This is a genomic window from Streptococcus oralis, from assembly GCF_026782375.1.
GTDB classification, from domain to species: domain Bacteria; phylum Bacillota; class Bacilli; order Lactobacillales; family Streptococcaceae; genus Streptococcus; species Streptococcus oralis_CL.
Window position 1 is genome coordinate 57,672 of the sequence record NZ_JAKUWJ010000002.1, and the last position, 113,495, is coordinate 171,166.

At 42.7% G+C, this 113,495-nt stretch carries 119 protein-coding genes, 2 pseudogenes and 1 riboswitch (2 of these 122 cut by a window edge); of the genes and pseudogenes, 30 read left to right on the forward strand and 91 right to left on the reverse strand.

The genetic code is table 11. From position 1 onward, the window contains the following. The 41 genes and pseudogenes from secY to uvrA all read right to left on the reverse strand — a co-directional run. On the reverse strand, positions 1–661 hold the 5' portion of the coding sequence (gene secY, locus MK409_RS05860) for a preprotein translocase subunit SecY (protein ID WP_000465387.1). It extends 650 nt beyond the left edge of the window; the window shows 661 of its 1,311 coding nt (coding positions 1–661); its start codon is at positions 659–661; the stop codon falls past the left edge of the window. A gap of 12 nt (positions 662–673) precedes the next feature. Continuing rightward, on the reverse strand, positions 674–1,114 hold the full coding sequence (gene rplO / locus MK409_RS05865; RefSeq protein ID WP_000766089.1) for a 50S ribosomal protein L15: 441 nt from the start codon (positions 1,112–1,114) through the stop codon (positions 674–676). A gap of 144 nt (positions 1,115–1,258) precedes the next feature. Continuing rightward, positions 1,259–1,441: a 50S ribosomal protein L30 gene (rpmD, locus tag MK409_RS05870; protein WP_000057241.1), complete on the reverse strand. Its 183-nt coding sequence runs from the start codon at positions 1,439–1,441 to the stop codon at positions 1,259–1,261. Positions 1,442–1,454: 13 nt separating this feature from the next. Next, positions 1,455–1,949: a 30S ribosomal protein S5 gene (gene rpsE / locus MK409_RS05875; RefSeq protein ID WP_000874196.1), complete on the reverse strand. Its 495-nt coding sequence runs from the start codon at positions 1,947–1,949 to the stop codon at positions 1,455–1,457. A gap of 17 nt (positions 1,950–1,966) precedes the next feature. Further along, a complete protein-coding gene (rplR, locus tag MK409_RS05880; RefSeq protein WP_004251098.1) occupies positions 1,967–2,323 on the reverse strand; it encodes a 50S ribosomal protein L18 in 357 nt (118 codons plus the stop codon). A gap of 83 nt (positions 2,324–2,406) precedes the next feature. Further along, positions 2,407–2,943: a 50S ribosomal protein L6 gene (rplF, locus tag MK409_RS05885; protein WP_268705657.1), complete on the reverse strand. Its 537-nt coding sequence runs from the start codon at positions 2,941–2,943 to the stop codon at positions 2,407–2,409. A gap of 226 nt (positions 2,944–3,169) precedes the next feature. Next, complete coding sequence (gene rpsH / locus MK409_RS05890) at positions 3,170–3,568, reverse strand: 30S ribosomal protein S8 (protein ID WP_000245504.1); 399 nt, start codon at positions 3,566–3,568, stop codon at positions 3,170–3,172. 284 nt (positions 3,569–3,852) lie between these two features. Further along, positions 3,853–4,038 carry a type Z 30S ribosomal protein S14 gene (locus MK409_RS05895; protein WP_001085697.1) on the reverse strand — a complete coding sequence of 62 codons (186 nt, stop codon included), beginning with the start codon at positions 4,036–4,038 and terminating at the stop codon, positions 3,853–3,855. Between the two features lie 17 nt (positions 4,039–4,055). Then, the gene (gene rplE, locus MK409_RS05900) at positions 4,056–4,598 is read right to left on the reverse strand and encodes a 50S ribosomal protein L5 (protein ID WP_000013542.1); all 543 of its coding nucleotides are present in this window, start codon (positions 4,596–4,598) and stop codon (positions 4,056–4,058) included. A 23-nt stretch (positions 4,599–4,621) separates the two neighbouring features. Next, positions 4,622–4,927, reverse strand: coding sequence for a 50S ribosomal protein L24 (rplX, locus tag MK409_RS05905; protein ID WP_000497691.1), 306 nt, complete (start codon positions 4,925–4,927; stop codon positions 4,622–4,624). A gap of 77 nt (positions 4,928–5,004) precedes the next feature. Further along, positions 5,005–5,373: a 50S ribosomal protein L14 gene (gene rplN, locus MK409_RS05910; RefSeq protein ID WP_268705658.1), complete on the reverse strand. Its 369-nt coding sequence runs from the start codon at positions 5,371–5,373 to the stop codon at positions 5,005–5,007. Between the two features lie 25 nt (positions 5,374–5,398). After that, positions 5,399–5,659, reverse strand: coding sequence for a 30S ribosomal protein S17 (rpsQ, locus tag MK409_RS05915; protein WP_000440801.1), 261 nt, complete (start codon positions 5,657–5,659; stop codon positions 5,399–5,401). A gap of 24 nt (positions 5,660–5,683) precedes the next feature. Next, positions 5,684–5,890, reverse strand: a complete 207-nt coding sequence (rpmC, locus tag MK409_RS05920; RefSeq protein ID WP_000772918.1) for a 50S ribosomal protein L29 — start codon at positions 5,888–5,890, stop codon at positions 5,684–5,686. A gap of 9 nt (positions 5,891–5,899) precedes the next feature. Next, a complete protein-coding gene (gene rplP / locus MK409_RS05925; RefSeq protein WP_000960948.1) occupies positions 5,900–6,313 on the reverse strand; it encodes a 50S ribosomal protein L16 in 414 nt (137 codons plus the stop codon). 3 nt (positions 6,314–6,316) lie between these two features. Further along, positions 6,317–6,970: a 30S ribosomal protein S3 gene (gene rpsC / locus MK409_RS05930; protein WP_000529936.1), complete on the reverse strand. Its 654-nt coding sequence runs from the start codon at positions 6,968–6,970 to the stop codon at positions 6,317–6,319. Between the two features lie 12 nt (positions 6,971–6,982). Beyond that, positions 6,983–7,327 (reverse strand): 50S ribosomal protein L22, encoded by a 345-nt coding sequence (rplV, locus tag MK409_RS05935; RefSeq protein WP_000818137.1) that lies wholly within the window; start codon positions 7,325–7,327, stop codon positions 6,983–6,985. A gap of 11 nt (positions 7,328–7,338) precedes the next feature. After that, positions 7,339–7,620, reverse strand: a complete 282-nt coding sequence (rpsS, locus tag MK409_RS05940; RefSeq protein WP_000533766.1) for a 30S ribosomal protein S19 — start codon at positions 7,618–7,620, stop codon at positions 7,339–7,341. A 101-nt stretch (positions 7,621–7,721) separates the two neighbouring features. Beyond that, positions 7,722–8,555: a 50S ribosomal protein L2 gene (gene rplB / locus MK409_RS05945; protein WP_000512904.1), complete on the reverse strand. Its 834-nt coding sequence runs from the start codon at positions 8,553–8,555 to the stop codon at positions 7,722–7,724. Between the two features lie 17 nt (positions 8,556–8,572). Then, a complete protein-coding gene (locus MK409_RS05950) occupies positions 8,573–8,869 on the reverse strand; it encodes a 50S ribosomal protein L23 (protein WP_001055347.1) in 297 nt (98 codons plus the stop codon). After that, positions 8,869–9,492, reverse strand: coding sequence for a 50S ribosomal protein L4 (gene rplD, locus MK409_RS05955; RefSeq protein WP_000024537.1), 624 nt, complete (start codon positions 9,490–9,492; stop codon positions 8,869–8,871). Before rplD ends, MK409_RS05950 begins: the two co-directional genes overlap by 1 nt. Before the next feature lie 24 nt (positions 9,493–9,516). Further along, positions 9,517–10,143 (reverse strand): 50S ribosomal protein L3, encoded by a 627-nt coding sequence (rplC, locus tag MK409_RS05960; protein ID WP_000160197.1) that lies wholly within the window; start codon positions 10,141–10,143, stop codon positions 9,517–9,519. Between the two features lie 81 nt (positions 10,144–10,224). Continuing rightward, a complete protein-coding gene (rpsJ, locus tag MK409_RS05965) occupies positions 10,225–10,533 on the reverse strand; it encodes a 30S ribosomal protein S10 (RefSeq protein ID WP_001284513.1) in 309 nt (102 codons plus the stop codon). Between the two features lie 265 nt (positions 10,534–10,798). Next, a complete protein-coding gene (locus MK409_RS05970) occupies positions 10,799–11,425 on the reverse strand; it encodes a uridine kinase family protein (RefSeq protein ID WP_268705659.1) in 627 nt (208 codons plus the stop codon). 7 nt (positions 11,426–11,432) lie between these two features. Continuing rightward, a complete protein-coding gene (gene nrdG / locus MK409_RS05975; protein WP_000220159.1) occupies positions 11,433–12,029 on the reverse strand; it encodes an anaerobic ribonucleoside-triphosphate reductase activating protein in 597 nt (198 codons plus the stop codon). 4 nt (positions 12,030–12,033) lie between these two features. Beyond that, positions 12,034–12,534 (reverse strand): GNAT family N-acetyltransferase, encoded by a 501-nt coding sequence (locus MK409_RS05980; protein ID WP_268705660.1) that lies wholly within the window; start codon positions 12,532–12,534, stop codon positions 12,034–12,036. A 43-nt stretch (positions 12,535–12,577) separates the two neighbouring features. Continuing rightward, positions 12,578–12,718 (reverse strand): hypothetical protein, encoded by a 141-nt coding sequence (locus MK409_RS05985; RefSeq protein ID WP_000521629.1) that lies wholly within the window; start codon positions 12,716–12,718, stop codon positions 12,578–12,580. 11 nt (positions 12,719–12,729) lie between these two features. After that, positions 12,730–14,937 (reverse strand): anaerobic ribonucleoside-triphosphate reductase, encoded by a 2,208-nt coding sequence (nrdD, locus tag MK409_RS05990; RefSeq protein WP_268705661.1) that lies wholly within the window; start codon positions 14,935–14,937, stop codon positions 12,730–12,732. Between the two features lie 128 nt (positions 14,938–15,065). Then, positions 15,066–16,580 (reverse strand): damage-inducible protein CinA, encoded by a 1,515-nt coding sequence (locus MK409_RS05995; RefSeq protein WP_268705662.1) that lies wholly within the window; start codon positions 16,578–16,580, stop codon positions 15,066–15,068. A 35-nt stretch (positions 16,581–16,615) separates the two neighbouring features. Continuing rightward, positions 16,616–16,759, reverse strand: coding sequence for a hypothetical protein (locus MK409_RS06000; protein WP_268705663.1), 144 nt, complete (start codon positions 16,757–16,759; stop codon positions 16,616–16,618). Positions 16,760–16,833: 74 nt separating this feature from the next. Further along, positions 16,834–18,366, reverse strand: a complete 1,533-nt coding sequence (cls, locus tag MK409_RS06005; protein WP_268705664.1) for a cardiolipin synthase — start codon at positions 18,364–18,366, stop codon at positions 16,834–16,836. 123 nt (positions 18,367–18,489) lie between these two features. Continuing rightward, positions 18,490–18,744 (reverse strand): annotated as a pseudogene (locus MK409_RS06010) (3-oxoacyl-[acyl-carrier-protein] synthase III C-terminal domain-containing protein); the annotation flags it as partial. A 296-nt stretch (positions 18,745–19,040) separates the two neighbouring features. Beyond that, positions 19,041–19,493: an SP_0198 family lipoprotein gene (locus tag MK409_RS06015; protein WP_268705665.1), complete on the reverse strand. Its 453-nt coding sequence runs from the start codon at positions 19,491–19,493 to the stop codon at positions 19,041–19,043. Between the two features lie 112 nt (positions 19,494–19,605). Beyond that, a complete protein-coding gene (locus tag MK409_RS06020) occupies positions 19,606–20,838 on the reverse strand; it encodes a bifunctional folylpolyglutamate synthase/dihydrofolate synthase (RefSeq protein WP_268705666.1) in 1,233 nt (410 codons plus the stop codon). A 259-nt stretch (positions 20,839–21,097) separates the two neighbouring features. Next, on the reverse strand, positions 21,098–21,403 hold the full coding sequence (locus MK409_RS06025; RefSeq protein ID WP_000017624.1) for a DUF1292 domain-containing protein: 306 nt from the start codon (positions 21,401–21,403) through the stop codon (positions 21,098–21,100). Positions 21,404–21,418: 15 nt separating this feature from the next. Next, on the reverse strand, positions 21,419–21,838 hold the full coding sequence (gene ruvX / locus MK409_RS06030) for a Holliday junction resolvase RuvX (RefSeq protein WP_002876031.1): 420 nt from the start codon (positions 21,836–21,838) through the stop codon (positions 21,419–21,421). A 3-nt stretch (positions 21,839–21,841) separates the two neighbouring features. Further along, complete coding sequence (locus MK409_RS06035) at positions 21,842–22,108, reverse strand: IreB family regulatory phosphoprotein (protein ID WP_000507059.1); 267 nt, start codon at positions 22,106–22,108, stop codon at positions 21,842–21,844. An 87-nt stretch (positions 22,109–22,195) separates the two neighbouring features. Further along, entirely contained in the window at positions 22,196–22,765 is a 570-nt protein-coding gene (locus tag MK409_RS06040; protein ID WP_215804288.1) for an SP0191 family lipoprotein, read from the reverse strand. A 66-nt stretch (positions 22,766–22,831) separates the two neighbouring features. Further along, entirely contained in the window at positions 22,832–23,230 is a 399-nt protein-coding gene (gene spx, locus MK409_RS06045; protein WP_000591165.1) for a transcriptional regulator Spx, read from the reverse strand. 134 nt (positions 23,231–23,364) lie between these two features. Then, the gene (mgtA, locus tag MK409_RS06050) at positions 23,365–26,025 is read right to left on the reverse strand and encodes a magnesium-translocating P-type ATPase (RefSeq protein WP_268705667.1); all 2,661 of its coding nucleotides are present in this window, start codon (positions 26,023–26,025) and stop codon (positions 23,365–23,367) included. Between the two features lie 195 nt (positions 26,026–26,220). Then, positions 26,221–26,372: riboswitch (M-box (ykoK) riboswitch) on the reverse strand. 55 nt (positions 26,373–26,427) lie between these two features. Then, positions 26,428–27,489 (reverse strand): M24 family metallopeptidase, encoded by a 1,062-nt coding sequence (locus tag MK409_RS06055; protein ID WP_268705668.1) that lies wholly within the window; start codon positions 27,487–27,489, stop codon positions 26,428–26,430. Next, complete coding sequence (gene uvrA, locus MK409_RS06060) at positions 27,482–30,313, reverse strand: excinuclease ABC subunit UvrA (RefSeq protein WP_268705669.1); 2,832 nt, start codon at positions 30,311–30,313, stop codon at positions 27,482–27,484. Before uvrA ends, MK409_RS06055 begins: the two co-directional genes overlap by 8 nt. Positions 30,314–30,451: 138 nt before the next feature. Here uvrA and MK409_RS06065 point away from each other — a divergent pair, with 138 nt between their 5' ends. The 5 genes from MK409_RS06065 to MK409_RS06085 all read left to right on the forward strand — a co-directional run bounded on the left by MK409_RS06065 (position 30,452) and on the right by MK409_RS06085 (position 34,087). Beyond that, a complete protein-coding gene (locus MK409_RS06065) occupies positions 30,452–31,396 on the forward strand; it encodes a magnesium transporter CorA family protein (protein WP_000815616.1) in 945 nt (314 codons plus the stop codon). An 11-nt stretch (positions 31,397–31,407) separates the two neighbouring features. After that, positions 31,408–32,085: a DUF1129 domain-containing protein gene (locus MK409_RS06070; protein WP_268705670.1), complete on the forward strand. Its 678-nt coding sequence runs from the start codon at positions 31,408–31,410 to the stop codon at positions 32,083–32,085. Between the two features lie 15 nt (positions 32,086–32,100). Next, positions 32,101–32,448: a TfoX/Sxy family protein gene (locus MK409_RS06075; RefSeq protein WP_007520826.1), complete on the forward strand. Its 348-nt coding sequence runs from the start codon at positions 32,101–32,103 to the stop codon at positions 32,446–32,448. A gap of 267 nt (positions 32,449–32,715) precedes the next feature. Next, positions 32,716–33,750: a S66 family peptidase gene (locus MK409_RS06080; protein WP_268705785.1), complete on the forward strand. Its 1,035-nt coding sequence runs from the start codon at positions 32,716–32,718 to the stop codon at positions 33,748–33,750. Positions 33,751–33,823: 73 nt separating this feature from the next. Beyond that, positions 33,824–34,087: a SemiSWEET family transporter gene (locus tag MK409_RS06085; protein WP_000166112.1), complete on the forward strand. Its 264-nt coding sequence runs from the start codon at positions 33,824–33,826 to the stop codon at positions 34,085–34,087. A 71-nt stretch (positions 34,088–34,158) separates the two neighbouring features. Here MK409_RS06085 and MK409_RS06090 read toward each other — a convergent pair whose 3' ends face one another. From MK409_RS06090 to ruvA, 3 genes are read right to left on the reverse strand one after another with little or no spacing between them, the layout of a single operon-like run. Further along, complete coding sequence (locus MK409_RS06090) at positions 34,159–34,833, reverse strand: CPBP family intramembrane glutamic endopeptidase (protein ID WP_061428244.1); 675 nt, start codon at positions 34,831–34,833, stop codon at positions 34,159–34,161. Then, a complete protein-coding gene (locus MK409_RS06095) occupies positions 34,834–35,394 on the reverse strand; it encodes a DNA-3-methyladenine glycosylase I (protein ID WP_268705671.1) in 561 nt (186 codons plus the stop codon). A 9-nt stretch (positions 35,395–35,403) separates the two neighbouring features. Continuing rightward, entirely contained in the window at positions 35,404–35,997 is a 594-nt protein-coding gene (gene ruvA, locus MK409_RS06100) for a Holliday junction branch migration protein RuvA (RefSeq protein WP_268705672.1), read from the reverse strand. A 159-nt stretch (positions 35,998–36,156) separates the two neighbouring features. On the opposite strand from ruvA, the gene MK409_RS06105 reads away from it, so the two are divergent. Next, positions 36,157–36,660: a helix-turn-helix domain-containing protein gene (locus MK409_RS06105; protein WP_268705673.1), complete on the forward strand. Its 504-nt coding sequence runs from the start codon at positions 36,157–36,159 to the stop codon at positions 36,658–36,660. Continuing rightward, positions 36,644–37,165: an RDD family protein gene (locus tag MK409_RS06110; protein ID WP_268705674.1), complete on the forward strand. Its 522-nt coding sequence runs from the start codon at positions 36,644–36,646 to the stop codon at positions 37,163–37,165. Before MK409_RS06105 ends, MK409_RS06110 begins: the two co-directional genes overlap by 17 nt. A gap of 35 nt (positions 37,166–37,200) precedes the next feature. Here MK409_RS06110 and mutL read toward each other — a convergent pair whose 3' ends face one another. Continuing rightward, the gene (mutL, locus tag MK409_RS06115) at positions 37,201–39,150 is read right to left on the reverse strand and encodes a DNA mismatch repair endonuclease MutL (RefSeq protein ID WP_268705675.1); all 1,950 of its coding nucleotides are present in this window, start codon (positions 39,148–39,150) and stop codon (positions 37,201–37,203) included. 208 nt (positions 39,151–39,358) lie between these two features. Between mutL and MK409_RS06120 the strand changes: the two genes are divergently transcribed. Then, a complete protein-coding gene (locus MK409_RS06120; RefSeq protein WP_268705676.1) occupies positions 39,359–39,799 on the forward strand; it encodes a LytTR family DNA-binding domain-containing protein in 441 nt (146 codons plus the stop codon). Continuing rightward, on the forward strand, positions 39,796–40,254 hold the full coding sequence (locus MK409_RS06125) for a DUF3021 domain-containing protein (protein WP_268705677.1): 459 nt from the start codon (positions 39,796–39,798) through the stop codon (positions 40,252–40,254). The genes MK409_RS06120 and MK409_RS06125 overlap by 4 nt, the downstream gene beginning before the upstream one ends. A gap of 40 nt (positions 40,255–40,294) precedes the next feature. Here the strand turns inward: MK409_RS06125 and mutS are convergent, their stop codons facing one another. Together mutS and argR are read right to left on the reverse strand one after the other, a co-directional pair. Then, entirely contained in the window at positions 40,295–42,829 is a 2,535-nt protein-coding gene (gene mutS, locus MK409_RS06130) for a DNA mismatch repair protein MutS (RefSeq protein WP_268705678.1), read from the reverse strand. Between the two features lie 50 nt (positions 42,830–42,879). Continuing rightward, entirely contained in the window at positions 42,880–43,326 is a 447-nt protein-coding gene (gene argR, locus MK409_RS06135) for an arginine repressor (RefSeq protein WP_004239711.1), read from the reverse strand. A gap of 156 nt (positions 43,327–43,482) precedes the next feature. Here argR and argS point away from each other — a divergent pair, with 156 nt between their 5' ends. Both argS and MK409_RS06145 read left to right on the forward strand, forming a co-directional pair. Beyond that, positions 43,483–45,171: an arginine--tRNA ligase gene (gene argS / locus MK409_RS06140; protein WP_268705679.1), complete on the forward strand. Its 1,689-nt coding sequence runs from the start codon at positions 43,483–43,485 to the stop codon at positions 45,169–45,171. Positions 45,172–45,536: 365 nt separating this feature from the next. Then, positions 45,537–45,782 (forward strand): MarR family transcriptional regulator, encoded by a 246-nt coding sequence (locus MK409_RS06145; protein WP_268705680.1) that lies wholly within the window; start codon positions 45,537–45,539, stop codon positions 45,780–45,782. Positions 45,783–45,891: 109 nt separating this feature from the next. Here the strand turns inward: MK409_RS06145 and nrdI are convergent, their stop codons facing one another. The 5 genes from nrdI to MK409_RS06170 all read right to left on the reverse strand — a co-directional run bounded on the left by nrdI (position 45,892) and on the right by MK409_RS06170 (position 50,586). Next, positions 45,892–46,356 (reverse strand): class Ib ribonucleoside-diphosphate reductase assembly flavoprotein NrdI, encoded by a 465-nt coding sequence (gene nrdI / locus MK409_RS06150; protein ID WP_268705681.1) that lies wholly within the window; start codon positions 46,354–46,356, stop codon positions 45,892–45,894. Between the two features lie 76 nt (positions 46,357–46,432). Further along, on the reverse strand, positions 46,433–46,966 hold the full coding sequence (locus tag MK409_RS06155) for an ABC transporter permease (protein WP_268705682.1): 534 nt from the start codon (positions 46,964–46,966) through the stop codon (positions 46,433–46,435). 59 nt (positions 46,967–47,025) lie between these two features. Then, on the reverse strand, positions 47,026–48,312 hold the full coding sequence (locus MK409_RS06160; protein WP_268705683.1) for a response regulator transcription factor: 1,287 nt from the start codon (positions 48,310–48,312) through the stop codon (positions 47,026–47,028). An 11-nt stretch (positions 48,313–48,323) separates the two neighbouring features. Further along, entirely contained in the window at positions 48,324–49,994 is a 1,671-nt protein-coding gene (locus MK409_RS06165; protein WP_268705684.1) for a sensor histidine kinase, read from the reverse strand. Further along, positions 49,972–50,586: a YesL family protein gene (locus MK409_RS06170; protein ID WP_268705685.1), complete on the reverse strand. Its 615-nt coding sequence runs from the start codon at positions 50,584–50,586 to the stop codon at positions 49,972–49,974. Before MK409_RS06170 ends, MK409_RS06165 begins: the two co-directional genes overlap by 23 nt. A 133-nt stretch (positions 50,587–50,719) precedes the next feature. On the opposite strand from MK409_RS06170, the gene MK409_RS06175 reads away from it, so the two are divergent. Then, positions 50,720–51,289, forward strand: coding sequence for an MptD family putative ECF transporter S component (locus MK409_RS06175; RefSeq protein ID WP_268705686.1), 570 nt, complete (start codon positions 50,720–50,722; stop codon positions 51,287–51,289). A 28-nt stretch (positions 51,290–51,317) separates the two neighbouring features. Here the strand turns inward: MK409_RS06175 and MK409_RS06180 are convergent, their stop codons facing one another. From MK409_RS06180 to tsaB, 13 genes and pseudogenes are all read right to left on the reverse strand, one after another. Then, positions 51,318–52,010 carry a methionine ABC transporter permease gene (locus tag MK409_RS06180; RefSeq protein WP_206283850.1) on the reverse strand — a complete coding sequence of 231 codons (693 nt, stop codon included), beginning with the start codon at positions 52,008–52,010 and terminating at the stop codon, positions 51,318–51,320. Between the two features lies 1 nt (position 52,011). Next, positions 52,012–53,073, reverse strand: a complete 1,062-nt coding sequence (locus MK409_RS06185; RefSeq protein ID WP_096408537.1) for a methionine ABC transporter ATP-binding protein — start codon at positions 53,071–53,073, stop codon at positions 52,012–52,014. Beyond that, a complete protein-coding gene (locus MK409_RS06190) occupies positions 53,066–54,439 on the reverse strand; it encodes a M20 family metallopeptidase (RefSeq protein WP_268705687.1) in 1,374 nt (457 codons plus the stop codon). Before MK409_RS06190 ends, MK409_RS06185 begins: the two co-directional genes overlap by 8 nt. A 118-nt stretch (positions 54,440–54,557) precedes the next feature. Further along, complete coding sequence (locus tag MK409_RS06195; protein ID WP_268705688.1) at positions 54,558–55,412, reverse strand: MetQ/NlpA family ABC transporter substrate-binding protein; 855 nt, start codon at positions 55,410–55,412, stop codon at positions 54,558–54,560. Between the two features lie 152 nt (positions 55,413–55,564). Beyond that, positions 55,565–56,407, reverse strand: a complete 843-nt coding sequence (locus MK409_RS06200) for an amino acid ABC transporter substrate-binding protein (protein WP_268705689.1) — start codon at positions 56,405–56,407, stop codon at positions 55,565–55,567. A 103-nt stretch (positions 56,408–56,510) separates the two neighbouring features. Beyond that, positions 56,511–56,834, reverse strand: a complete 324-nt coding sequence (locus MK409_RS06205) for an AzlD domain-containing protein (RefSeq protein ID WP_268705690.1) — start codon at positions 56,832–56,834, stop codon at positions 56,511–56,513. After that, positions 56,824–57,519: an AzlC family ABC transporter permease gene (locus tag MK409_RS06210; RefSeq protein ID WP_000659757.1), complete on the reverse strand. Its 696-nt coding sequence runs from the start codon at positions 57,517–57,519 to the stop codon at positions 56,824–56,826. The genes MK409_RS06205 and MK409_RS06210 overlap by 11 nt, the downstream gene beginning before the upstream one ends. 141 nt (positions 57,520–57,660) lie before the next feature. Further along, on the reverse strand, positions 57,661–58,269 hold the full coding sequence (locus MK409_RS06215) for a hypothetical protein (RefSeq protein ID WP_268705691.1): 609 nt from the start codon (positions 58,267–58,269) through the stop codon (positions 57,661–57,663). A gap of 203 nt (positions 58,270–58,472) precedes the next feature. Continuing rightward, a complete protein-coding gene (locus tag MK409_RS06220) occupies positions 58,473–59,141 on the reverse strand; it encodes a CPBP family intramembrane glutamic endopeptidase (protein ID WP_268705692.1) in 669 nt (222 codons plus the stop codon). Between the two features lie 46 nt (positions 59,142–59,187). Continuing rightward, a pseudogene (locus tag MK409_RS06225) lies at positions 59,188–59,313 on the reverse strand (MutR family transcriptional regulator); the annotation flags it as partial. A 96-nt stretch (positions 59,314–59,409) separates the two neighbouring features. Beyond that, positions 59,410–60,420: a tRNA (adenosine(37)-N6)-threonylcarbamoyltransferase complex transferase subunit TsaD gene (tsaD, locus tag MK409_RS06230; RefSeq protein WP_268705693.1), complete on the reverse strand. Its 1,011-nt coding sequence runs from the start codon at positions 60,418–60,420 to the stop codon at positions 59,410–59,412. Next, positions 60,410–60,847, reverse strand: a complete 438-nt coding sequence (gene rimI, locus MK409_RS06235; RefSeq protein WP_268705694.1) for a ribosomal protein S18-alanine N-acetyltransferase — start codon at positions 60,845–60,847, stop codon at positions 60,410–60,412. Before rimI ends, tsaD begins: the two co-directional genes overlap by 11 nt. Continuing rightward, positions 60,844–61,527 carry a tRNA (adenosine(37)-N6)-threonylcarbamoyltransferase complex dimerization subunit type 1 TsaB gene (tsaB, locus tag MK409_RS06240; protein WP_268705695.1) on the reverse strand — a complete coding sequence of 228 codons (684 nt, stop codon included), beginning with the start codon at positions 61,525–61,527 and terminating at the stop codon, positions 60,844–60,846. The genes rimI and tsaB overlap by 4 nt, the downstream gene beginning before the upstream one ends. An 805-nt stretch (positions 61,528–62,332) precedes the next feature. Between tsaB and MK409_RS06245 the strand changes: the two genes are divergently transcribed. Then, on the forward strand, positions 62,333–62,566 hold the full coding sequence (locus MK409_RS06245; protein ID WP_000639585.1) for a DNA-dependent RNA polymerase subunit epsilon: 234 nt from the start codon (positions 62,333–62,335) through the stop codon (positions 62,564–62,566). Position 62,567: 1 nt separating this feature from the next. Further along, a complete protein-coding gene (gene rnjA, locus MK409_RS06250; RefSeq protein ID WP_268705696.1) occupies positions 62,568–64,250 on the forward strand; it encodes a ribonuclease J1 in 1,683 nt (560 codons plus the stop codon). A gap of 36 nt (positions 64,251–64,286) precedes the next feature. Here rnjA and mnmG read toward each other — a convergent pair whose 3' ends face one another. The 7 genes from mnmG to MK409_RS06285 all read right to left on the reverse strand — a co-directional run bounded on the left by mnmG (position 64,287) and on the right by MK409_RS06285 (position 71,923). Next, positions 64,287–66,200, reverse strand: coding sequence for a tRNA uridine-5-carboxymethylaminomethyl(34) synthesis enzyme MnmG (gene mnmG / locus MK409_RS06255; RefSeq protein ID WP_268705697.1), 1,914 nt, complete (start codon positions 66,198–66,200; stop codon positions 64,287–64,289). Beyond that, on the reverse strand, positions 66,190–66,621 hold the full coding sequence (locus MK409_RS06260; RefSeq protein WP_268705786.1) for an NUDIX hydrolase: 432 nt from the start codon (positions 66,619–66,621) through the stop codon (positions 66,190–66,192). The genes mnmG and MK409_RS06260 overlap by 11 nt, the downstream gene beginning before the upstream one ends. Next, positions 66,611–67,084: an NUDIX hydrolase gene (locus MK409_RS06265; protein WP_268705698.1), complete on the reverse strand. Its 474-nt coding sequence runs from the start codon at positions 67,082–67,084 to the stop codon at positions 66,611–66,613. The genes MK409_RS06260 and MK409_RS06265 overlap by 11 nt, the downstream gene beginning before the upstream one ends. A gap of 140 nt (positions 67,085–67,224) precedes the next feature. Continuing rightward, positions 67,225–68,346, reverse strand: a complete 1,122-nt coding sequence (mnmA, locus tag MK409_RS06270) for a tRNA 2-thiouridine(34) synthase MnmA (RefSeq protein WP_268705699.1) — start codon at positions 68,344–68,346, stop codon at positions 67,225–67,227. Positions 68,347–68,509: 163 nt separating this feature from the next. Further along, entirely contained in the window at positions 68,510–68,716 is a 207-nt protein-coding gene (locus tag MK409_RS06275) for a hypothetical protein (RefSeq protein ID WP_096408576.1), read from the reverse strand. A 472-nt stretch (positions 68,717–69,188) separates the two neighbouring features. Continuing rightward, the gene (locus MK409_RS06280) at positions 69,189–69,818 is read right to left on the reverse strand and encodes an ABC transporter ATP-binding protein (protein WP_268705700.1); all 630 of its coding nucleotides are present in this window, start codon (positions 69,816–69,818) and stop codon (positions 69,189–69,191) included. After that, entirely contained in the window at positions 69,815–71,923 is a 2,109-nt protein-coding gene (locus tag MK409_RS06285) for a bacteriocin-associated integral membrane family protein (RefSeq protein WP_268705701.1), read from the reverse strand. Before MK409_RS06285 ends, MK409_RS06280 begins: the two co-directional genes overlap by 4 nt. 162 nt (positions 71,924–72,085) lie before the next feature. On the opposite strand from MK409_RS06285, the gene MK409_RS06290 reads away from it, so the two are divergent. Further along, positions 72,086–72,952, forward strand: a complete 867-nt coding sequence (locus tag MK409_RS06290; protein WP_268705702.1) for a helix-turn-helix domain-containing protein — start codon at positions 72,086–72,088, stop codon at positions 72,950–72,952. A 21-nt stretch (positions 72,953–72,973) separates the two neighbouring features. Here the strand turns inward: MK409_RS06290 and MK409_RS06295 are convergent, their stop codons facing one another. Beyond that, positions 72,974–73,609 carry a LysM peptidoglycan-binding domain-containing protein gene (locus tag MK409_RS06295; protein WP_268705703.1) on the reverse strand — a complete coding sequence of 212 codons (636 nt, stop codon included), beginning with the start codon at positions 73,607–73,609 and terminating at the stop codon, positions 72,974–72,976. A gap of 241 nt (positions 73,610–73,850) precedes the next feature. On the opposite strand from MK409_RS06295, the gene sdaAB reads away from it, so the two are divergent. The 3 genes from sdaAB to MK409_RS06310 are packed head-to-tail and all read left to right on the forward strand — an operon-like array spanning position 73,851 to position 76,054. Further along, complete coding sequence (gene sdaAB / locus MK409_RS06300) at positions 73,851–74,522, forward strand: L-serine ammonia-lyase, iron-sulfur-dependent subunit beta (protein ID WP_139689681.1); 672 nt, start codon at positions 73,851–73,853, stop codon at positions 74,520–74,522. An 8-nt stretch (positions 74,523–74,530) separates the two neighbouring features. Next, a complete protein-coding gene (gene sdaAA, locus MK409_RS06305) occupies positions 74,531–75,403 on the forward strand; it encodes an L-serine ammonia-lyase, iron-sulfur-dependent, subunit alpha (RefSeq protein ID WP_000500031.1) in 873 nt (290 codons plus the stop codon). A gap of 21 nt (positions 75,404–75,424) precedes the next feature. Then, positions 75,425–76,054 (forward strand): HAD-IA family hydrolase, encoded by a 630-nt coding sequence (locus MK409_RS06310; RefSeq protein ID WP_268705704.1) that lies wholly within the window; start codon positions 75,425–75,427, stop codon positions 76,052–76,054. Positions 76,055–76,144: 90 nt separating this feature from the next. Here MK409_RS06310 and MK409_RS06315 read toward each other — a convergent pair whose 3' ends face one another. The 3 genes from MK409_RS06315 to MK409_RS06325 all read right to left on the reverse strand — a co-directional run bounded on the left by MK409_RS06315 (position 76,145) and on the right by MK409_RS06325 (position 79,472). Then, positions 76,145–76,543, reverse strand: coding sequence for a DUF805 domain-containing protein (locus tag MK409_RS06315; protein WP_268705705.1), 399 nt, complete (start codon positions 76,541–76,543; stop codon positions 76,145–76,147). A gap of 166 nt (positions 76,544–76,709) precedes the next feature. After that, a complete protein-coding gene (locus MK409_RS06320; protein ID WP_268705706.1) occupies positions 76,710–78,566 on the reverse strand; it encodes a nucleoside-diphosphate sugar epimerase/dehydratase in 1,857 nt (618 codons plus the stop codon). Between the two features lie 75 nt (positions 78,567–78,641). Beyond that, positions 78,642–79,472 (reverse strand): glycosyltransferase, encoded by an 831-nt coding sequence (locus MK409_RS06325; RefSeq protein WP_268705707.1) that lies wholly within the window; start codon positions 79,470–79,472, stop codon positions 78,642–78,644. Positions 79,473–79,693: 221 nt separating this feature from the next. Here MK409_RS06325 and MK409_RS06330 point away from each other — a divergent pair, with 221 nt between their 5' ends. The 5 genes from MK409_RS06330 (at position 79,694) to MK409_RS06350 (ending at position 83,849) form a co-directional block, all read left to right on the forward strand. Further along, on the forward strand, positions 79,694–80,860 hold the full coding sequence (locus MK409_RS06330; RefSeq protein WP_268705708.1) for a CynX/NimT family MFS transporter: 1,167 nt from the start codon (positions 79,694–79,696) through the stop codon (positions 80,858–80,860). Positions 80,861–80,995: 135 nt separating this feature from the next. Continuing rightward, a complete protein-coding gene (locus MK409_RS06335) occupies positions 80,996–81,322 on the forward strand; it encodes a PadR family transcriptional regulator (protein WP_000273860.1) in 327 nt (108 codons plus the stop codon). After that, positions 81,309–81,902: a DUF1700 domain-containing protein gene (locus tag MK409_RS06340; RefSeq protein ID WP_268705709.1), complete on the forward strand. Its 594-nt coding sequence runs from the start codon at positions 81,309–81,311 to the stop codon at positions 81,900–81,902. Before MK409_RS06335 ends, MK409_RS06340 begins: the two co-directional genes overlap by 14 nt. Then, positions 81,895–82,824, forward strand: a complete 930-nt coding sequence (locus MK409_RS06345) for a DUF4097 family beta strand repeat-containing protein (protein WP_268705710.1) — start codon at positions 81,895–81,897, stop codon at positions 82,822–82,824. Before MK409_RS06340 ends, MK409_RS06345 begins: the two co-directional genes overlap by 8 nt. A gap of 62 nt (positions 82,825–82,886) precedes the next feature. After that, positions 82,887–83,849, forward strand: coding sequence for a DUF6574 domain-containing protein (locus MK409_RS06350; protein WP_268705711.1), 963 nt, complete (start codon positions 82,887–82,889; stop codon positions 83,847–83,849). Positions 83,850–83,911: 62 nt separating this feature from the next. On the opposite strand, the gene MK409_RS06355 is transcribed toward MK409_RS06350, so the two are convergent. The 6 genes from MK409_RS06355 to MK409_RS06380 all read right to left on the reverse strand — a co-directional run bounded on the left by MK409_RS06355 (position 83,912) and on the right by MK409_RS06380 (position 91,138). Then, entirely contained in the window at positions 83,912–84,772 is an 861-nt protein-coding gene (locus MK409_RS06355; protein ID WP_268705712.1) for a DUF4299 family protein, read from the reverse strand. Between the two features lie 120 nt (positions 84,773–84,892). Beyond that, on the reverse strand, positions 84,893–85,879 hold the full coding sequence (locus MK409_RS06360) for a rhodanese-related sulfurtransferase (RefSeq protein ID WP_268705713.1): 987 nt from the start codon (positions 85,877–85,879) through the stop codon (positions 84,893–84,895). A gap of 170 nt (positions 85,880–86,049) precedes the next feature. Further along, the gene (locus MK409_RS06365; protein WP_268705714.1) at positions 86,050–87,243 is read right to left on the reverse strand and encodes an OFA family MFS transporter; all 1,194 of its coding nucleotides are present in this window, start codon (positions 87,241–87,243) and stop codon (positions 86,050–86,052) included. A 439-nt stretch (positions 87,244–87,682) separates the two neighbouring features. Then, positions 87,683–89,167 (reverse strand): ABC transporter substrate-binding protein, encoded by a 1,485-nt coding sequence (locus tag MK409_RS06370; RefSeq protein ID WP_000800425.1) that lies wholly within the window; start codon positions 89,165–89,167, stop codon positions 87,683–87,685. A gap of 107 nt (positions 89,168–89,274) precedes the next feature. Beyond that, positions 89,275–90,195 (reverse strand): carbohydrate ABC transporter permease, encoded by a 921-nt coding sequence (locus MK409_RS06375; protein ID WP_000818291.1) that lies wholly within the window; start codon positions 90,193–90,195, stop codon positions 89,275–89,277. Positions 90,196–90,208: 13 nt separating this feature from the next. After that, complete coding sequence (locus MK409_RS06380; RefSeq protein WP_049538037.1) at positions 90,209–91,138, reverse strand: ABC transporter permease; 930 nt, start codon at positions 91,136–91,138, stop codon at positions 90,209–90,211. Between the two features lie 215 nt (positions 91,139–91,353). Here MK409_RS06380 and MK409_RS06385 point away from each other — a divergent pair, with 215 nt between their 5' ends. Next, positions 91,354–91,545 carry a hypothetical protein gene (locus MK409_RS06385; protein ID WP_268705715.1) on the forward strand — a complete coding sequence of 64 codons (192 nt, stop codon included), beginning with the start codon at positions 91,354–91,356 and terminating at the stop codon, positions 91,543–91,545. Here MK409_RS06385 and MK409_RS06390 read toward each other — a convergent pair. The 5 genes from MK409_RS06390 to MK409_RS06410 form a co-directional block, all read right to left on the reverse strand. Further along, positions 91,542–93,422 (reverse strand): beta-N-acetylhexosaminidase, encoded by a 1,881-nt coding sequence (locus MK409_RS06390; RefSeq protein ID WP_268705716.1) that lies wholly within the window; start codon positions 93,420–93,422, stop codon positions 91,542–91,544. The genes MK409_RS06385 and MK409_RS06390 overlap by 4 nt on opposite strands. After that, a complete protein-coding gene (locus tag MK409_RS06395) occupies positions 93,416–94,285 on the reverse strand; it encodes an ROK family protein (RefSeq protein WP_268705717.1) in 870 nt (289 codons plus the stop codon). Before MK409_RS06395 ends, MK409_RS06390 begins: the two co-directional genes overlap by 7 nt. Before the next feature lie 95 nt (positions 94,286–94,380). Continuing rightward, positions 94,381–97,026, reverse strand: coding sequence for an alpha-mannosidase (locus MK409_RS06400; RefSeq protein ID WP_268705718.1), 2,646 nt, complete (start codon positions 97,024–97,026; stop codon positions 94,381–94,383). Positions 97,027–97,123: 97 nt separating this feature from the next. Further along, the gene (locus MK409_RS06405; protein ID WP_268705719.1) at positions 97,124–98,404 is read right to left on the reverse strand and encodes a glycoside hydrolase family 125 protein; all 1,281 of its coding nucleotides are present in this window, start codon (positions 98,402–98,404) and stop codon (positions 97,124–97,126) included. Between the two features lie 130 nt (positions 98,405–98,534). After that, positions 98,535–99,824, reverse strand: a complete 1,290-nt coding sequence (locus MK409_RS06410) for a hypothetical protein (RefSeq protein WP_268705720.1) — start codon at positions 99,822–99,824, stop codon at positions 98,535–98,537. Between the two features lie 146 nt (positions 99,825–99,970). Between MK409_RS06410 and MK409_RS06415 the strand changes: the two genes are divergently transcribed. Further along, positions 99,971–102,058, forward strand: a complete 2,088-nt coding sequence (locus MK409_RS06415) for a GH92 family glycosyl hydrolase (protein WP_251464111.1) — start codon at positions 99,971–99,973, stop codon at positions 102,056–102,058. Positions 102,059–102,094: 36 nt separating this feature from the next. On the opposite strand, the gene MK409_RS06420 is transcribed toward MK409_RS06415, so the two are convergent. After that, positions 102,095–103,774 (reverse strand): alpha-L-fucosidase, encoded by a 1,680-nt coding sequence (locus MK409_RS06420; protein ID WP_268705788.1) that lies wholly within the window; start codon positions 103,772–103,774, stop codon positions 102,095–102,097. A gap of 751 nt (positions 103,775–104,525) precedes the next feature. Between MK409_RS06420 and arcA the strand changes: the two genes are divergently transcribed. From arcA to MK409_RS06445, 5 genes are all read left to right on the forward strand, one after another. Beyond that, positions 104,526–105,752 carry an arginine deiminase gene (gene arcA / locus MK409_RS06425; RefSeq protein WP_268705721.1) on the forward strand — a complete coding sequence of 409 codons (1,227 nt, stop codon included), beginning with the start codon at positions 104,526–104,528 and terminating at the stop codon, positions 105,750–105,752. 77 nt (positions 105,753–105,829) lie between these two features. Beyond that, positions 105,830–106,846: an ornithine carbamoyltransferase gene (gene argF, locus MK409_RS06430; RefSeq protein ID WP_268705722.1), complete on the forward strand. Its 1,017-nt coding sequence runs from the start codon at positions 105,830–105,832 to the stop codon at positions 106,844–106,846. A 312-nt stretch (positions 106,847–107,158) separates the two neighbouring features. Then, positions 107,159–108,106, forward strand: a complete 948-nt coding sequence (arcC, locus tag MK409_RS06435; RefSeq protein ID WP_049538026.1) for a carbamate kinase — start codon at positions 107,159–107,161, stop codon at positions 108,104–108,106. 90 nt (positions 108,107–108,196) lie between these two features. Continuing rightward, positions 108,197–109,708, forward strand: coding sequence for a YfcC family protein (locus MK409_RS06440; protein WP_049538025.1), 1,512 nt, complete (start codon positions 108,197–108,199; stop codon positions 109,706–109,708). Between the two features lie 20 nt (positions 109,709–109,728). Beyond that, positions 109,729–111,057, forward strand: coding sequence for a dipeptidase (locus tag MK409_RS06445; protein WP_268705723.1), 1,329 nt, complete (start codon positions 109,729–109,731; stop codon positions 111,055–111,057). Positions 111,058–111,111: 54 nt separating this feature from the next. Here MK409_RS06445 and adcA read toward each other — a convergent pair whose 3' ends face one another. The 3 genes in view from adcA to MK409_RS06460 are tightly spaced (at most 9 nt apart) and all read right to left on the reverse strand, a layout consistent with a single transcriptional unit that may run on beyond the window. After that, positions 111,112–112,617: a zinc ABC transporter substrate-binding lipoprotein AdcA gene (gene adcA, locus MK409_RS06450; RefSeq protein ID WP_268705724.1), complete on the reverse strand. Its 1,506-nt coding sequence runs from the start codon at positions 112,615–112,617 to the stop codon at positions 111,112–111,114. Positions 112,618–112,626: 9 nt separating this feature from the next. Next, the gene (locus MK409_RS06455) at positions 112,627–113,433 is read right to left on the reverse strand and encodes a metal ABC transporter permease (RefSeq protein WP_268705725.1); all 807 of its coding nucleotides are present in this window, start codon (positions 113,431–113,433) and stop codon (positions 112,627–112,629) included. Further along, positions 113,426–113,495, reverse strand: partial view of a metal ABC transporter ATP-binding protein gene (locus MK409_RS06460; protein ID WP_033630490.1) — the end only. 635 nt of this gene lie beyond the right edge of the window; 70 of the gene's 705 nt are visible here — the last part of the coding sequence; its start codon lies off the right edge, out of view; the stop codon is at positions 113,426–113,428. Before MK409_RS06460 ends, MK409_RS06455 begins: the two co-directional genes overlap by 8 nt.

A 113,495-nucleotide genomic window follows, 5' to 3' on the forward strand; every position in this document is an offset into this window, starting at 1 on the left:
CGACAAAGATAATAGATGAAGTCAAACGGCTACTTGGGATATTGACGAAGTAGTCAACATAGATGCCTTTAATCATCTCAGGGATTGATGCGACAATACCTGCAAAGATGATCATAGAAACACCGTTTCCATATCCTTTATCCGTAATTTGTTCCCCAAGCCACGTTACAATCATACTACCTGCTGTGAGGATAATACCGATGGTAACAAAAACCTGTGGAGTTAAGGCTGTCGTTAATAATTTTGCTCCAGATAGAGTATTAAACCCTGCTGTGATACCGATAGATTGAACGAATGCAAGCACAAGTGCAATATATCGAGTAGCTTGGTTTAGTTTTCTCCGTCCCACTTCCCCTTGTTTGCCCCATTCTACAAACTTCGGTAAAATATCCATTTGTAGCAATTGAACAACGATGGAAGCAGTGATATACGGACTTACACCGAGTGCGAAAACGGAGAAGTTCTTCATGGCATTTCCTGAAACAAGACTAAGCATGTTCAAGAAAGATAAACCACTAAGAGCTTCTAAACTTTTTGCATTCACACCTGGAACAGTGATACTTGTCCCAATACGGAAAACAAGAATGATAAAAATCGTAAAGAGAATTTTTGATCGAACTTGTTTAACCTTGAGCGCTTCTTTTAATAATTTAAAAAACATGGGTCACCTCTCTTAGATGACTTCTACAGAACCACCTTTAGCAGTGATAGCTTCCTCAGCTGATTTAGAGAATTTAGCTGCTTTCACAGTCAATTTCTTAGTCAACTCACCGTTACCAAGAATTTTAACGCCTGATTTTTCAGCTTTCACAATTCCTGCTTCGATAAGCACAACTGGAGTTACTTCTGCACCGTCTTCAAAGACGTTGAGTTGGTCAAGGTTTACAATTGCGTATTCTTTAGCGTTGATGTTAGTGAATCCACGTTTTGGAAGACGACGGAACAATGGAGTTTGTCCACCTTCAAAACCAAGGCGAACTCCGCCACCGCTACGAGCTTTTTGACCTTTTTGACCGCGACCAGATGTTTTACCGTTACCAGATGAAGTACCACGACCAACACGGTTACGTACTTTACGAGAACCTTCTGCAGGTTTCAATTCATGAAGTTTCATTATTTTTTCTCCTCTTTTGTAAAATGCTAGCGCCGATAAGAGAGAAAAGGTTGTCTCCCTTATCAACTCGCCTATACATTCGTCATCTTAGATGACTATACCTAGTTTTAGGGGATGAGTATTGCCACATCCCCTAAAAATTCATTAGTTTACTTCTTCAACTGTTACCAAGTGAGATACTGCAGTGATCATACCACGGATAGCAGCGTTGTCTTCTTTGATAACAGAGCTGTTCAATTTGCCAAGTCCAAGTGCTACAACAGTTTTACGTTGTGATGGAATGCGTCCGATTGGAGACTTAGTCAAAGTAATTTTAATTTGAGCCATTTTATCCCCTTTCTTATGCCAAATCAGAAACTGAGATACCACGAAGGGCAGCAACTTCTTCAGCGCGTTTCAATTGTTTCAAACCTTCAACAGTTGCGCGAACAATGTTGATTGGAGTGTTAGAGCCAAGTGATTTAGATGTAATATCTGCCACACCTGCCAATTCCACAACGGCACGAACTGCACCACCAGCGGCAACTCCAGAACCTTCTACAGCAGGTTTCAACAATACTTTAGCTCCACCGAATTCTGAAAGAACTTCGTGAGGAATTGTTGTTCCAACCATAGGTACTTCAATCAAGTTTTTCTTAGCATCGTCTACTGCTTTACGGATTGCTTCTGGAACTTCTTGAGCTTTACCAGTACCAAATCCTACGCGACCATTGTGGTCACCAACAACAACAAGAGCTGCGAAACGAAGACGACGTCCACCTTTAACAACTTTTGTAACACGGTTGACAGCAACTACGCGTTCTTCAAATTCAACTGCATTGTCTTTAAATGCCATTTTCTAGTGTCCTCCTATTAGAATTTCAATCCGTTTTCACGAGCTGCATCAGCCAAAGCTTTCACACGTCCGTGATATAGATATCCACCGCGGTCGAACACCACTTCTGAAATACCTTTAGCACTTGCACGTTCTGCAACGAGTTTACCGACAGCAACGGCTTGTTCAGTTTTAGTTCCTTTTGAAACTTCTTTGTCAAGAGTTGAAGCACTTGCGAGCGTTACACCCGCTACGTCATCAATCACTTGAGCGTAGATGCCTGTATTAGAACGGAATACGTTCAAACGTGGGCGATCAGCAGTTCCAGAGAGTTTTCCGCGAACGCGACGGTGGCGTTTTTGGCGGAGTTTGTTTTTATCTGGTTTAGAAATCACAGTTTTCACCTCTTTAGTTTTAAATCGTGTGCTATGCACAAAGTTGGAAAATAAGTCGATGGTTGAAAATCAACCACTCAACATTATTTACCTGTTTTACCTTCTTTAAGACGAACGTATTCGCCAACGTAACGGATACCTTTACCTTTATATGGTTCTGGTGAGCGAAGGCTACGTACGTAAGCAGCTGTTTGACCAACTACTTCTTTTGAAATTCCGCTGATAGCAATTGTTGTTGGGTTTGGAAGTTCAAAAGTAATTCCTTCTGGAGCTTCAACTTCGTCTGGATGAGATTTACCTACAGCCAAAACAAGTTTGTTTCCTTGAAGTTGTGCACGGTAACCAACCCCACGCATTTCAAGTACTTTCTTGAATCCTTCTGATACACCAACAACCATGTTGTTCAAAAGGGCACGAGTAGTTCCGTGGATTGTTTTCATTTCTTTTGAATCGTTTGGACGGTGAAGAGTTACTTCAGTACCTTCCACACAGATTTCAATATCTTTTGAGAACTCACGAGTAAGTTCTCCTTTAGGTCCTTTTACAGTTACTACGTTGTCATTGTTAGTGATTTCAACACCAGCAGGCAACACGATAACTTTATTACCAATACGTGACATGTTTTTATTCTCCTGTTAAATTGTCAGGCCATTACAGCCAGTTTTCACGGGGTTAAAGATACTTGTTTAGTTCAAGAGCTGAACTGAACACGCTCTAACGAGCTTTGTATCTTGATTAGAGTTCGAGCTAAGAATTTGGTGAAAAAGATAAGTTTGTCTTGGAGCATCGCTCCTGCTACAAACTTCCTATTTTCACTGCATTCTTTTAACGCTCTCACATCATCAATTACCAAACGTAAGCGATAACTTCTCCACCAACATTCTTTTGGCGTGCTTCTTTATCAGTAAGCAAACCTTCAGAAGTTGAAAGGATAGCAATTCCAAGTCCGTTAAGAACTTTTGGAAGATCTTCACGTTTTTTGTAGACACGAAGTCCTGGTTTAGAAACACGTTTCAAGTTAGTGATAACTTTTTCACCGTTTGGTCCGTATTTAAGGAATACACGGATGATGCCTTGTTTGTCATCTTCGATGATTTCTACGTTCTTAACAAAACCTTCGCGTTTAAGGATTTCAGCAATCCCTTTTTTGATGTTTGATGCAGGTACTTCAAGTACTTCGTGTTTCGCTTGGTTAGCGTTACGAATACGAGTTAGGAAGTCTGCGATTGGGTCAGTCATAACCATTTTGTTATTCTCCTCTTACTAGTAGTTTGCAAGTCGCACTTGCTAGTTAATACATGATACAAAGAGCGTAACAGCAAGAGCAAAAATAGGCAATTTGATGAAGGAGCGATGCTCCAAAGAAAATTGGTCTTTTTTGCCAAAGCTGTAGCTCGTGTTCAAATTGGAAAGCCCAACTGAACCCGGGCTAAACTCTGTGTGAAAAAGATAAACTTTCCTAGAAACTTTAGTTTCTTCGTCAAGTTTCCTATTTTCACTTGGAGTTTTGACGCCCTTGATATCTTAAATTACCAAGATGCTTTTGTTACACCAGGAATTTGTCCTTTGTAAGCTAATTCACGGAAGCAAACACGGCAAAGTTTAAATTTGCGGTAAACTGAATGTGGACGACCACATTTTTCACAACGAGTATAAGCTTGAGTAGAGAACTTCGCTGGACGTTTGTTCTTAGCAATCATTGATTTTTTAGCCATTAGATTTACCTCCTATATTATTTTGCAAAAGGCATTCCAAGGCCTGTAAGCAATGCACGTGACTCTTCGTCAGTGTTAGCAGTTGTTACGATAACGATGTCAAGACCACGAGTTTTGTCAACGTCATCGAAGTTGATTTCTGGGAAGATCAATTGTTCTTTCACACCAAGTGTGTAGTTTCCGCGTCCATCAAATGATTTTGTTGGAACACCGTGGAAGTCACGTACACGTGGAAGTGAAACTGAAACCAATTTGTCCAAGAATTCGTACATACGTTCACCACGAAGGGTAACTTTTGCACCGATCGCTACACCTTCACGAAGACGGAAGCCGGCGATTGATTTTTTAGCTTTAGTGATAAGTGGTTTTTGACCTGAGATAAGCGCCAATTCTTCAGCAGCTTTTTCAAGGCTTTTAGCGTTTGATACAGCTTCACCAACACCCATGTTCAAAACGATCTTATCTACTTTAGGCACAGCCATCACTGATGAGTAGTTGAATTGTTCTGTCAAAGCAGGAACTACTTCATTAAGATATTTTTCTTTTAAACGATTTGCCATTATACTTCTCCTTTCCTTCGTGATTAATCAAGCACTTCGCCTGATTTTTTGTTGTAGCGAACTTTTTTACCGTCTACAAATTTGTAACCAACACGACCAGCTACACCATTTTTGTCCAAAACTTGAACGTTTGATACGTGGATAGCTGCTTCTTTCTCGATGATACCACCTTGAGGAAGTTCGTTAGTTGGACGTTGGTGTTTCTTAACGATGTTGACACCTTCAACGATAACTTTGTTTACTTTTGGAAGGGCAGTAAGGACAACAGCTTCTGTTCCCTTATCTTTACCAGCGATTACGCGAACTTTGTCGCCTTTTTTTACAAACATTAGGTTTCTCCTTGATTTTTCTTACGCCCATAAGGGCACCCTAGCTTGAAGCTAGGGGACTAGTTTGTTTCTAAAAATTAAAGTACTTCTGGAGCAAGTGACACGATCTTCATGAAGCCACCTTCACGCAATTCGCGTGCAACTGGGCCAAAGATACGTGTTCCGCGAGGAGTTTTGTCTTCACGGATGATAACTGCTGCGTTTTCGTCAAATTTGATGTATGAACCATCAGCACGACGAGCACCTGATCTAGTACGAACGATAACAGCTTTTACAACGTCACCTTTTTTAACCGCACCACCAGGAGTAGCTTGTTTTACAGATGCCACGATAACATCACCGATGTTTGCAAATTTACGTCCTGAACCACCAAGAACTTTGATAGTCAAGATTTCGCGCGCACCGCTGTTGTCTGCGACTTTCAAACGAGTTTCTGTTTGAATCATTTCAGTTTTCTCCTTTCAGGTTTGATTAGATGATGACCGCTTCTTCAACAACTTCTACAAGACGGAAACGTTTTGTAGCTGAAAGCGGACGAGTTTCCATGATACGTACGATATCGCCTTCTTTGGCAACATTGTTTTCATCATGTGCTTTGTATTTTTTAGAGTAGTTAATACGTTTACCATAGACTGGGTGGTTACGTTTTGTTTCAACTACAACTGTGATTGTCTTGTCCATTTTGTCAGATACAACACGTCCAACAAGAACTTTACGATTATTGCGTTCCATTGAAATTTCTCCTTCCCTAGTCTATTATTTCGCTTCAGATTGAACTGTTTTGATACGAGCGATTTGTTTTTTAACTTCTTTCAAGCGAGCTGTTTGTTCCAATTGACCAGTAGCAGCTTGGAAACGAAGTTCAAACAATTCTTTTTTCAATTCGTTTTCGCGCTTCGCGAGTTCTTCTTGAGAAAGACCACGAAGTTCTTTAACAAATTCTTTTACTTCATTAAGTTTCATGCCTTCTCCTTATTCTGCTTCACGTTTTACGAATTTACATTTAACTGGCAATTTGTGGCTTGCAAGACGAAGCGCTTCGCGAGCGATCTCTTCAGATACACCAGCAACTTCAAACATCACTTTACCACGTTTAACTGGTGCTACCCAACCTTCAGGCGCCCCTTTACCAGATCCCATACGCACACCGATAGCTTTAGCAGTGTATGATTTGTGTGGGAAGATTTTAATCCAAACTTTACCACCACGTTTCATGTAACGAGTCATGGCGATACGAGCAGCTTCGATTTGGCGGTTAGTGATCCAGTGGCTAGTTGTAGCTTGAAGACCGTATTCACCGAATGCTACTTCTTTTCCACCTTTTGCTTCACCGCGCATTTTTCCACGGAATTCACGACGGTGTTTAACACGTTTAGGTACTAACATCGGTTATTTACCTCCTTTAGTGTTTTTACGAGCTGGAAGAACTTCACCACGGTAGATCCATACTTTAACACCAAGTTTACCGTATGTAGTATCTGCTTCTTCCCAAGCGTAATCGATATCTGCACGAAGTGTGTGAAGTGGAACAGTTCCTTCAGAGTATCCTTCAGCACGGGCGATATCTGCACCGTTCAAACGACCTGATACTTGAGTTTTGATTCCTTTAGCTCCAGCACGCATTGCACGTTGGATTGCTTGTTTTTGTGCACGACGGAAAGCGACACGTTGCTCTAATTGACGAGCAATTCCTTCACCTACAAGGTGAGCATCCAAATCAGGTTGTTTGATTTCGATGATGTTGATGTGTACTTGTTTTCCAGTCAATTTGTTAAGTTTTGCACGGAGTGCATCAACGTTAGCACCACCTTTACCGATAACCATACCTGGTTTAGCAGTGTGAAGTGAAACGTTAACTTTGTTTACTGCGCGTTCGATTTCGATAGTTGAAACCGCTGCGTCAGCTAGTTCTTTTTGAACGAATTTACGGATTGCAAGATCTTCATGAAGGTAATCCGCGTATTCTTTTTCAGCATACCATTTGGCATCCCAATCACGGATGATGCCGACACGCATACCAATTGGATGTACTTTTTGACCCACGATGTTACCTCCTTATTTTTCTGCAACAGCCACAGTGATGTGAGCTGTACGTTTGTTGATTGGTGAAGCTGAACCTTTCGCACGTGGACGGAAACGTTTCATAGTTGGTCCTTCGTTTGCGAATGCTTCAGATACTACCAAGTTAGCTTTATCCAAACCAAAGTTGTTTTCAGCGTTAGCTACAGCTGAGTTCAAAACTTTCAAGATGATTTCAGCAGCTTTGTTTGGAGTGAATGTCAAGATTGCAATAGCATCGGCTACGCTTTTACCACGGATATTGTCAAGAACAAGACGTGATTTACGAGGTGAAACACGTACTGTACGAGCCATTGCTTTAGCTGAAGTAATTTCTGCCATTTATGTTCTCCTTATTTTCTACGTGTTTTCTTGTCGTCTGCAGCGTGACCTTTGTAAGTACGAGTTGGTGCAAATTCACCAAGCTTGTGACCTACCATGTCTTCTTGGATGTAAACAGGTACGTGTTTACGTCCGTCATAAACTGCGATAGTGTAACCAATGAAACTTGGGAAGATCGTTGAACGACGTGACCAAGTTTTGATAACTTTTTTCTTTTCGTCGTTAGCTTGAGCTTCAACTTTTTTCATCAAATGCTCATCGACGAAAGGTCCTTTTTTAAGACTGCGTCCCATTTTATTTTTTCTCCTTTAAATGTTGTACCACAGCGGCTTGCGCTCACATGGAGCGCTACCGAGCTGGCGGATTATCTAGCGCTTATGCGACTAGTTTTAAATTATTTCTCGTTGCGACGACGAACGATAAGTTTGTCAGATTTCGCTTTCTTGTTACGAGTTTTAAGACCAAGAGCAGGTTTGCCCCATGGAGTAGATGGCGCTTTACGACCAACTGGTGCTTTACCTTCACCACCACCGTGTGGGTGATCGTTAGGGTTCATTACAGAACCACGAACTGTTGGGCGGATACCTTTCCAACGGCTGCGTCCTGCTTTACCAAGGTTAACAAGTCCATGTTGTTCGTTTCCGACAACACCAACTGTTGCACGACAAGTTCCAAGAATCATACGAACTTCGCCAGATTGAAGACGAACAAGAACGTATTTACCTTCTTGACCCAATACTTGAGCAGAAGCTCCAGCTGCACGCACCAATTCTCCACCACGACCTGGTTTCAACTCGATGTTGTGGATCAAAGTACCAACTGGGATGTTAGCAAGCGGAAGAGCGTTTCCGACTTTGATATCTGCTTCTGGACCTGAAACGATGCGTTGACCAACTTCAAGACCTTTTGGAGCGATGATGTATGCTTTCACACCGTCAGTGTAGTGTACAAGAGCGATGTTTGCAGAACGGTTTGGATCGTACTCGATTGTTTTAACAACAGCTTCAACGTTGTCTTTGTTACGTTTGAAGTCAACCAAACGGTAGAAACGTTTGTGTCCACCACCTTGGTGACGAACAGTGATACGACCGTTGTTGTTACGACCAGCCTGTTTCTTCAAAGCAACAAGCAATGATTTTTCAGGAGTGCTTGTTGTGATTTCAGCGAAATCCAAAGAAGTCATATTACGGCGACCGTTTGTTGTTGGTTTATAAACACGAATTCCCACGATATTTCCTCCTTAGATTATTCAGCTTCAGCAGCGAACAACTCGATTGCTTTTGAATCAGCTGTAAGTGTGATGATAGCTTTTTTAGTTTTGTTAGTAAAACCAGTGTAACGTCCAACACGTTTAGCTTTTGGTTTTACGTTGATTGTGTTAACATTGGCAACTTTAACACCTTCGAAAGCAGCTTCAACAGCTTGCTTGATCAAAAGTTTGTGTGCACGAGTGTCAACTTCAAATACATATTTTCCTGCTTCAAGTTGAGCCATTGAGCTTTCAGTGATAACAGGTTTTTTGATAACATCATACAAATTCATTATGCAAGAACCTCCTCGATTTTAGAGATAGCTGCTTGTGTGACAAGAAGTTTGTCGCTATTTGCGATGTCAAGAACACTTGCAGTTGTAGCAGTTGCAACTTTCACGTTTGGAAGGTTACGAGCTGAAAGAGCTGCGAATTCATTTCCTTCTTCAAGGATAACAAGAACTTTAGAATCGATGCTCAATGCTGCAAGAACTTTTGCAAATTCAGCAGTTTTTGGAGCTGTAAATGAAAGAGCGTCTACAGCTACGAATTTGTTTTCAGCAACTTTTTCAGAATAAACTGATTTAAGAGCTAGGCGACGAACTTTTTGTGGAAGTTTGTAGCCGTATGAACGTGGAGTTGGTCCGAAGACAACGCCACCACCACGCCATTGTGGTGAGCGGATAGAACCTTGACGAGCACGTCCAGTTCCTTTTTGACGCCATGGTTTGCGTCCACCACCTGATACTGCAGAGCGGTTTTTAACAGCGTGTGTTCCTTGACGAAGGCTTGCGCGTTGGCTGATGATCACATCAAACACAACTGATTCATTTGGTTCAATACCAAATACTGCATCGTTAAGAACAACTTGGCCAGCTTCTTTACCAGTTTGGTCAAATAATGTTACGTTTGCCATTGTGACTGATTTCCCCTTTCTTTATTATTTACCAGCTTTAACTGCTGATTTGATAGTGATAAGAGATTTCTTAGCACCTGGTACGTTACCTTTGATAAGGATAACGTTCTTTTCTGGAACAACTTGTACAACTTCAAGGTTTTGAATTGTTACGCGGTCGCCACCCATGCGTCCTGCAAGGTTTTTACCTTTGAATACGCGGTTAGGTGCAACAGGTCCCATAGAACCTGGACGACGGTGGTAACGAGAACCGTGAGCCATTGGTCCACGTGATTGTCCGTGGCGTTTGATAACACCTTGGAAACCTTTACCTTTAGAAGTACCAGTTACGTCAACAACGTCTCCAGCTGCGAATGTTTCAACTGTGATTTCAGCACCAACTTCCAAGCCTTCAACGTTTTTGAATTCACGAATGAAGCGCTTAGGAGCCGTGTTAGCTTTCGCTACATGTCCTTTAGCAGGTTTGTTGCTCAATACTTCGCGTTTGTCATCGAAACCAACTTGGATAGCGTTGTATCCGTCTGTTTCAACAGTTTTAACTTGAAGAACAACGTTTGGAGTTGCTTCAATAACTGTTACAGGGATCAATTCGCCAGCTTCAGTGAAGATTTGAGTCATTCCCACTTTTTTCCCTAAGATTCCTTTTGTCATGAGAAAATAGTTCCTTTTCTATATTTTTATTCAAAAAGTTTTTAACGAGCGTTTTTCATGCTCAAGGTTTCAAACTTTGGATTAAAGCTTGATTTCTACGTTTACACCACTTGGAAGATCCAATTTCATCAAAGCATCAACTGTTTTTTGAGTTGGGTTAACGATATCGATCAAACGTTTGTGTGTACGCATTTCAAATTGTTCGCGAGAGTCTTTGTATTTGTGAGTCGCACGAATAATTGTGTAGAGGCTACGCTCAGTTGGAAGTGGGATTGGACCCGCAACTTGTGCACCTGTACGAGTAGCTGATTCTACGATTTTTGCAGCCGCTGTGTCAAGCGTACGGTGTTCGTAAGCTTTCAAACGGATACGGATTTTTTTGTTTGCCATCTTTTTCTCCTTTTCGTCTATCTAAGATAATAGGCTAGCTCCACAAGAAAACCGACGCGCGTTGCGTGGCAATGCAACCGAGCGTGTCGCAACCTCTTGCATCAAAGCTAAGGCTGTAATTTACAGCACCATAATAGAATAACACAAAGCCCCTGCGATTGCAAGGGATTTGTTAGGTTTTTTTCGTTTTTTTGGGATGAAACTGTTTTCCTATTTCATCTTCCTATGACTACTGATTTACGACCTTAAAATTTAGTCTTTTCTTCTATATAATATGAGTCATTTTGATCTTGAATTTATCTTCCGATTGATCCACTAAGATATCTGCTTTAGACTCGGTTTCTCTGTAGTATTGCAGATACTGCTCCCGTCTCATTTGATGGCTAGCTAGTATAAAGGAAGCATCGCGATTTCTCATAGTTGTATCTCGAGCTAGGCGCCTCTTTAATTCGGTCTCCTCATCCGTGTAGAAACAGACAGTTTTGTCAAAGAGTTCCTTGGGTAGAAAGCCCACAGACATCCCTTCAACAATCAGAATCGGTTTTGCTCCAGACAAGATTTCACTAGCCTTCCAAGGTTCATCGATTGTTAAGACATCCATTCCTGCCTGCAAGGCGAGAATATCTCTCTGCAAACTTGCCAGTTCATGAGCCACTGGCAGACAAGCTGTCACCTTTTGATCAGGTGCTTGCTTTGGTATTACCAAGTGACGTTCTGAAGTGATATAGGGATCTGTTTCTAGTAAATTTACTTTTGTGGAATCTAAAGCTTGGTACAATTCCTGTGCAAAGGTTGATTTACCTGAAGCCCCATGACCGTAAATCCCCAGCGTCCTAACCCTTCCCGTTTCAATCTCTGAAACCAGTTGTCCTATCAGGTCTTTTTTCTTCATTTTTTCTTCATTCTCTCTTCACCTGTTCATAGCTTTCTTTTCCGTCATTGAGCTTATCCCAAATCACCACTTGCCCACTTTTGAGAGATTTTTGCACATCGATAATCCGTTGATTAGAAGACCCTCGAAACTGGAGCATGAGATTACGCTTGCTTTTGTCATAACGACCATCGACAAGGATGTCAATCAGCGACAAGAGTTCCAGTTTATCTGGAGTCTCCAGCATCATTTCTTCCCACGTGTAGCCCGTCCAGGACCAGATGTCTTTGTCTGGCAATTCCTTTCGAATACGTTTAACGAGCGGCAAGAGAATACCCGTATTAAGAAAGGGCTCTCCTCCTAGTAGGGTCAATCCTTGAACATAGGGTTGGGCAAGGTCTTCCATGATTTGTTCTTCTAACTCTGCCGTATAAGGAATGCCTGCGTTGAAAGACCAAGTCGCAACATTATAGCACCCCTCGCAGTGAAACATGCAACCTGATACATAGAGAGAGTTGCGCACACCTTCTCCATCGACAAAGTTAAAGGCCTTGTAATCAATGATTCGCCCTTTACTAAGCTCCTCACTTTTCCATTCACCTGGTTTTGGTGTATTCCATGTCATCCTTCTACTCCAAATCTATCCAGTAACGTTCTACGCCATTGCGAACATCCTCAAAGAGTCCGCCATTTGCCACAATCACCGCCCTACTAGCAGGATTTTCCGTACTACAGGTCACAAGTGCTTTTTTGATGTTCTTTTCCTTAGCAACTTGTAGACCTTGTCGGAGGGATTCTTTGGCATAACCCTTACCTCTTTCAGATGGGCGGATGGAATAGCCGATATGGCCAGCATGATTCAGCAAGCCCTCATTTAATCTCAGCCGTAGATTCAAAAATCCTAGAGCATGGCCTGCTACTTCAAAACTAACCAGCTGGATAGCAGGAACCCAGTTTTCAGGAATATTGAGTCCCGCTTCCGCTTGAAGATTTTCTTCTAGCCACTCTTCATAAACAAAATTGTTGGCGTTCCAAAACCCACCATCATGAGGGGACTGTGCTTGTTCAAACTCTGCCATCATCTCTAAAACTGTTTCTTTATCTGCTAATCTTGGTCTACGTAATTCCATCCTTACCTCCCGCTAAGAGAAAAGCGAGAGCGAACTCTCACTTTTATTTTTTCTTGTTCTTGTTTAAAAACTGTTCTCTGAGGTTGAGCAAGCGTTCTTTTTTACCTACTCCACCTTTCGAGTGTTTCTCGTGATAACGGGTCACTTGTGCGCGTCCCTTATCGTCTAATTGGTATTTCCCCATTCCATTTCCTTCTAATTTGTTACTTCATGTCCGGCTGTTTTAATGGTTGAACCATTCATGTGTTTGACACGCGCAGCGATTTCCTTGTGGCGTCCATTAACCATCGGACGCGCTTGAGGATTTCCCAGATAGCCACACGTACGTTTGACCACATCTACTGTTTTAGGGTCGCTATTGCCACAGTTGGGACAAGCAAATCCTCGCTCAGTTGGTTCAAAATCCCCTTCAAAGTCACACTTGTAGCAACGATCAATCGGAGTATTGGTCCCTAGATAACCGACACGGTCATAGGCATAGTCCCAGACAGCTTCCAGGGCCTTAGGATTTTGTTGAAGAACTGGATACTCACAATAGTGGATAAAGCCTCCTGAAGCACCTGCTTCTGGGTAAACTTTTTCAAAATCTAGTTTTTCAAACGGTGTTGGATTTTTACGAACATCATAGTGGAAAGAGTTGGTGTAGTATTCCTTGTCTGTAATATCCGGAATTGAGCCGAACTTATCTGTATCCAAGCGACAGAAACGGTCTGTCAGACTTTCAGACGGTGTTGAGTAGATAGAGAAATGGTAATCATATTGATCTGACCACTCTTCTACACGTCGTTTCATATCACGAATGATGTCAAGCGTGAATTCCTTGGCTTCTGGATTGCTTTCCCAGCTATTACCAAAGAAGACCGTCGCCACTTCATACAAACCGATATAACCTAGAGAAATAGTCGCACGACGATTCTTGAAGAGTTGGTCTACACTTTCTTCTTTTCCGAGACGGCGGCCGAAGGCTCCATACTGATAAAGGATAGGGGCATTTGCTGGTGTTGCTTCCTTGGTTCGTTCGACACGGTAAACCAGAGCATCCTCCGCGATGTTCATTCGCTCGTTGAAGATTTCCCAGAACTTGTTCAAGTCACCTTCGGACTCGAGAGCGATACGAGGCAGATTGACTGTCACAACACCTAGGTTCATCCGACCTGAATTGACCTCGACACCATTCTCATCCTTCCATCCTTGGAGGAAAGAACGGCAGCCCATAGGAACCTTGAAGGAGCCTGTCAGCTCGATAATCTTATCATAGGACAAGACATCAGGGTACATCCGCTTGGTTGCACACTCGAGGGCCAACTGTTTGATGTCGTAGTTAGGTGAACCTTCTTCTAAGTTAAGTCCTCTTTTTAGCGTAAAGATGAGTTTAGGGAAGATGGCTGTTCGATGTTCTGAACCAAGACCCTTGATACGAATGGTCAAAATAGCTTTTTGAATTTCACGCTCAAAACGATTGGTTCCCAGACCAAAACCTAGCGAAGTAAAAGGTGTTTGGCCATTTGAAGTGAAGAGAGTGTTGATTTCATACTCGAGAGATTGCATGGCATCGTAGATGTCCTTTTGCGTTTTCTTCCAAGCGTAATCTTCCCGTTTTTCGGGCAAGACCCACTCTTCCGCATCCTTGAGGTGCTTCTGGTAATTCTTCTCTGCATAAGGAGCCAAGACTTCATCGATACGGTCAGCTGAACAGCCCCCGTACTGGCTAGAAGCAACGTTGGCGATGATTTGGGAAATCTGAGCTGTCGCAGTCTGGATAGACTTGGGACTCTCTACCTCCGCATTTCCAATCTTAAAACCATTTTCCAACATGCCTTTAAAATCAATCAAACAGCAGTTGGTCATAGGAGTGTAGGGGCTGTAGTCCAAGTCATGATAGTGGATATCCCCTTTTTGGTGAGCATTGGCTACGTGCTTAGGGAGCATTTGCAGCCCGATTGATTTTCCCACAATCCCTGCTGTCAAATCACGCTGGGTATTAAAGACATCACTGTCTTTATTGGCATTTTCATTGACAACTGCCTGATCTTTATTAAGAAGCTTATGAATGCTGAAGTTGATATCCGTTGCTTTTGAGCGCTCAAAATCCCTTTGTGTCCGATAAGTGATATACTCCTCAGCCAAGGCATATTCTTTGGCTTCAAGGAGTTCATGTTCTACGACATTCTGAATTTCGTAAATCTTGACACCTTGAGGGAAGCGACTGTGAATTTCAGTGACGATTCTTTCAACCAGACCGTTTAGGCGTTTTTCTACTAGAGGCGTAAGGTCCATAACTTTTTCTGCCGCCTTGTGGAGAGCCTTGTCAATCTTGTCTACATCAAACACTACACGTCTACCATCTCGTTTTTCAACGAACAAGGTGGGAACGGTTGCAAGCTTTTCTTCTAATACAATCATATCCATGCTCTTTTCTAAAATATTGTTGAATTGTTTATATTCAGTATTATACCACTCTAAAAATAAAAATCAATATCTTGTGTCAAAAATCCTAAAATTTTTAAAATTCCACAAGATATTGATTTTTTTTATTTGGATTTATAAAGCTTGAATTCACTAGTATCTATCTGAACAAGCTCATATTTTTCGCTGAGCCAGCTCTCTACATCCGACCACAAGGCAACTTTTTGATTGACCATAATCATCTTTGGTTGATTTTCTTTTAGATCATTCATCAGTTTGGTTTTATTTTCGTCGCTTGCAGTATAGAGTGTTGGTGTCACTAGAGAAGTCGGCGCCAAGCGCTCACTTGCACGATAGAAATCTGGACGATCATCCCAAGCATAGACTCGATCCTCAGAACTCGTTTGCTGTTTGACCACACTAGCAAGACGTTCTCTCTCCTGATAAGTCGCCGGATGTGAAAGGTAGCGACTCAGGATAGGAAGAGCAATAAGGTAGGCAAGGGCAATCAATGGTAGATAGAAATTCCCTTTAATAAAAGAGGCTTTTTTCTCACGTCTTCTACGACGGCTTCCTCCCTCCGAGGCACTTTCCTTAATTCCTGTCAGAAGGAGCAAGATCAAGAAAGGAAGGAGAATAGCGAGACGAGTACCGTTGACAGGTTCATTTGAGAGAATTAAGATTCCCAAAGAAACCAACAATCCCAAGCTAGCAGCAATTGAGAGGGCATATTGCTTGGCTGGTTTTGACTGGAATAAACCAGTAAAGAGCAAACTAAGGGAACCTAGCCCCACTGCAAGTAAACCATAGAAGGCTGCATTTTCAAGCAAATGCGCATTTGAAAAGAGGCTAAGAGTATTTACTGGATATAAGGTCTGGCTAATAGCATCCCCAAAACTACCTGTCCACACTGTATAGTAGCCCAAAGGATAGAATAAGAGTGAAAATCCTAGGGCTGACGCAAAGAACTGATATAGACCATGAACAAAGTGACCTTTAGCTAGATTAAAGCCGATAATGCCCAAGGCCAGTACAGCCGCAAACAAGGCAGTTGGAATCGGCGCAAGGAAGAAAGCGAGAGCAAGACTCATCCCCACTCTTACAAATCCTTTGTCGTCATTTGGATAAGCCAAATAGTTCGTAACAATGCTCAATGAATAAAATAGGAAAGGCAAGGCTAGTAAGAGAGCATAGCCACCACCAAAAGCGAGTCCTGCCACTAACAAATAGAACACAAATACCAGCTTCTTGGCTTCTTCTGCTTGACCAGTAAGAGCATCTGCAGATTTAAAAAGGAAAACACCTGCTCCAAACAAGGCCAACCACTCAACCAAAGCAAGCAGAATACTTCCTAGGGAAAGATAGGTTAGCAAGTAATAGAGCAATCCATTCGTTCCAAAGTAATCTGTATACATTTGACCATTTTGATTCAAGGCCCAACCGGTATAAAGATCCTGAGTTTGTTGCGGACTGACTAAACCAAAAATAAAAGGCAGGACAACCGAAATGGCTGTGGCCACTAAACTCCAAAGCATGATACTAAAAAAGGGAATGGGAGCTCCTTCTCTCTTTTCTGGCGCTGACCAGTCTTGGTAATGAGATCCTTCTTGTTTCTCATCTATTTTCCCGTATACGTTCATTCAATTTCTCCTCTAAGTTTATCTGTTTTAGTATATCAAAATCTTACAGGAATGTCAGCTTGGGATTGATATTTGCTGAATTTCTTATCCAATATCGCAAAGCGTTCGATTTCACGAAAACGATGGAACCTACTAGCTCTATACTCTTTAATAAAATCTTCATTTTCTAGATTGAGCATTGTTTTCTCCTTTACTTATCTATTCGTAAGAAGAAAAAATAAGATCCAGCCTTGGGCTAGATCTTGATGGATAGTTAGAGCATGGGTGCAAACAACTGGACAATTTCCTTAATCAGGCTTTGGTACCAGCTTGTTTTGATTGTGTGGGGATAGATTTCTTGAGAAACCTTAAAAATTTCTTCGAAGTCCCTCTCAATGTCTAAAATAGATTGTGTTCTATAAAGCAAAACACCATTTTCATAGTGGTGGAGCAAGCTACGATAGTCAAAATTGATGGTTCCAACTGTTGCTGCTTCTCCATCGACCAGCATTTGCTTGCTATGAAGAAAGCCGGGACTGTACTCGTAAATGCGAACTCCAGCAGACAACAAGTCAGGATAGGCTCCGCGAGTAACCAATTGGATGACCTTCTTATCTGGGATACAAGGCGTCACAATTCGCACATCTACCCCTCTCAGAGCTGCATTTTTGATACTTTCTGTGAGATCATAGTCCGCAATCAGATAGGGTGTCGTGATATAAACATAGTCTGTAGCTTGATTGATAAGATTTTGATAGACCGTTTTCCCAACCTGAGATCGGTAAATAGGTTTAGGGCCACTACTATAGGGAATACAGAGCCCCATCCCGTCTCTAGGTTGATTTTCAAGATGGTATTGGTCAAAGTCACTAATCTCTCCACGATTGATATACCAGGTGGATAAAAAGAGTCTAGTAAAAGCCTTTACTGCTGGACCATCCAACCGAATACCGCTATCCTTCCAGTAACCAAAGCGTTCGATATGATTGATATACTCGTCTGCTAGATTGGCACCACCTGTATAAGCAATCTGCCCATCGATAATCATGATTTTACGGTGGTCACGGTTGTTATAGGCAACGGTCAAGCGCGGAATCACCTTGTTAAATTTATGGGCTTCAATCCCTCGGCTACGAAGCTGGATGGTATAATCCCCAGGTAAGGTTGCCATACATCCAATATCGTCATAGAGAAGCTTAACTTCTACTCCTTGAGCAGCCTTTTCTTCCAAAATCTCTAAAATGCTGTTCCACATCAAACCTTCTTCGATGATATAGTATTCGAGAAAGATAAACTTCTCCGCTTTCCTGAGATCCTCTAGCATCTGATGCCACATACTTTCACCAGAGGCAAAAAAATGCGTATCCGTTCGATCATAGACATCTGCATTCGTATCCATACTGAGTAGGGATTTGATGACGCCATAAGCTGACTTATCCTCTTCTTTTAACTCCAAACGGAGGGCTCTGCTATTGTCCTCTCGGTCAACCATTGATTGGAGTTGTTTCAATTGCTTGATCTCTTTTTTAGATAGACGGCGTTCTCCAAACATGATATAGAGCAAGGGACCAAATACTGGAACAAAGGCTACTAAGAGCCATGTTACCTTGCTTTCTGGATTCATAGAACGATTAACAATCGATACAATGGTTGCTATACTCATCAAAATAACTAGGATAATCCAGAGAATCGGAGCCATCCGACCTAGATAGAGAAACAAACCAAAGACGATAAACAACTCCGCCAACATGATGGTAATACTAAAACCATACTTGGACATGAGTAGCTGCATTTTTCTAGCTGTCATACATCCCCTTCCTTTTCTAACATTCTCCTTAACTGCTTAATAAACTAATCTTTCTACTAGTATACCTCAGTTCAGGGGTAGATAGCAACCTTTTACTCTTGCCCTTCCATTTTCAGATGCGTATTACAGTTTGAGAGCCAACATATTGACTGTCATACCTGTTGCAGTTCCCATAAGGTAGACGGTATCTCCTTCTTTAACCAATCCATGGTCCAATGAATAGGCCAAGCCAAATGGCACAGAGACTGACACCATATTTCCATAGTCCGTGACGAGATTGAGGTATTGATTCTCAGCCACACCTAGTTTTTCCATAACCAAAGGAAGAGCACGACTTGCTTGGTGAGGAATGATATAATCCACGTCTGCCAAGGCTAATATCGTATCCTTTGTTTTTTCATAAACTGTGAACTTTAAGGTTACTTTTAACCGAGAAAACCACCGTCTTCAAACTACCTATCCTCTGTAGTAATGGAACATAAAACATCGACAAGCGAATTTTTCAATAAAAAATCTGGCAAATTTTTAAAAAAAGAACTACCAAAATGATAGTTCTTTCCAATATTATTTATATTTTTCAATACCGAACACATCCTAGGACAGTCGCTATTGAGGTCGTAGAAGGTAAAGCTGGAACCTTAATTCCAAACTTCTATTTAGTTAGATTTGAAGTTCTATTTTGTTAGTACCACTCGATCAGATGGGTCACGATCCATATCGTCAATTGTGATTTGGTTACCACTGACGCTATAAATCTTCACGTCATCTCCGACAATCATACGTTGATTAGCTGGATCAAGACTGACCTGTTTAATCTCTTGATCACCATCAAGTTCTACTTTTGTCCATGTTCCAGTTGTCCCAGTTATGACAAGAGTAACGCTATCTCCCTCGTCTTGACCCTTATAAGTTCCATCAATATTTGTAGGTTGAGCTACTGGGGCATCCTGGCTTGCAGAGGCTTGTGGTTGACTAGCGCTTGTTGCAGCACTAGAAGATGATTGTTGTTGAGTAGATTGCTGCTGAGCAGGTTGCTGAGCAGGCGATTGTACCCTAGGGGCACATGCTGCTAAGAGACTAAGACTTGCTAAAAAAGCAAGAGAAAGTGTGAATGTTTTGGTTTTCATAGCTGTTTCCTTTCTTTGTTACCATAAATAAACTGATAACAAATTCCAACTATACCAACTACCCCTCAATTATACCAAATAAATTCTCATAGAGCAAGTTAGCCACTTATACTTACACAAAATTTGATCGGACTTCTGAGATAAAGTAGAGCGAGCCCGTCACAAAAAGCAGGTCCTGATCGTTGGCCTTTTCTTCAAATTCTCTGATAAAATCGCCATAGGAAGAAATCAAATCGTAACCCGCAACATCCTTCTCATCCAAAGAACCTTGGTAGTCAAAGCCCGTTACCTTAAGTTCCACCTGAGGCAACTGCTCAGATAGGTAGCCCAACATCCCTTGATAATCTTTGCGTTTAAGAGCACCAAAAAGGATACGGACTTGATAGCCTTGTTGGATTTTCTCTTGGATAAACTCTACCAAACGGGTTAAGGCTGGAAGATTGTGAGCCCCATCTAGGTAGATTTGCGGGCGAATCCGTTCCAATCGACCTGCCCAGTGAGTTTCTTGCAAGGCCTGTCTCACAAGCTCTTCTTCGACTTTTTCCTCTCTTGACTCCATAAAAAGTAGAAAGCTTTGTAAAGCCAAGGCGGCATTTTCTTGCTGGTAGGCACCTTCCAAACTGATTTCAAGCTTTGAAAAGCTTGCTAAGCTACTTGAAAAATCCCCAGCATTCAAGGTGAAGTCTCCCCCAGCTTGATAAAGTTCAACAGCTAACTCTCTTGCTCTTTTTTGACAGACAAGCTCAGCTTCTGGAGCAAACTTGGCAATGACCGCCTTCTTTCCAACCTTGAAGATACCAGCTTTCTGCTCTGCTATTTCCTCCAGACTGTCACCCAAGGTCTCCTGATGATCTAGGCCAATGGAAGTAATAACTGCAATCTCTCCGGTTACGACATTAGTGGTATCAAGTAGACCACCTATCCCCACTTCTAGCAAAACCAAATCCACTTCTTGCTCCCTAAAATAGAGGAAAGCAATTAAGGTCAGCAACTCAAAAAAGGACAACTGGTCATGAGTTTCCAAAAGAGTTTTCTCCATCTCCTTGACTTGTTCTGCCAAACGGATAAAATCTACATCAGCTATTGCTTGCCCATTGATACAGATTCGATCATGGATGCTGATGATATGGGGAGAGGTAAAGGTGCCAACGTTTTTTCCATGAACTGCAAACAACTCCCTCATAAAGGCAATAGTTGATCCCTTGCCGTTCGTTCCTGTTACATGGATAATGGGATAAGCCTTCTCAGGATTCCCTAGCAAATCCACTGCTCGCTGCATTCTTCCAAGTCCAGATCTAAAGTTTAAACCAATCCGACTATGGAGCCATTCTTCTACTTCAAACATACATGTCTCCTTAACAACAATCCAATCAACTAGCGCACTAAAGTTTTACTGTAAATAAAAAGCGAGGCCGGGACAACAATCCCGACCTCTTACCTGGTTAGCTAATCACTAGCTACTATAAATTTCATCGTAGGCTGAAAACGTCCCCCGGACTTACCAGCTCTCTCTTATTTTAAGGAACTGGGCTAAAAATGTCCACTGGATGTTCCTGCTTTTTCTTATTTCTAGAAGCAGGGCTAATACAGTCTCCCAGACTGTATCACTCCTCCATAAAGCTATTGAAGACTTCTTCAATCATGTTCCATTCGTCTTCTGAGTCTTCTGGGATTGGTTGCAATTCGCCTTCTGTTCCGTCTTCATTTTCGATGAATGAGTAAGCTTGGATTTCAACTTCACCATTTTCATCTTCTTCTGCATTAACTGGCACTAGCAGAACATAGTTTTTACCAAATTCTTCTTTCCCATCGATGGTCAAAAGAATTTCAAACAAGGTTTCATTTCCTTGCTCATCTACTAGTGTAATCAATTCACGTTCTTCGTGGTCATGGTTGTGATCGTGTGACATAGTTTCTCCTCTGTCTTAAAATTTTCTATCTAAATAATTTTGCAAAATCAGCTGAGCAGCCAACTTATCAATAACTTTCTTGCGTTTGTTACGGCTGATATCTGCTTGTTCAATCAACATACGTTCCGCAGCGACCGTTGTCAAACGCTCATCCTGATAGTCTACTGGCAAACCAAAGAGTTCTTCTAGCTTGGCACCATAGGCTTGACTGGCTTCTACTCGCGGTCCGCTTGTATTGTTCATGTTTTTTGGCAAACCTACTACAAAGCGTTCTACCTTATAGCTGTCAACCAATTCCTTGATACGGTCAAAACCAAACTGGCCCTGATCCTCATTAATCTGGATGATTTCAAGTCCCTGAGCGGTGAATCCTAGGGGATCGCTAATCGCCACCCCTACTGTTTTTGAACCGACGTCCAATCCCATAATTCTCATAGATTATAGATCGACTCCTTGTCCCTTAAGGTAGTAGCGTACCAATTCTTCAACAATTTCATCACGCTCATACTTACGGATTTGATTTCGTGCATTGTTATAACGAGGAACGTAGGCAGGGTCACCACTCAATACATAACCGACGATCTGGTTAATTGGATTGTAGCCCTTGTCGTTCAAAGAAGCATAGACATCTGTCAACGTTTCGCTAATTTCTTTCTTATTGGAATCATCCAATTTAAACCGTACAGTTTCTTCAGTAAATCCCATTCTAACACCCTCTTTCCTTAGAATATTACTATTATAGCATATTTCCTTACGTTCTACAAATAAATCAGTTTGTTTATTTGGATTTTCTTACTGTTCTGTCGCCCCATTTGCCACTCTGTCAGCAATATACTGGCTAGGTTCGTTTTTTAAGAGATTTTCAAGGCCGATATTTTTTAAATATTCTAGTTGAGATGCCTTTTTGACATCCAAAACTTGAAAATCATAAGTCGTTGTGGTCTGGATTTCTGTCTCGCTGAGTAGCTTGGTTTCCAGTGTAAATCCTGCCAGTTTGCGCGCCTCTTGGATAGTCTCATCCTTTTCTTCTGCTTCAAGAAGCGCTTTTTGCGTTTCCTCTAGGCCATTTTCAGAGATAAAGGTCTTGAGTTCATCCCCGACAGGTCGTTTTTGCTGGATGGTCAAGGTCAAAAACTGACTGCCTTTATAAGTAATGGTCTGAATCTGTTGCGTCCCATTTTCTGACTTCGGCATCAGCAAGGTCTTGGTGACAACCGTATTCTTTTCGGCATTGTCCAAAACGGGAAGGTTGGATTGGAGAGGTTCAGATGTTGTTGTGGAAGCAGCAGGAGTTTCCTTTTTTTGCCCACATCCCGCAAGCAAAAAGAGGAGAGCAAAACTAGCAATTAGTAACTTTTTCATAATTCCTCACTTGATTTTAAAACAAAAGAGCAAACAAGGCCAGGAGTCACTCCCAGCCTTGATGTTTTATAGAGCTGCACGTAGACGTGCTTCTGCATTTTCTACATTACGGACAGAGCGTGGCAAGAAGGCACGGATATCATCTTCTTTATAGCCGACTTGCAGGCGCTTCTCATCAACGAGAATCGGACTCTTTAAGATCCGTGGTGTTTCCATGATTAAGTTGAGCACTTCATTGACACTCAAATCCTCGATGTCAACTCCAAGTGCCTTAGCGTAGCGGTTTTTTGACGAAACGATACTGGCAATTCCATTATCTGTTTTCGTGAGAATATCTAATAACTCTTCTCTTGTAATTCCTTCTTTACCGAGATTTTGTTCTTTATAACTTAACTGGTGGGCATTGAGCCAGGTTTTCGCTTTTTTACAGCTAGTACAACTTGAGACTGTATAAATTTTGATCATGTACCTACCCCTTTCGCTACATGTTACTATCAGTTTAGTCTATTATACCATAAAAAACATCCGACTTGCGACCTATTTTTAAAAAAAATTAACTTTTTTCGCGATTTTCGTACTTTTTTCTTGACAAAATCAATTTATAACCAACTTTTAAATTTTTTGATATACAATCGTTTTACAACTGTAACACTTATCATATAGAGAACGATAATCAAAAGCAAAAAGAGGAAATAAATGGGTTCCAAAGGGGTTAAATGAAGCAGGCTAGCAATTGAAGAGTAGGGAAGGAAGGTCACAAAACTAGCTGCTAGCAAGGTTGTTCCAAGAACAAACCATGATGGACGACTTTGTAAGAAAGGAAGTTTTGCTGAACGGAGCATATGGATAACCATAGTTTGGGACCACATGGATTCAATGAACCAACCTGTCTGGAACAAGATGATAAAGCCCGTTGCAGACTCTGCTCCGTGAGCATAAGCTTGACCTGTCGCCATTGGAACAATGACAAAATAGAGCAAGATAAAGGTCAAAATATCAAAGGCGGAAGAAATCGGACCCATCCAAATCATAAAACGAGTAATAGACTTAGCCTCCCACTTATGGGGATGTTTTAAAAAGTCTTCATCCACATTATCAAATGGCAAGGCAATGCAAGAAAGGTCGTAGACGAGGTTTAACACAATCAAGTGAATCGGAGCCATTGGCAGGAAAGGTAAAAAGATACCAGACACTAACAGAGAGAAAATGTTCCCGAAATTAGAGCTGACCGTCATCTTGATATATTTGGTCATATTAGCATAGACTTTGCGTCCTTCAACCAGCCCTTTTTCAAGCACCATCAAATCCTTATCTAGCAAAATGACATCAGCCGTTTCTTTGGCAATATCTACTGCTGTATCAACAGAAATCCCCACATCTGCCACTTTCATAGAAGGGGCATCATTGATCCCATCTCCCATATAACCGACACAATGTCCATTAGATTTGATTTGTAAAATGATTCGTGCCTTTTGATCAGGAGAGAGTTTGGCAAAGACGGTCACCTTCTCGACAGCTTGGGCCAACTCTTCGTCCGTCATGGCGTCAATATCAGAACCCAACAAGATTTGATCAACATCTAGACCAACTTTTTCGCAAACTGCTTGGGTTACCTTCTCATTGTCCCCCGTCAAGATCTTTGTTTGAACACCGTGTTCTAACAAAGCTTGGATAGCAGGTGCTGCTGATGGTTTTGGTGGATCTAGAAAGGCAAGATATCCTGTTAGAATCATCTCCTTTTCATCTTCAACTGAGTAAGCAAAACCTTCTTTTAGGCCTGTTTTATAAGCGACTCCCAAGACTCGCAATCCCTGTTGATTAAGTTGATCTACTTCTTTTAAGATTTCCACACGGATATCATCCGTCAAAGGACTAATTTGACCTTGATATTCCACATGGGTTGAAATCGCAAGCATTTCCTCTAGAGCACCCTTGGTTACCAAACTAACAACTTCGTTCTCATCCTTGACGATGACACTCATCCGTCTGCGTTCAAAATCAAAGGGTAATTCATCTATTTTTTGGAAGCTAGTATCCAAATTTTGTAGAATAGCGTGTTCTTTAGCTTCTTTTTCAGTTCTACTGATAATGGCACGGTCCATCAAGTTTTTCAAACCCGTTTGAAAATAGGAATTGAGATAGGCACGTCTCAACACAGATAAATCCAAATCTCCATGTATATCCAAAGGATATTCAAGGACAATTTCGTCTTGGGTAAGGGTTCCGGTTTTATCCGTGCATAAGATATCAATAGCACCTAGGTCCTGTATGGCATTGAGTTTTTTGATGACGACTTTTTCCTTAGCCATGATAATGGAGCCTTTTGCTAAACTAGCCGTGATGATCATAGGAAGCATCTCAGGTGTCAATCCAACACCAACACTCAATGCAAACATACCTGCTTCCAGCCAGTCGCCATCTGTCAAGCCATTGGAGAGAAAGACGATGGGAACCATGACCAACATCAAACGGATCAAGAGCCAAGAGATACTGTTCATCTCCCGTTCAAAAGAGGTCGGTTCGTCATAGGTATTGAGAGTCTGCTCGATTTCTCCCATCATGGTGTCATCCCCGACCGCTAGAATCAAAGCCTTGGCGCTTCCTGATATCACATTGGTTCCCATAAAGGCGAGCGCTTCTGCTTCTAGCAGACTATCAAAGTTTGACTGACTCATTTTTGACAAGGCTAGTTTCTCAACCGAGTCACTTTCACCTGTCAAACCAGACTGTTGGACAAAGAAATCGCGTGATTCAATCAAAAGGAGGTCTGCCGGAATCATATCCCCAGCACTTAATTTGACTATATCTCCAACTACTAAATCTTCAATTGCGATCTCTAAACTCTGGCCTTCGCGAATAACCGTAGCTGTATTCACAATCATTTTTGAAAGATTGGTCGCAGCTTTGTCACTTCGCAGTTCTTGGACAAAGCGTATGCCACCAGAGATTAGAACGAGAACGACGATGATGATAGAGGTCGTCGGATCTTCTTGTCCAGGCTTCGCCAACCAGACATTGGTCACCATGGAAATCATAGCGATGACAAGAAGGATGATTGTAAATGGATTGATAATCGATTCGTAAATCTTTTTGAGGATACTGTCTTCTTGGCCCTTGGTGATGGTGTTTTCGCCATATAGGTCACGATTTTTCTCCACCTGCTCCTCAGTCAAGCCTGTTAGACTTGTCTTATAAAAAGATAAAGTTTCGTTTAGAGGTGTGTGAATAGCTGTTGCTAATCTTTCTTTTGTAGTTTTCATTGGTTTCTCCTATCTGTATGAATGATGTGTTTCATACACAGAGACCAATCACTTTATAAGGGCAGAACGACACAAATCAGCGATTGGCTGTGTATGTGCGGTTCTGGGTGGTCGTCAATTTGCATCGTTTGTCTCCTTTCTTTTTCTTAAAACAGCAGAAAATCCTGCCATAAAATGGCAGGATTAAAAAACTAATTATCTGTTTTTTCGTTCAAGCTTTAACTCCATAGGGCGATGTAATGAGCTTAGTCTTGGCCTTCGCGACCAAGACTGTTGACCAACGAGTAGTGTCTCCACTGCTTTGCGGTAGTCATCCGTATCCCTATGGTAGCCTCACCTACCGTTTTCGTCTATCAGTATAAACCTTTAAAATATAAAAGTCAACGATTTATCATAATTTTCTTAAATGACAATTAATTCCTTCGGTGCTAGAGTCAACAATTCGCAACCGTTATCTGTAATTAAGATATCATCTTCAATACGAACGCCGTATTTTCCTTCAATATAAATACCTGGTTCATCAGTCAAGACCATACCGGATTTAATGACTTCTTTGGAAGTTTGGCTAAAGTAAGGTTCTTCGTGAATATCCAGTCCGATACCGTGTCCAATACCGTGGGTAAAGTAGTCACCATAGCCTGCCTCGATGATAATATCACGAGGGATTTTGTCAAAGTCGCGGAAACCTAAGCCATCCTTAGCTTGATCAATCAAGGCTTGGTTGGCTTTCAGGACCGTATTGTAAATCTCTGCCTGCTCGTCACTGACATGACCGAGGTAGATGGTCCGTGTCATATCACTGACATAGTGGTCGTAGAGACAGCCGAAGTCCATGGTAATGGCTTCTCCCGCTTCAACCGGTTTGTGCATTGGATGAGCATGGGGTTTAGAAGAGTTGATGCCACTTGCTAAAATGGTATCAAAAGACAAGCCTGCCGCTCCTAGCTCACGCATGCGGAAATCAAGGAAGTTGGCAATTTCGATCTCAGTTTTTCCTGGTTTGATAAAGTCAAGTGCATCTCGGAAAGCTTGGTCTGAGATAGAACAAGCCTTGCGAATAGTCGCAATCTCTTTCTCATCCTTAATCATACGAAGTGCTTCAACAAACTGAGTCTGCGGAAGCAAGTCGATTCCTGCAAAAGCTGGCTGCATACGGTGGTAATAAGAGACCGAAATCTCGTCTTCAAAACCGACGCGAGACAAGCCCATATCCTTAACAATGCCTGCAATAACAGCCAATTCATCGCGGTCAGCCACAATCTCAAAACCTGTCACTTCTTGCTTAGCTGCAATGATATAGCGAGAGTCTGTCACCAAAACCTGACGGTCACGGCTGATAAAGACTGTTCCATTTGAACCCCAAAAACCAGTCAAATAATAGACGTTTTTAAGGTTGTTGATGATGATACCATCTAGTTCTTTTTCTTTCATTTTAGCTAGAAATTCTTGCACACGTTTATTCATGATGTAACTTTCCTTTCAAATAGTGTCCTGTGTAGCTGGCTTCATTGGCCGCTACTTCTTCTGGGGTTCCTGTTGCGATGATAGTTCCACCACCGACACCGCCCTCAGGTCCCAAATCGATGATATGGTCTGCCGTCTTGATGACATCCAGATTGTGCTCAATGACGAGGACAGTATTGCCATCGTCGACAAAGCGAGCTAAGACTTTAAGCAAGCGAGCGATATCCTCAGTATGAAGCCCTGTAGTTGGCTCATCCAGAATATAGAAGGATTTCCCTGTCGAGCGTTTGTGGAGTTCACTAGCCAGCTTCATACGCTGGGCTTCTCCTCCTGAAAGGGTGGTAGCTGGTTGTCCTAAGGTTACATAGCCCAGCCCTACATCCTTGATAGTCTGGAGTTTGCGTTGAATTTTTGGAATGTGTTGGAAAAATTCCACCGCATCATTAACCGTCATATCCAAGACTTGCGAGATGTTCTTTTCCTTGTAGTGAACTTCTAGGGTTTCACTGTTGTAGCGAGTCCCATGGCAGACTTCACAAGCCACATAAACATCTGGCAAGAAGTGCATCTCAATCTTGATAATCCCGTCACCTGAGCAGGCTTCACAACGACCACCCTTGACGTTGAAACTGAAACGACCCTTCTTGTAGCCTCGAATCTTGGCCTCATTTGTCTGGGCAAAGAGGTCACGGATGTCGTCAAAAACTCCCGTATAGGTAGCAGGGTTGGACCTCGGCGTCCGTCCGATTGGACTCTGGTCAATATCAATCAGACGATCGACATGCTCAATCCCTGTGATGGTTTTGAATTTACCAGGCTTGTCTGAATTGCGGTTGAGCTTCTGGGCAATAGCTTTTTTGAGGATGCTGTTGATTAAGGTCGATTTCCCTGAACCTGACACACCTGTCACCGCAATGAATTTTCCTAATGGGAAGCGAGCAGTGATATTTTGCAAGTTGTTCTCACGCGCACCCGTCACCTCGATAAAACGACCATTTCCGGCACGGCGCTCTTCTGGCACTGGAATCGCTCGTTTACCTGACAAGTACTGACCTGTGATAGACTTGCTATTGCGAGCCACCTGCTTAGGCGTACCTGCAGCGACAATCTCCCCACCAAATGCTCCCGCACCAGGACCTACGTCAATCAGATAATCCGCCTCTCTCATGGTGTCCTCATCGTGTTCTACCACGATCAGGGTATTCCCCAAGTCACGCATCTTTTTCAGACTGGCAATCAGGCGGTCATTATCCCTCTGGTGAAGTCCGATGGACGGCTCATCTAATATATAGAGGACACCTGAGAGGTTGGACCCAATCTGGGTTGCCAAGCGAATACGCTGACTCTCCCCACCTGAAAGGGTTCCTGCCGAACGCGACAGCGTCAGATAGTTAAGACCTACGTTATTGAGGAAGGTCAAGCGATCCTTGATTTCCTTAAGAATAGGCCGAGCAATGATGGCTTCATTTTCAGACAGGGTCAGCTGACTCACCAACTCCAAGTGGTCTGCGATAGACAGGTCTGAGATTTCACCGATATGGGGTCCTTGCTCTCCACCCACACGAACAGACAGGGCCTGGTCGTTGAGACGATAGCCGTGGCAAGTTCCGCAGGTTAGCTCATTCATGTAGAGGCGCATCTGGGTGCGCGTGTAATCACTGTTAGTCTCATGGTAACGACGCTTGATATTATTGACAACCCCCTCAAAAGGAATGTCAATATCGCGCACTCCACCAAATTCATTTTCATAGTGGAAATGGAATTCCTTGCCATCCGAGCCGTAGAGAATCAAATTCTTATCTTCTTCTGACAAGTCCTCAAAAGGCTTATCCATATCCACTCCAAAGGCTGTCATGGCCTGCTCTAGCATATTTGGATAGTAGTTGGAAGAGATAGGATTCCAAGGTGCTAATGCTCCCTCACGCAAAGTTTTGCTGGTATCAGGAACCACCAAGTCAACATCCACCTCCAGCTTGATGCCCAAACCATCACACTCACTACAAGAGCCAAAAGGAGCATTGAAGGAGAAGAGACGAGGCTCTAACTCTGGTACGGTAAAACCACAAACCGGGCAGGCATAGTGCTCAGAAAAGAGCAACTCAGAATCGTCCATAGTGTCGATAATCACATAACCTTCTGCAATACGAAGGGCAGCCTCAATGGAATCAAAGAGACGGCTACGAATGCCCTCCTTGATGACAATACGGTCGACCACGACATCGATATTGTGTTGCTTGCTCTTGGACAACTCTGGTACTTCGGTCACATCATAGACTTCCCCATCCACTCGGACACGAACATAGCCATCTTTCTGAATCTTTTCAATGACGCTCTTATGTTGTCCTTTTTTCTTGCGGATAACAGGGGCCAAAATCTGCAAGCGTTGGCGTTCTGGCAATTCTAAGACCTTATCAACGATCTGCTCCACAGAAGAAGCCTTGATAGCCCCGTGTCCGTTGATACAGTAAGGCGTCCCCACACGTGCGTAGAGGAGACGCAGATAGTCATTGATTTCAGTCGTTGTTCCAACGGTCGAACGAGGGTTTTTACTAGTCGTTTTCTGGTCGATGGAAATAGCTGGGCTGAGACCATCAATGGCATCCACATCTGGTTTTTCCATGTTGCCCAAAAACTGGCGAGCATAGGCTGATAGACTCTCTACATAGCGACGTTGGCCCTCAGCATAGAGGGTATCAAAGGCCAGACTGGATTTCCCAGAACCTGACAAACCAGTCACAACAACCAGCTTGTCTCGCGGAATCTCCACATCAATATTTTTTAAGTTATGGGCACGTGCCCCATGAATGACAATTTTATCTTGCATCTTTGTTCTTTCTAGTCCATTATTGCTTTCCATTATACCAAAAAATGTGAAATTCTATTACCCAAAAAGCTGTTTTTATAGTATAATAGTACGGTGCAAAAAATGAATCACTGAAGATAGTAGGAAAGGATAGGGGATATGAAACAAGTTTTTCTCTCAACAACAACGGAATTTAAAGAGATCGACACGCTTGAACCGGGTACTTGGATCAATCTCGTCAATCCTACACAAAATGAATCGTTGGAAATCGCTAACGCCTTTGACATTGATATTGCCGACCTTCGAGCACCGCTTGATGCGGAAGAAATGTCCCGTATTACCATTGAAGATGAGTATACTTTGATCATCGTAGACGTTCCCATCACAGAGGAAAGAAACAATCGCACCTACTACGTAACGATTCCGCTAGGGATTATCATCACCGAGGAGACCATTATCACTACCTGCTTGGAGCCCCTCCCTGTTCTCGATGTCTTTATCAACCGTAGACTGCGCAATTTCTACACTTTCATGCGTTCACGTTTTATCTTCCAGATTCTCTACCGCAACGCTGAACTTTACCTGACAGCCCTTCGTTCGATTGACCGTAAGAGTGACCAGATCGAAAGTCAACTTCACAAATCCACTCGAAACGAAGAACTGATCGAACTCATGGAATTGGAAAAGACCATCGTCTATTTCAAGGCCTCACTTAAGACGAACGAGCGCGTGATTAAGAAATTGACCAGCGCAACTAGCAATATCAAGAAATACCTAGAAGACGAAGACCTGCTCGAAGACACCCTGATTGAAACCCAACAGGCCATCGAGATGGCAGATATCTATGGAAATGTCCTTCATTCTATGACAGAGACCTTTGCCTCTATCATTTCCAACAACCAGAACAACATCATGAAAACTCTGGCTCTCGTGACCATTGTCATGTCTGTCCCAACCATGATCTTCTCAGCCTACGGGATGAACTTCAAGGATAATGAAATCCCTCTAAACGGTGAGCCACACGCCTTCTGGTTAATCGTCTTTATCGCCTTTGCTATGAGTGTTTCGCTCACTCTCTATCTCATCCATAAAAAATGGTTCTAAGAGGAATCCCTATGTCTCAGATTGATTTACAAAAATTAACTAAGAAAAACCAAGAGTTTATCCATATCGCTACCCAACAATTTATCAAAGATGGTAAAACAGACGCTGAAATCAAGGCCGTCTTTGAGGAAGTCATTCCTAAAATCCTTGAAGAGCAAGCCAAAGGAACGACTGCACGTTCCCTCTACGGGGCTCCAACCCACTGGGCTCATAGCTTCACTGTCAAGGAGCAATACGAAAAAGAGCATCCAAAAGAAAATGACGATCCAAAACTCATGATTATGGACTCAGCCCTTTTTATCACCAGTCTCTTTGCATTGGTTAGCGCTCTGACTACCTTTTTCTCTACAGATCAGGCTATTGGCTATGGGTTGATTACCCTCTTGTTGGTTGGACTTGTAGGAGGACTTGCCTTCTACTTGATGTACTACTTTGTCTACCAGTACTATGGACCAGACACAGACCGTAGCCAACGTCCTCCATTCTGGAAATCAATCCTCGTTATCCTGACTTCTATGGTCCTTTGGTTGGTTGTCTTCTTTGCAACAAGCTTCCTACCAGCCAACCTCAATCCAGTCCTTGCTCCATTGCCTTTGGCTATCCTGGGAGCTGCCCTTCTCGCCCTTCGCTTCTATCTCAAGAAACGTTTCAACATCCGAAGTGCAAGCGCGGGCCCATCACGTTATTAAGAAAAGTGAAAAGCTATGGCATATAGTCAATCCTTAGCTCAGCAGATTCGAAAAATTCTAGCGCTCAAACTTCCTCCCCAAATTTTCGAAGAAGAGTTAGAAGAAAAGAAACTGTTTGGTGGCCTTGCCTTTATGATTCGTGGGAAAATGGTCCTTACAGTCAGTTCCAGAAAAGACGAGCTGGTTATGGTGAGAATTGGCAAAGAAATGGAAAAGCAAGTTCTACCCCGAACAGGAGCTCGTACTACATTGATGAGAGGGCGACCTTATCATGGCTATATAGACCTAGATATCGAAGGTCAAAAAGAACTTCCTTACTGGATTGATTTAGCTCTCTCCTATAATCAAGAGTTGACCAAGTAACTCATATCTAGCGAGATTAGAAAAACGAAAAGCAACTGCACAGGCGGTTGCTTTTTCACTTGCTTTCTTGAAATTCAATAGAACTTCTGAGTCTGATTCTTATAGTTTTCTTTCATCTTTTGTGATAAAATAGGCTCATACTCAATGAAAATCAAAGAGCAAACTAGGAAGCTAGCCGCAGGCTGTACTTAAGTACGGCAAGGCAAAGCTGACGTGGTTTGAATTTGATTTTCGAAGAGTATCAATCTATTTCTAGGAGGATGAGATATAGTTTCTACTATTGGTATTGTTAGTTTGTCTAGTGGCATTATCGGAGAGAATTTTGTCAAACACGAAGTCGACTTGGGTATTCAACGCCTCAAGGATTTGGGACTTAATTCTGTCTTCTTGCCCCATTCGCTAAAGGGTTTAGACTTTATCAAGGACCATCCTGAGGCACGTGCAGAAGATTTGATGCAGGCCTTTTCGGACGATAGCATCGACATGATCCTATGCGCCATCGGTGGGGATGATACCTATCGCTTGCTACCTTATCTTTTTGAAAACGACCAGCTTCAAAAGGTTATCAAGCCAAAGATTTTTCTTGGCTTCTCGGATACTACTATGAACCACCTTATGTTGCACAAACTAGGGGTCAAGACTTTTTATGGGCAATCCTTTCTAGCAGACATTTGTGAATTGGACAAGGAGATGTTGCCCTATAGCTTTCACTACTTTAAAGAACTGATTGAGACTGGAAGAATCTCAGAAATCCGCCCTAGCGACGTTTGGTATGAGGAACGAACTGATTTTAGTCCCAAGGCCCTGGGAACAGCTCGTATCAGTCATGTAAATACAGGCTTTGATTTGTTACAAGGAAATACCCAGTTTGAGGGAGAAATTCTCGGCGGTTGCCTTGAATCCCTCTATGATATCTTTGACAATTCTCGATACGTAGATAGCACGGAGCTCTGCCAAAGGTACAAACTCTTCCCTGACTTATCCGACTGGGAAGGAAAGATTCTTTTGTTAGAAACAAGCGAAGAGAAGCCTGAGCCGGAAAACTTCAAAAAGATGGTGCTGGCTTTGAAAGAAACTGGGGTATTTGAGGTCATCAGTGGACTCTTGGTCGGAAAGCCAATGGATGAAGCCTTCTATGACGACTATAAAGAGGCACTAATGAGCATCGTTGACAGCAATATCCCAATTGTCTATAATCTAAACGTTGGGCACGCCACACCAAGAGCCATTGTACCCTTTGGCGTCTATGCTTATGTGGATGCAAAAGAGCAAGTCATTCGCTTTGACTATAACAAAAAATAAACAATTTCTCCATTTTTATGCTTTTGTATTGATTTTCGCTAATTTCTATGATATCTTTTTGAAGGAGGTGTATATGACTAAACAAAAAATAAATCAAATTGTCGGTTCAATCGGGGCCTTTATCGGGATTATTGTATTTATCGCCTACATCCCACAAATTTTTGCCAATTTACAAGGCAACAAGGCTCAACCATTTCAGCCTTTATCCGCAGCAGTATCTTGTTTAATTTGGGTTATTTACGGATGGACAAAAGAACCTAAGAAGGATTGGATACTAATTATTCCAAACTCAGCCGGCGTTGTCTTAGGTGGACTGACATTTCTCACTGCACTATAAAAATTACTAGCATATAATCAAAAAGCTGAGAGGAGATTCTCAGCTTTTTCTCTTGTATAACTACTAAAACGTCACATACTACTGATAACTAAAATAATCAAGGGAAGGCTATTGCCTAACATATGAACAACTAGAGGATAATAAATATTCTCTTTTTCTTTCACATAGATGATAGAAAAGGCAATGCCTCCACCTAGATAACCGACTGCACTGACCCACTCGGATAAATCCAAACTGTGCATATGAGTCAGAGCAAAAACAAGTCCTACCAGAAGAATGCTTAGCCAACTTGACAGACGTTTCTGCAAGTGATGTAACAAGAGCTGACGGAAAAAGAGTTCTTCCACAAAAGGTCCTATGATACAGGCGAAAACTGCTATCAGTATTGGTTGTTCTTGAAAGGTACTTTGAATATTCGACTGGTTTAGACCTTGTCCGACTAGCCCAAAAAACTGCTTCAACATCTCTGATACAAATTCAAAGACAAAAGTCATCAGAAAGAGAAAGAGCCATCCTGTTAAGACGCAAAAGAAGAATTTCCTTTTAGTCTTTCTAATCTCATTCCATTGTTTGATCAATCGATCCTTAAACAAGAAAGAGCCATATAGAGCTAGTACTACATAAACTAGATAATTTGCAATAGCAGATGGCATCAAGAAAGCCAGCAATTTAACGCCATCAAATACAAAGAGAACTGTATAGAGAATCGCAAAAATAAGGATTCCCTTATGTTTATTAGACATTATTTATCTCCCCTTCCACTCACAATCATTCTCGTGGTCATCAACCAGACCTGCCGCCTGAAGAAAAGCCAAAACTGCGACTGGACCTGTAAACTTGAATCCTTGTTTTTTGAGATCTTTAGCTAATTTTTCAGACAAGACTGTTTTAGCAGGTGCTAGGTGATAGTCAGGAACATCATTCACGATCGTTTTTCCCTCAACAAAGGACCAGAGATAAGCGTCAAAAGAGCCAAAGGTTTTCTGGATTTGTAAAAATGCTTGGGCGTTGGCACGCGTCGCAAAGAGCTTGGCACGATTTCGGATGATGGCTGGATTCTCTAACAAGGCTTCCAACTCCCCATCTGTCATTTCCGCGACCGCTTGAATTTGATAGCCATGAAATGCTTCTCGGAATCCTTGGCGTTTGTTTAGTACCGTTTCCCAAGATAGACCCGACTGGTAAGTTTCCAAACACAACAACTCAAAAAGAGCACGGTCATCATGAAGAGGTTGGCCCCACTCTTCATCATGATAGGCTACATATAAAGGGTTGTTCATTTTAACCCAACCACAGCGTTTTGGCATAGACTTCTCCTATTTGACCAACATCTTGAGGGCAGACTTGATATAGTTCTCTGCTGTATCCGTCGTTCCTTCAAAGAATTTCTTGATTTTCTTGAGCTCTGTTGCCTTGTAGCCTAGCGCCAACATGGCTTCCATAGCTTCTTCCAATTCTTGGTTTTCAGCACTGGCTTGTACTGCGACTTTGGCAGGAAGGGCATCACTAGCCACAACCACCTTGCCTTCCAAGTCCAGAACCATTTGCTGGGCTGTTTTCTTACCAATTTTGGGGAACTTGGTCAAGTAGGTGATATTCTTAGTCTCGATGGCTTGAACCAAGCCAGCATTGTCATCGGCAGCGATAATAGCCAAAGCTGATACAGGACCAATCCCTGAGACCGAAATCAGACTAAGAAAAAGTTTTTTCTCATCTTCTGAGCGAAAACCATAAAGCAGATGGGCATCCTCACGGATGACTTGGTGCACATAAATCTGAGTTTCTTGATTGACCTGACCTGAGTAGGCATAAGGATTGGCTACATGCAAGATATAGCCGACACCATTGACCTCTAAGACGATGTATTTGGCAGTGATTTTGGTAATGATTCCTTTTAGATATTCGTACATAATTTTTTCTCCCTTATTTTGCCTATCTAGTATACCATATTTCCCCAAGACAGACTGCAACAAAAAGTGCAACCTCTAGTTGACAAATAGTACAGGAGATTGTATTCTCATTATAAGTAAAAATTGTTAGGATAGAAGTAGAAAAAGGAGGATAGAATAATGAAACTCGCAGAAAAACTATTTGAGCTCAGAAAGGAAAAAGGTTGGTCCCAGGAAAAACTAGCAGAACAAATCAATGTTTCTCGGCAAAGCATCTCCAAATGGGAGTCTGGACAAGTACTTCCTGAAATCGAAAAAATCATTGAATTAAGCAAGATTTTTCAAGTGACAACTGACCATCTCTTACTGGATGAAAACTTTGAAAAAGGTTCCACGGCAGTGATTTTGGAGGAAGACAAGGACAATTACTATAAAGAGGTTAAATCCTTTGGTCTTTGGCAAGTGATTTATATTTTCGTATTGGCTCTGGCTATCTATCTCTTTTTAGCTGGTTCTAGTTTTCCAGCCGAATTCACTGCTTTGATCTGGCTAACCTTCGTTCTCTTAATCGCTTCTGCAATGGCTATTAACAAGGCGCTAAAGATTAAGCAAAAGTATCTGGACAAGGTTATAGGCCTTGATGATTTTAAGAAAGAAGGTGCTAAAGATGAAACTAAAAACTGACAATCCCATACCTATCAAAACTCGTCTGAAAGAGCTGATTGGAGACTGGCTCTTTATCTCGGGCTACCTCATTTCTTTATTTTTACTAGCTATGGGCTTTTACAATCTAGTTCTAGGAGGCGTTCCCGTATTCACTGAAGCCCAGAGCCAACTTCTGGCTTTTTCTAGCTCTGTTCTGCCCCTAACTATCATCTTTGCTTGGCTCGACTATAGAAAAGGAAGTTTTGGCAAGCGTTGGGCAGGTTTACAGCTGATTTACAAGCATAGTAGCCTTTCCCACAGCCTTTTGCGCTCTGCTATCAAGTTTTTCCCTTGGCAGTTGGGACATATGGGAGCTATTCGTAGTGCTTATCAAGCAGATGCTCTGTCAATTTTCTTGTCAACCTCAGCAGGGATTCTCTTCTTGATTTTTCTGCTGATGGGACTCCTTCGCAAGGACAAACGTCATCCAGCTGATTTGCTTGCTGGAACACAAGTTCAGCTCAAAAATTCAAAACAGCTCTAGTTTTATAACTAGGGCTGTTTGATTTTCTATAAGGTTTAGTATTTCCCCAACTCTCGAAGGCTGGTATGATTTTCCTGAATGCGACGGAACATCTTTTCCATGTCCGACTTGGTAAAGTGAACCAAAACAGGACGTCCGTGTGGACAGTTATAGGGGTTGTCACATTGGGAGAGTTGGTAGAGAAGCTGTCTAGCTGAGTGGTCATCGATGCGATGGTTGGCCTTGATGGACCGCTTGCAGGACATCATGATGGCTAGCTCTGCTCGGTATTTCTTGATAGAAACTTCCTTGGTCAAGAGGAGCATATCACACATCTCATAGATCCCAGATTCGATTTCCTCTTCTGCCATCCAAATCGGATGTTCTCGAAGGATGAATTGATTTTCCCCGTACTCAGCTAGAAAGACACCCACTTCCTCTAAGAGAGGCATTCTTTCTCTGAGACGAAGGGCGTCATCCGCAGGAAATTCAAAGATGTAAGGTACTAGGAGTTGTTGCTGGCTCTGGTCAACATTGCCAATGCTTTCACGGTATTCCTCGTACTTAACCCGTTCCTGAGCCGCATGCTGGTCTATGATATAGAGTCCATCTCGACCTTGGGCAAAGAGATAGGTCCCGTGCATTTGCCCGAAAAATTCCAACTCTGGGAAGCTGGATGATTCTTCTCGCTCCAGCTTGTCATAGGCTTTATCGAGACTGGCTAAATCTAGTTCTGGATGGTCTAGTTGGTCATAGCTAGCTGGCTTTCTCTCTGCAAAATACAGTTTTGCTGGCTTGGTCAGCTGATCCAAGGTTTCCTTGGCAAACAGGGTTAGGTCCCTACCTTCCTCAGTTAATTCAACCTGATGATCAGCCACCTCAGCTTGACTGGGTTTTGAGAGTTCTTTTTTTTCATAGTAGAGCGTATTTTCTTTGAGTGGAAGAATGGTCTGCTCTACCTTTTGACGATTGCGTACGGTCGACTTGGCAAGATTTTCTAAAGCATCAGGTATCAAGGCTTGTTCCTTGAGACTGTTTGCGATAGCTTCTGAGACCAGCTTCATCAGCTCTCTTTCCTTGGAAATCCGTACTTCTTGCTTGGTTGGATGCACATTGACATCCGCTAGATAAGGGTCAATATGGATATGAATCACGGCCAGCGGAAAGCGTCCCACCATAAGTTTACTGCCATAGCCGTCAAGAATAGCACGATTGAGCAAGAAGTTCTTGATATATCGCCCATTGATGAAGAGGCTGATATAATTGCGGTTGGCACGAGTCAACTCCGGCAAGGACACAAAACCTGTAATTTCAAAGTCTAGATCCGAATTCTCAATGGCTATCATCTTCTTGGCACTAGCCAAACCGTAAATTCCTGCAATGGCTTGACGCAGTTGACCAGTTCCAGCTGTTCGTGTCATTTCTTTGCCATCACTAATCAAACTAAAAGAAATCTCAGGATGAGCAAGGCCCAGACGGTTGACAATATCGATGATATGAGACAGCTCCGCTTGCTGGCTCTTCATATACTTGAGACGGGCAGGCGTGTTGAAAAAGAGGTCCTCCACACAAACCTTGGTTCCCACAGGACTTGTCGCTGGGATGATTTCTTCGACTTGACCCCCACGCGCAACGAGCTTAGTCCCATGACTTGCACCATCCACCGCCGTCAACAGAGTCAAGACACTGACGGAAGCGATAGAGGGCAGGGCTTCACCTCGAAAACCAAGCGTCCGAATCCGAAAAAGGTCTGCTTGATTTTTTATCTTACTGGTTGCATGGCGACGCAGGGCCAATTCCACCTCATCGTGGGCAATTCCATGACCATTATCGGTGATTTGAATCTTCTTGAGACCTGATTCCTCAATCTCAATGATAATCTGACTTGAGCCCGCGTCAATGGCATTTTCTACCAACTCTTTCACCACACTGGCAGGACGTTCAATAACCTCTCCTGCTGCGATCTGGTTTGCCAGCACCTCTGGCAATTCAATAATTTGAGACATCTTTCAGCCCCTTTCTGTATCTATTTTCCTAGAAATTGATTAGTGCTATTATACCATATTTCAGATACTATCAGAAAAAGCAAATACCACATAGACTCCAAATCTCTCCACATAGACAAAAGCTCTTGCCATGGGTCGTAAAATAGTGTTTAATAAAGGTGTACAGGAAGTGATCACAACCTTGTATAACTGAAAAGGAGGGAAATTTATGAAAGTAGAACTACAGATTAAGGAGACTTACGAGGAGGAAAAGCTGATTATCCAAGCACCTCAGCCGACCGAAAAAGTCCAGAAAGTCATCGAGTTCGCAGAAAATCTTGACCAAAAAGAAACAATCAAAGGAAAGATTGATGATCAGGTCTATCTAGTTAAGATTGGTAAGATACAACGCTTCTATATCGAGAATCGCAAGATTCTAGCAGAAACTGTATCTCAGACCTATACCATTGATTTGCGGCTCTATCAAGTGCTTGACATTCTGCCGACCACTTTTATCCAGATTTCCCAATCAGAAATCGTTAATATTGACGCTATCTCTCATCTCAAGCTAACCCCCAACGGCCTGGTCGAAATCTTTCTCAAAAACGAAAGCTTTACTTACTCATCTCGCCGTTACCTAAAAACCATCAAGGAGAAATTAGAACTATGAAAAAACAAATCTTTCACGATGCAGCCACTGGTGTACTCATCGGCCTCATCCTCTCTATCATCTTTTCACTCATTTATGCACCAAATACCTATGCCCCACTGAGCCCCGAGTCTCTCATCGGCCAAGTGATGGTTCAACATCAGGTTCACGGTGCCTTGGTCTTGCTCTACTGCACGATTATCTGGTCAGCTATCGGCGTTCTCTTTAGCTTTGGCAGTCGCTTATTCAGCCGTGACTGGAGCTTGCTCCGTGCCACACTTTCCCATTTCTTCCTCATGCTGGCTGGCTTTGTTCCACTAGCAACTCTGGCTGGTTGGTTCCCCTTCCACTGGACCTTCTATCTCCAGCTCATTCCAGAGTTTGCGATTGTCTACCTTATCATCTGGACTATCCTCTATAAAAGGGAAGCTAAAAAAGTAGACCACATCAATCAACTCTTGGCTCATAAAAAGTAATAGAAAAATCCCACTCACAAAGGCGCGAGTGGGATTCTTTTTATAATTTTTGTTTGAACTCAACTAAGACATTCATAGCCTGCATAGGTGTCATATTATTCACATCCAGTTGAGCTAATTCTGCTAGGATAGGATGTTCTGCTGGCGTATCAAAGAGAGAAATCTGTTCCGTGACGGCGCTTGTTTGTCTCATCGGAGTTGGACTTTCTTGTACCTGGCTCTCCAGTTGTGTCAAAATCTTATCTGCCCTTGCTAAAAGTTCTGCTGGTAAACCAGCAATCTTAGCAACATGGATACCGTAGGATTTGTCAGCTGGACCTGGTTCAATCTTGTGAAGGAAGGTCACCTGACCATCCTGCTCCAAGGTTGCCACGTGGACATTGACCAAGTGTTCCAAACTGGACTCCAGACTAGTCAACTCATGATAGTGGGTCGCAAAGAGGGTCTTGGCTCCGATATGTTCATGAATGTATTCGATGATGGACTGGGCAAGAGCCATCCCGTCATAAGTTGCAGTTCCCCGTCCCAATTCATCAAAGAGAATGAGAGAGTTCTTGGTCGCATGCGAAATGGCATTGTTGGCCTCCATCATCTCTACCATAAAGGTTGATTGACCTGAAACCAAATCATCTGCCGCTCCGATACGGGTAAAGATGGCATCAAAAATCGGCAAATAGGCACTTTCTGCTGGCACGTAAGAACCCATCTGAGCCATCACCGCAGTCATGGCTAGCTGGCGCATGTAGGTAGACTTCCCACTCATGTTGGGCCCCGTAATCAGTTGAATGCTGGTATCTTCTGACATCTGGATGCTGTTTGGAATGTAGGTCTGCGCTCCCATAACCTTTTCAACGACAGCATGGCGACCTTTCTGGATATCAATCTGTGAGTCGTCACCGAACTCAGGTCTGATCAAATGCTGGGTTTCAGCCACAACTGCTAGACTTTGCAAAACATCAACCGTCGCAATTCCTTGGGCTAGAGCCTGCAAGCGCTGGATATACTTGCTGACTTCCTCACGGATACGCATAAAGATTTCGTACTCTAGATTGGCTGACTTCTCACGCGCCTCCAGCATATCTCCCTCGATACGAGCCAACTCCTCAGTCCCAAAGCGTTCCGAGTTTTTCAACGTCGCCTTGCGGAAAAAGTGGGCTGGCACATTTCCCAGTTGCGAATTGGTCACATGGAAATAGTAGCCATCTTTTTTATTGTAGTCAATCTTGAGCGTGCTGATGCCAGAGTTTTCTCTCTCCTTAGCCTCAATCTCTGCAATCCAGCCGGTCCCTTCTCTGAGGACACGACGGTACTTGTCTAAGGTCTCATCAAATCCCGTACGGATAATGCCACCTTCCGTAATCACATGAGGAGCTTCAGGAGCAATCGCTGCGCTAATCAAACTCTCTAACTCTGGAATGGCATCCAACTGTGCGATGAGATAAGCTAAAGCAGGCTGCTCCATTCCCTCTAAAATCGCTCGAATCCGTGGCACACTAGATAAGGTGGTCGCTAGTTGCAAGAGATCCTTGGGATTGGTCTTGCCAAAAGAAACACGACTAGCCAAGCGTTCAATATCATAAACACCCTTGAGACTGTCCGTTAAATCACTACGCTCAAAGAAATGGTCAAGAAAGACCTGCACCACCTCTTGACGCTGGACGATTCGTTCCTTATCAATCAAGGGACGATGGATCCAAGAGCGCAAGAGCCGCATGCCCATAGCTGTTTTGGTTTCATCCAAAAGCCAGAAAAGACTCCCCTGCTTCTTGCCTGAACGGGCATTCTCAACCAAATCCAGACTAGCCTTGGTCGCATAATCCATCTGCAAGAAATCCTTGATTTCATAGCGGATAACTGGTTTGAGGTGGTTCAATTCCCGCATCTGGGTTCGATGAACATACTGGAGTAGCTTACTAGCTGCTGCTTGCTCCACAGCTGCTAAACGTGAATCCAGTAAATGAATATCCTCAAAACCTTCCTTCTCATGGGAAAGCACAAGATTCATCTGGCGGCTGAGGATTTGCTCCTCTTCCTCAGACAAGTCATAACCCAGCACCACTTCTCGAGCCTTGAGGTTACGAATTTCCCCACAAACGAGAGTGAAATCCAATAAACCTGTCACATAAAAATCACCTGTCACTAGATCCATATAAGCTAGGCCAAATTGATTGCCATCACGATCTAAGGCAACCAAGAAATTATTCTGACTATCGGGCTTACTGCTATCAACTACTGTACCAGGTGTGATGACCTGAACCACCTCTCGCTTGACAACCCCCACTGCTTGTTTGGGATCTTCCATCTGCTCGGCAATGGCCACCTTGTAGCCCTGCTCGATCAATACATCGATATACTGCTGGGCAGAATGATAGGGGACACCTGCCATGGGTATCGGATTTTCTGCATTTTTATTCCGACTTGTTAAAGAAATTTCTAAAATCTGTGCTGCATTGATTGCATCTTCATAGAACAACTCGTAAAAATCACCCATCCGAAAAAGCAAAAAAGCATCTGGGTATTGCTTTTTAATATCCACATACTGTTGCATGCCGGGTGATAGCTTTTCTGTTGCCATTTTCCGTCTCTCCTTGCTAAAAATAAGTCTTGAGAGCAACTCCCAAGACCTTATTTATCTTTCATCAAATCTAGCAAACGATCTTCCATCAGCTTGGCAACGTGCTGGTCTCGACAAATAACCAATAAGGTATTAGCACCAGCAACCGTTCCTAAAATCCATTCATCCTTGTTTGCATCTACAATGTTTGCTAAGACTGCAGCTTCCCCAAGTTTAGTATGAAGTACCAAGGTAAACTCTGCTCTTGCAACTCCTTCTAAATGATGAGACAAAAACTCAACTAAATCAATCTTATCTGTCTCATTTGCTAGTACATAATACACCATATCATTTTTCTTGATCTTGGTCAAGCCGATTTCACGCAAATCACGTGACAAAGTCGTTTGCGTCACATAGACATTCTGAGCTTCAAGACGATCTTGAATCTCTTTTTGTGTTCCAAGTTTTTCTTCAGCGATCATCTTTTTAATCAACTGATGCCGTTCTCTTTTTCTCATATCATCCTCTTAAGCGAATATTTATAACAAATTTTACATTTATTTTATAACTATATTATACCAAAAAAAATAGAGAATTCAAAAAAATTCTTTTCTTTCTCAAAAAATGTAGTAAATTGTGTTAAAATAGAAGAAAAGCCCAAAAGGAGCCTACTTATGAATACAAAAAAACTGATTGCTGGCGAATTGGCTAGCGTCATCGATAGCCTGGACCAAGAGGCTATTTTCAATTTACTAGAACAACCTAAAAATTCAGATATGGGGGACATCGCATTCCCTGCTTTCTCATTAGCAAAAGTCGAACGCAAGGCACCGCAAGTGATTGCTGCCGATATTGCTGCAAAGATCAACAGCCAAGCCTTTGAAAAAGTGGTGGCAACGGGTCCTTACGTAAACTTTTTCCTTGATAAATCTGCTATTTCTGGTGCAGTTATCAAAGAAATCATCGAAAAAGGTGCTGACTACGCCCAACAAACGGAAGGCCAAGAGCAAAATATTACGATCGACCTTTCTAGTCCCAATATCGCAAAACCCTTCTCAGTCGGCCACTTGCGTTCAACCGTTATCGGAGATGCCCTCTCTAATATCTTTAAGAAGATGGGCTACAAAACCATTAAAATCAACCACCTTGGAGACTGGGGGAAACAGTTTGGTCTTCTCATGGTTGCTTATAAAAAGTGGGGATCTAAAGAAGCCATCGAAGCCAACCCAATCGATGAATTGTTGAAACTTTACGTTCGCATCAATGCCGAAATCGAAACTGACAAGGCTCTCGATGATGAAGGTCGCCTCTGGTTCAAAAAACTAGAAGATGGTGATCCTGAAGCAACTCAACTTTGGCAATGGTTCCGTGATGAAAGTTTGGTCGAATTCAACCGTATCTACAAACTACTCGGTGTTGAATTTGATAGCTTAAACGGTGAAGCCTTCTACAATGACAAGATGGATGAAGCCGTACAAATCTTGGAAGAAAAAGGCTTGCTAGAAGAGTCTCAAGGGGCTTGCATTGTCAACTTGGATGATTTCGATTTGCCACCTGCTATGATTAAAAAATCAGATGGCGCTACTCTCTACATCACTCGTGATATCGCAACAGCCATCTACCGTGCTCGTACTTACAACTTTGTTAAAAATATCTATGCTGTCGGCCAAGAGCAATCTAACCACTTTAAACAGTTGAAAGCCGTCTTGAAGAAAATGGGATTTGCTTGGAGTGACGATATGGTTCACGTTGACTTTGGTCTTGTAACCAAAAATCGCCAAAAACTCTCTACTCGTAAAGGAAACATCATCCTGCTCGAGCCAACTCTCCAAGAAGCCATCACTCGTGCTAAAGCTCAAATCGAAGCAAAAAATCCTGACCTTGAAAACAAGGATCAAATCGCCCAAGCTGTTGGGGTTGGAGCTGTCAAATTCTACGACCTGAAAACTGATCGTCGAAATGGTTATGACTTTGATTTGGAAGCAATGGTTTCATTTGAAGGTGAGACTGGGCCATACATCCAATACGCTTACGCTCGTATTCAGTCTCTACTTAGAAAAGCTGACTTCCAACCAAATGCTCAAGAAAGTTACAGTCTAAATGATGCTGAAAGCTGGGAAATCATCAAACTTCTCCAAGACTTTGCCCGTGTCATCAAACGTGCTTCTGACAACTATGACCCATCGCTCATTGCTAAGTATGCAATCAGCTTGGCTCAAGCTTTCAATAAATACTATGCTCACACTCGTATCTTGGATGAAAGCCCAGAGCGTGACAGCCGCCTAGCCCTCAGCTACGCAACCGCAGTCGTCCTCAAAGAAGCCCTTCGCTTGCTCGGAGTAGAAGCGCCAGAGAAGATGTGATTCAGTACTAACAATTGGAACTAAAGTTCCTAATTGTTAGACGCTAGCCGCTATATGCAGACTAGCTAACTGCTTCACTAATTCACCTAACCAAATAATATCGATTTGGTTAGGCTCATGTCGTAATCTTTTAAATCACTTGATTGCAAAGCAATCTAAGTAACTAACGTCAAATCCTATACGGACTTTGGCTTGGCGCTTTACTAGTCTTCATTTCAACTGGGCGGACTTTTCAGTTAAAGGTCCAAATTGTCTGGTTTTAGCTATTGGATACCTGTTCTGCTCGCCTAGTGACTTAGTTGAAAAGCGAAATTTCTTTCGCTTTTCTTATGCCTTCAATTTTTTATCAAATCAGGGGAGATTTTATGAGCCAGTACGCTTATATATTAGTTCTTATCAGTCTTGTCGTTCTTTTTCTTATCAATAAATACGAAAAAGAGAAACTTCAGAAACTTCTTCAGGAGCAGCTTTTGAAAGACGAAACTTTCAAAGCAGATATCCGCGAAAGAATCCAAACAACAGAGAATATCAATGATGTCATCGCCTACATCAACAAGGGCTATCGTTTGGGACTCATGCTTTCCAAGGAAATCACTGAGCAACTCAAATAATCAAAATCCGAGAAGTCTTCTTCTCGGATTTTTCTCTTCTTCATGAAACGGCTAAAGATTCTTCTTAGATTTTAAAGCAAGAAAGTAGAAGAAAAAGCTAAGCCGAAGCTTAACTTTCCAATCCATACAGGTCTGCAATAATCGCTGCGACCTTTTTAATATCTTCCAGCATGCCTCTCATTTCAAAATCTGCTAGAACTGGGAAACCAAAACGTTGGCTGTACTGCTTGGCAGTCAAACAGTATTGATTATTAAAATTGCGATTGCCAGATCCCACTACACCAAAACACTTACTGGCATTGTCTCCATAGGCGATAAAATCACCCACTGGAGTCGTTAAAATCTCAACATCGCCGTTGTCGACACCATTTCCACCTTCCAGATAGGTCGGTAAGAAAGCGACATAGGGATGGTCCATCTCAAAGAAATCTTTCCCTTCCTTGACCAAATCCTTGATATGGATCTTTTGGACCTCAATCCCTTCGTGCTCAGACAAGAGATAGTCCTTAAGTCGGGTTACAAAACTCTCTGTATTCCCACTCAAACTGATATAAACTAAAGATATTTTTTTCATATTGACCTCGATTTTTATTTTTGGATATTAAAAGAACTACCAAGATTGTAACTTGATAGTTCTCTTTTGTCAATACTTAGGCAACTTCCTCTGCTTCGGCTTCCTCAGCCAAATCTTTTTGCTGGCGCCACATCTTGTAAAAGACTAAGGCTAAAAAGATGATATTGATAATCATGAACAAAATAACAGTTCCTTTTGCTAATGCTCCTATTCCTAAGCCTAGGGTATCATCTTTGATCAATTGAATTGCATCTTGAATGTTCACAAAAGAATAGACCAAACCAACAATCGCTAGCAAAAGATAGCCAAGATAAGCATAGTTGGCAAATTGGACGTTTTTACGAACTAAGAACACAAAGGCTACCACAACTAAAATAGCAGATAAAACAATCAAAACTACATTAAAAATTGAGTGCGATGATGCTGTTACTTGGTAGGTATAGTTAACCGTGTCTTCTATTTGCTGAGCAGTAAGAGACCCACTATTAGATAGGCTCGCACGAAGAGCTTCCTTACTAGGGACTGGGCCCAAGATGCCAAATAATGACGAAGCAGAAATGAGTGCTGATAGGACTAACAAAATCCAGAGATAAATTGGTTTCTTTTTCATATTATCCTCCTATAAAACCTTTTGGACATTATAGCATTTTTCGTACAGAAATACAATTCTTACAGGCCTGTCTCGACTTGTTTTCGGTAAGCTTTTGGTGATTTTCCGCACAATTTACGGAAAACTTTGTAAAAATAGCCGACATTACTGTAACCAACGGCATAGCAAACATCTTCAATACTATCATTGGTTGAAAGCAAGAGCTGTTGCGCTGCCTTAATTCGCTGTTTGTTGAGCAGTTCTGCAAAGGTCGAGTTGGTTTCTCGCTTAATCAGCTGACCGAGGTAGACTGGGTTAATAAAGAGATCCTTGCTAATATCCTTAAGTGAGAGCTCTTTTTGATAATCGCGGCCGATCACCTCTAGAACACTGACCACATTTTCATTCATACGATACTGGCCAAAGAACTTAGTCAAGGTTGCTTTGATGTAGGCAACCAATTCTTCAAAGGAGTTAATAGCATGGATGGCTTTGACAATCTCTGTCATATCATCTGCTTTTAGATGCTCAAACAAGTGGAAGACATCCATGACAAATTGGGTGAAGAGTTGTTTGGTGATCGCCACGCGCGGTGTATTCTCTAATACAACCTTCTCCAGCAGGGTCAATTCTTCGATGATTTGATTGATATTTCCTTGGATAATCACGCGATAAATCGGTCCGTAATAAGCAAATAGACTCTCGGATTTTTCTAGATTGACAGAACCGTAAAAGAGGGCTTTTTCTGCGTTGATCTTCCATTTTTCAAAGGCTTGTTGGTAGGGCGCTACAAAAGGCGTTACTACGATTCCATCTAGTGGTTGATCAGAGATGAAAATCTGCCAGTCTTGACCTAAAACATAGTAAGGTATAGTGAAAGAACCTTGTTTTTCCTTAGAAAGACCTATCCACCAGTTGTCTTTACCTGCTAAAAAGTTGACAAAGCCTTCTTCATCCAATTCTTGGCTGAGAGTCTGGCTCTGCTCCACCTTTTCCTGAAGTTGGCTCGCAATTTTTTCTAATAAATGACTCAACTCCACCTTATCCACTGGCTTCACCAGATAATCAACGACACTCAGGTTCATTGCTTTCTTGACATAGTCAAACTCCTGATAGCCAGACAGCAAGATATAATAGGCGTCTGGGAGAATCTCCTTCATCTCCTTGATCATCTCTAGTCCTGTTTTATCCGGCATATTGACATCCGAAATAATCACATCAACCGGATGATGCTTGACATAGCCCAGAGCATCGTCGGCATGATTGGCTGTTGCGACGACTTTCATATCCCATTTTTCAAAGGGAATCAAGCGCTTAAGCCCCTCTGTCACCATGTACTCGTCGTCTACTAATAAAACTTTATACATTTCTACCCTTTCTATTCATCCTGGATAGTGATTCGATAGCGAACACCTTCTTGCTCAGCTGATTCTACACTGATTTGGTAACGATCCCCAAAATAGAGGACAAAGCGTTCGTGTACATTCACTATTCCGATTGACTGCCGCTCACCGCTGTAGCTTGCTTCGTGCTCAAAACTTCTCTGAGCTAATTTCTCTTGCAAGGCAGCTAATTTTTCAGCAGGCATGCCACGACCATTATCGACTACTAGGATTTCAACAAATCCCTGACCCTTCAAGACCTTGATGCTGATGACATTGTCTGTTCGACGGTGGTCAATACCGTGGGCAAAGTAATTTTCGACCAATGGTTGGAGCGTAAACTTGGGAATCTTCATATTTTCTAATTCTGGCGCGATCTTAAAGCCATAAGCTACTGACTTTGGATAGCGAACCATACAGAGATAACTGTATTTACGACAAAATTCTAGTTCTTGTTGCAAGGTCGTTTCACGCTCATCAGAGATATTGTTACGCAACAAGCTACTAAATTCATAGATAATATCCGCCAGCTCATCTTGGCTTTCCATCACTGCATACATGCGAAGAAATTCCAATGTATTATACATAAAATGCGGGTTGATCTGAGCTTGCAAGGCTCGCATATTGGCATCTTTTTGGCTAAGTTCCAACTGATAAATATCGTGGATATTTTTTTCCAGTCGATCTAACATATCATTGGTTGTTTCTGAGATAAGGAGCAATTCCTGATCTTTCTCAGAGGTATCGATGCGAAGTCCCTCTTCTCCTTGGGCAATAACCTGAATAGACTCGACCAAGTCCACCACCTGTTTTTGATATTTTGAAAAGGTCTGTCTCAGAGTGATATACAAAATGATGATAAAGAGAATACTTAGTCCAATAATGACAGCCGAACTAGTCAACGTTCCCTTAAGAACAAAATCCTTAGGAACAGCCACACGAACTTGATAGCCATGAGAGGTGACTCCTACAAGCCAGTTCTCCCGCTCTGCTGACACCTTCTCCCCAAGCTGAAACATCTCCATATCGAAAGGCGAAGTCACCGTCACGGCCATTGGTGTGTTACCTCGGGTATTGTCAATAGCTCCACGTAAGACATCTGGGGATAAAGAGATGTAGATCACTCCTAAATCCTGATCAGAAACGGGATCGGATACAGGAATGGCAAAACTATTGGGAGCTGGTTTGAAATTTTCTGCTGGAATTTTCTCTCCACTTCGTTTCCCTCTAGTTGAAACAAAAACTTCTTTGTAATCTTGGAGGACAATTGCCACCCCTGTCACAAAATCATTGCGAACATAGAGATCGTCGATATTTTCATACAAGGATACCGAGATATAAGGCGAAGCCTTGCGCTCTAATTGCCAATAAAAATAGTCTGGCGTACTGAGACTAAAGTACTTGTAAATCCCTTCGATACGAGCCTGATTTTCAACCAAAGTCTGGGCAAGCCGAGTCGACTCTCTATGGTAATATTCAATCTCACTTACTGTCCGAGTCGTCACGCGTTGAGCTACTCGCTGAGCTTCTTTCTCGCGCGAATCCCAGTCAGCATAGGAAATCATCACCGCAAAACTAGCAATGATGATGATCATAACGAGGCTATAAATCCGTAAAAGAGAGTGAAGCCAAAATTGCTTCATTCTATTTTGTCGCCAATTTTTCATGGATACTTTCATAAATAGGTTCTAACATATCACTGATAAAGAAATGCCACACACCAATTCCTACAAAAAAGAGGAGAGCAGGCATATAGTAACCAACTCCTACAAGCAAGCCTGTTCCAATCAGAACCTTGGCGATTGCTGGCAAGCTCATAAAAATCCCAATAAGAGACAATTTCACGGTATTTCGGTAGGATAAATCAAAATATACCTGAAGTTTCAAGGAAACAGTATAGGCTAGAAAGACAAGGGCAACTACAAGAACATTAAGAAAGGTTGCCAAGAGATGAAAAATAGTCTGATGGGGCAATTGAACCAAAAGATACAGACCATAAACTAATACTAAATCTACAAATACAAAACTATAGAAAGCGAGGTTGCTCTTGACAAAGTTACTCTTATAGAGTTCCCAAGCTTCTTTCAAATGATAAGCTCTATAAGTATAACCGTGCTCAGCATATAAACTCATAAGGGTTGCACTAGCTGGTGCCAAACCAAAGACCACACCTCCTGCTAGTGTGAATAACCAGAAAAAAGCTGTCACAATCATTCCTAAAAAGAAACGATTAAAGACGAATTCTAGAAATTTTCCCATGATATCCTCCTTCAAACAACTGTGTAACTATTATATCATATTTCAAACGTTTTCAAAAATATAGAGTGTCCATTTACAATCCTCTAAAAGCGTGATACAATTGATTTTGTTAGTTTATATCAAGGAGAAACTCATGAAGAAAAATATCTTAACCACCCTCTTAGCTGTCGTCCTTTATTTCCTCTGTCTAGGGATTGGAGTAGTACTTGGTCACTTGGTTGACTCAACGGGCAATATGTTCTATGCTCCGGCTTTTTCAGCCCTTGTTGGGGGTAGCGTCTACATGTTTCTTCTGGTAAAAGTTCCTCGTTTTGGTGCCATTACCACTCTCGGGCTCTTTATGGCTCTCTTTTTCCTAGCTAGCAAACACGGCGCTGGAGCCTTTCTTCCAGCTATCGCCTGCGGTCTTACAGCAGATGCCACCGCTCGCCTCGGCCACTATCAGGATAAGATTAAAAATCTTTTCTCCTTCCTCGTCTTTGCTTTTAGCACAAGCGGTCCTATCCTCCTCATGTGGATCAATCCAGCATCCTACGAGGCAGCTCTCCTCGCTCGTGGAAAATCTCAGGAATACATTGACCGTATCATGGTCGCTCCAGAGCTAGACAAAATTTTTCTCTTTGTCGCAAGCATTCTCCTTTGTGCCTTGATTGGTGCTTTGCTTGGACAAGCCATTAGTAAAAAGTTTACACACAAAATCTAATCACTAAAAAAGAGCCCTTCGGCTCTTTTTATTTATGACTTAATTTCTTGGTCAAGAAATCTCCCAAGAACTGGATTGTAAAGATAATCAAGATGATAATGATAGTTGCCAAAATGGTCACATCGTGATTGTAGCGGTTAAATCCATAAGCAATTGCTACGTTACCGATACCACCAGCTCCAACTGCTCCCGCCATAGCTGTTTCACCAACAAGGGAAATCAAGGTCACAGTCGTCACACGAATCAAATCTGGAAGACCTTCGGATAGGTATACCCCAACGATATCCCAGAAAGTCGCTCCACTAGCTTGCGCTGCTTCAATCACACCACCATCCAACTCAGCCAAGACGACCTGCACCTGACGGGCAAAGAAGGCAAATACCGCAAAAGAAAGTGGAACAAGAGCTGCATTTGGCCCGATGCTCGTCTTCACAATCAAGTGAGAGAGTGGCGACATGATTGCCAAGAGGATGATGAAAGGAACCGCACGGAAAATAGAGGTAATCTTGTCTAAAATCCAAAAGACAACCTTATTTTCCAAGACACCGCCTGGCGCTGTCAAGACGAGGAAGAGACCTGCCACCAGCCCCAAGAACCCTCCGATAATGAAGGAAAGAACTGTCATATAAAGAGTTAGGTAAATGGCTGTTCCCCAGCCTGCCTGACCAGACCAGCCCATCTTATAGACATTTGGTAAGTAAGTTTGAATCAAGTCTGTCATTCTACTGTCCTCCCTTCAATACTTTTAACTGCACACCCGCTTGACGGATAGCCTCTTGGGCGCCTGCTAGCGCTGCTTTTTCACCTGACAAGACCACAACCAATTCTCCAACAGGAGTGCCATCGAGAATTTCAATATTCCCATAGAGAATATTAGCTGTTACTTGGTAATGTTTATACAATTCATTCAAAAGTGGTTCGTCTGTCGAAGCCCCTGCATACTTGAGTTGCACCAAAAGGCTATTCGCAGACAAATGCTCCACAATTTCTTGCTTCTCAATCTTGACCATGGCTTCGTCAATACCTGTGGCAGTTGAGATGAAGTCTTGAGTCAAAGGTTGTTTAGGATCTGAGAAGATTTCAAGGACACTGCCTTCTTCAATCAAACGTCCATCCTGCATGACTGCTACACGATTAGCAATGTCTTTGACAATCTGCATTTCGTGTGTAATCAGGACAACGGTCAAGCCTAATTTTTGGTTCAAATCTTGCAACAAGGCCAGAATTTGCTTGGTTGTCTTAGGGTCGAGGGCAGACGTTGACTCGTCTGAAATCAAGATTTTTGGATCATTGGCCAAGGCACGCGCAATAGCCACACGCTGTTTTTGCCCTCCAGATAGTTGTGAAGGGTAGTTTTCAGCACGATCTGCCAAACCAACCAAGTCTAACAACTTAGCTACTTTTGCTTTCTTTTCTTCCTTGCTGAGTCCAGAGTGTTTAAGGGCAAAGGCTACATTTTCCTCTGCTGTTTTTTGACTCATGAGGTTGAAATGCTGGAAAATCATCCCGATATCTTGACGTTTGCGACGCAACTGCTCTGCCGTCAAGGTCACCTTACCATCAAAAATCACATCGTCGTCAATGGTAATTTTCCCTGCAGATGGTTTTTGCAGGAGGTTAATCACCCGGACTAGAGTGGATTTTCCTGCTCCAGAATATCCAACGATCCCGTAGATATCCCCTTCTTGGATGTGAATGGTCACATCCTTGACCGCTGTGATGGTTCTCTTCTTTTGGTGAAAGGTCACATCGATCTGATCTAACTTGATAATATCTCTACTCATAGCTTCTAATCAGCTCCTCTACTAATTCAATATGGGTGTAGTAATCGGCGATCCGCACGTTTTCATCTCCACCGTGGTCTCGGCTATTGGCATTCCCTAAACCGAAGGCTACCATAGGTACCTCTAAGGCGTCAAAGACCGTATGCATAGGTCCTGTCCCCGCTGTAGTCGGTAAGACCGATACGCCCTGCGGATAGAATTTCTTGGCCAACTTGATGACATTGAGAATGGCTGGCGCACTCATATCGCTTCGATAACTCATCTCTCCCAAGGTATAATATAATTCTACCTTATCAAAACCATTTTTGTCTAGCTGTTTCCGAATTTTTTCCAGAACATCATGTGGTTCTAAGCCAGGAACCAGACGAACTTCTAGCTTGGCATTAGCTTCTGCTGGCAAAATAGTCTTAACACCCTGACCTTGATAACCTGACTGGATTCCCTCTATATTGAGTGCAGGCTCAAAGAAGAATCGTTTGAGAAAGGCAGCGCGCTCCTCTTGTAAAAGAGGCAATTCCAAGCCATAAATGCGACTGATTTCCCCGGGGTTGCCTTGTGCATAGGTATCCACCAAGGCTAGCTCCCGTTCATTCGGCTCTTGGACATCCTCGTACAAGCCTTCGACCAAGATACGACCATCTGCAGCGCGCAGGCTACTTAAGGCCTGGATAAGATACCATGGTGCTGACTCCACGACACCACCATAACTCGAGTGAATGTCCACATCCGCACTTTTCACCTTGGCATCAAAGGTCACGATTCCCTTGTTTCCACCAGAAATTTCTAACTGCTCCAAGGCATTTTTGGTTCCTTGCTCCCAAACTAGCAAATCTGCTCCACGGAGTTTGTCTGCGTGTTTCTCTAAATACTTGTCTAAATCCATAGAAGCAGACTCCTCTGCCCCTTCCATGATAAAGCTGATGTTGACCGGCAGATCATCGTGGTCCTGCATATATTTTCTCAGAGCACTCAAACGAGCCGTGATATGTCCCTTGTCGTCGTCAACCCCACGTCCATACATAAAGCCATTTCGCACAGAAAGTGTAAAGGGATCCTCTGTCCAGATCTGATCTCCGTCCGCTGGTACGGTGTCATAGTGATTATAGAAGATCAAGGTCTTAGCATCTGGACGCGAACTCTTGAAGTGCGCCATGACAAAAGGCGCCGTGTAGCTCTCATCAATCTCGACTTCAGCTCCCACACGCTTGAAAATCTCACCCAAATAGTTTGCGACTTCCTTGAGCCCGACCTGCTGGGCAAAGACTGATTTCTTGGAAATCAAGGTACGCAAAACTTCAAAATAATGTTGGGCGACATGATCCTTTTCAAATTTTTCAATCTGCTCTTGTTCACTAGGAAAAACCATTTTCTCTCTCTTTCTACTACGTACTTGCGTCCTCAAAACGACAACAAGTGCCTCTTTAAAATCAACTCTCTATACAAAAGCAAGAGGTGGAAACTCTCTCCCACCTCCCTATGTCTTATTACCAAACTGGTTGGTCCAAACCGTCTGATGTTTCTTCGATAACTTTTTTCACTTCATCAGTGTGGTAAGCTGCAATAATTTTCTTGATGGCATCAGCTTTAGGTGATGATTCCCAATCTTTTTTCGCAACGATGATGTTGTACCATTGTTTTGAGTTTTCATCAGCTTGCTCTTTGAAGAGTGCTTTCTTGTAGTCCAATTTTGCTTCTGTAACGAAGGTATTGTTTACAACGGCAGCGTCAACTGATGACAATGAACGAGCTGTCTGGCTAGCGTCCAATTCAGTAATTTTCAAGTTCTTTGGATTTTCTGTAATGTTCGCAACTGTTGCAAGGGCAGTTCCAGAAACATCCAATTTGATCAAACCAGCTGATTGAAGCAAGTAAAGCGCACGGCTTTCGTTTGTTGCATCGTTTGGTACAGCGATTTCACCGTTATCTGGGATTTCTTCCACTTTAGTGTACTTGTTTTCTTCTCCATTTTTACCTGAGTAAAGGCGGATTGGAGAGATATAAGTATCTGCAATCGCTACAAGGTCTTTCCCGTTTTCTTTGTTCCAGTTGTTCAAGAAGTTGTAGTGTTGGAAAGCGTTCAAGTCTACTTCGCCGTCAGCAGTTGCCTTGTTTGGTTGAGAGTAATCAGTAAACTCTGTGAATTCCAATTTAATGCCGTCTTTCTTAACTAAATCTTGGATTTTATCCCAACGTGCTTCTTCAGAACCACTACGGTTAACTGTTGCGATTTTGACAACTGTTTCGTTGTCAGCTTTCTTTTCTGCATTTCCGCAAGCTGCAAGAGCCAAACCTGCGACTGTAGCAAGAGCTGCTACACTGAGCCATTTTTTAATTTTCATAATCGTTTCTCCTTAAAAATAATACTGTAACAGTATCTCATAAATTGTTTGATTTAACAAATTGTTAATAGATAGGCAGATATATAGTTTAAAACTATATACCTCCAGAATGGAAAACCATCCATCTACCAGAGAATGGATGATTTACAAATTTATTTGATATCAGCTTCTGCTGGTAGGTAAGAATCACCAAAGAACTGTTGAGATAGTTTTTCAAGGGTCCCATCTTTGTAGAGTTCTTGGATGCGTTTGTCCACAAATGATTTCAACTCATCTTGACCTTTAGCAAGGAGTGGGTAAACATAAGGTTGTTGGTCGCTTGGAAGTTCAATGACTTTCAAGTTGTCCAAACCTTGGTTTTTGATAACGGTCTCTACACCGATTTTATCAAAAATCTTATAGTCAAACTGTCCATCACTCAAACGAGACATGATTTGTTGGAAATCTGCCTTAGTGTAGTTAAGAACCGTTGGATTGTCTGCGTGTTGTTTGTTATATTCTTCCAATTGTTTTGCTGAGGTTGTTCCTTGAACAACTTCAGTAGATTTTCCACCGATATCATCGAGAGATTTGATGCTATCGTCGTCTTTCTTCACAACAAGAACGTTAGGATTTTTAGCAGCTGGTGCTGCGTAAAGGTATTTTTCTGCACGTTCTTTGGTATAGCTGAGGTTGTTAACAGCCATTTGATAACGGTCACTATCAAGTCCTGGGAAAATCCCTGACCACTCGGTCTTTTCAAACTTGACTTCATACTTGTCAGAGTCTTTAAAGATTGCGCGAACTACTTCAATCTCAAAACCAGTCAATTCACCATTTTCTTCATAGATAAATGGTTTTGGTGAACCGTTAGTTGCTACGACGATTTCTTTTTTACCAGATGTTGCTTCACCTGATGCTGCATCTTTCTTCTCACCACCTGAGCAAGCTGCTAGCACACCTGCTGCAACAAGCCCTAGGGCTGCAAGAGATGAATATTTGACGATTTTTTTCATGTCATTTCCTCCAAAATAGAATACTGTATTATCTTAACAGAAAAAAGGAATTTACGCCATTATATGATATCTATCTCTGTGATAAGTTTTCTTTATGACTGATTTAAAAGACCAAACGTAAGACTGCAATCAAGACCACTCCAAAAAGAACTGTGCCCACTAGATTGCGGTAGCGAAAGGCTACCCAAGCCGTTGGAAAGACTGCCATGAAGTCCAGCCACTTGATCTGAGGAAGGCTCCCAACCTTACCTGACACCACACTTGAAAGGATCAAGGCAAAGATGATGGAAACAGGCAAAAATTTCAAAAAACGCTCAACGATAGCTGGCAAACCCTTGTACTTAACCAAGATGAAGGGAATCATACGAGGTATCCAAGTCACTAGGCCCGAAAAGATAGCGGCTAACAAAAGATATTTACTGACCATCTAAGACAACCCCCATTGTACATCCAAGTAGCGTCGCAAATAGAACAGCTAGAGACTGAGACACCACTGTCAAGAGCAAAAAGAAAGACACCGTAACAACTGCTAGGATTTTCAGCAGATTGCGGACAGGAATCCGTCTTTGCATAATCTGGAACTGCGAAGCAAAAATCCCGATAAACATTCCCACAAGGGCAAAATCAAGGCCAAAGATTTCTGGATTTGGCAGTAAACCACCTAGAGCTGTCCCAACAACTGTCCCAACAAACCAAGCTACATAACTGTTGAGATTATTCCCATGCATCCACATAGGATTGACCTTGTCTGTATGGGCTAATTCTCCCATCAAAACCCCGTAAGTCTCATCTGTCAAGAGACTAGACATACCGATATTTTGCCAGAGACTGGTATGACGGAAATAGGTCGACGCATGCAAGCTCAGCAAAAAGAGTCGTAAATTGATTAAAAAGACTGTCATGGCAATGGCTGCTACAGGTGCTTGGACCGCAATCAATGCCAACATGGCAAACTGGGCGCTCCCAGCATAAACAAAGAGGCTCATCAGGCCCATCTCAACAGGTGTCACATAGGGCGCACCGATAATCCCACAAGCTAGACCGATACTAACATAGCCAAGGGCAGTCGGCATGGCAGCCTGAACACCTTCCCAAAATCCTTTTTCTTTCATCTTTTTCCTCTTATTTTCTTCGTTTGAGGCTGTTCAAGGTCACAGCCACAGCAAGAAATATTATAACACATTCATAAAAGAGAAAAAAGTTTAGAGTTTGGAACTTGGAGCTAGTAAACATTGTAAAAAAATTTTACCTGCTTATGGATACATGAGAAATTGATCCACTCGAATCATATACTTGTTGGCTTCAGTTTTTTCAGCATATTCATCTTCTGTCGGATAGACATCGACCCAGAGTTCCCACTGTTGTCCTTTCAATTTGACCTTGTAGCGATAACCGTCATCGTATAGTCCTACCGGATCAGTGGTCATGGACTGGTAATCTGGGAGTGCTTCAAGTTCAGTTTTTACATTCTGGGATAAGGTATTGAGCAATGCTTTCTGCTCAGCTTTGGAGGAAACGGGGAAATAAGTCGCTACTGTCTCCAAGCGATGCGATTTTGAAAATGTGAATCTTACTCGACCTGTATGGCCCTTCAAAGAAATATTTTCGTAATCATAGAAAAGGCGGCCTGTTTTGTAGAAATAAGGGTCTTCTGCACGCCAAGTATCGCGATAGGCCATTTCCTCTTCTTCCATCACTTGGCTAGCCTCTCCAAATACTTTTTCAAAAGATTTAACAGGCATACCGAAAGAAAGGGATTCAAACAAGACTAGTTGTGTCTTTTTGATATTATGGCAAGCTGATAAAAGCATGAGTAAAGCTCCAAGAGCAAGCAAACTACTAATTATTTTTGTAATTCTCATATATCTACAATACAAAAAAAGTCTCAGACTGACAAACTTTGGATTTTCCGATTACATTTTGAGACTTATTCTCTAAATTTGGAGGAAACAAAGGACTACTCAAAAATTAGTAACAGACAGTCAAAATAAAAAAGACTGAAAAAACAGTCTTATTTATAATACTTAGCTAGTCAGTTCTTTTGTTTTTATGATTGGCAGAAACTCTAAAACAACAAGGGCAGAATTTGACCAATGGCATTATTGACTATATGCAGTCCAATAGGCCAATAAATGGACTTGGTTACTCTAAACAAGACTGCAAGTATGAGGCCACCACCCATATATACGAAAAAGTCTGTCAAGACCCAACCGTGATTACTAATGTGCAAGATTCCAAACAAAGCAGCAGAACCAAGCACATCCAGACCCCACTTCTTTCCTTTTTCCAGAGCAGTCATCACCAACCCACGATAAATCACCTCTTCAAAAATAGGACCTGCAATCACAGGATAGAAAAAATACATCAAAAATGCCGTTGCACCTGTAAAAGTAGGAACATCCAGTTGATAAGCAATTTCATTTTTGGTAGGTGGGAAAATAACAAATGTGACAAAATTCCAAATAACAAAAGCAAGAAGAGCTAAAAAGGAATAAAAAAGATAAGACCCTTTAAATTTTCTACTGTTGATTTGTTGCCATTTTCCCGACCAAATCATAGCAATAAGAGCAAATAAAACCACAAGAAAATTCAACATCATATCCGACAGATAATAGGTAAAGTCAGATAGACCAGCAGCAAGGTTGCTGCGTAAAACTAGACCACTGAACTTCTGGTCAGCAATAACTAGTAGAAAAGCCATAATAAAGTAGTGACGTGAGATTATCTTTTTCATTCTATTTTCTCCTATACTATGAAATAAAGACAGTATAACACGAAAACTGCCCTAGTTCAAACTTGGATAGCTGGGATGCTGTCAGTCCATCACAAGCAACATCTGACTGCTTGAGTTTTCTCGCCAGACGCAATTCCTTGTAAAATTCTCCCAATTCCATCTTTTCAATCATGGCCAAACTCCCTTTACTATTCTATTCGTAAAAACTTTTCCTTTTTTAACATATTATAAAATATTTTAGCAAAAAAGCCAGCTTCAAGCTGACTCTTTATTCCATGGTATCAAAGGCAAGACTTGGTTTGGCATTGAGGTTCAAGTCTGCAAAGTTTTCTTTGTTCCATTCGCTGACACTGGCATAGGCAATCATACCTGCATTGTCTCCACAGAGACGCAGGGGTGGAATGATGACCTTGACATCTGTAATTTCGGCCGCCAAGCGTTCTCTAAGACCTTTATTGGCCGCCACACCACCTGCGACAACAAGGGTTTTAACAGGGTATTTATCTAAAGCTTTCTTGGTTTTTACCATGAGAATATCCATGACAGCTGCTTGGAAGGAAGCACACAAATCCTCTGTAGACAAGCTTTCTCCCTTGTGCTCAGCATTGTGGTAAAGATTGATAAAGGCAGACTTCAAACCTGAGAATGAAAACTCCAGATTATCCTCCTTGATCATGGCACGAGGGAAGTCATAAACATCCTGACCTTGATGGGCCAACTCGTCAATCTCGCGACCTGCTGGATAAGTCAAGCCCATGACACGACCGACCTTGTCATAAGCCTCCCCAACTGCATCGTCTCGTGTCTCCCCAACAATCTTGTAATCGCCAGCCTCTGACACATAGACCAACTCGGTGTGTCCTCCGCTGACCAAGAGTGCTAGGAGAGGAAACTCCAAAGGCTCCACACTCTGAGCTGCCATGAGGTGACCAGCCATGTGGTTGACGGGGATAAGTGGCAAACCATGCGCCCAAGCAAAGGCCTTGGCAGCTGACAAACCAACAAGCAGAGCTCCGACCAATCCTGGTCCGTAGGTAACCGCCACAGCTGTCACATCGTTTTCAGTAATTCCTGCTTCTGCTAGCGCCTCCTCGATACAGGCTGTAATGACCTCGACATGGTGACGACTAGCCACTTCTGGCACCACGCCACCAAAACGTTTATGACTCTCAATTTGACTAGCAATGACATTGGACAAGAGCTCGTCATCATTTTTCAAGACGGCGACACTTGTCTCATCACAGGATGTTTCAAATGCTAAAATATATCTATCCTTCATCTATTTCTCTCTTCATGATAATGGCGTCCTCGACTGGGTCATGGTAGTAGGCCTTTCTCTCAGCGATGACCACCATCTTTTCTTTCTTGTAAAATGCTTGCGCTCGTTGGTTTGACTTTCTCACTTCGAGGAAAATATCCTTATCTGTCGGCAGTGTCGCAAACAAGGCTGACGCAATTCCCTGACCTTGATAGGCTTGTTTGACAGCGATTTGTAGGACTTCGGCTTCAAAGAGATTCTCCTGAACGGCTAGAAATCCAATCACTTCTGCCCCATCATAAGCCAGAGCATACCAAATCTGATCTTGGGACAGGTCTGCTTGGATTTGCTCCAAAGTCCACGGGCTGACTGGGTAAACATCTACCATAACAGCATAGATAGCTTGAGCCAAGTCAGCTTGCTGTTGGATTCGTTTGATCTCTATCATAGGCGTTTAATGTAGGACTCGCCAGACTCAGTGTGATTCTTGAGCCAGTTTTCCTCGGCTTCGACACGCTTGAGGTAATTTGGCACAAAGTCGTGCAAGGAGTCTGCTTCTTTGTCCCTGGCCCAAAGAGCTAGATTAGCTGCATTTGGCAAGGTTTCTTGGTAGCTGGCTTGTGGTAGTTGTTCTTGGATCTGTTCCACAAAGGCTCCAACTTCTCCGACAAAGGTCACCTGCTCAGCATCCTTGACCTGCTCTAGCACTTCCGCAAAAGACAGATGCGCTTCTGGCAAGACTGGCTTGGCATTTTCATAAAAGCCTGCATAGACATTGTTGCGACGCGCATCCATGATAGGAACCACCAAGCCTTCTTTTTGGCGTGGCACCAGAGCCAATAGACTAGACATCCCCACTAACTCGATGTTCAGGGTATGAGCCAAGGTCTTGGCAGTTGCTACCGCGATTCTCAAACCTGTGTAGCTACCAGGTCCCTCTGCCACCACGATGCGATCCAAATCCTTGGGTGTCAAATCTAGACTGGCCATCAAAAAATCGATAGCAGGCATGAGGGTGATACTGTGATTTTTCTTGATATTAATAGTCGTCTCGGCAAGAAGCTGCTTGTCCTCTAAAATGGCTAGAGAAAGAGCCTTGCTGGACGTATCAAAAGCTAATACTTTCATAACACATTCCTATCTTTTTGTCTGCTTACTATTATACTACAAAAGCTGACGCATGGGAATTTTCTTTCTCCCCAAACAAAAAGTCCTGCTACTTAGACAAAGAGGATGGCAAAAAATCAAAAAAGTTCTAGCTTTTTTCTATTTTTTCCGAATATATAAGTGAACAAGAAAATTGAAAGGATCGCCATAAGAAGTTTAGATAAGTCATGCTAGACAAAAGACACATTTTTAGAAGGGTAAATTTTATTCTCTTCATTTCTTACAGTTTGCTCATCATTTTCAATGATTTAAACATAATCGTTACACCCTTACCAGTTGATTCATCTGTTTGTATTGTTTTCTTTTTATGCTTCAACTCGATTTTTTCTGAGAAAAGAGGGGCGTAAAGATGGCGAATCCATTGACTCTTTTAACCGTCAATGTTAAAATATAATTGAACATTGGCAGGAAAATCAGGTTGAGTCTTTGACTCTTCGGGTTGCAGTGCTATCCCTGAAACTTTGGTTTCTAAAGAACTGAAATTGCGATTGAACAATTCGCCCCCAGTGTTTGACGGCTCTTGACTTCGGTCAGGAGCTTTTTATTTTTTGTTTAAAGCAATTTTATTTCATCTTGTCATCCAAGTTTTACGCTTTTGTCAGTCTTTACTTTCTCATTTTCCGTCTTTTACTAATTTTTCATTTTGTGGTATAATTGAAATAATTGTAACGAATCAAGGTCAATCTAGACTCAAAATGGAATGAAATCAAGCAAATCTCTACTAAAAGTTTGGAATAAGCTGACCTGTAAATAGAAAGGAAATGTAATGATTTACAAAGTTTTTTATCAGGAAACAAAAGAGCGCAGTCCGCGCCGTGAAACAACACGCTCACTCTACCTAGACATCGATGCTAGCTCAGAACTTGAGGGCCGTATCGCTGCTCGCCAACTTGTCGAAGAAAACCGCCCAGAGTACAACATCGAATTCATCGAACTCTTGTCTGACAAATTGCTAGATTACGAGAAAGAAACTGGCGCTTTCGAGATTACGGAGTTCTAATATGGCCTATACTCTTAAACCTGAAGAAGTCGGCGTTTTTGCCATCGGTGGTCTGGGAGAAATCGGGAAAAACACATACGGAATTGAATACCAAGACGAAATTATCATCGTCGATGCTGGGATTAAATTCCCGGAAGATGACTTGCTGGGTATCGACTACGTTATCCCTGACTACTCTTACATCGTGGACAATATCGACCGCGTCAAGGCCGTTTTGATTACACACGGACATGAGGACCACATCGGTGGGATTCCCTTCCTGCTCAAGCAAGCAAATGTCCCTATCTACGCTGGACCACTTGCCCTAGCTTTGATCCGTGGAAAACTCGAAGAACACGGCCTCTTGCGCAACGCCAAACTTTACGAAATCAACCACAACACTGAGTTGACCTTTAAAAATCTCAAGGCAACTTTCTTTAGAACAACCCACTCCATTCCAGAGCCTTTAGGGATTGTCATTCATACTCCTCAAGGAAAAATCGTCTGTACGGGTGACTTTAAGTTTGACTTTACTCCAGTTGGAGAACCTGCAGACTTGCACCGTATGGCTGCCCTTGGTGAAGAAGGAGTGCTCTGTCTCCTCTCTGACTCGACAAATGCGGAAGTACCAACCTTTACCAACTCTGAAAAAGTCGTTGGTCAGTCTATCATGAAGATCATTCAAGGCATTGAAGGACGTATCATCTTTGCATCCTTTGCCTCAAACATCTTCCGTCTCCAACAAGCAACAGAAGCCGCTGTTAAGACTGGACGCAAGATTGCTGTCTTTGGTCGTTCTATGGAAAAGGCCATTGTCAACGGGATCGAGCTTGGCTACATCAAAGCTCCTAAGGGAACCTTTATCGAGCCAAATGAAATCAAAGATTATCCTGCAGGCGAGGTTCTTATCCTCTGTACAGGTAGTCAGGGGGAGCCGATGGCAGCCCTCTCTCGTATCGCTAACGGAACTCACCGCCAGGTGCAACTCCAACCCGGCGATACCGTTATCTTCTCTTCAAGTCCAATCCCTGGAAATACGACTAGCGTCAACAAGCTGATCAATATTATTTCAGAAGCTGGTGTCGAAGTCATTCACGGTAAAATCAACAACATCCACACCTCTGGACACGGTGGTCAGCAAGAGCAAAAACTCATGCTCCGCTTGATTAAGCCAAAATATTTCATGCCTGTTCATGGTGAATACCGTATGCAGAAAGTCCATGCTGGACTAGCGGTGGATACTGGTGTCGAGAAGGACAATATCTTTATCATGAGCAATGGTGATGTGCTTGCCCTTACTGCTAACTCTGCTCGTATCGCAGGCCACTTCAATGCCCAAGATATCTATGTCGATGGAAATCGTATCGGTGAAATCGGTGCTGCTGTCCTCAAAGATCGTCGTGATCTATCTGAAGACGGTGTCGTTCTGGCAGTCGCAACTGTTGACTTCAAATCGCAGATGATTCTGTCTGGTCCAGATATCCTCAGCCGAGGTTTTGTCTACATGCGAGAGTCTGGCGACTTGATTCGCCAAAGCCAACGTATCCTCTTCAATGCTATTCGTATCGCACTGAAGAACAAAGATGCTAGCGTGCAGTCTGTCAATGGTGCCATTGTCAATGCTATTCGCCCCTTCCTTTATGAAAATACAGAACGTGAACCGATTATCATCCCGATGATCCTCACACCAGACGAAGAAGAATAAATCAACAAAACAGCCCCGTTTTCGGAGCTGTTTTTTCTATGCTTTCTTTTCTTGATTTTTAGAAATACTACGATTTTTACCTTCCAAATAGACCATCAAAATAGAAATATCTGCTGGATTTACTCCCGAAATACGGCTTGCTTGGCCGATAGTTTCTGGATTGATGAGTTTGAACTTCTGGCGAGCTTCTGTCGCGATAGAATCAATATCATCCCAGTCGATATTGGCTGGAATCCGTTTTTCTTCCATGCGTTTCATCTTGGCAACCTGATCCATGGCTTTTGAGATGTAGCCTTCGTACTTAATTTCTGTTTCGATCAATTCGATAATCTTGTCATCTAACTCTTCAGCAGCAGGTCCGATAAAGGCCACCACATCTTTGTAAGAGACTTCTGGGCGACGGAGAAATTCCTTAGCTGTTACTGCATCTGTCAACGGCTTGAAGCCCATCTCCTCAACCTTGGCATTGGTTTCCTTGACCGGCTTGAGTTTGATGCTATCTAGTCGCTGCATCTCATTGTCAAATTGATTTTTCTTGATTTCAAAACGAGCCCAGCGTTCATCGTCCACAAGGCCAATCTCACGTCCCATCTCGGTCAATCGCATATCGGCATTATCATGGCGGAGGATGAGACGATATTCTGCACGACTGGTCAAAAGGCGATAAGGTTCAATGGTTCCCTTGGTCACCAAATCGTCAATCATGACCCCAATATAACCGTCACTGCGCTTCAAAATCAATTCAGGCTTGCCTTGGATTTTCAGAGCTGCGTTGATCCCAGCGATGATCCCTTGACCAGCAGCTTCTTCGTAACCTGACGTCCCATTTGTCTGACCAGCAGTAAAGAGTCCTGAGATTTTCTTGGTTTCAAGTGTCGCACGTAACTGGTGAGGCAAGATCATGTCATACTCAATGGCATAACCTGTTCGCATCATCTCTGCATTTTCCAACCCTTTGATGGAATGAACCAAGTCACGTTGGACATCCTCAGGCAGACTGGTTGAAAGTCCTTGAACATAGACTTCCTCTGTATTGCGCCCTTCGGGTTCTAGAAATAGTTGGTGGCGTTCCTTGTCTGCAAAACGCACAATCTTGTCCTCAATCGACGGACAGTAACGAGGTCCCACTCCCTTGACCACACCTGTAAACATAGGCGCACGGTGGAGATTGTTTTGGATAATCTCATGACTGGTACCATTAGTGTAGGTCAACCAGCATGGTACTTGATCCTTAACATAGTCCTCATCACGTGAAGTGTAGGAGAAGTGATTTGGCGCCTCGTCCCCTGGCTGAATCTCTGTCACGTCATAGTTGATAGAGGAAGCCTTGACACGTGGAGGAGTTCCTGTCTTGAAACGACCGATTTCGAGTCCCAATTCCTTGAGATTATCAGCTAGGTTAATCGAAGCTAGACTGTGGTTAGGACCTGATGAGTACTTGAGATCTCCGATGATGATTTCCCCACGGAGGGCAGTCCCTGTCGTCACGATAACAGCCTTGGCAGCATACTCTTGATGGGTCGCTGTACGAACACCGACCACCTTACCATCTTCCACCAAAATCTCATCAATCATGGTTTGACGAAGGGTGAGATTCTCTTGATTTTCAACTGTTTTGCGCATTTCCTTAGAGTAAAGCTCCTTGTCAGCCTGCGCACGAAGAGCACGGACAGCAGGGCCTTTCCCAGTGTTAAGCATCTTCATCTGGATGTAAGTCTTGTCAATGGTTTTGGCCATCTCGCCACCGAGGGCATCGACTTCACGCACGACAATCCCCTTGGCAGAACCACCGATTGAAGGGTTACAAGGCATGAAAGCCAGCATTTCAATGTTGATGGTCGCAAGCAAGACCTTGCAGCCCATACGGTTAGCGGCCAAGGAAGCCTCGACCCCAGCGTGTCCCGCACCGATTACAATAATATCGTATTCTTCAGTAAAATTATAAGTCATTTCTTAACCTTTCAAAAATTTCTCGCAAATAAGGAACTATCTTTTCCTCCTCTAGAGCTTGATCCATAGTAACCCATTTAAAGTGTGTATGCTCTTCAGGATCTAATCTAATAATTGGCTTCTCCCCAACCCACTCTGCTTTATAAACTAAGCGAGTAAAAACAGTATCCTTAGAGGTATCCAGTTGACTATCTTCGTGAAGAAGTTTGAGCGAACTGCTATCTAGCCTAACTCCCGCTTCTTCAACACATTCTCTAAGAGTCCCATCTCGCGGAAGCTCACCCTTTTCAACCCCACCACCAGGAATATCCCAGTAAGTTGGATAAACGTTGGGTTGTCCTCTTTTAATTTCCGAACGCTGAATGAGCAAATAATCATCACCACTATGAACAAGTACATGGGCAATAAGCTTAACCATTATTTTCTCTCCTATCCTCAAGATGAATGTGTCTTAGTTGCCCGTCCCAATCTGGTAGGGCTGTTTTTAAAAAGGCTGGAACTAGCTGGATATTCTCAAGCTTATCCAAGTCAATCCACTCACAAGGTTGCGTTTTTTCGTCTTCCTGCATGGTTAAAGGAGCGTCCTCCAGTAAATCAACTAGATAATGAAATTCGATGTTGTGATAGGAAACACCGTCCTGTTCAAAACGATTCTCAACTACAAAGGCTAGTTGCCCAGCCTCAGCTTTGACACCCAGTTCTTCCCTCACTTCACGGACTACCGCTTCTTCCGTTCTTTCATTGATTTGAATCGCACCACCGATAGTGTAATACTTGCCCTTGTCTTTTGTAACCAAAAGCTGATTATTTTGGACAATCAAGGCTGTCGCCCGAACTCCAAAAACCGAATTCCCCACTTTGGTCCGAAAATCCACTTGAGTCATCTCTTTCCTTTCCTCAAAACGACACAAAAACAGTCAAAACTCCAAAGAAGTGCAGGACAAAAAGACCTGCAACATCCATGAGCTTTGACCATCATTTCTATTGCTTTTATTATTGTAGCAAATTGAGAAAATTTGTCAATCTAAATGTACTGACAAACTTGTCCGTCACGGTAGGCATTGTCAATCAAACCGCCACCGAGACACTCTTCGCCATCGTAAAAGACAACTGCCTGTCCTGGTGTGATCGCGCGTTGTGGCTCTGCAAAGACGACCTCCGCCTTGTCTCCTTTGACATGAACTGTTACCTTAGAGTCAGGTTGACGGTAGCGGAATTTAGCCGTACATTCGAGTGTAAATTCCTCTGGCATGTCACGAGTAAAGTGGACTTGACTGGCTTCTAGGCTTGTTGACATGAGCGAATCATGATAGAAACCTTGGCCGACATAGAGGATATTTTGGCTCAAATCTTTTCCGACAACGAACCAAGGAGCATTGTCACCGCCGTGTTGTCCACCGATACCGAGACCGCCACGCTGACCAATCGTATAGTACATAAGGCCCGCATGCTCGCCCATATCGCGTCCATCTACGGTCATCATGCGACCAGGTTGGGCTGGCAGGTAGTTGCTGAGAAATTCTTTAAAGTTCTTTTCTCCAATAAAGCAAATCCCTGTTGAATCTTTCTTCTTAGCAGTCACAAGTCCTGCTTCTTCAGCTAGTCTGCGAACTTCAGGCTTTTCCAAATGTCCCAAGGGGAACATGGTTTTTTGGAGTTGTTCTTGCGAAAGTTGGCTGAGGAAATAGGTCTGATCCTTGCCATTGTCCACGCCTCGAAGCATATGAACAATTCCATCCTCATCACGCGCCACTCGGGCATAATGCCCAGTCGCTACGTAGTCTGCACCCAAGGTCATAGCATAGTCCAAAAAGGCCTTGAACTTGATTTCCTTGTTGCACATAACATCTGGATTTGGCGTGCGCCCTGCACGGTATTCTGCTAGGAAATACTCAAAGACGCGGTCCCAGTACTCTTGTTCAAAATTGACAGAGTAGTAGGGAATGCCAATCTGGTCTGCCACCGCGGCCACATCCTTGTAATCTTCGGTCGCCGTACAGACGCCGTTTTCATCTGTGTCGTCCCAGTTCTTCATGAAGATACCGATCACATCGTAGCCCTGCTCCTTGAGCAAGAGAGCCGTCACCGACGAATCAACACCACCACTCATCCCCACAACAACACGTGTTTTAGAGTTATCACTCATGGTAAGTCTCCCATCTATTCGTTTATTCACGATTGAAGGTCGTGTGTGCTTCACGATTGAAGGTCGTTTGAGCAGTTTTCATTATAACATGCTTAGATAGAGAAGACAAGAAAGAGGCTGTCAATCGACCAACCTCTGTTTTTAAACACAGTTCAAATCCAAACTATTCTTTATAGAAAAAACTCCTATAAATTCGAGCAATAGTTAAAACACAAACAAATATAATTCCCAAAATAGATAATACTATTTTCATAAAACTCATTTCAGAACCTATTACATAGATATGAAAAAGAGGGGCTAGTCCTACACATAGAGACAATAGATAACTAATAAATCTTATCTCACCAATTCCTGCAAAAAAATGTTTCATGTAACGATTCTCCATTTAATACATTAAATCAGTTTTATTTTAGAGTATCATAAAATAATCAATCCTTCAACAAAATCCCTTGGCGAAATACTATTCTAAACCATCGATCGTCCAGATTTCCCAGAATAGAGCTGTCCTAACTGTCGAATAGGTTAAATGCATACATATCCATGCAATTCTAAGCTTAGAATTACTATAAAATAAATGTTTTATGAGTATTCTAGGTCTTTGACTGCTTAAAATTTTACGTTCTGAAGGATTCTAAAGCTAGAATAGCTCAAAATCACGAGAACTAAAGTATTCGAAGCTTAAGAGGCATACGATTTCCATAGGAGCTAATTTTAGGGAATCTCCTAAAAACAACCGATTTTCTATTTTTATCCATCAAAAAATATTGATAAATGAGTGTTTTAAAATTAAATTTTAAAGGTATCTTTAAGTTTAAAGATTTTTGATAAAATTTCTGTATTTTTCACAATTCAATAACTCGATGGCATTGTTGAGCCACATAGATATCGTGGGTAACGATAATGACCGTTTTCCCTTCCTTGTTCATATCTAAGAGAAAGTTCAAAACCAAATCTCGATTTTCAGGATCTAGAGAACCGGTTGGTTCATCTGCTAAAAGGAGCTGGCTGGGTTTTAAAATGGCTCTAGCAACTGCGATTCGCTGCTGTTCCCCTCCAGATAACTCTGAAACCTTTTGATGTAGAGTTGATGGCAACCCCACTCTCTCTAAAATTTCTTCTATCTTTTTGACTTTGTCCTTCTTGGATAATTTTACATACTTTAGAGCGAGCATGAGATTATACTCTACCGTTTCATTATCAATCAGAGCAAAGTTTTGAAACAGATAGGAGATATGTTCGCGGATAATCGCTTGCGACTTAACAGAATTGACAGGCACATTTTGCTGACCGAAAATTTCATAATGTCCACTGTAATCGCCATCTATCAAACCCAAGAGATTTAACAAGGTTGACTTGCCACTGCCACTTTTTCCAACAATGGCAACTAAATCTCCTTGGTTAATTTTTAGGGATAAGTTCTCCAAAATAACTTTTTTCCCAATGGTTTTCGTAACATTTTCCAACTTTATCATAAGTGATCCCCTTTCAATAACTGCACTACATTTCGTTTTTCCATCTTAGAGCCCAAGAAAAGTACAAACAGAATATCTAAGCCTGTAAATCCTGCGAAAAGCAAGAGGGAGAACAGTGCCTGTGTAAAGAATAGCAGAACTACAAAAGGGAGGCTATAAACAGCTAATAGAAGACCCAGCAAGGAGCGATACCGATCTATCAATTTCCAGCCCATAAACTTCTTGGTGATAATATCTGTTCGCTTCAATAAGAAAGTTGTTACTAGTAAGAAGTAGGAAATCATCATACTAAGAAGACCAACCAAAGCAAAGAGTATGTTGAAATTCCGAACAGCATCTCGATAAGAATCTACTTTATCTTGTTGAATGGCTTGAATAGATGAAAATTTTAAATAATTCCCATCTGATAATTTCTCAACTAACGCTGTCACCTCTTTTTGATGTTGAGCCGTATTTTCGATTTTAATGGGATTATTTAAACCTGTTGTTGAAAGGGAAGCTTTTTCATCCCACATCATATCGGAATCATTGACCAAGCTAATAATTGGATTGTAGAGATTTTCCTTTCGCTTCTCGTTATAGGGGAAGAATGACCAATCACCTTCATAGTAAGCGATCTCGATATCCATCTCCTCTATCGTTCGTTTTTGCTGCTCTTCATACTTCATCGAAAGATAGGCAATTAATTTCCCCAAGAGCTGATTTTTATCTTCTTCACCTTTCGTACTTGCTGGCATCAAAATAACTTTTTTAGTGCCGGTATCGGGTAACTTGAATCCCTTGCTCTTTAGAAAATTGCGATTGGCATAGTAAACATCCACCATATCGGTTAACTGATATTGCTGAATCTGTTCTAATTTGACAAAATTTTTTATAGGCAGGTTGCTAGTTTGCACATAGCCCGCCTGCGTTTTTTCTACCAAATCCTGATAAAATCGATAGAAATAATCTACTGCCTGCCCTGAGCCTGCCAACTGCTCTTGCCACAGGTTATCATTGAGTTGGAAAGTTTCCAAGGTCAGATAATTTCCTTGACTGATCCACTGTTTCTGGTAATCCAACTCTTTGTTTTCTTGCTCCAAACTTTTTCCTACCCCAACTAGCAAGACTGTCAGTAAAATAGTAGTTCCAATTTTCATCAAATAATTAAAGAGTAGACCAAATTTGAAAGATGAAAAACTTTTCAGCAGAGAGCTGATTGTCATTTTTTGGATCAAGAGATAGGTCAACCAACTGATAAAGAGATAAAGTTGCAAAAGCAAAAAATGCGACAACCATAACATTGGGAACAAATCTTTTGGTTTGTAATCAAGCAAGAAAAACACTCCTAGATTGATCACAAGCGCCCCACCTAGGAGGAGGTAAAGGTTGCCTTTTACAACATCAGCTAAAACAGCCCTATCTTGAAAACCCAGTAACTTTTGTACACCCACTCTTTTCATTTCCATCATCGGCTGATACACTGTTACTAAGACAAGAAGCAAAATAGCCAAGACAAAAATAATGGCAGATAAGAGCAAATCTCGATTTATGACTTCCACTGCACTTTTATAGGTTGGCTCTAGCAAGGTAGCCTGGTCGGTCTTGAAAAAATCGCTCCATTTCTGTACAATCCTATCCTTGTCCATCTCTTGTGTAGAAGTTATCGTATAGCGACCATTTAAACTACGAGATGTATCCTTGATATAGGTTTGAAAAGTCATAAGCTGAATAGGCTTGGCTTTTAGAAAAGTCGGAATCGTACCAAGTTTATTGGAAATTTCTTTATTACTGTAAACTCCCTCACCATCTGTGGTAAAATCAAGAGAAGAAATCCCAAACTCTTGGTAGGGAAAGGTATCTTTATCAAAAACACCAGACTTGACCACCTCATCACCACTGTCTGTTTTGATGATGGAGACTTTATACTCCTTTGATACATCCTCAAAAAATCGAAGAACAGATGCTGCAGGTTCGTTAATATCTTTCAAATACAAATCCAAAGAATCTACAGTCTTTCCCATTTCCCGAATCCGAACCACTTCACGTGTGTAGTTTATATTAAAAACAAAAAAAGTGGTACACAAAAGCAGGAGTAACATACAGAAATTACTGATTTTTTTCATAAAAGTACCTCCTTAGTACTTTATCATCTTAGTCGTAGAATTTATTCCCTTTTTTCACAAATTTATTTTAGATTTCTTTTTTACTTTTTATACTACTATGATACAATATTTTTAATCAGTTTCTATTTTCTGTTAACTTTTTTCACGAACAAGGAGGAGATCATGCGCTACGATTTTGGAAATGTTTATAAAGAAATACGTGAGTCAAAAGGATTAACCCAAGAAGATGTCTGTGGTAGCGTCCTTTCAAGAACCAGCCTATCAAAAATCGAAAGTGGAAAAACAACTCCTAAATATGAAAATATGGAGTTTCTTCTCCGACAAGTCAATATGAGTTTTGAAGAGTTTGAATATATCTGTCAACTTTATCAACCAAGTGAACGATCAACTATCATGCAGACTTTTCTAAAAATGGCTTCTATTAGTGGTACAAGCGACTTAAGTAAATTACTCAAAAAATGCCAACATTATCTAAAAACACACCATGATTTCCCCATCCAGCAGTTACAAGATATGCTCGAAATCGTTATCTACATCCGTGAAAATGGGATAGAAAAATTGTCCAGTAAGGTTGACAACATTGTAAACAGACTATGGGATAAGATTGAGAAACAAGATACTTGGTATGAGAGCGACCTCAAAGTCCTTAATACCATTCTCTTTGCTTTTCCTATGGAGTATATTCATCAGATTACCGAAAAAATTCTCGAACGACTAGAGGTTTATAAACACTATAGTCCTGTCTTTCAACTTCGTATGATGTTGCTTCTAAATCTCTCAACTCTTTATCTTTACAATGGTGATAAGTTGCTTTGCAAACAGCTTTGCTACACTCTCTTAGAGGAGGCAAAAGCAAGCAAAAAGTATGATACACTTGCGTTTTCCTATATTCGTATAGGCATTTGTACTAATGATGCTCAGTTGATACAGAATGGACTCTCCTTAGCTAAACTAGTAGAAGATGAACACCTACTAACAGAGCTAGAGCGAGAAGTTGACATCTTTGTAAACAAAAAAGAAAGCCATTGAGACTTCCTTTTCTATATCTTCTTAATACCAACCGTTGTTAAGCCAGAAGTTCTTGGCAGCTGTCCATGAACCGTAACGTCCTGCAACGTAGGCATCTGCTACACGTTCTTGGTTTTCAGCTGAGTAGTCACCGTTCAAGTATGAATCTGTCAATTGGTAACGTCCGATGTATTGGCCGTTTGTAGCAGTGTAGCTACCACCTGATTCTTTTTGAGCGATCCATTCTTTGGCTTCTGCTTCAGACCCACTTACAGTAGAAGCTGCTACAGTGTTGCTTTCTGCTACTGGAGTTGCAGGTGCAGCTGGGGCTTCATAGGTTGTTGTTTCAGTTACTTCTTCTGCAGTTTCTTCCGCAGCTGCTGGTGCTTCATAAGTTGTTGTTGAAGCTGCAGCAGTTGCAGTTGCTGTCGATGGAGCTGTTCCTTCGATAACCAAAACTTGGTCAACAAAGATAAGGTGAATATCTTTGATGTTATTTTTTGCTGCCAATTTTTCAACAGTTGTGTTGTACTTCTCAGCGATTTCTGAAAGAGTGTCGCCTGGTTTAACTGTGTAAGTTACAGTTTCTTGGGCAGATGCAAGTGATGGAGCAAAGAAAGCAAGCAAAGCTGCTACTCCTGCGATAGTTGTTTTAATTTTTTTAGTTGTTAATGACATATCTAAAAATTCTCCTTCCATTGGATATATCTATGATACCTTTTAAATGTTACCGTTGTTTAACGGTTATATGTAGAAATATTACAAAAATGTTTTATATTTACCGTTTTACGGAGGTTTTTGTCACAAAAGACCTTGTTTTATACTATCTTTAATCATTTTAAGCTTTTGATAAGGGAAATAAGCGCAGAGGTCCATTCTTTGATATAATAGATATAAGAATCTTTGTAAGGGGAAACAGATGCACTCACTTCGTTTTCAATCTGTCTTTGACATTATCGGACCTGTCATGATTGGCCCATCAAGTAGCCACACAGCTGGAGCTGTTCGCATCGGGAAAATCGTCTCTTCCATCTTTGACGATACGCCGACAGAAGTCGAATTCCAATTATTTAACTCATTTGCCAAAACCTACCGTGGTCATGGAACTGACCTTGCTCTCGTCGCTGGTATATTAGGTATGGATACGGATGATCCTGATATTCCAAATAGCCTAGAGATTGCCCATAAACGTGGTATCAAGATTGTCTGGACCATTCAGAAGGACAGCAACGCTCCCCACCCTAACACCACTAAAATTACTGTGAAGAATGACCATAAGTCCATCAGTGTGACAGGAATTTCCATTGGTGGGGGAAATATCCAAGTTACGGAGCTTAACGGCTTTGCTGTCTCTCTTAACATGAATACACCGACCATCATCATCGTGCATCAGGATGTTCCGGGTATGATTGCCCATGTCACAGAAGCCCTCTCTCGTTTTGATATCAACATCGCTCAGATGAATGTGACTCGAGAAAAAGCTGGAGAAAAAGCCATTATGATTATCGAAGTCGATAGTCGAAGTTGCGAAGAGGCGATTGAAGAAATCCGAAAAATCCCTCATCTCCACAATGTCAATTTCTTTAAGTAGGAGGAAACATGTTTTATTCTATCAAAGAATTGGTTGAGCAAGCAGATCTAGACTTCCAAGGAAATGTCGCAGAACTCATGATTGCGACAGAATATCAACTAACCGGTCGGGAACGGCCAGAAGTTCTCCTTCTCATGGAACGCAATCTAGAAGTCATGAAAGCCTCTGTCGAGCTTGGCCTTAGTGAAAACAAATCCCGCAGTGGCCTAACGGGTGGAGATGCGGCCAAGCTAGATCGCCATCTCAAAAGCGGCAAGGCCTTGTCAGACTTTACCATCCTATCAGCAGCCCGAAATGCCATCGCGGTCAACGAACACAACGCTAAAATGGGCTTGGTCTGTGCCACTCCAACCGCTGGAAGCGCTGGCTGTCTACCAGCCGTTCTCACTGCTGCTATCCAAAAACTTGACCTCAGCCACGAAGAACAGCTCGATTTCCTCTTTGCAGCAGGTGCCTTTGGATTGGTTATCGCAAACAACGCCTCTATCTCAGGTGCTGAAGGTGGCTGCCAGGCCGAGGTTGGCTCTGCCTCTGCCATGAGTGCCGCAGCCTTGACCTTGGCCGCAGGTGGAACGCCCTATCAGGCTAGCCAAGCCATTGCCTTTGTCATTAAAAATATGCTGGGCCTCATCTGCGACCCCGTCGCTGGTTTGGTCGAAGTTCCCTGTGTTAAGCGCAATGCCATGGGAGCCAGCTTTGCCTTTATCGCAGCAGATATGGCCTTGGCAGGTATCGAGTCTAAGATCCCTGTTGACGAAGTCATCGATGCCATGTACCAAGTCGGATCAAGTCTTCCAACTGCCTTTCGTGAAACGGCTGAGGGTGGACTCGCTGCCACACCTACTGGTCGTCGCCTACAAAAAGAAATCTTCGGCGAATAAACTCATCTATTAGGAGAAAGTATGCCCTCTATCTCAGCAATCTTTTTTGATCTAGACGGAACCCTGGTTGACAGTTCCATCGGGATCCACAATGCCTTTACCCATACCTTTGAACAACTAGGAGTTCTAAGCCCCGATGCCAAAACCATCCGTGGTTTCATGGGCCCGCCACTTGAAAGTAGCTTTGCGACCTGCCTTCCCAAGGAACAAATCTCAGAGGCTGTTCAAATCTACCGCTCTTACTACAAGAAAAAAGGTATCCACGAAGCGCAGCTTTTCCCCCAAATAACGGAATTGCTTCAAGAACTTTCACAAAACTACCCTCTTTACATCACTACAACAAAGAATACTCCTACTGCTCATGATATGACTAAAAATCTGGGAATCCATCATTTCTTTGATGGCATTTACGGTTCTAGTCCTGAAACGCCACACAAGGCGGATGTCATCCGTTACGCCTTGCAAACGCATCAACTGCCCGCAGACCAAGTCCTCATCATCGGAGACACCAAGTTTGATATGATTGGAGCCCAAGAAACTGGCATTAAAAAGTTCGCTGTTACTTGGGGATTTGGAGAAGAGGCTGATTTGCTCAACTATCAACCTGACTGGATCGCCCGTACAATTGATGATATCATTAGCCAGCTCTAATCATACAAAAATACTCCTAACACTAGTGAACTAGGTTGAGGAGTATTTTTTTGTATATGTTGTTACTTTCAGAAGGAATCAACTCCATGCTTAAGCAGTAATTTGATCCTGTTCTTCAGTATCTGCATCTTCATCCTTCTTACTTGGCCAAGCAAGCATCACAATAAGAGCAATCGCTCCAACGATAGGAACCAAACCAATGAAGATAAAGGCCCAGTGGAAACCAGCATCCCGTAAGCGACTAACAGTCACGGCGATAGAAGGCAACATGAGAATAGCCGCTAAAAAGAAGTAAAAACCGCTCATAGCTTGTAAACTACGGAGTGCCTCCAAGTTATATGGACGAGTTGACACTGCAGCATGATATTTCGTATAAGCAGGAAGACAGATTAACAAATTTGTAAAATAAATCCACCAGTACTCCGAGCGAGTTGAACGACCAGAAAAATTTAAATACCCCTTCCAAAAATTTTTATAAGCATTCAGCATGTATGGACCTCCTTTCATTATATCTATTCACCATCTAGCCCATATCTTTATCTTGCTTTCGAAAATAAATCTATCGTTTCAGATCTACTTAATCCTCAAAAACCAGCCTCCTGCTTTAAACAGAAAACTGGTTTATCTTTTTCATTTTAAAAATCAGTCGAAATCCTTACTCAGCATGGGTTGTCTCATTCGCAAAGGAAATGATTGCTTCTTTGAGCTCATCTCCACTGAGTGAACGGAACTCCTCTATTTTTTGATTGATGGCTTCTAGAGGCATGACATTTACCTTACCAACGAAGATCTTGTCCATGACTTGGTTATCAACCAACTCGGTCGAAACCAAGAGTTCTTCATAGAGTTTTTCACCTGGGCGAATCCCAACTTCAACGATTGGAATTTCACTTTCTGTATGTCCGCTTAGAAGGACCATTTTCTTAGCCAAGTCATAGATCTTGACTGGTTTGCCCATATCAAGGATAAAGACTTCTCCGTCCTTGGCATAAGCGCCAGCATGAATTACCAGACGACTGGCCTCTGGAATGGTCATGAAGTAACGTGTCATACGGAAGTCTGTCACCGTAACAGGACCACCTTCAGCAATTTGACGTTCAAAGACAGGAATCACGCTACCACGGCTACCAAGAACATTTCCAAAACGAACTGCACAGTAGGTTGATTTGCTACGTTGGTTAAAGCCAGTGACAATCAATTCTGCCACGCGCTTGGTTGCACCCATAACATTGGGGGGATTGACCGCCTTGTCAGTCGAAATCATGACCATCTTAGGCACTTTGGCCTCATCCACAGCCTTGGCAACATTGTAGGTTCCGAGGATATTGTTTTTGAAGGCTTCTTTTGGATTGCGTTCCATCATCGGAACGTGCTTGTGGGCTGCAGCATGGTAGACAATGGCTGGCTTGTACTGCTCAAACACCTGCAAGAGACGATCATAGTCCTGAATATCTGCAATGATAGGAACATAATCAATCCCTTGGAATGTACGGATCAATTCATGATAAACGAGATAGATTGAGTTTTCACCATGTCCAAGTAAGACAATACGCTCGGGATTAAAGCGACTAACCTGGCGACAAATCTCCGAACCAATCGAACCACCAGCTCCTGTCACCAAGATAGTCTTGCCTGTCAGTTCTGAACCCAGACGGGACTCATCCAGACGGATTTCCTGGCGTCCTAAAAGGTCTGTAATATCAATTTTCTGGAAGCCGCTGCCTCCACCCGGTTGGTGAAGTCCTTGCACAACTGTCTCAACCTTAGGCATCTTGTAACATTTAACGCCTAGCTTATTACACATCTGCAAGATGCGTTCGTACTCTGAAGGGTCAAGTGAAGGAATCGCTACGATGACACGCTCGATTTGGTGACGTTTAGCCAATTCAGGCAGATTGTCATAGGAGCCTAGAACTGGGATGCCACCTAGTTTTTGTCCCTTTTTCTTTTCATCGTTATCCAATATCCCCACTAGCTCAAGGTCGCTAGTTGGATGTTGGTAGCTGTTCATAAAGAGGGCGCCACCATCACCAGCACCGATCAAGAAGGTACGACGATGCTCTCCATCTCCACTACCTTGCTTGCGCTTAGAATAAATCAGCTGCCAAGTGATACGAGGAAGCAAGATGAGGAAGGTGCTCAGCAAAATGAAGAGTACGATGAAACGGATAGAAAACAATGGAAGAAAGGCATAGCAGATTCCATAAGAAAGAACACTGCTGAGCATCACTCCGAAAAAGATTTTCATGAAATCCGTAATCTTGCTATAACGACTGATACTAGCATTTAGCCCCCAAAATGCAATCATGATTTGATAAAGGAGGAAGGCTAAAAGAGTGTAGATTACATAATCCACAGGCGCCGGATTTATAAGGCCATAAAACAAGATATAAGATACGATGATGGAAACCACCATACTCAGAATATCGAATATCCCCCAAAACACTTGTTTTTGCTGTTTATTTAAAATTTCAACCAGATCAATCACATAATCTGTTAGTTTTTTATTCATAGGAATTTACTCCCCCTTAAAAGAGTCAGATGATACTGTTGTTATGATAACCTGAATCATTCAGTCTATCGGGGCTTACTTTCTCTTTCTTAAAAGTTTGACGAAGATAAACTGACGTACAAAGCCTGGACAAAGTGCAACGATCGCTTGAATGGCAATGCTTTTTGCATATTCCATGTAGGAAATTTGCCCTCTCACAAGCATGCGCTGACGAGCCTGGCGATAGAGTTTAAGGTAGCGCAAACCACCACGACGTTCAAACATCCCTGCTCCGACACGAACCTGACACAGGATCTGATCCAGATTTCCAGTCTTAGCTCCTGCGGCAATCATATTGAGCCAGAGGAGATCGTCTTCCATATAAAGTCCATCTTCATAGTTGCCTGCCTTGAGAACCATATCCTTCTTGAACATCACTGTCATATGGTTGAAGGCACTTCTCATTCTTTGGTAAGCCACAATGTCTGCATGCCGAGTTGGGACACGACGGTAAGAAACAATCTCGTCAGGATTGTCAATAAATTCTGCGATATGCCCGCCTAAGAGATCGAGATCTTCTTTCTCCATTAGCTGAAGCTGTTTCTCAAAACGATCCGGAACGGCTAAATCATCCGTATCCATGCGGGCAATAATGTCATACCGGCACTGTAAAACACCGTATCGAAGAGCCAAACCTAAACCTTGATTTTCCTCTAAGGGGCAACGTTTCACTGGAATGTCTGACTGAGCTTCCACTTCATCTAGCACCTGATAGAGTTCGGGTGTGAGCGGGCCATCCTCAACAAGAACAAGTTCGCTCGGTTTCAAGGTCTGGTTTTGAACACTTTTGATAGCATCTCTTAAAAACGTCGGATTTTCCTTTACATAGACCGACATCAAGACGCTGATTTTTTGCTTTTCAGGCACAGTTTTTCTCCAATGTATAGATTTCCTTCCACTATTTTATCACAAATTCTCCTAGTTTCCTATTTTTATATCAAATCAAGGAAAATTCTAGTAAAGAAATCTGTCCCTTTTCACTTTATTTTCACTTCCATTGATTTATCTGTCTTGGCTATCATTACTTGACATTATAAGGAAAAAACCTTAAAATAAGCTGTTATTAAAATCATCCTATTGAGGTTTTTATGAAAAAACAATCACTCTTTTTTGTTCTAGGAATTGTCTTAATCGGGACCGTTTTACGCTCTCCTTTTACTGCTCTTCCAACTATCTTAGGAGATATCGCTCAGGGACTAGGAGTGGAGGTTAGCTCTCTTGGGATTTTAACCAGTCTCCCTCTCTTGATGTTTGCTCTTTTCTCTGCTTTTGCAAGCCGCTTGGCACAAAAAATCGGGTTGGAACATCTCTTTACTTACTGTCTCCTTCTCTTAACTGTTGGCTCTGTCATTCGGATTTTCAATCTTCCCCTTCTCTATCTAGGGACCCTAATTGTGGGAGCAAGCATTGCGATCTTCAATGTACTCCTCCCAAGTATGATTCAGGCAAATCAGCCTCAAAAGATTAGTTTCCTAACAACTCTCTATGTCACAGCCATGGGGGTTTCAACTGCCATCGCTTCTTATCTTTCGGTCCCTATCACCCAAGCTAGTTCTTGGAAGGGCCTCATCCTCGTTCTCAGCTTTCTCTGTCTAGTCACTCTGCTAATCTGGTTGCCAAATCATCGCCACAACCACCACCTAGAAAGCCAAAATGAAAAGCAAGTCAAAGAGAATATTCTAAAAAGTAAAGATGTCTGGGCTATCATTATCTTTGGCGGGCTTCAGTCCTTGCTCTTTTATACAAGTATGACCTGGTTGCCAACTATGGCTGTTAGTGCTGGTATTTCTAATAGTGATGCGGCTCTTCTGGCTTCTATCTTCTCACTGATCAGCATTCCTTTTTCGATGACTGTTCCAAGTCTGACGACTCGTCTATCAGATAGTCACCGTCGAATCATGCTGGCAATTATCTCTATCGCTGGTATGATGGGAATTGCCATGCTCTTGTATCCAGCCAATAATTTCCTCTACTGGTTAGTCGTCCATCTCTTGATTGGAACGGCCTGCAGTGCCCTCTTCCCCTACCTCATGGTTTGCTTTTCTCTTAAAACCAGTTCTCCTGAAAAGACAGCTCAGCTATCAGGACTAGCGCAAACAGGAGGCTACATCTTGGCGGCCTTTGGTCCTGCCTTGTTTGGTTATAGTTTTGAACTTTTTCAATCTTGGATCCCAGCTGTCCTTGCCCTTCTAGCCATCGATATCATCATGACCATCTCACTCTTTATGGTGGATCGGGCTGATAAAATCCTCTAAACTTCTAGTTTTTACTAGGAGTTTTTTATATATAAAATTTTTACACATATTTCTTGACAGGGCTTTCAACTTGAGATACAATATATTTGAAAAGAGTATATATAAAATTTTTATATAATATAAAGGAGGTTTCCCATGTACTTCCCAACATCCTCTGCCTTGATCGAGTTTCTCATCTTGGCTGTACTGGAGCAGGGGGATTCTTATGGTTATGAGATTAGTCAAACCATTAAGCTCATTGCCAATATCAAAGAATCTACGCTCTATCCCATTCTCAAAAAATTGGAAGCCAGTGGCTTTCTGACCACCTACTCTAGAGAGTTTCAGGGGCGTATGCGCAAATACTATTCCTTGACCAATCGGGGCGTAGAGCAGCTCGTTACTCTAAAGGAAGAGTGGACGCTCTATACCGACACCGTCAACGGCATCATAGAAGGGAGTATCCGCCATGACAAGAACTGACTATCTGACTCAGTTAGAAACCTATCTCAATAAACTGCCTGAAGCTGACCGCATCGAAGCTATGGACTACTTTAAGGAACTATTTGACGATGCAGGCCCAGAGGGCGAAGAGGAACTCATCGCCAGTCTAGGAACCCCAAAAGAAGCGGCTCATGATATCCTCTCTGATCTTCTCGATAAAAAAGTCAATGAGGCACCTGCTCAAAAGAATGATCGCCAACTGCTACACATTGCCCTCCTGGCTCTGCTAGTAGCTCCTATCGGAATTCCGGTCGGGATCGGCATCCTCATGGCCATCATCGGTATTATTATCGCAGCCGTCTCCGTCATTTTAGCCTTTTTTACCGTCTCTGTAACGGGTATCCTTCTAGGTGGACTCTTTATCATAGAGAGCTTTAGTGTCCTAGTCGAAGCCAAATCTGCCTTTATCTTGATTTTTGGGGCCGGTTTGCTTTCTATCGGTGCTTCTTCTCTTGTTCTACTGGGCATCTCCTATGTAGCTCGTTTCTTTGGCCTCCTAATCGTCCGCTTGGCACAATGGATTCTTAAAAAAGGAAAGAGAGGTGATAGACATGCGTAAATTGACAAAAGGATTTCTCATTTTTGGTGTGGTTTCTACAATCCTCGGTTTTATCATGATCATTGTAGGCGCGCAGTCCAATGGTATTCAAAGTTTGCTTGCCATGTCAAAAGACCCCGTCTATGACAATCGTATCGAAGAAGTGACCTTCGGAAGTGAGGTGGAAAAACTTGATTTGACCCTTGAGGAACATAGCCTAACTATCACAGAGTCTGTAGATGACAAGATCCACATCACCTATCATCCTTCCGTGTCTGGTCGTCACGATCTGACTACTGGCATGAGTGACAAAACACTGACCGTCACTGACAAACAAGCCTCCCAACATCGCTTTCTAGGTTCAGGAATCGAAGGCCTACTTCGTATCGCCAGCAGTTATTCTCACCGTTTTGACGAAGTTATTCTCTCCCTCCCTAAAGGAAGAAGACTGCAAGCTATCACCGTCTCAGCCAATCGTGGACAAACCAATATTCGTCAAGCCAATCTTGAAAATGCGACAATCAAAACAAAAGGCTATCTCTTAAGAATAACAGAAAGCTCTATCAAGAATAGTACACTAACGACACCTCATATCATCAATATCTTTGATACCGAATTTACAGATAGCCAGGTCAAGACGGAAAGGGAACACATCTATGCTGAGAATATCAAGGTCCACGGCAAGGTTGAGCTAGAGGCCCATTCCACTCTAAACCTCATTCTCTCCCAGAAAGAGACTGACCGTATCAATCTAGATCTTTCTTCTCAGCATGGTGGTATCTATCATAAACCCAAAGAAGAACATCGTGGACAAAAAGAGAATGAACTTGCCAACCCATACAAGACAGACAAAGCAGATATCAAGGACCTGCTCATTGCAAAAGCCAACCAGGATATCTACCTACCTAAAGAGGAGCACTCTGCTCCATCTAGAAACCATTGACAAAAACGCTTTCATTTGCTAGTCTAAAGATAGAAAACGACCATAAAAAAGGAGGTTCCACCATGACACAAGAATGGTTTGAAAGCGCCGATCTTGAGAAGAAATCAGCTCAGACGAAATCGGAAATCCAGCACGACCAACCAGAGACTTCGGAAACTGTGGAGACTGAACCACAAGTAAGCCAAGAAACTCCTATCTCACCTAAAGAGTCGGAAACGCATGAGGAGGAAACTCCCGAAACGATAGAAGAAGCCCAAACCGAGGAAGAGGGAGAAGGGAAAGCTGAAGAGGAACACAAACAAGAAAACCCTGCAAAAGAAAAAAGCATCCTCAGCAAGGCTTTAGAAAGCCCCTATATCCCAGATATTGACCCTCGTAAAACAGCCAGATTCAAAGAAGAAATCGCACTGTTTTGGACTTGGCTGCTGGATGCTATCCAAGAACCAACTGCCAGCAAGACTAGGGACCAAAGGCATCGTTATAGTGTCTTTGGCCTGCTCACTTTGCTATCCATGATTAACCTTTTCTTTAGTATCTATCATATCAAGCACCTCTACTACGGCTATATGGCCTCTATTGCCAATAGTTTACCTAACCAGCTCCCTCCTTTAAATCTCTTTGCTGGACTCTCCATCTTGGTCGCTAGCGCTCTATTTTACTTTTCCATCATTCTGGGAGGCTTTACTGTCCGACGTGTGCTGGATCAGGAGAGCGACTTCACATTCCAAGAAGCCTTCGATCGGTATAGCAGACTCTTTGCTATCCCACTTGTCCTAACAGCTCTAGCAAGTTTCTTTGCACTCTTTGGTGGCTTACGATTTGCTGGCATCCTCACTCTTCTAAGCATGGCCATCTTTGCCCTTGGAAATCTCTTTGTGATTAGCAAGCCAAGTAAGACCAGTAGCCTTGACCCATTTTATCGATTCCTGCTGGCTGTCTTACTTGATGGCGCTATTCTCTTCCCCTTCTTCATTGCAGAGCTTGCGCTAACAGTAGACTACCTTCGCATCCTGACCTTCTTTTAACCAAAATCCCTGCCATTTGTTAATGACAGGGATTTTTATGCTTACTCTTTTTTGGACAAGGTCTACTCGATGCTTGCCAATTCCTCAAAGGCTTTTCCTAGGATGGGTTGTACTTCTAGTTGATTGGCATCTAGTTGCTGGTAAAATGCTGTTGGTAGTGACTCTAGGAATTTTTCATAATCCAAGCGAGCGATTGCTTCGTAGTCTTCTGCTTTGGACCCATCACCAGAAATCGTCACTAGGTCAATCTCCCAAACAAGCTCCTTGCCTGCCAGCTGCTCGGTATAGGGTGCTGGTACAAAGGGTTCCTTTGGCAAAATTGTCTTGACTCCCTGGGCTAGGTGGTAGATACCGTGTACCTTGCCTTGGGCGTCTCGGTAAAATTTCACACTGGCAAGGTAGGCATCAGAGCCTTGAACCTTCTTGACCAGCTCTTCAAAACGTGCCAATCCATCCTCAGCCAAAAAGCTCTCGAGGTATTCCTTGTTCAAATAGATAGGGGACAAGAGCCCTTGGCAATAGACTAGACGAGTCGTTTTATCCGCTAGATAATTCTGAACTGTTTGTCGGAAATAAGCTTCAAATTTAAACCCTTCTAACCCTTCTACCACTTGCCCCAACTTGCTTGATAGGGCTTGGAGGAGAGCTTCTACAATCTCCCAGTCCGCTCTGGTAAGGAAGTCTGGAATCACCACTTGATAGCCTTTTCGACTATCCGCATAGTTCACCTTGAAGAGAAATTGTGACTGACCTACAATCCCACACTCGATATACTCGAGACGATTGAGGGGCTGACGGAGATAGACCGCATCATAACTGTGTGACTCCAAACCCTCCACCAAGGCCAAGATGGACTTGGCAGTCAAGACCTCCTGTTGTCCTAGAATGCTTTCTTTATTTGGGATAAAAAATGTTTTCGCCATAACTGGCCTCCTTTGAAATCGTTTACACATAGTATACCCTATTCCCCTGAAAGATACAGAAACAAATTTTAGATTTTTAGATAAAAAGCATAGAAAAACAGCCCCTGAAGGCTGTTTACTTTATACTGTAGCGACTTGATCCAAGCTTTCACCGATAGCAGCTAAGCGCTCGATTACTTCTGCTTGTGTCAATTCATTTTCTGAAACATAGCGGTTTCGTGGGTGAACACGACACTCGTGTGAGCATCCACGAAGGTACTTGTCTTCATTTTCTTCTGATGTTAGGATACGACGGTTACAGAAGGGATTTCCACAGTTGACATAACGTTCACATGGTGTTCCATCAAACCAGTCTTTCCCTACGATGGTAGGGTTGACATGGTTAACATCAACTGCGATACGCTCGTCAAAGACATACATTTTCCCATCCCAAAGTTCACCTTGGACTTCTGGGTCTTTACCGTAAGTTGCGATTCCTCCGTGCAATTGACCGACATCTTTGTAGCCTTCACGGACCATCCAACCTGAGAATTTCTCACAGCGAACGCCCCCTGTACAGTAAACCACAACACGCTTGTCCATGAATTTTTCCTTGTTGTCACGGACCCATTGTGGCAACTCACGGAAGTTGCGGATGTCTGGACGGATAGCCCCACGGAAATGTCCTAGGTCGTACTCATAATCGTTACGTGTGTCAAGGACAACGGTATCTTCGTCAAGAAGGGCTTCTTTGAACTCTTTTGGAAACAAGTAAGCACCCGTCGTTTCAAGTGGGTTGATGTCGTTGTCAAAATCGTTATCTTCCAAACCAAGGTGAACAATTTCTTTCTTGTAGCGAACAAACATCTTCTTGAAGGCTTGTTCACTTTCTTCGTCAATCTTGAACCAGAGGTCTTCCATGCCTGGGAGGCTGTGAACGTAGTCCATGTATTTTTGAGTTGTTTCGTAGTCACCTGAAACAGTCCCGTTAATTCCCTCGTCAGCGACTAGGATACGGCCTTTGAGACCGATTGATTTACAGAAAGCCAAGTGGTCTGCAGCAAATTGCTCTGCGTTTTCAATTGGAGTATAAAGGTAGTAAAGTAAGACACGAATATCTTTTGCCATAAGATTTGTTCTCTTTTCTATTCTTAAATTTTCAGAATTTTTCATTCAACTATACTAGTATACCCACTTGGGAAAACGAATGCAATTTATTTGACCGGAAATTAAAAAGGAGCTAATTCCAACGAATATCTATTCCAATTTAAAAAATCCTTGGATAATCCAAGGATTTTTTAAACCTTTTTAGCTTTAGCCATATAGAAGAGTTGGAGCAGAATACCAATGATAGCCATACCGATAACGATAAAGAAGGCCATTGTATAATCTCCTTGGTTTGCCTGTGCAAGACGTGCCCCTAACTGAGGACCAGCAATAGCAGCTACTCCATAAGCAGTAAACATCCATCCATAGTTTGTCCCTACGTAGGTCACTCCCCAGTTTTCAGCAGTAATTCCTGGGAAGGAACCGAGGAAGCCACCAAATGACAAGGCAACCATCATGATTCCAAGGATGGCCAAGATGCTTCCAGGACCTTTGAATAAGGCTGTGAACAACAAGCCAGTAGCGACCGCTCCAAACATGGCAATAACGGTAGGATAGCGGCCAATCTTATCAGATACCGTACCCCAGAAGATACGACCAAATGTATTTGCAATGGATACCAGCATAACGAAGAGGGTCGCTTCTCCAACAAGTTGGTATTGGTCTGAGATTGCTGCTGCAGTTCCGATAATCATCATTCCGCCTGTAGCACCAAGAACATAGATCAACCATAGAAGCCAGTAATTTCCATCACGGAGCATTTCTTTATAAGTTTTTCCTTCCGGTTGAGCATTCCCCGCTGCTGGAGCAACAGTAGGAGCCTTGGCCATAACTAGGGAAGATGTACAGATCACTAGTAAAAGGACAATACCTAATACCTTAAAGGTAGAGTAAATCCCCATAGAAGCAATCAAAGATTTTGCAATCGGTCCGATAATTAGTGGACCCAAGCCAAATCCTGCCGCTGTCAATCCGCCAGCTAGGCCTTTTTTGTCTGGGAACCACTTTGTCGCAACGGACGTAGAGGCCCCATAGGCAGAGCCGATACCAAGTCCTAGGACGACACCGTACGTTAGATAAAGCACGGGTAGTGAGTTGGCAAAACCAGTCGCAAACATCCCTGTACCAAAGAGAATACCACCTAGAAAGACAAACTTTTTAGGTCCAACCGAATCTACTTTGGGACCGAAAAGAATCATTCCAACAGGTACCATAGCAAAAGAAATGCTAAAGGCTAAGGAAGTCTGAGCTTGAACCCATCCTTGACTAGCATTGGTTTCTAGGAGTGCCTTCTGAAAGACCGACCAGGCGTATCCTGCACCTAGAGAGAGATTCGTTAAAATGGCCGCAGCCAAAATTAACCATCGATTGGGTGTTTTTTTCATATGAATAACCTCATGTAATATTTCTTGTTCCCAAAAGGGATAGCAAACAACTTTTTATCGGATTTTCACTTGCTGTGTTTCACTTGAATCTTTCATAATTTACAAAATATGAACAAGCTGAAATCAGACATAAATGAAACATTTAAGAAGGAATCCTGTCCACTTCTTAAATCAAAATCCAGTTAAATTTCACAATGTTAAGCGCTTTCATCGTACTCTTATTATATGCTAGTTCATTCTAAAAATCTACTTAATTAAACTAATAGAGGTATTAGTCCAATTAATCGATATCTATATTTTATACTGGTATTTCACAAAGTTTTTAACAAGATTTTTTTACTTTTAGCTACTCTAATAAAAAAACCACTACCTCCCCTGGGAGTCCCAGAGGAGGTAGCGATAACATTTTTTAGGAATGAATACACGAAATCAGTTTGTCTTATGATTTTTTGCTTTTCAAGAATTCATCGTATTGTTTTTGCATTTCATCCAATACTTTTTGGTATGCACCTTCAGATTTCAGTTTTTCCATCAATTCTGGAATAGCTTTATCTGGGTCTACAGTACCAGTGTTGATAGCTGTATCGAATTGTTGCATTGTGTTAGTGATTGCAGAGATTTCAGATTTTACGCTATCAGTGTTAAAGATGAATCCAAGCGCTGGAGATTCTTTAGCTTCTGCCAATTGTTTCTTAGAATCTTCGATTTGTTGGTCTGTAACGTTTTCGTTGATGTAAAGGATCCAGTTGTTACCAGTGTTCCATCCACCCATGTGAGTGTTTCCTTTGTATCCTTCAAGGACACGTACACGGTTTTCTTTACCTTCAATTTTCTCCCAGTTCTTGCCTTCTGGACCGTAAACAAGTCCATTCAAGAGTTCAGGGTTAGTGTTCAAGAGGTTCAACACTTCCATTGATTTTTCTTTGTTCTTAGAGTTGTTTGAGATAACAAAGTTAGCAACTTGAGTTGTTTGGTTTTTCTTGATGAAGTTAGTGAATGGTTTGATTTGGATGTCTTTGTTAGCTACACGAGAGAGCAAGCTGTTACCGTAGTCAGCTGGTCCTACTGTTTCTTCACGAACGAACCAAGTGTCTTGTTGAAGGTCAAATGAAGTGTCGCTTGTTGCTACGTCTTTTGGAATGTATCCTGCTTCGTAGAATTTGTGAAGAGTCTTCAAGTGTTCTTTGAAACGAGGTACATCGTAACGGTTTACGATCTTAGTAGTATCCCCTTCAAGGTCGATAACGAATGGAAGTCCGTTTGCTACTGGGTAGTCAAAGTTTTCAGAAGGGATGAAGTTCTTAGTAACTGCAAATGGTACTACATCTGGAGCTTTTTCTTTGATTTGTTTCAAGACTGGTTCAAGTGTTTCGTATGAATTTACACCTGAAATGTCGATACCGTATTTAGCAAGAAGAGTTCCGTTGAAGGCAAAATTTTGTGAAGATGCAACGTTAGCCGCAACTGGAACAGCGTAGATCTTACCGTTTACAGTGTTCCCTTTGATGTAAGCTGGGTCAAGTGCTTTATAAAGCTCTGCTCCTTCTTTCTTGTACAATTCTGTCAAGTCAGCATAAGCTCCTTTTTGCGCGTTTACGATGTAGTTATCTGCAAAAGCGATATCGTAGTTTTCACCTGATGATGTGATAACTGACATTTTCTTACCGTAGTCACCCCATCCAAGGTATTGGATATCCAATTTAGCACCAACTTTTTCTTCGATGATTTTGTTTGCATTTTCTAGCAATTCATCCAAGTTGTCTGGTTTGTCACCGATTTGGTACATTTTAATAACAGGTTTTTCTCCTGATCCTGAGTCAGCAGCTTTTTTGTTGTTACCTGAAAGGTTTCCACAAGCAGCAAGACTTGCAGCCAAAGCTACTACGCTAGCAGATGCAAAAGCATATTTTTTCCAGTTTTTCATGATAAAAACTCCTTTTTTTATTTTTAAACTTATAAACGATTTAATGATTTTAACTTCAGTCACTAAGATGAAGTTGGGAAGGGAGAAACGGTGTTTCTCAGTAAGTCCTATTCTTTCACACCACCGATTGTCAAACCTTTAACAAAGTAGCGTTGGAAGAATGGATACAGAATGGCAATCGGAAGGGTTGCAACGACAACCATGGCCATACGTCCTGTTTCCTTTGGAAGAGCGACTCCCAGTTGACCAGAAAGACCGACCGCTTTGGCGATGTAGTCCATATTTTGTTGGATTTGCATGAGCAAATACTGCAATGGATACAAGTTGTCACTCTTGATGTAAAGAAGGGCGTTAAACCAGTCATTCCAGAAACCAAGAGCTGTCAAAAGCGTGATGGTTGCGATACCTGGTAATGACAATGGTAAACAGATTTGGAAGAAGATCCGTGCTTCACTAGCACCATCAATACGAGCGGACTCCAGAATGGCTTCTGGAATGGTCTTCTTGAAGAAGGAACGCATCAAGATGATGTTAAATGGTGAGAGAAGCATTGGAACAATCAAGGCCCAAACTGTATCACCTAGTTGAAGCAAACGAGTTACCACGATATAGCCTGGAACCAAACCGGCGTTGAACAACATACTAAGTAGGACGAAAACTGTAAAGAATCTGCGGTACTTAAAGGTTGTCCGTGAAATGGCGTAGGCATAAGTTGTTGTGATAAAGACGTTTGTCAAGGTTCCGACTACTGTTACAAACACTGAGATAAAGAGCGCTTGTAATATCTTATCTTTAAACTGAGCCAAAAACTCGAAGCCATCTAATCCAAACTGTGATGGGAAAAAGCTATATCCATGTTGAAGGATGCTCTTTTCATCTGTGATGGAAATCATGATGACAAAGATAAAGGGCAAGATACAAGAGAGAGCAATCAATCCAGAAATAATACTGAAGAAGATATCTGCCTTCTTACTAAAGGAGTGAATGCCGACATTATCAATTTTTGCTTTTTTAATTTTTTCTGCCATGCTTTCCTCCTTTCTAGAATAGTGCTGAATTTGGATCGACTCGTCTTGCGAGTATATTTGATAAGATAACGAGAATTAAACCGACAACTGACTGATAAAGACCAGCTGCTGATGCCATACCAATATCCGCTGTCTGAGTCAAACCATTATAGACATAGACGTCTAGTACGTTGGTTACATTGTAGAGCTGACCAGCATTGTGTGGGATTTGGTAGAAAAGACCGAAGTCTGCACGGAAGATGTTTCCGACTGCAAGGATGGTCAAAACAGTTATCAGCGGTGTCAACTGTGGAATCGTTACATTGCGAATCCGTTGCCACTTGCTAGCCCCGTCCACTGTTGCTGCTTCGTAGTAGGTAGGGTCAATTCCCATGATAGTCGCATAGTACATGACACTGCTATATCCGAATCCTTTCCAGATACCTAGGAAAAGGAGAAGATATGGCCAAATACCTAAGTCAGCGTAGAAGTTAATTTCCTTCAATCCGATGGAAGAAAGGAAGTGGTTGATCACACCCTTGTCAATGTTGAGGAATGCATCTGTAAAGAAACTGATGATAACCCATGACAAGAAGTACGGGAACAACATAGACGTTTGGAAAATTTTAACCATTCTCTTAGAACGAAGCTCACTGAGGATGATGGCAATTCCAACCGACACAATCAAACCAATAAAGATGAATCCAAGGTTGTAAAGGACGGTATTTCGAGTAATGATAAAGGCATCTTTAGAACTAAACAAGAACTTAAAGTTATCGAGGCCGACCCACTTACTATTCATAATACTGTGGATAAATCCTTCACCACTCATATGGTAATCTTTAAAGGCGACCACATTTCCAAATACTGGGATATAGAAGAATAGAATCAACCAAAGTGCCCCTGGTAAAACCATCAAGAGAAAAATCCAGTTATCTCTCAAGGTCTTTGAAAACTTTTTCATAATTTCCTCCCATTTTTTTCCTAAAAACTGATTTCATCGAATTTTTAGGTTTGATAACGATTACATAATTAGTATACTCTTATTTTAAGAATAGTTTAAACTACTAATTATAGAAAAAACTCCACAAATTATTTTATGTGGAGAAGTTTTTTATAAGAAATAGGTTTCACGAGAAACACTCTGAACAGGGGACACTGTTCTTGTTTTTATACTCAATGAAAATCAAAGAGCAAACTAGGAAGCTAGCCACAGGCTGCTCAAAGCACTGCTTTGAGGATGCAGATAAAACTGACGAAGTCAGCTCAAAACACTGTTTTGAGGTTGTAGATAAGACTGACGAAGTCAGTAACCATACCTACGGCAAGGCGAAGCTGACGTGGTTTGAAGAGATTTTCGAAGAGTATTAAGTCGTATAAATCGTCGATGCGGTCGCAATGGTGTGCCACTGGTTGGCTGTTGTGGCTACAAAGTCCTTGTCTCCATAAAAATCATTAAATGGAAGGATTTCAACTTCTAATTCTTCGATACGGTCAATCTGACCTGCCAGATAAGCCTCGATGCGACTCTCTGCGCGTTTGATGCGTTGCAAGAGTCCGCCCATACGGATATCAACCGTATCCAAACCAAAGACCTTGTTTTCTTTCAGCCATTGTTGACTAAAGAGTTTGTGGAAGGTTTCAATCTCACTTCTGAGTTTTGGTAATTCTTCTCTGGCGATTTGCTGCAAGCTGACTTTGTCACCGACTTTATAAGTTTCACGGATGCGTCGTCCCACATCCACTTTGCTACTTAAAATAGCATTCAACTGAGCCTGAGTTTCAAAGAGGTAAGAGTAGGCGCCAGCTTTTTCTTTGATTTCAGCAAGGGTCTCCGCAGCATGCGCGAAGTGTGGCTTGTCCTGTTCAGGTGTCATGTGTCGATCAAGAATCGGACAGAGAACATCCTGATAAAAGACATAGCGGTTGGGATTGATACCACTGAGATTGCCTGGTAGATCTGGCAAGAGGTTGGCTAGGTCAATCTGCATGAAATCCTCAACTGATAGACCCGTATTGGTCTTGAAGTGTGCAGACAAACGGTCTAGGTCATTGCGGTAGCTGAGTTCTGCCCAGATTTGCAAGCTTGGGAGAATAGAAAACTGGGCTGTTTCCCCACCATTGTCCCCCCAACCTGTCACGATAACTTCTTTGATCTGATTAGCACGACAGGCTTTATTGGCCTCGATAGCCACTAGACGGCTGAAATGGTTGTGAGGTGTGAAACCAATCCACTTCCAAGCACCGCCTGCAAAGGCGATATCTTGGCTAATCTTGTGATGGTTGCGAAAGTTGCGGTTGTACTTTTCTTCGCTGTCTTGGTAATAATCCCAGTAAACCAAGGTTACACGGTCTTTGAGACGATCTAGGTAGACACGAGTTTCCTCAGGAATTTCCACATCACGGTCATACTGGCCATCTGCTGACATGAGTTTGAAGAACATATCGCTCCACATCTGGCAGTGGAAACCATACTTATCGGCAATATCCAGCACGCGCTCCAAGTGTTGGCACATAAGGAGACTACGGTCTACAACCCCATTTAAGATCAGGTAGCGCCCCAAACCAACCAAGTGAGCTTCGTCCATCCCGATATTGACCTTGCGTGTCTGCAGTTTAGACAGAGTAGCAAACATGCCATCAATCAAATCATAAACCATTTCTTCACCGATAAGGAGGATATCCTCAACATCACGAAGTTCTTGCACTTCTTTGACACCCCATTTAACGAAGGCCGACAAGTGAGCCAAGGTCTGGATACAAGGCACAAAGGTCATATCAAACTGCTGGGCATGGGCTTCGATTTCCTGCAACTCCTCTGTTGAATAGGCTCCACGGAAGTAACCAAAGTATGGTTGCCCCTCAATCTGGTAGGTGTCTTCCATGTAAAGCTCAAAGGTTGAGTAGCCCATGAGAGCCAAAACCTCAATCATCTGCTTAGCTGAAGCTACATTTAGCACTGCATTTCGGGAACAGTCTGCCATGTAAGCCAAATCTTCGTAAGCAGCTTGTTCTTCAATCTCTACCTTATCACCTTCTACTAGAGCTGTTGCCAACAAGGACAAGGCGCGGTAAAGTTGGTGAGGTTTGCGATAAGTCAGTTGATAGTGGCCATCCTCACCCTTGATAGAGATAGAGGCTTGGTCAGACTGAGCGACTGCTACCTCTACATCTGCTAGCGAAATATGCTTTTTAAGCAACTCTAATGCTTGCTCTTGTTTGGGACTAAGTCCTGTAAAAATTACCATTGGTTTTCCTCCTGCAGCCAGTTGACAAGGGCACCATAGAGATTGGCATCTGCATGATAGGTGCAGGCTTGGATAACAGGTGCGACTGTGTATTCTTCGTAGGTTTCAACAAATGCATCAACAGCTTTTTTGACGCCTTGGATGAAATCTGGATTTTGACTGATAGAGCCTCCCAGACTAATGACATCTGGATCGATCAGATACTGGATATTGAGCAAGCCTTGAGCCAGATTACGGTTCATGCGCTCAATGGCTTCTTGGCAAAGGGCATTTCCTGCTGCGGCCTCTTGGTAAATCTTGCGACCATCCCAGTCAGTCTGACCAGATTTTTCAATCACGTATCGCACCATATTTCCAGTTGACGCTAGTTGCGACCAGTTGTTGAGCTTTTCTGCTGGTTCAATGATTGTCATATAGCCAAACTCACCACCTAAGCCGTGGCGACCTCGGTGAAGTTTGCCATTGATAATCATAGCTCCGCCGATTCCTGTCCCAATCACGACACAGGCTGCATTTTCAATCTCTGGATGAGCTAGCAGTTCACTAAGTCCAACACAGTTGGCATCATTTTCTAGATGGACAGGTAGCTGATGATGAGCAAGAGCCTCATACCAAGAAAAACCGTGAATATAAGGTACGGCACTGATTCCCTCAATGACACCTGTTTCTTGATGGGCCGCGCCTGGAACGCTCATGGCAATGCCCTTATAATCTTTCTCTGCCAAGCATTTGTCTAGCCATGCCAGTAAATCTTCTAGGGTTTCTGGTGTCGGTATACTTGTCTTATCTAGTATTTTTCCATCAGGAGTCAGACTGGCAAACTTAATCCCAGTCCCTCCGATATCAATGGTTGCAATGGTCATATTTTCACCAAAAAGGGGCGAATCAGTAGTTAATCCTTACTCTTTCGCCCCTCCTTTCTATCTCATAGTATTCGTTATAGAACACTTTAAAACTGTTAGATTTCTTCTTTTTTAATTAATTCTGTACGAATTTCTTGTGGAGCCAATAGTCCTGAATGAACTGGATATGGTCGTTCAAGTAAGTCAAGAATGGTTTGTTGGTGTTCAGATATGCGCACATTTTCTTGGCTCATATTGTAGTAACGAAGTACATATCCTTCTTCATTTTCAGCTACCTTAAAGGCTGTCGGGCAGACTTGTGGCAAGCTGAGTGCCGCATGACTCAAGAGGCTACCAGTCGAAACAACACTTCCTTCTTGTTTAGCAACCTGAAGACTAGTGAATGGTGTTTGGAAGGCTTTGGCACGACGGAAGGCTGAGAAGCGTTCCCCTGCTTGGTGGCATTCAAGTGTAAACTCAACTTCAAACTCACGCAAGCACTGAGCCTCTGGTGTCGGGAAGTAACCCCAGTCACCTAGCTCACCTGAAGCACGAAGAATGGTCACGGCAATGGTATCGTCTCCAAGGATTTCATACTCGTGCAATCCTTTATTGGCCACCGTCACTCCTTTTTCATCATCATAAAGGCTGACAAAGGCTTGTTGGTGTTGTGGATTTTCAGGATTTTCCCAAGAAGCAGCTGGTTTATTTGGTCGTGTCACCACCTCATAGATGCTTTCAGAGTCATTGCTTGGACGTGTGTTATGAGTCTTAACCAAGAGACGGATACGGTGGTCCTTGGCTGTGTTAGTAAAGCGAGTCTTGAAGCGTATTTGTGGATTATCAACAAAGACGGTCATCTCTGTTTCCAGAGGAAGAGTTGTCAATTCTTCTGAGCGCCCAGCTTCACGCGTCATAAACTCGATGATGCCTCTTTGTTCTGCATCCAGTTTTTCGTCTGCACTTACTGGAATTGTCAATTCATGCTTGAGCAAGACCTTAGCAAAACGAGCTGTATTTTCCAAGACTTCATAGCCTTTGAGTTCTGCGTAGATAGGCTCTGTTCCTTTTGGTTGGAAATAGATGTACTCATTTCCAATGTCACCACGGTCTTCAAAGCGAATAACATCTTCATAAGCTTCATGAGTTGTCTTGTCGTAGACCGTGATGTTTTCATCCACACTTACCGTTACAAATGGCGTATCAATCACTCCATTTTGGTAAATACCGTCACGGCCTTCTTGTTCTCCTTCAAGCAATTGGAAGGTTGTCCAAGAAAGTGGTGCTAGATGAACAGGGACTGTCACGCGCACTTGTCGAGCGATACGAGCCTGACGGAACTTGTCTTTTGGCAAATCATACTCAAAATTAGCTCCCAGATCTTCGATTTTCGCTTCTACAGCGTGCCCTTCCAAGTCTTCGACACGGTAGTTTGGCAAGGTCAAGGCTGCCATTTTCTTATAACCTTCTGTTGGGTGCAATTCTTTGAAATCACAAACCGCCACATCAATCACTGTGCTGACAGTGTCAACCTTGTCATGCAAGCCTGTATTGATGACCGTAAAGAGATGGTCGCTTTGAGCTTCGTGGGTTGCAATTTTATCCTTCCACTCGTTGAGAAGATTGGTCTTAACGAAGTTTCCGACTTGGTTGACCTTAGCAAAACGTGTCTCCATCTCGCGGTGAACTTCGTCAATACTACAGCCACAGATACTATCATGGGGCGCATTTTGTAGAAGGACTTTCCAAGCATAGGTCAACTGGTCCTTGTGGTTGTGTCCACCAGTGATGACGGTCAATGGCTCCACCACTTGTTCTAGGAGGTTGCTGTTTTCTTGGAAGGCTTGTTTGAGGTAAATACGGGATGAAGAAGTGTTAGCAAGTGTGTACCAGCCATCTGTTTCCTGGCTGGTCAACTCACCTGTAACCGTAGATAGTTGCTCAGGCAGAGCACTTTCTACTGCGTGGATATAGTCATCAAAGGAACTATGCACAAAGGTCACATCTGGGAAGAGTTCATTTGCCACACGAATAGCTTCACTCAGATTTCGCTGTACAGGCTGGTGGTCACATCCGTTCATCATCAACCATTGGTTGGTCGAGGCGTAGTCACGCACATCTGACAGTTTTTGTTTCCAAAAGGCCAAGGCTTCATCCTTATCAACTGGGATTTCATTCCCATTACTATACCAGTTGGCAAAGAGGATACCGAGAACACGACTTCCGTCCGCACCCTGCCAGTACATTTCTGAAAACTGGGAAGTAAACTGCTCATCTTCGAGGACTTGGTTGTCAAAGCCAATCGGCTTCACACCACGGCCAAAGGCTGCCACGTGAATGCCTGATTTTTGAAGGATTTGAGGCGCTTGTCCCATATTTCCAAAGGTATCTGGGAAGTAACCAATCTGAGTTGATTTGCCCCATTTTGCACATTCTGCTTGACCAATCAAGGTATTGCGAACATTGGCTTCGCTGGAAATCAAGTAATCATCCTGCAAGATGTAAAAAGGACCAATTTTGAGTTTGCCTTGGTCGATGTAACCTTGGACTTTGTCGCGATTTTCAGGACGAATTTCCAAGTAGTCATCAAGGACAATGGTTTGACCATCCAAGTGGAAGCTCTTGAACTCAGGATCATTTTCAAAAAGGTCAAAAAGATTATCAAATAACTCCACCAACTGCATACGGTGGCTTTCAAAAGGTAAGTACCACTCACGGTCCCAGTGACTGTGTGAGATAATATGTACAACAACATTTTCCATGAAGTAAAACCTCATTCTAACTTAAATTTTTATTTTTAACGTTTTAAATGTGAATTTGTGATTCTTTCCTAGAATCAGTTGAGCGAAAGCATGCTCCTTAGCGGATACCCAGGTAATCCAAGACCAACTCACAGAACATCATGTTGGCCCATGAGAACCATTCGCGAGAGTAGAGCGTTGGATCATCTACGTGGAAGCTTTCGTGCATGACACCTGTGCCACCATCGCAGGCAACGAGCTGATCGAGCAAGAATTTCTTCTCCGCCTTATCTCTTGTTGTCAAGCCTTGGATAGAAAGGGCGATTGGCCAGATATAGCGATAGAAGGTATGAGAACTTCCGAGACCGCTAGCGTATTCTCCTTGGTAGAAGTAAGGATTTTCAGGGCTCAAAATGGTCCGACGAGTTGCTTGGTAAACCTCATCGTCAATCGCACAATAACCAAGATATGGAGCAGCTAACAAACTTGGTACGTTAGGGTCGTCCATGATGCTAGCATTTCCTAAACCGTCTACTTCAAAGGCGTAAATCTTTTCACCCTTGCTATTGGTGGTGTAGGCATAGTTTTCGATCCCTTCTTGGATCTCTGCTTGCAGGCGTTTAGCGTCTGCGATGACACTCTCGCTATCAGCTAGATTCAATTCTGCAAAGATTTCTTGGACATAACCCAAGACAACGACCGCAAACATATTGGATGGAATCAAATAGCTATACTGACAGCAATCATCACTTGGACGGAAGGCTGACCAGGTCATACCTGTCACTGCAAAGTCAGGTCCAAAGCCATCATTTACCAAAGTGTCTTCCTTACGGTCGGTATCACGAACAAAACGATAAGGAGAGTTGTTGTGATCTTGTTCTACCGTCCAGAGATGAAGGATTTCCTTGGTTGCTGTGACAAAAATTTCATCAAACTGATTGGTTTCGCCAGTCTCTTTCCAAAGGAGATAAGCCAACTGCAAAGGATAGCAAAGCGAGTCCACCTCATACTTACGCTCCCAAATCCAGCCGTTAAGGTCGGTGTGGTCAGTCTCATGGTGACCCTTCCAGTTCTCCTCAATGTTAAAGGAGTTGGCATAAGGATCCTTGAGCACCAAGGTCATCTGACGCTTGACCAAACCTGCAATGGTCTGACGCAAGAGAGGATCTCTTTTAGCCACATGAAGATAGGGTCTGAGTTGGGCAGTCGAATCCCGAAGCCACATGGCAGGGATATCCCCTGTTAATACAAAGGTTGAACCATCTTCTAGAATCTCAACCGTATTGTCCAAGGTGTCGGTATAACAACGCTCAAAGACATCCACCCACTCCGGATGGTCCTTGGCACGCTCTGCTACTTCATCCAGCCACTCTCTGACGATTTCTTTAGAATAAACCATTTTTAATTTTACCTCTTTCAAACAAGTTTCATGTTCAGTATAAAAAAAATCACCCCTAAAAGATATACACAAACTAAAGTCGTTTTGAAACAAACTTATGAAAAAAAGTTGGGGCTCTCCCCCAACTTTTCTATTCACTTTTCTTTTCTTCGAAAACCTTGTAACCTTCGGTAGCCAGTTCTGCTTTTAGACCCTCTAAATCTTTTGAGCCCCAGCTTGATACCTTAGAAGCAGCATCAAGATCTAGATTGCCATCTTTCAAAAGGTAAGCTTGATAACCATAGTATTTGTAACGAACTTCTTTTGAATTGCCACTTGACCAAGTTACTTTATAAACTGTAATCAACGAAACTTTTCCATTTGATTTTTTGTTCTCTTCAGGGATAACTTTCAAATAACTGCCTTGCGACTCTAAAGTGTAGGTGCTAAAGGAGCTATTTTGATGTTCAGACTTGCTATAGTCATCATTCTTTTTCAGAAGATCCGCAAAGTTCTTCACATCTTTTAGGTCCTTCAAACCTTCAACCGTCACCTCGACCTTGTTGTTGTCAACAACTTTTCCTTTTGATTTCAACTCATTGATATAGGTCACACTAACAGTAAGAGTAACTGTATCTCCGTTCTTCAAGTTAGTCGGACGTTTGTTATCTTCAAAGTTGAAATAGCCATCTTTATTAGGTTTCTCTGTAATGGACGCTATGCCATACCCATTAAATCCAGTAAATGTCACAGGAGTTTCTTTGAGCAAATCCGCTGTTGATACTTTCTCATACTCTTTCAAGTCAGCAACCTTAAAGGTTTTCTTTTCTGCTTTGACTGCTGCACTTTGAGAATTCGTAGTGATCGTAAAGGTAACCTCATCACCATTTTTAAGTTCACTAGTTCGATCGAAATTAAATTGGACGCTCGTAATCATCGCTTCAGCTTTTTGTAACATGGCTGCTAGTTTCGGATTTCTACTCACTTCCGAATAAGCCACAGGATCTTTTTGAGCCAAAGCTTTCGCTTGATTATTGTTAAATCCAGCCTTTCGATAAGACAATTCTTCGATTTTAGATGCGATTTCTTCGCTGTTATAAGTCAACTTCCCAGTTTCTTCATATCCTGAAAATTGAACCTTTACTTCGTCTATAATACTCTTTGGTTGTGAGTCATAAATATTGTAGCCAACGAAAGCGACAATCGCAAGCGCAACAATAGCAAGCACTGCAATGATTTCCTTGCGCTTTGTTTGCAATAAGGTTTGAAGGCTGATTCCTTCTTGCTTCGGTTCTACCACTTGATCACTTTTCGACTCTTCCTCAATGTTAGGCTGATCTTCTTTGTGACCTTGCTCAATTGTTTCTGTCAGCTCGGGAGTCTGCTCCGTCACCTTTTCTACCAATTCATCATTGGCAGGATTCTTTTCTAATTCACTCATAATAATCTCCTTTCTTAGCCTCATTCTAACAGATAAGAGTATGTTTGTAAATCTTATTTATATTTATGCACTTATTTTAACTTTTAGCTATCTTCCTTTATTTTTGTGTTATACTGTATACAAAAACGTTTACAGAAAGCTTTTTTATGAAACCACTACTTGAAACCATCGATACCCGCTTTGGGACTGCTAGCAAGCATGCCTTTTCTCGAGGAAATACCCTGCCCTACACGGGCGTTCCTTTTGGGATGAATTATTTTGTTCCCCAGACCAGCGATCAGGAGGGAGCTTGGTTCTTCGATCCGCATCTGCCCATCTTTCAGGGGATTCGCTTAACCCACCAGCCCAGCCCTTGGATTGGGGACTACTCATGGCTCCTTCTGACACCTGTCACAGGCCAGCTTGGGGGAGACAGTCTCTTTCACCGCCAGTCTTCTTATGATATAGATAAAGCTTGCTTCCAGCCTCACTATTTGAAACTCTTTTCTCTGCGCTATCAGATTGAAACCCAGCTCACACCGACTTGCTATGGCGCTTCTATGCGCCTAGAGCAAAAGCAAGGCAAATCCCTCGCCCTCTATCTTCACGCAGCAGATGAACTGACAGTGGAGCAGGTAGATAAGCGGACTCTGGCCCTCAGACAAGAAGGCAAAACAGAGACCAATAAAAATCCGCTGATACTGTTCACTTCTCTGCAAATGAACACGGATATTCTTGCTGTCAGCCAAGAAAGCAGAGACTGGCGAATTGACCTCGCAGATAGCCATGCTGAAATCCAACTAGCGACTTCTTTCATCTCTCCTTCTCAAGCGCTGCTTAATCTACCTCAAACGGACTTTGATAGCTGTAAAACAAATGCCCAAGCAAACTGGGAAAACCTCCTCCACCGTTTTGATATCGTGGAGACAGGGGAAACCGACCGGACCTTCTTTGACCACTGCCTCTACAGACTCTTCCTCTTCCCACAGACATTTTATGAGGTGAACGAGTCAGGGCAGGCCATCCACATGGATTTGTCTACTGGTACTGTCAAGCCCGGCGTCCTCTTTAGCAACAATGGTTTCTGGGATACCTTCCGCACCACCTTCCCCCTCTTTGCGCTTGTCATACCGGAACACTATCACCGCTTTCTAGAAGGTTTCCTCAATAGCTACCGCGATACTGGATTCCTTCCAAAATGGCTGGCTCCAGATGAACGTGGTATGATGCCTGGTACTCTATTGGACGGCATTATCGCAGACAGCGCCTGCAAGGATATGGCTCCCGACTTGGAAGAAGAACTCCTCCAAGCCATGCTAGAGACAGCCACTAAGTCCGACCCTCTCGACATCAATGGTCGTCACGGACTAGCCCAATACCAAGAACTGGGCTACCTCTCTACCGACCACCACGAAAGCGTCAGCCACACCCTTGACTATGCCTATAGTGATTTTTGCATCGCCAGCTGTGCCAAAAAACAAGGTCAGAATGACATCGCCCAGACTTATAAGGTCGCATCGCAGAATTTCCGTCATCTCTTTGACTCTGAGACAGGCTATATGCGTGCGCGAGATCGTCAAGGCAACTTCCGACCTGACTTCTCTCCTTACAGTTGGGGACGAGACTACGCCGAGTGTTCCGCCATTCAAGCTACTTTAGGCGTTCTCCACGACATCCCCGGCTTAATCCAACTGATGGGTGGAAAAGAAGCCTTTAGCCACTACCTTTTGAAAGCCTGTCAGGATGCTCCTCTCTTTGAAACGACCGGCTATGGTTACGAGATTCATGAAATGAGCGAGATGGCAACAGCTCCCTTTGGACAACTCGCCATCTCTAACCAGCCTAGCTTCCACATTCCATATCTCTTTCGCTACAGCAACTATCCAGACTACACTGCCCTTATCATTAAGACGATACGTCAAAAAGCCTTTCACCCAAGTTGGCAAGCCTATCCTGGCGATGAGGACAACGGTAGTCTCTCTGCTTGGTACATCTGGTCGGCTCTTGGATTCTACCCGACCTGTCCAGGCAAACCAGGTTACGATCTCGGAATTCCTCTCTTTGACTATCTCCGTATCTACCTGGCTAAGGAAAATAAATGGCTGGATATCCATGCCGAGCAAAACCACAGCCATTTCAACTTTGTCAAAGAATGCCGATTGGACCAGACCTCTGTATCTAGCATCCAACACCAAGACCTCTTGAAAGCTGAGCAACTGATCTTCACCCTCAGCTGGTTACCAAATCACTCCTAACTAAAAGAACCTTTGCATCACGCAAAGGTTCTTCTTTTATGAAACTTGGACTTGAAGTTGATCTACAAGCTGACCACCCACCATTAGATTCAGATAGAAATCCAAGGTTTTATCTCCTGCGAAATACAAGGTTGGTAGCGTCAACCTTTTTTCAGTCTCGCCAACTTGAAACTCAATAACTTGAATCTCATCCTGATAAGCGACACCATGCACACCCGTCCCTGGTTGAATCGAAATCTTAGCTTCTAAAGGACCACTACATTCTCTGCGCTTAACTGTAAAATAGGCATTTTCTCCCTTGGTCACAGCGAGACTGTTTTCTGAAAACTCCAGTTGCTGAACAGCTTCTTTTTTCGACAAGCTAGGTGTTTTATAAAGTGAAATCTTAGTTAATACTGGCAAATCCTGTGCCTCTGTGATGATGACACGCACCTTCTGAGCCTCTACCATGGATCCGCGCAAAAGGCGTTTATAACCTACTGTAAATCCTGATCCAAACTCCTGCCAGACACCATCCAACTCTACCTGAACATGGAAAGCAGCGATGCGTTGTCCTAGCTTCAAATCTTCTCTTAACTCAATTACATCAAAAGTTTTAGGTGACCCTAAGTCGAGTTCTAAATGGATTGGCAAGTCTGCATCACTTGCCCAAAAACTGGTCTTCCGTCCATCTGTCAGATGATAACAGGCAAAGTCTGGTGATAGAGCAGGGCCAGATACCTTGGCTCCCAGAGCCAAATCTTCTTTATAGAGTTCGTCACGGTAGGCAGCAAATTCATAGAGACGCTGGATATCCTTTTCGTCAAAGAGTCCATCTTTATTAGGCGGAATATTGAGTAAGAGAGGTGTTCCCCGCCCTACCGAGTAAAAATAAATCTCGACCAACTCCTCGAGAGACTTAGGATCCTGATCCTCATGGTAAAACCAGCCTGGCCGAAGAGAAACATCTGCCTCGCCGATTGAAAACAGCGTCCCCAAGGGGTCTCCGTGTTGCAGGTAATCTAATTCCACCTCAGTCCCCAACTGGTCTGGCTTGACTTTTTGCCACAAGGGATCCCCTGCATAGCCTCGTTCATTGCCAATCCAGCGAATACTGGTTTCCTCAGTTGAGAAAATCAAACAATCGCCTTGCAAGTCACGAATGGTTTCAAACCAGGTCTCAAACTCATAGTTGACCTTCTGGGCCCCTTCCCCTCGAGCACCATCCATCCACACCTCAGAGAACTTCCCGGCATTCCCATAGGCAGGATTTGACAAGATTTCCTTCAACTGAGCCAGATAGTAGGCATTGTAGTCCGCTTCTCGGTCCACATGATAAAGGGGACTATGGGCATCCCAAGGAGATAAATAAACTCCCACATCCATGTCAAACTCAGTTGCAGCTTGGGAAACTTCAAGGAGCAAGTCCCCCTTTCCATCCCTCCAAGGGCTAGCCTTGACCGAATAATCTGTGTAAGCTGACGGATAGAGGACAAAACCATCGTGGTGCTTGACCACCAAAATCAGCTTTTTAAAACCTATTTCTTTGAGCACTCGAACCCATTCACGCGCATCCAACTTGCTCGGGTTAAAACGCTTGGGATCCTCTTGCCCACTTCCCCATTCTTGGTCATAAAAGGTATTGGGGCCAAAATGGATAAAGGCAGCTAGTTCATCCTCTAAATAATCCAACTGGGCCTGACTTGGTAATGGTCCATGTGGTTTTATTTTCGTCATCATCTCATATCTCTTTCTCTGATTATTTTTCTTGTTCACAAAGTTATCCACAAGTTGTGGATAAGAAAACCTGCCTAAAAATTAGCTTTCCCAAACTCCAGCTCTTAGACTTTGAAACTGTCACCCTTAGGCAGCCTGCTCAAATCCCCACTGCGATACGATTTCTACTAGAAAACTAGCTCGTTACTAGTTGCCGATACTATTCTCAAGATCCCTCTAGGCTACTAGCTGAATGTCCTGCTCTCCCCAGACTTATCCACAACTTGTGAATAAACCATTCTTCCTAGTTGTTATCTCGTTGACTATAACAAAAAATCTAGGTAGCGTCAATAAGATAAGGCTGTCTCCTTAAATACTCAGAAAAGATTCTATAATTTGTACAATATACATTTTATGCTTTCCGGAAGAAAGACTTTTCAGATAGATTTCATATAATTTACCATCATTCTTTCAATTACAACCTCAGCCGAAACTCTTATTAATTCTATGCATGAAAGTAATTTTTTCATCTCAAATCATAAAATTTAATATAAAATTTTAAAAATTTTTCTATTCATTTCATTGTATTTATATCCATTTTATCTTTGTTTTCTATCCCCTACTGCATATTAACATAAAACACTATAAAAACCATATTTTGTCTAAATTTTCTCTATATTTTCCTCCTTGACAAGCATTATTGTTTGTGTTATAACGAACGTGTAAGCGGTATCAAAAAGTATCGAAGCAAAATTTTAAAGGAGGAAACCACATGTCTTCACATCCAATTCAGGTATTCTCAGAAATTGGGAAACTGAAAAAAGTTATGTTGCATCGTCCGGGCAAAGAGTTGGAAAACTTAATGCCGGACCACCTCGAGAGGCTACTCTTTGATGACATCCCATTTTTAGCGGACGCCCAGAGTGAGCACGACGCTTTTGCTCAGGCACTTCGTGACGAAGGAGTCGAAGTCCTTTACCTAGAGCAACTGGCTGCTGAATCATTGACTACTCCAGAAATCCGAGATCAATTCATCGAGGAATATTTAGACGAAGCCAACATCCGTGGCCGTCAAACTAAGATTGCAATTCGCAAGCTCCTCCAAAACATAGAAGACAATCTCGAATTGATCGAAAAAACCATGGCTGGGGTTCAAAAAACAGAACTGCCTGAAATCCCTGAATCAGCAAAAGGATTGACCGACTTAGTTGAATCAGATTATCCATTTGCTATCGATCCCATGCCCAACCTCTACTTCACTCGCGATCCATTTGCTACTATCGGACATGCTGTATCACTCAACCATATGTATGCCGACACCCGCAATCGCGAGACCCTCTACGGTAAATACATCTTTAAATACCACCCAGTTTACGGTGGTCTTGATTTGATTTACAATCGTGAAGAAACGACACGCATCGAAGGAGGCGATGAACTTGTTCTCTCTAAAGATGTTCTAGCTGTAGGGATTTCTCAACGGACGGATGCTGCATCTATAGAAAAACTACTTGTTAACATCTTCAAGAAAAATGTTGGCTTCAAAAAAGTATTGGCCTTTGAATTCTCAAACAGCCGTAAGTTCATGCACTTGGATACTGTCTTTACTATGGTGGACTACGATAAATTTACTATCCACCCAGAAATCCAAGGCAACCTCCGAGTCTTCTCTGTGACCTATGAAAATGAAGAATTGCAAATCGTCGAAGAAAAAGGCGATTTAGCAGAACTCCTTGCCCAAAACCTCGGTGTTGAAAAGGTAACCCTCATCCCATGCGGGGATGGAAACATCGTTGCTGCTGCTCGTGAACAATGGAATGACGGTTCTAACACCCTTGCAATCGCACCAGGTGTGGTAGTCGTTTATGAACGCAATACCGTTACCAATAAGAAACTGGAAGAATATGGTCTTCGCCTCATTAAGATTCGCGGAAGGGAATTGGTACGTGGCCGTGGTGGACCTCGTTGCATGTCTATGCCGTTTGAACGCGAAGAAATTTAACTTCCTCACCCTTCTGATAGATAGACAGATTATACTTGGCCAAGTCCCTTAGGACGAAGTATTAGAAAGAGGTTATCATGACACATTCCCTATTTCAAGGACGTAGTTTTCTAGCAGAAAAAGATTTTAGCCGAGCAGAGCTCGAATACCTTATCGGTCTATCAGCTCACTTGAAAGACCTCAAAAAACGCAATATCGAACACCGCTATCTAGCAGGCAAAAACATTGCTCTCTTGTTTGAAAAGACTTCTACTAGAACCCGGGCTGCTTTTACAACAGCAGCCATTGACCTAGGTGCGCATCCTGAATACCTAGGTGCCAACGATATCCAACTTGGCAAGAAAGAATCAACTGAAGATACCGCTAAAGTTCTCGGACGCATGTTTGACGGAATTGAATTTCGTGGTTTTAGCCAGGATATGGTAGAAGAATTGGCTCAGTATTCTGGCGTTCCTGTTTGGAACGGCTTGACTGACAAATGGCACCCAACTCAAATGTTGGCCGACTACCTCACAGTACAAGAAAACTTTGGTCATCTAGAAGGATTGACCTTGGTCTACTGTGGAGATGGTCGTAACAACGTTGCCAATAGTCTCCTTGTGACGGGAGCGATTCTCGGAGTCAACGTACATGTCTTCTCTCCAAAAGAACTCTTCCCTGACCAATCGGTCGTAGAATTGGCAAAAGGATATGCAAAAGAAAGTGGCGCCCAAATCCTGATTACAGAAGATGCTGACGAGGCTGTCAAAGGAGCTGACGTCCTCTACACTGACGTTTGGGTATCTATGGGCGAAGAAGACAAATTTGCTGAGCGGATTGCCCTACTCAAACCTTACCAAGTCAACATGGAGTTGGTGAAGAAAGCTGGAAACGACAAGTTGATTTTCCTTCACTGCTTGCCAGCCTTCCACGACACCAATACCATTTACGGTAAACAAGTAGCTGAAAAATTTGGCGTAGAAGAAATGGAAGTAACGGACGAAGTCTTCCGCAGTCAATACGCACGACACTTTGATCAAGCAGAAAATCGGATGCATACCATCAAAGCTGTCATGGCAGCGACTCTTGGAAATCTCTATATTCCCAAAGTCTAACATTTAGTAACCAAGCACCTTAGGGACTCCGGCTAGTAAGCATTACAATCCATATTTCTAGAAATAAGAAGTTCGTTTAATCAGTTGCCACCTCTAAACAAACCTTCCTATTATCCTTTTATCACTAGTCTAGTCCCTTTGGTGGTTTAACCCACTCTTATCCATTTTTGAACTCCCTTCGTCCAGATTACCTCAATACATCTACCTCTCACCTCATCAGAATAGTGCTTGCTCCAAGCATCCAACCTTGGTCTTGCTTTCAATCTTTTCTTTGAGGTCTGATAGGTTTGTATCTTAGTGAAAGGAGAGATCATGTCTCATCGGAAAATCGTCGTCGCCTTAGGCGGAAATGCCATCCTCTCCACAGATCCTTCTGCCCAGGCTCAGGAAGCTGCTCTGGTAGAAACAGCTCGTTATCTGGTCAAACTGATTCAAAACGGGGATGAACTCATCATCACCCATGGCAACGGCCCTCAGGTTGGAAATCTCCTGCTCCAACACTTGAAGGCTAATTCTGAAAAAAATCCTGCCTTTCCACTGGATTCTCTAGTCGCTATGACCGAGGGCAGTATCGGTTTTTGGCTTCAAAACGCCTTGGAAAATGCCCTAGTAGACGCTAACATCGAAAAGAGCGTCGCCTCTGTAGTCACTCAAGTCATCGTCGACAAGGACGACCCAGCATTCGCTGATCCAAGCAAACCAATCGGTCCTTTCTATAGCGAAGAAGAAGCAAAAGCAGAAAGTGAAAAGACAGGTGCTACCTTTAAGGAAGATGCTGGTCGGGGATGGCGTAAGGTAGTCGCCTCACCTAAACCAATTGGCATCAAAGAAATCAATAGCATCCGTACTTTACTCAATGACGGACAAATCGTCATCGCTGCTGGCGGTGGAGGCATTCCTGTCATTGAAAATGAAAACGGTTACTTGGACGGTGTTGAAGCCGTTATAGACAAAGACTTTGCTTCTCAACTGCTGGCAGAATTGGTTGAGGCAGATGTTTTTATCGTGCTCACTGGCGTAGACTACGTCTACATCAACTACAATAAACCAAATCAAGAAAGGCTGGAACGCGTTACCGTTAGTCAACTTCAAGAATACATCAAACAAGGACAATTTGCTCCAGGTAGCATGCTACCCAAGGTCGAAGCGGCCATTGACTTTGTCACCCACCACCCTGCTGGTAAGGCTGTTATCACCTCACTCAGCAATCTAGGTGCCCTGATTGAATCCGAAAGTGGAACAATTATTGTGAAAGACTAGTCAATTTTTAAACAAGCTTGATTAGGAGTACACAGGCAGACCAACATCATTCGTTTTATACTTTGTGACATAGTTTAGGAGGAAAAACAAATGAGTGAAAATACAAAAAAAAGGTTCCAAATGCCGTCATCTTACACTGTTTTGATCATTATCATTGCTATTATGGCAATCTTGACTTGGATCATCCCAGCAGGTAAGTATGATACAGACGAAGCAGGTAACCTCATTGCAGGTACCTATCAAACCGTTACCTCTAATCCCCAAGGGATTTACGATGTTTTAATGGCTCCGATTCGGGCTATGCTCGGTCACGAACCTACAAAAGCCGCTATTGACGTTGCCTTCTTTATCCTCATGGTTGGGGGATTCCTTGGCGTTGTCAATGCAACTGGCACACTAGATGTTGGTATTGCCTCTATTGTTAAGAAATACAAGGGACGCGAAAAAATGCTGATCCTCATCCTCATGCCCCTCTTTGCACTAGGAGGAACAACTTATGGTATGGGAGAAGAAACCATGGCATTTTACCCACTCCTCGTCCCTGTGATGATGGCTGTTGGTTTCGATAGCATTACTGCTGTTGCCATTATCCTACTCGGTTCTCAAGTTGGCTGTCTCGCCTCTACACTCAATCCATTCGCAACTGTTATCGCTTCTGATACAGCAGGCGTATCTTCTATGGACGGTGTCATTCTCCGGATTATTTTCTGGATTGTGATGACGGGTATGAGTACCTACTTCGTTTACCGCTATGCAGAAAAAATTCAAAAAGATCCTACAAAATCACTCGTTTATTCTCAAAGAGAAGAAGACCTCAAACATTTCAAAGTCACTGATAATGATGATGCTCCATCTGTCTTGAGCAAGAAACAAAAACATGTACTTGCCTTGTTCATCTTGACCTTTATCATCATGATCGCCAGCTTTATCCCTTGGGTAGACTTGCATATCACCTTGTTTGAAGATATGAAGAACTGGTTGATCGGTCTTCCTGTTGTCGGTGGAGTGATCGGCTCATCTGCTCAACCTTTTGGTAGTTGGTACTTCCCTGAAGGGGCTATGCTCTTTGCCGTCATGGGGATCCTCATCGGTATCGTATACGGCCTCAAGGAAAGTAAAATCATCTCTACCTTTATGAATGGTGCAGCAGATCTTCTCACAGTAGCTTTGATTTGTGCGGTAGCTCGTGGTATCCAAGTTATCATGAATGACGGTATGATCACTGCGACAATCCTTCACTGGGGCGAAGTCGGCCTTCAAGGTCTCTCACCTCAAGTCTTTATCGTCTTGACCTACCTCTTCTACCTCCCTATGTCCTTCCTTATCCCATCTTCATCAGGTTTAGCTAGTGCTACAATGGGTATCATGGCACCACTCGGTGAGTTTGTCAATGTCAAGGCAAGCCTCATCATCACTGCCTACCAATCTGCATCTGGTGTACTTAACCTCATCACTCCTACTTCTGGTATTGTGATGGGAGCTCTCGCACTTGGTCGTATCAGCTTAGGAACTTGGTGGAAATTTGTTGCGAAACTCATTATCACCATCGTGATTGTGAGCATGCTTCTGCTTATCCTAGGCACCTTCCTGCCATTCCTATAAAATAGTGCGAGGTAAAACGAATGACCGTCTACATCACTGATTCTATTAAACAAAGCTTTGTAAAGAGCCTACAAACCTTGATTTCTTATCCATCTGTCCTTCACGAAGGGGAGCAGGGGACACCTTTTGGACAAGCTATTCAAGACGTCCTAGAAAAGACGCTGGAAATCTGCCATGAACTTGGCTTTCGAACCTATATTGATCCCAAGGGCTATTATGGTTATGCCGAGGTTGGCGAGGGAGAGCTCCTTGCCATCCTCTGCCACTTGGATGTTGTACCTGCAGGAGATTTATCAGATTGGCAGACGCCACCATTTGAAGCAAGCATTAAAGAAGGAATCCTCTACGGAAGAGGGGCACAGGACGATAAAGGTCCTTCACTGGCAGCTCTCTACGCAGTGAAAAGCTTGCTTGACCAAGGCATCCAATTTAAGAAGCGCGTGCGTTTTATCTTTGGTACGGATGAAGAAACCCTTTGGAGATGTATGGCACGCTACAATGCCCTCGAAGAAACAGCCAGTATGGGATTCGCCCCTGATTCGTCATTTCCTTTGACATATGCTGAAAAGGGGCTCCTTCAAGTCAAGCTTCATGGCCCCGGCTCTGATCAACTCAAGCTCGATATCGGAGGTGCCTTTAATGTCGTACCAGACAAGGCAAGTTACCAAGGTCCTCTTTATGAAGCGGTTTGTAGAGGCTTAACAGAAGCTGGTTATGATTACCAAACTGCAGACCAAACAGTGACTGTTATCGGTTTGCCCAAACATGCCAAAGACGCTAGTCAGGGTATAAATGCCGTCATTCGACTAGCCAGTGTACTCGCAAACCTTCACTCACATCCTACTCTCCATTTTCTAAGCGACAAAGCCAGGCAGGACGGCAAAGGGCTGAAAATATTTGGGGAGGTCGCTGATGAACCGTCCGGTTCCCTTTCCTTTAATGTTGCGGGCTTGACTATCAATCCCGATCGCTCCGAGATTCGGATCGATATACGCATACCTGTGCTAGCAGATAAGGAGAAACTGGTGGCACAGCTCACTCAGTGCGCCAAAGACTACCAACTTGACTACCAAGAATTTGACTATCTAGCACCCCTCTATGTCGCAAGAGATAGCCAACTTGTTACTACCCTTATGCAAGTCTACCAAGAAAAAACCGGAGATAAAACTCCTCCTCTCTCATCAGGTGGTGCTACCTTTGCCCGCACCATGCCAAACTGTGTAGCCTTTGGCGCTCTTTTTCCAGGAGCACAACAAACTGAACATCAGGCAAATGAAGCAGCTGTCCTAGACGATCTTTATCGCGCTATGGACATCTACGCAGAGGCGGTTTACCGTCTCGCAACCTAACCAGATAAAGTTTCTACCAAAAAATCCCGCAAATTTGCGGGATTTTTTCTTACATCAATGCGCCAACATTTCTTGGGCAATTTCTTGGCCAGATAGGTTATCTGGATAGTAGGTTGGCCAGTTATCCATCTCTTCAAAGAGGGCTTCTTGGCTAGTACCTCCAAAGAAGATATGGAAATGTTCTGCCTTGACTGGGGCGATATTGTGGTCACTAAACTGAACATACTTGAACTGTCCAGCATCTGCATCTGTCGCTTCAAAGAGGAAGCGCACGCCACGATTGCCTTTCTTATAAGTCAAGATTTTCTTGCCGACATACTTGTAGGTGAATTTCTTGCTTTGGCCACCTTGGATGAATTCCATAGTGTTGTCCGTGATGTTGATCTTGGTCACATCTGTCTGATAGCCTTTTCTATAGTAGGCCTTATACTCATCCTTGGTCATCTTGCCAGTCAACTTAGCCTTGTAGTCAAAGACTTGATCAAAAGTTCCATCTTCAAGGAAAGGATAAACTGACTGCCAGTTGCCTACATAGTCACTCAAGGTACGGTCTTTGACATCTGCATCCTCAAAGTAACCATTGTGAACTGTCTTGGTGTTTTCTTCCTTCTCTGGTTCGATTTCTGGTCCTTCTTGGTCTGTTGTCTGTTTCAAAGCCTTGAGGTTTTTCTCCATCACGGAGATGTAGTCCTCACCAGCCTTGGTTGCTTCTTCTGTTAGACTTTCTAGCGGATTGAGCACGTCTAGTTTGACACCTGTTTCTTTTGAGAGTGTATTGGCGAGGGCTTGTGAGGCATTTTCTTCAAAGTAGATATAAGAAATCTTGTTTTTCTTGATATACTCTGTTAATTCTGCCAAACGTGCTGCTGATGGTTCTGCATCTGGTGAGAGACCTGAGATGGATACTTGCTTGAGACCGTAGTCCAAGGCAAGGTAGTTAAAGGCAGCGTGCTGGGTCACAAAGCTCTTTTGTTTAGCTTGAGACAAGCCATCTGTGTAGGCCTTGTCCAATGCTTGCAATTTTTCGATATAGGCAGCCGCATTCTTCTCAAAAGTCTCTTTTTTATCAGGATAATCTGCTGATAAGCTGTCACGGATATGCTCTACCAGTTTGATGGCGCGAACTGGTGAAAGCCAAACGTGGGGATCGTAGTCGTGATGGTGACCTTCACCACCATGATCATGCCCTTCCTCTTCTTCCTCACCACCTGGCAAGAGGAGCATATCACCTGTCGCCTTGATGGTTTTCACTTTTTTCTTATCCAAGGATTCTAGCAATTTTGGAACCCAAGTTTCCATATTTTCATTTTCATAGACAAAGGTATCTGCATCTTGGATTTTGGCAACTGCCTTGGCAGACGGTTCGTATTCATGAGGTTCTGTACCAGCACCGATTAGAAGTTCTACATTAGCAGTATCTCCTGCGACTTGCTTGGTAAATTCGTAGACAGGGTAAAAGGTTGTCACGATATTTAGCTTCCCATCTGCCTGTTTTTGATTGGAACAAGCCACTAAAAACAGGGCACATAGACTAGCCAGTAGTAAGCTTAGTTTTTTCATTTCATTCTCCTATTTGATAAAACGTTTCAGTAGACTGACTAACAAAAAGACAGCTACAAAGATAATGGTGATACTAGCGCTAGCAGGTGTTTCCGCATAGTAGGAAATATAAAGTCCTGCCACCATTCCCAAAAAGCCAATAGCACTGGCTAGCAACATAACGGATTTAAAGTTTTTCCCCAGACGAAGGGCAATACTAGCTGGCAAGACCATAATGGTCGACACCAGAAGAGCTCCTGCTGCTGGAATCATAAGGGCAATGGCCACCCCTGTCACCATGTTAAAGAGGATGGACATAGTACGAACGGGCAAGCCATCCACAAAGGCCGTGTCCTCATCAAAGGTCAGGATATACATTGGTCGCAAGAACAAGAAAGTCAAGAGCAAAACGACCGCAGCAATGGTAAAGAGGAAAATCACCTGCTCCTGGCTAATGGTCACAATCGAACCAAAGAGATATTGGTCCAAACTCATGGAACTCGAACTTTTCCCCTTACTCATCACGATAAGGGAGACTGCAAGCCCTGTAGACATGAGGATGGCAGTTCCGATTTCCATAAAATTCTTATAGACTGTCCGGAGATACTCTAGAAAGACCGCAGCAATCAAGACAATGGCAATGGTTGAAATAGTTGGAGAAATCCCCAAAACCAGACCAAAGGCTACTCCTGATAGAGAAACGTGACTGAGGGTATCACTCATCAAACTCTGACGACGTAAGATAAGGAAAGTCCCAAGAACTGGAGAAAAGAGACTCATGGCAATGACAGCCAAGAAGGCCCGCTGCATAAAGTCATAAGATAACAAACTAAGCATGGTCCACCTCCTGGTCACTTTCGTGAACGTTGAAACAACGCCACGGCGAGTCTTGATTGCGT

What these genes read in the sequence shown, in the direction of transcription:
- MK409_RS06345 (WP_268705710.1), top strand. Translation starts at nt 81,895, where the DNA reads ATGCGTAAATTGACAAAAGGATTTCTCATTTTTGGTGTGGTTTCTACA.
- MK409_RS06385 (WP_268705715.1), top strand. Translation starts at nt 91,354, where the DNA reads ATGAAAATCAAAGAGCAAACTAGGAAGCTAGCCACAGGCTGCTCAAAG.
- nrdI (WP_268705681.1), bottom strand. Translation starts at nt 46,356, where the DNA reads ATGAAAAAAATATCTTTAGTTTATATCAGTTTGAGTGGGAATACAGAG.
- MK409_RS05895 (WP_001085697.1), bottom strand. Translation starts at nt 4,038, where the DNA reads ATGGCTAAAAAATCAATGATTGCTAAGAACAAACGTCCAGCGAAGTTC.
- MK409_RS06195 (WP_268705688.1), bottom strand. Translation starts at nt 55,412, where the DNA reads ATGAAAATTAAAAAATGGCTCAGTGTAGCAGCTCTTGCTACAGTCGCA.
- MK409_RS06310 (WP_268705704.1), top strand. Translation starts at nt 75,425, where the DNA reads ATGCCCTCTATCTCAGCAATCTTTTTTGATCTAGACGGAACCCTGGTT.
- MK409_RS06070 (WP_268705670.1), top strand. Translation starts at nt 31,408, where the DNA reads ATGTCTCAGATTGATTTACAAAAATTAACTAAGAAAAACCAAGAGTTT.
- rplC (WP_000160197.1), bottom strand. Translation starts at nt 10,143, where the DNA reads ATGACAAAAGGAATCTTAGGGAAAAAAGTGGGAATGACTCAAATCTTC.
- rpsE (WP_000874196.1), bottom strand. Translation starts at nt 1,949, where the DNA reads ATGGCATTTAAAGACAATGCAGTTGAATTTGAAGAACGCGTAGTTGCT.
- rplD (WP_000024537.1), bottom strand. Translation starts at nt 9,492, where the DNA reads ATGGCAAACGTAACATTATTTGACCAAACTGGTAAAGAAGCTGGCCAA.
- MK409_RS05985 (WP_000521629.1), bottom strand. Translation starts at nt 12,718, where the DNA reads ATGGGGAAATACCAATTAGACGATAAGGGACGCGCACAAGTGACCCGT.
- MK409_RS05995 (WP_268705662.1), bottom strand. Translation starts at nt 16,580, where the DNA reads ATGAACGTATACGGGAAAATAGATGAGAAACAAGAAGGATCTCATTAC.
- ruvX (WP_002876031.1), bottom strand. Translation starts at nt 21,838, where the DNA reads ATGAGAATTATGGGATTGGACGTCGGTTCAAAAACAGTAGGGGTGGCG.
- MK409_RS06215 (WP_268705691.1), bottom strand. Translation starts at nt 58,269, where the DNA reads ATGAGAATTACAAAAATAATTAGTAGTTTGCTTGCTCTTGGAGCTTTA.
- rpmC (WP_000772918.1), bottom strand. Translation starts at nt 5,890, where the DNA reads ATGAAACTTAATGAAGTAAAAGAATTTGTTAAAGAACTTCGTGGTCTT.
- rplF (WP_268705657.1), bottom strand. Translation starts at nt 2,943, where the DNA reads ATGTCACGTATTGGTAATAAAGTTATCGTGTTGCCTGCTGGTGTTGAA.
- nrdD (WP_268705661.1), bottom strand. Translation starts at nt 14,937, where the DNA reads ATGATTGTATTAGAAGAAAAGCTTGCAACCGTTCCCACCTTGTTCGTT.
- MK409_RS06175 (WP_268705686.1), top strand. Translation starts at nt 50,720, where the DNA reads ATGAAGAAAAATATCTTAACCACCCTCTTAGCTGTCGTCCTTTATTTC.
- MK409_RS06025 (WP_000017624.1), bottom strand. Translation starts at nt 21,403, where the DNA reads ATGTCACACGATCACAACCATGACCACGAAGAACGTGAATTGATTACA.
- MK409_RS06380 (WP_049538037.1), bottom strand. Translation starts at nt 91,138, where the DNA reads ATGAAAAAGTTTTCAAAGACCTTGAGAGATAACTGGATTTTTCTCTTG.
- MK409_RS06295 (WP_268705703.1), bottom strand. Translation starts at nt 73,609, where the DNA reads ATGTCATTAACAACTAAAAAAATTAAAACAACTATCGCAGGAGTAGCA.
- MK409_RS06395 (WP_268705717.1), bottom strand. Translation starts at nt 94,285, where the DNA reads ATGACCATTGCAACCATTGATATCGGAGGGACTGGGATTAAGTTTGCC.
- MK409_RS06390 (WP_268705716.1), bottom strand. Translation starts at nt 93,422, where the DNA reads ATGGTAATTTTTACAGGACTTAGTCCCAAACAAGAGCAAGCATTAGAG.
- MK409_RS06285 (WP_268705701.1), bottom strand. Translation starts at nt 71,923, where the DNA reads ATGAAAAAAATCAGTAATTTCTGTATGTTACTCCTGCTTTTGTGTACC.
- MK409_RS06180 (WP_206283850.1), bottom strand. Translation starts at nt 52,010, where the DNA reads ATGACAGACTTGATTCAAACTTACTTACCAAATGTCTATAAGATGGGC.
- MK409_RS06455 (WP_268705725.1), bottom strand. Translation starts at nt 113,433, where the DNA reads ATGCTTAGTTTGTTATCTTATGACTTTATGCAGCGGGCCTTCTTGGCT.
- rpsS (WP_000533766.1), bottom strand. Translation starts at nt 7,620, where the DNA reads ATGGGACGCAGTCTTAAAAAAGGACCTTTCGTCGATGAGCATTTGATG.
- mnmG (WP_268705697.1), bottom strand. Translation starts at nt 66,200, where the DNA reads ATGACTTATAATTTTACTGAAGAATACGATATTATTGTAATCGGTGCG.
- MK409_RS06075 (WP_007520826.1), top strand. Translation starts at nt 32,101, where the DNA reads ATGGCATATAGTCAATCCTTAGCTCAGCAGATTCGAAAAATTCTAGCG.
- MK409_RS06405 (WP_268705719.1), bottom strand. Translation starts at nt 98,404, where the DNA reads ATGGTTTATTCTAAAGAAATCGTCAGAGAGTGGCTGGATGAAGTAGCA.
- MK409_RS06340 (WP_268705709.1), top strand. Translation starts at nt 81,309, where the DNA reads ATGACAAGAACTGACTATCTGACTCAGTTAGAAACCTATCTCAATAAA.
- MK409_RS06165 (WP_268705684.1), bottom strand. Translation starts at nt 49,994, where the DNA reads ATGAAAAATTGGCGACAAAATAGAATGAAGCAATTTTGGCTTCACTCT.
- rimI (WP_268705694.1), bottom strand. Translation starts at nt 60,847, where the DNA reads ATGATAGAGATCAAACGAATCCAACAGCAAGCTGACTTGGCTCAAGCT.
- rplN (WP_268705658.1), bottom strand. Translation starts at nt 5,373, where the DNA reads ATGATTCAAACAGAAACTCGTTTGAAAGTCGCAGACAACAGCGGTGCG.
- sdaAA (WP_000500031.1), top strand. Translation starts at nt 74,531, where the DNA reads ATGTTTTATTCTATCAAAGAATTGGTTGAGCAAGCAGATCTAGACTTC.
- MK409_RS06160 (WP_268705683.1), bottom strand. Translation starts at nt 48,312, where the DNA reads ATGTATAAAGTTTTATTAGTAGACGACGAGTACATGGTGACAGAGGGG.
- MK409_RS06370 (WP_000800425.1), bottom strand. Translation starts at nt 89,167, where the DNA reads ATGAAAAACTGGAAAAAATATGCTTTTGCATCTGCTAGCGTAGTAGCT.
- MK409_RS06015 (WP_268705665.1), bottom strand. Translation starts at nt 19,493, where the DNA reads ATGAAAACCAAAACATTCACACTTTCTCTTGCTTTTTTAGCAAGTCTT.
- adcA (WP_268705724.1), bottom strand. Translation starts at nt 112,617, where the DNA reads ATGAAAAAACTAAGCTTACTACTGGCTAGTCTATGTGCCCTGTTTTTA.
- arcC (WP_049538026.1), top strand. Translation starts at nt 107,159, where the DNA reads ATGTCTCATCGGAAAATCGTCGTCGCCTTAGGCGGAAATGCCATCCTC.
- MK409_RS06125 (WP_268705677.1), top strand. Translation starts at nt 39,796, where the DNA reads ATGAAAAAACAAATCTTTCACGATGCAGCCACTGGTGTACTCATCGGC.
- MK409_RS06085 (WP_000166112.1), top strand. Translation starts at nt 33,824, where the DNA reads ATGACTAAACAAAAAATAAATCAAATTGTCGGTTCAATCGGGGCCTTT.
- MK409_RS06280 (WP_268705700.1), bottom strand. Translation starts at nt 69,818, where the DNA reads ATGATAAAGTTGGAAAATGTTACGAAAACCATTGGGAAAAAAGTTATT.
- tsaD (WP_268705693.1), bottom strand. Translation starts at nt 60,420, where the DNA reads ATGAAGGATAGATATATTTTAGCATTTGAAACATCCTGTGATGAGACA.
- MK409_RS06355 (WP_268705712.1), bottom strand. Translation starts at nt 84,772, where the DNA reads ATGGCGAAAACATTTTTTATCCCAAATAAAGAAAGCATTCTAGGACAA.
- MK409_RS06190 (WP_268705687.1), bottom strand. Translation starts at nt 54,439, where the DNA reads ATGGTTTTTCCTAGTGAACAAGAGCAGATTGAAAAATTTGAAAAGGAT.
- MK409_RS06375 (WP_000818291.1), bottom strand. Translation starts at nt 90,195, where the DNA reads ATGGCAGAAAAAATTAAAAAAGCAAAAATTGATAATGTCGGCATTCAC.
- MK409_RS06365 (WP_268705714.1), bottom strand. Translation starts at nt 87,243, where the DNA reads ATGAAAAAAACACCCAATCGATGGTTAATTTTGGCTGCGGCCATTTTA.
- MK409_RS06205 (WP_268705690.1), bottom strand. Translation starts at nt 56,834, where the DNA reads ATGGTCAGTAAATATCTTTTGTTAGCCGCTATCTTTTCGGGCCTAGTG.
- MK409_RS06155 (WP_268705682.1), bottom strand. Translation starts at nt 46,966, where the DNA reads ATGAAAAAGAAACCAATTTATCTCTGGATTTTGTTAGTCCTATCAGCA.
- nrdG (WP_000220159.1), bottom strand. Translation starts at nt 12,029, where the DNA reads ATGACATGGAATACACCAAAACCAGGTGAATGGAAAAGTGAGGAGCTT.
- MK409_RS06360 (WP_268705713.1), bottom strand. Translation starts at nt 85,879, where the DNA reads ATGGCAAAAGATATTCGTGTCTTACTTTACTACCTTTATACTCCAATT.
- tsaB (WP_268705695.1), bottom strand. Translation starts at nt 61,527, where the DNA reads ATGAAAGTATTAGCTTTTGATACGTCCAGCAAGGCTCTTTCTCTAGCC.
- mnmA (WP_268705699.1), bottom strand. Translation starts at nt 68,346, where the DNA reads ATGAGTGATAACTCTAAAACACGTGTTGTTGTGGGGATGAGTGGTGGT.
- sdaAB (WP_139689681.1), top strand. Translation starts at nt 73,851, where the DNA reads ATGCACTCACTTCGTTTTCAATCTGTCTTTGACATTATCGGACCTGTC.
- MK409_RS06210 (WP_000659757.1), bottom strand. Translation starts at nt 57,519, where the DNA reads ATGAAAGAAAAAGGATTTTGGGAAGGTGTTCAGGCTGCCATGCCGACT.
- MK409_RS06120 (WP_268705676.1), top strand. Translation starts at nt 39,359, where the DNA reads ATGAAAGTAGAACTACAGATTAAGGAGACTTACGAGGAGGAAAAGCTG.
- MK409_RS06000 (WP_268705663.1), bottom strand. Translation starts at nt 16,759, where the DNA reads ATGCTCAATCTAGAAAATGAAGATTTTATTAAAGAGTATAGAGCTAGT.
- rplX (WP_000497691.1), bottom strand. Translation starts at nt 4,927, where the DNA reads ATGTTTGTAAAAAAAGGCGACAAAGTTCGCGTAATCGCTGGTAAAGAT.
- rplV (WP_000818137.1), bottom strand. Translation starts at nt 7,327, where the DNA reads ATGGCAGAAATTACTTCAGCTAAAGCAATGGCTCGTACAGTACGTGTT.
- mgtA (WP_268705667.1), bottom strand. Translation starts at nt 26,025, where the DNA reads ATGAAAACTACAAAAGAAAGATTAGCAACAGCTATTCACACACCTCTA.
- arcA (WP_268705721.1), top strand. Translation starts at nt 104,526, where the DNA reads ATGTCTTCACATCCAATTCAGGTATTCTCAGAAATTGGGAAACTGAAA.
- MK409_RS06145 (WP_268705680.1), top strand. Translation starts at nt 45,537, where the DNA reads ATGAGCCAGTACGCTTATATATTAGTTCTTATCAGTCTTGTCGTTCTT.
- argF (WP_268705722.1), top strand. Translation starts at nt 105,830, where the DNA reads ATGACACATTCCCTATTTCAAGGACGTAGTTTTCTAGCAGAAAAAGAT.
- MK409_RS06185 (WP_096408537.1), bottom strand. Translation starts at nt 53,073, where the DNA reads ATGAGTAGAGATATTATCAAGTTAGATCAGATCGATGTGACCTTTCAC.
- spx (WP_000591165.1), bottom strand. Translation starts at nt 23,230, where the DNA reads ATGATCAAAATTTATACAGTCTCAAGTTGTACTAGCTGTAAAAAAGCG.
- rpmD (WP_000057241.1), bottom strand. Translation starts at nt 1,441, where the DNA reads ATGGCTCAAATTAAAATTACTTTGACTAAGTCTCCAATCGGACGCATT.
- MK409_RS06400 (WP_268705718.1), bottom strand. Translation starts at nt 97,026, where the DNA reads ATGGAAAATGTTGTTGTACATATTATCTCACACAGTCACTGGGACCGT.
- MK409_RS06420 (WP_268705788.1), bottom strand. Translation starts at nt 103,774, where the DNA reads ATGACGAAAATAAAACCACATGGACCATTACCAAGTCAGGCCCAGTTG.
- MK409_RS06440 (WP_049538025.1), top strand. Translation starts at nt 108,197, where the DNA reads ATGAGTGAAAATACAAAAAAAAGGTTCCAAATGCCGTCATCTTACACT.
- argS (WP_268705679.1), top strand. Translation starts at nt 43,483, where the DNA reads ATGAATACAAAAAAACTGATTGCTGGCGAATTGGCTAGCGTCATCGAT.
- MK409_RS06350 (WP_268705711.1), top strand. Translation starts at nt 82,887, where the DNA reads ATGACACAAGAATGGTTTGAAAGCGCCGATCTTGAGAAGAAATCAGCT.
- MK409_RS06415 (WP_251464111.1), top strand. Translation starts at nt 99,971, where the DNA reads ATGAAACCACTACTTGAAACCATCGATACCCGCTTTGGGACTGCTAGC.
- MK409_RS06320 (WP_268705706.1), bottom strand. Translation starts at nt 78,566, where the DNA reads ATGAATAAAAAACTAACAGATTATGTGATTGATCTGGTTGAAATTTTA.
- MK409_RS06095 (WP_268705671.1), bottom strand. Translation starts at nt 35,394, where the DNA reads ATGCCAAAACGCTGTGGTTGGGTTAAAATGAACAACCCTTTATATGTA.
- uvrA (WP_268705669.1), bottom strand. Translation starts at nt 30,313, where the DNA reads ATGCAAGATAAAATTGTCATTCATGGGGCACGTGCCCATAACTTAAAA.
- MK409_RS06170 (WP_268705685.1), bottom strand. Translation starts at nt 50,586, where the DNA reads ATGGGAAAATTTCTAGAATTCGTCTTTAATCGTTTCTTTTTAGGAATG.
- ruvA (WP_268705672.1), bottom strand. Translation starts at nt 35,997, where the DNA reads ATGTACGAATATCTAAAAGGAATCATTACCAAAATCACTGCCAAATAC.
- MK409_RS06220 (WP_268705692.1), bottom strand. Translation starts at nt 59,141, where the DNA reads ATGAAAAAGATAATCTCACGTCACTACTTTATTATGGCTTTTCTACTA.
- rpsQ (WP_000440801.1), bottom strand. Translation starts at nt 5,659, where the DNA reads ATGGAACGCAATAATCGTAAAGTTCTTGTTGGACGTGTTGTATCTGAC.
- MK409_RS06020 (WP_268705666.1), bottom strand. Translation starts at nt 20,838, where the DNA reads ATGTTTGAAGTAGAAGAATGGCTCCATAGTCGGATTGGTTTAAACTTT.
- cls (WP_268705664.1), bottom strand. Translation starts at nt 18,366, where the DNA reads ATGACAGCTAGAAAAATGCAGCTACTCATGTCCAAGTATGGTTTTAGT.
- MK409_RS06265 (WP_268705698.1), bottom strand. Translation starts at nt 67,084, where the DNA reads ATGACTCAAGTGGATTTTCGGACCAAAGTGGGGAATTCGGTTTTTGGA.
- MK409_RS05950 (WP_001055347.1), bottom strand. Translation starts at nt 8,869, where the DNA reads ATGAATTTGTATGATGTTATCAAAAAACCTGTTATCACTGAAAGCTCA.
- MK409_RS06105 (WP_268705673.1), top strand. Translation starts at nt 36,157, where the DNA reads ATGAAACTCGCAGAAAAACTATTTGAGCTCAGAAAGGAAAAAGGTTGG.
- mutL (WP_268705675.1), bottom strand. Translation starts at nt 39,150, where the DNA reads ATGTCTCAAATTATTGAATTGCCAGAGGTGCTGGCAAACCAGATCGCA.
- rplE (WP_000013542.1), bottom strand. Translation starts at nt 4,598, where the DNA reads ATGGCAAATCGTTTAAAAGAAAAATATCTTAATGAAGTAGTTCCTGCT.
- MK409_RS06065 (WP_000815616.1), top strand. Translation starts at nt 30,452, where the DNA reads ATGAAACAAGTTTTTCTCTCAACAACAACGGAATTTAAAGAGATCGAC.
- MK409_RS06315 (WP_268705705.1), bottom strand. Translation starts at nt 76,543, where the DNA reads ATGCTGAATGCTTATAAAAATTTTTGGAAGGGGTATTTAAATTTTTCT.
- rnjA (WP_268705696.1), top strand. Translation starts at nt 62,568, where the DNA reads ATGGCCTATACTCTTAAACCTGAAGAAGTCGGCGTTTTTGCCATCGGT.
- MK409_RS06290 (WP_268705702.1), top strand. Translation starts at nt 72,086, where the DNA reads ATGCGCTACGATTTTGGAAATGTTTATAAAGAAATACGTGAGTCAAAA.
- MK409_RS06275 (WP_096408576.1), bottom strand. Translation starts at nt 68,716, where the DNA reads ATGAAACATTTTTTTGCAGGAATTGGTGAGATAAGATTTATTAGTTAT.
- MK409_RS05970 (WP_268705659.1), bottom strand. Translation starts at nt 11,425, where the DNA reads ATGAAGAAAAAAGACCTGATAGGACAACTGGTTTCAGAGATTGAAACG.
- MK409_RS06410 (WP_268705720.1), bottom strand. Translation starts at nt 99,824, where the DNA reads ATGAGTGAATTAGAAAAGAATCCTGCCAATGATGAATTGGTAGAAAAG.
- rplP (WP_000960948.1), bottom strand. Translation starts at nt 6,313, where the DNA reads ATGTTAGTACCTAAACGTGTTAAACACCGTCGTGAATTCCGTGGAAAA.
- argR (WP_004239711.1), bottom strand. Translation starts at nt 43,326, where the DNA reads ATGAGAAAAAGAGAACGGCATCAGTTGATTAAAAAGATGATCGCTGAA.
- MK409_RS06245 (WP_000639585.1), top strand. Translation starts at nt 62,333, where the DNA reads ATGATTTACAAAGTTTTTTATCAGGAAACAAAAGAGCGCAGTCCGCGC.
- rpsJ (WP_001284513.1), bottom strand. Translation starts at nt 10,533, where the DNA reads ATGGCAAACAAAAAAATCCGTATCCGTTTGAAAGCTTACGAACACCGT.
- MK409_RS06040 (WP_215804288.1), bottom strand. Translation starts at nt 22,765, where the DNA reads ATGAAAAAGTTACTAATTGCTAGTTTTGCTCTCCTCTTTTTGCTTGCG.
- MK409_RS05980 (WP_268705660.1), bottom strand. Translation starts at nt 12,534, where the DNA reads ATGGAATTACGTAGACCAAGATTAGCAGATAAAGAAACAGTTTTAGAG.
- MK409_RS06445 (WP_268705723.1), top strand. Translation starts at nt 109,729, where the DNA reads ATGACCGTCTACATCACTGATTCTATTAAACAAAGCTTTGTAAAGAGC.
- MK409_RS06330 (WP_268705708.1), top strand. Translation starts at nt 79,694, where the DNA reads ATGAAAAAACAATCACTCTTTTTTGTTCTAGGAATTGTCTTAATCGGG.
- rpsH (WP_000245504.1), bottom strand. Translation starts at nt 3,568, where the DNA reads ATGGTTATGACTGACCCAATCGCAGACTTCCTAACTCGTATTCGTAAC.
- MK409_RS06110 (WP_268705674.1), top strand. Translation starts at nt 36,644, where the DNA reads ATGAAACTAAAAACTGACAATCCCATACCTATCAAAACTCGTCTGAAA.
- MK409_RS06055 (WP_268705668.1), bottom strand. Translation starts at nt 27,489, where the DNA reads ATGAATAAACGTGTGCAAGAATTTCTAGCTAAAATGAAAGAAAAAGAA.
- MK409_RS06200 (WP_268705689.1), bottom strand. Translation starts at nt 56,407, where the DNA reads ATGAAAAAAATCGTCAAATATTCATCTCTTGCAGCCCTAGGGCTTGTT.
- mutS (WP_268705678.1), bottom strand. Translation starts at nt 42,829, where the DNA reads ATGGCAACAGAAAAGCTATCACCCGGCATGCAACAGTATGTGGATATT.
- MK409_RS06335 (WP_000273860.1), top strand. Translation starts at nt 80,996, where the DNA reads ATGTACTTCCCAACATCCTCTGCCTTGATCGAGTTTCTCATCTTGGCT.
- rplO (WP_000766089.1), bottom strand. Translation starts at nt 1,114, where the DNA reads ATGAAACTTCATGAATTGAAACCTGCAGAAGGTTCTCGTAAAGTACGT.
- MK409_RS06035 (WP_000507059.1), bottom strand. Translation starts at nt 22,108, where the DNA reads ATGGGATTTACTGAAGAAACTGTACGGTTTAAATTGGATGATTCCAAT.